This is a genomic window from Micromonospora lupini str. Lupac 08 (assembly GCF_000297395.2).
Taxonomy (GTDB): domain Bacteria; phylum Actinomycetota; class Actinomycetes; order Mycobacteriales; family Micromonosporaceae; genus Micromonospora; species Micromonospora lupini.
In genome coordinates, this window is record NZ_HF570108.1 from 6567259 (window position 1) to 6679432 (window position 112174).

Consider the following 112174-nt stretch of genomic DNA (forward strand, 5'->3'; position numbering starts at 1 on the left):
GCCAGGGCTTCGCCACCCGCGAGGCGAGCACGAACTCCTTGCGCAGCGGGTGGCCCTCGAACTCCGGGGGCAGCAGCAGCGGTCGCAGCTCCCCGTGGCCGTCGAAGTCGATGCCGAACATCTCGTGGGTCTCCCGCTCGTGCCAGGCGGCACCCGGGTAGACGTCCACCACCGAGGCCACCGTGGGCGCGTCGCGGGGCACCCGGGTACGCAGCAGCACGCCGTGCCGCAGCCGCGTCGACCAGAGGTGCGCCACCACGTCGAAGCCCTCGGTCAACTCGTCGACAGCCGACAGCCAGTCGAAGAAGTCGCAGGCCAGCTCGCTGTCGTCCCGAGCGGCGCGGACGGCGGCCGACCAGCTCGCCAGGGGTACGTCGACGGTGGCCCGGGCGAACCGCTGCCCGCCGGAGACCGACGGGGTCGCCTCGACCGGCGCGAGCAGCGCGACCAGCCGAGCGCCGACCTCTTCCTCAGTCATGCCGCTGATCCTAGGGCGTCCGTCCGGCGCGGACCCGGCCCGCGGTCCAGGGCCGACCATCGGTGATCTGCCTGCTTTACCGGGCGGCGGGCCCGTCGGGGGGGAAAGATGAGGGCGTGCGCGCTGTCACTGTGAAACCCGGGGTCGCCAACTCGCTGAGCCTCGCCGAGGATCAGCCGGAGCCGGCGCCCGAGGAGGGCGCGGTCCTGGTCGAGGCACTGGCCGTGGGGATCTGCGGCACCGACCACGAGATCATCGCGGGTGACTACGGCGAGGCGCCGCCGGGCGCGGACCGCCTGGTCATCGGGCACGAGTCGCTGGGGCGGGTGCTGGAGGACCCGAGCGGCACCCTGCAACCCGGCGACCTGGTGGCCGGCATCGTCAGGCATCCCGACCCGGTGCCCTGCACCAACTGCGCCGTCGGCGAGTGGGACATGTGCCGCAACGGTCAGTACACCGAGCACGGCATCAAGGCGCTGCCCGGGTTCGCCCGGGACCGTTGGCGGATCGAGCCGGAGTTCGCGGTCCAGCTCGACCCGGTGCTGGCCCAGGTCGGCGTGCTGTTGGAGCCGACGAGCGTGGTGGCGAAGGCGTGGGACCACATCGAACGGATCGGCCACCGGGCCGAGTGGCGGCCCCAGACCGTCCTGGTGACCGGCGCGGGGCCGATCGGCCTGCTGGCCGCGCTGCTCGGCACCCAGCGCGGGCTCACCGTCCACGTGCTTGACCGGGCCACCGACGGGCCCAAGCCGGAGCTGGTCGCCGGGCTCGGCGCCACCTACCACGCGGTGCCGGTCAACGACCTACCCTTCGAGCCCGACGTGGTGATCGAGTGCACCGGCGCGCCCACCGTCGTCCTCGACGTCATGTGCAAGGCGGCGCCGACCGGCATCGTCTGCCTGGCCGGAGTGTCCAGCGGTGGCCGGAGCATCGACTTCGACGCCGGGGCGCTCAACCGGGCGCTGGTGCTCGAGAACAACGTGGTGTTCGGCTCGGTGAACGCCAACCGGCGGCACTGGACCATGGCCGCGCAGGCGCTCGCCCGCGCCGACCAGGTCTGGCTCTCCTCGCTGATCACCCGACGGGTCCCGGTGAACAGGTACGCCGACGCGTACACCGCCGGGCCGGACGACATCAAGGTGGTGCTGGAGTTCGCCTCCTGACCGGCGACCCGGCGACGTCAGATGCCGGGTAGCCGGCCGTTGCGGAACAGGTCCACGAAGAGCTGGTGGTCCTGGCGGGCGCGCACCCCGTACGCGTGCGCGAAGTCCACCAGGTGGGTGACGAAGCCCGACGCGTCGGTGTCCACGGCGGCGACGATCGCCTCCTCGGTGGAGTAGTCCACCAGGTCGTGGCTGGACTCGTCGTCGGCGACCGAGTGCATCCGGGCCACCGCTCGGCCGAGGTCGGCCAGCACCCCGGTCAGATCCTCCGGCTCGTTGACGTCGGACCAGTCCAGGTCGGCCGCGTACGGGGAGACCTCGGCGACGAGCTGACCGGCCCCGTCCAGCTCGGTGAAGCCCAGCCAGGGGTCGGCGTGCGCCTGCAACGCCCGCTGCGACTCGGCGGTCCGGTGACCCTGGTGCTGGAAGTAGCCGCGTACCGAGTCGTCTGTCGAGTAGCGGGCCACCGCCGGGACCTGCGCCTGCTTCATGTAGATCACGACGTCGTTCTCCAGCGCCTGCGTGTGACCCTCCAACAGCAGGTTGTACGACGGCAGGCCGGCCGACCCGATGCCCACCCCCTTGCGCAGCACCACGTCCTTGATCCGCGTCGCCACCGGGCGCAGCCGGGCCGAGGCGGCGGGCAGGGTGCCCAGGTACTCCTCGAAGGCGGCGACAACGCGGTCCCGGGTCTTTCCGTCGACCTCGAAGACCCCGTCCCCGACGGAGAACCGCCGTTCGTAGTTGTCGACGGTGGTCTGCTCGGCGAGCAGGTCGACCCGCGTGTTGAGGCGGGCCTGCTGGAGCACTCGACGCAGCACCCCGTCGGCGTTCTCCAGGGTGATCGAGCCGATCGCGTCGTCCCCGCCGGCGGCGATGGCCCGCAGCTCGGTCAGGTAGGAACGGGCGAAGCCGGCCACCAGCTCACCGATCACCGTGTCGGAGAGCGCCTTGCCGTAGCCGAGCAGCGCCACGCTTGCCGCGAACCGGCGCAGGTCCCAGGTGAACGGCCCGACGTACGCCTCGTCGAAGTCGTTGACGTTGAACACCAACTGTCCGGAGGCGTTCATGTAGGTGCCGAAGTTCTCCGCGTGCAGGTCGCCGTGGATCCACACCCGGCCGGTCTGCTCGTCGAGGAAGCTGTCGTCGGCGAAGTCGCCACGCTGGTCGGCGTAGAACAGCGCGGCGCTGCCCCGGTAGAAGGCGAACGGCGACGCGGCCATCTTGCGGAACTTGCGGCGGAAGGCCGCCGGGTCGATCGCCATCGACGCGCCGAACTCCTCGGTGAGCACGTCGATGATGTGGGCGGACCGCTTGTCCACGGAGTTGCTCATGAGCGCAGGTTAGCCCGGTCCGGCCAGTGCCCCCGTCAGGTCGTGGCGGGCGGGCGTACCGGCGGGGCGGTGAGCGAGTCGACCGAGCGCGGGGCGGCGGCCTCGCGGGGCGGGGCGTCCAGCGGCGCGGCCAGCAGATCCCGCTGGGGCACGCCGCCGATGCCGGACTGCTCGGCGGCGATCTTTTCCTGTAGGCGCAGGATGCCGTGCAGCAGCGCCTCCGGGCGCGGCGGGCAGCCGGGCACGTACACGTCGACGGGAATGAGCTGGTCGACGCCCTTGGTCACCGAGTACGAGTCCCAGTAGGGGCCGCCGCAGTTGGAGCACGCGCCGAACGAGATGACGTACTTGGGCTCGGGCATCTGGTCGTAGAGCCGCTTGATGGCCGGGGCCATCTTGTCGGTCACCGTGCCGGAGACCACCATGAGGTCGGCCTGCCGGGGGCCGTGGGCGAACGGGATCACACCCAGCCGGATGAAGTCGTGCCGGCCCATGCTGGTGGCGATGAACTCGATCGCGCAGCAGGCCAGCCCGAAGTTGAACACCCAGAGCGAGTAGCGGCGTCCCCAGTTCAGCACGAACCGGATCGGCTCACCGAGCACTGCCGGTAGCTGCACGACGCCCCCTCCTGTCACTCACTGGACAGTCAACCACAGCCGCGGGGCGCAACCCTGAGGGCCGGTCACGACCTTGGCGAGAGACGGGGCATCGAGGGCCGAACGGCCGGCGCGAGCGGTGCGACCGGAGTGCGGGCGGGCGGCCCGCAACGCCACGGGGAGGACGAGTGAGTGTGACGAGAGACGTACGGGCCGGTGGTGCGCCGCCGGACCCTCGACCGGCAGCGGTGACCGACCACTCGGAGCTGACCTTCGACGACTTCTACCATGCCCACTTCCGCGGGCTGGTCGTGCAGTTGCGGGCGTACACGGGCGACCTCGGTCAGGCGCAGGACCTGGTGCAGGAGGCGTTCTGCCGGGCCTTCGCCGGGTGGGACCGGGTGTCCCGGTACGACGACCCGCTGGCCTGGACCCGGCGGGTCGCCTGGAACCTGGCGCACAACCGGTGGCGGCGGCTGCGCACGGCGCGGGCGTGGCTGCTGCGGCAGCGCGAGACCCACGTCGCGGGGCCGAGCCCCGACCGGGTGGCGTTGGAGGCCGCCCTGGCCGCGCTGCCCGCCAAGCAGCGCCGGGCCGTGATCCTGCACTACCTCGCGGATCTGCCGATCAACGAGATCGCCGCTCAGGAGCAGGTGGCCGAGGGCACGGTCAAGTCCTGGCTGCACCGGGGCCGGGCCGCGCTGGCCGCGTCCCTGCGGGAGACGCCCGAGGAGGCGCACGATGTCTGAGCACGAGTCCATCGCACTCGCCGAGCGTTTCGCCCGGTACCGCGCGGAGTCGCTGACCGAGGTCGAGTCGCCGGGGCCGGCGGCGGTCCGTGTCGCTGTCCGCAAGCGCCGCCGACGGACGGTCGGCGCCGCCGTCGCCGCCGTGCTCGCCGTGGCGGCCGGCCCCGTGCTCGGGTACGCGACGCTTGACCACCCGCAGCCCCAGCCAGGCCCGGTGGAGCCCACCGGATCGCCGTCGGCCAGCCCGTCGGCGACCGCGCCGGCCAGTGCGTCGGCGAGCCCGTCGACCACGGCGTCGAGCAGCGCCAGCCCGACCCGCGCCGCCCCCGACGGGCGGATCAGCAGGTCCCAGTTGCTCGCCGCGACGGTGTCGCTGCCCGCCTGGACCACGCCGGCCGACTGCCCGACCGGTCGGGTGCGGCTGGGCGCCGAACCGGCCCGGGACGACGTCAACGAGCTGGTGGCGCTGGACCACGGCGACCTGGACGGTGACGGCGCCACGGAGACGGTCGCCCTGGTCCGCTGCGTGTTCGGCACCCGCGGGCCGTTCCAGGTGGTCGCGTTCGACAGGGACACGGCCGGCCGGGTCGTCACCCTCGGCCGCGTGACCGGCACCGCCCGTCCCACTCCCGGTTGGGTGACCGCCCTGGACGTACGCGACGACGGCGAGGTCCGGGTCGAGGTGGCCGACATCGCGCCCGGCGGCGGCTGGCCGTTGAAGAACTCCCAGCGGCAGTGGCGCGGCTACCGGTGGTCCGGAGACGGGTTCGAGCAGGTGTCCGGGCCGAGCACGTTCGGCCCCAACCCGCGCTCGACGGACCTGTCCGCCACCGCCACCGACCTGGTGTTGACCCCGGCGGCGGACGGCTCCCGATCGGGTGCGGTCACCGTGCGGATCCGCAACGACGCGGACCGGACGGCGCCAGAGGCCCTCCTCACCATGGAGCTGCCGAAGGCTCTGCGACCCGTCGGCGACGGCTGGTCGGGCTGTGACATCCAGACGCGGAGCACCGTGCAGGTGTCCTGCCGCCTGAGCGCCGTGCGGGGGCACAGCGAGGTGCGTCGCACCCTGGAGCTGCAAGTCGCCGCCGGGACCAGCCTGGCGTCCGGACAGGTGGCGCTGCGGGTCTGGCCTGCGGACCCGGACGGAGATCCCTGGCTGGACAACGACAGCGGTGACAACGAGTCGACGTTCGACTATCGCTGAGCGTGCGGGGGCGGCCGGTCACCGACCGGCCGCCCCCGCCAACCGTCTCGCGCGTCGGTGGCTCAGGCCAGCACGACACCGGGGCCGGGACCGATCTCACCCGGCGCGCCCGGGCCCGGACCGATGGCCAGCACGACACCGGGACCGGGGCCGATCTCACCCGGCGCACCTGGGCCCGGACCGATCGCCAGGGACACGCCCGGGCCGGGACCGATCTCGCCCGGGGCGCCCGGGCCGGGGCCGATCGCCAGCGCCGCCGTCGCCACTCCGCTCACGCCGAGGGCCAGTCCGGCCGCCGCAGTCAGCCCGGTCATCAGGATCTTCCGCATCGTCATTGCCTTCTCCCGTGTCGTTTGGTTGATGGATATGACCGTACGGAAGCGGCGAATACGATAAAACCACTGTTTAGCGACACTTATCTATACATATGCCCGTTGATTCGTTGTGGATAGTGTGCGGCGTTTCACATTGCTTCCGCGCCTCGCGACGGTCGCCTGGAACCTGGCCCGCAGCCGCTGGCGGTCGGCTGCCGCCCGGCCCGGCAGTGGGAGCAGTCCGGCAGGTCACCAGATGTTCACCGAACTTGTCGGAAGACGCTGAAACCCGAGCGCGCTTCCCCGCGTGTGAGCGACGTCGCCCCGGAACCCGGGGTGACAGGAGACGGGGAGGACCCAGGTGACGGTGAGCGCCGAATCGAGGCTCGGCAAGCCTCCACCAGAGGACATGACCCGGCAGGCCGGGCGGACTTCGGTCGACGTCGTCGACTTCGACCAGCTCTACCATGCCCACTTCCGCTCGCTGACCATTCAGCTCGCTGCCTACTGTGGCGACTTCAGCCAGGCGCAGGACCTGGTTCAGGAGGCGTTCTGCCGGGCCTTCACGCGGTGGGGGAAGGTTTCCCGCTACGACGACCCGGTCGCCTGGGTGCGGCGGGTCGCCTGGAACCTGGCCACCAGCCGCTGGCGTCGGCTGCGGACCGCCCAGTCCTACCTGCGCCGGCAGCGTGAGGAACACGTGCCCGGCCCCGACCCGGATCGGGTGGCGTTGACGCGGGCGCTCGCGGCGTTGCCGGCGAACCACCGCCGTGTCGTCGTGCTGCATCACCTCGCGGACCTCTCCGTCACCGAGATCGCCCAGCAGGAGGACGTGCCCGAAGGCACGGTCAAGTCCTGGTTGCACAGGGGTCGAGCTGCGCTGGCGGCTCAGCTGGCTCCCCAGAACGAGGTGACCGACCATGCCTGAGTTCGACAGCACCCGACTCGACGCGGAGTTCTCCACGTACCGGGCGGCAATGCTTCCGGCGATCACTCCCGACGGCCCGGCCGCGGTCCGGCGTACCGTCCGTCGCCGTCGGAGGCGCGCGGCGGTGGCGGTGGCCGCGGCGCTGGTGGTGGCCGTGGCCGTCCCGGTGGCCGGGCAGGCGGGGCTCCGCCGGGATCCGGGACCGCCGGCGACGGCGCCACCGTCCGATTCGCCGTCGCCGTCACCGACGCCGTCACCGACGCCGAGCGTCTCCTCCGCACCACCGGCGCCGGACGGCAGAATCGAGCGGACCGAGTTGCTCGCCGCCACCGTCGACCTGCCCACCTGGAGCGACCTGCCGGAGCGCCCGGACGGTAAGGCGTGCGCATCCCGTGGGATCCGGCTCAGCGGCGACCCGGTGAGCGATGACCCCAATCTGCTGGTGGAGATGGACTACGGGGACGTCGATCGCGACGGGGCGACGGAGACGGTGGTGCTGGTGCGCTGTCAGCCCGGCACCCGAGGGCCGGCGCAGGTGGTCGCCTTCGACCGGGACACGGCCGGGCGGATCGTCACACTGGGTCGGGTGGCCGCCACCGCCGACCCGACTCCGGAGTGGCTGATCGGGCTCGAGGTGCGGGCCGACGGCGTGACCCGGGTGGCGATGGCCGACCGGGCGCCGGGGCCCGGTTGGCCTCTCGAGCAGTCGCAACGGCAGTGGCGCGGATACCGGTGGGACGGAAGCCGGTTCCGGCAGACCGAGGGGCCCACCGGCTTCGGTCCCAACCCGTACGCCGCCGACCTGTCGGTCAGCTCGTCGAACCTGGCCCTCGCCCGGGAGCCGGGCGACAGCTTCGCGGGCACGATCGAGGTCCGGGTACGCAACACCAGCGCGGGCGCGGTGGCCGAGGCGGTGCTGTCGTTCGACCTGCCGTGGCAGTTGCGGCCGGTCGGGGACGGCTGGAAACGGTGTCGCGAGAACATGGCCGTCGCCCTGGCGCCGTACCGGTGCACCCTGGGCAAGCTGGCGCCGCACGCCGACATCCGGCTCACCCTCGGCTTCAAGCGGGCACAGGGCACACCGTTGGCCTCGGGCAAGGCGACCATCGAACTCTCCGGCAGCGGCGCCGACGGGACCACGCTGCTGGAACGAGAGCGGGACGACAACCTCGCCACCTTCACCCACTACTACCGCTGATCGACTGCGGCGTGCGGTCCCGGCCGGTCGGCCGGTCGGGACCGGGTCGCTTCACCGCTTCGCGCCGCGCTGTCGGGATCGCGGCAGAAATGTGCGCAACCACACCCGTGGCCGTGGAGTGTTACCGGCGCCCAGGGCACCGGCCCGACGGCAAACGGGGAGGGGCAGTGACAGCAACGATGGGAGCCCGCGCCAACGAACCGCCGGCGACGTTGACGGCCAAAGGGCTGGCCGCGGCGGCGATCACCTTCGACGACTTCTATCACGCGCACTTCCGGAGCGTCACGGCTCAGCTGTGCGCGTACACGGGGGATCTGAGCCACGCGCAGGATCTGGCCCAGGAGGCGTTCTGCCGGGCGCTGGCGCGCTGGGACCGCCTGGTTCGGTACGACGATCCGGTGGCCTGGGTCCGCCGGGTCGCCTGGAACCTGGCCCGCAGTCGCTGGCGTCGGCTGCGCACGGCCCGCGACCACCTGCTGCGGCAGCGACGCACCGAGGCCGAGGTGGACGGCCCGACACCCGACCGGGTGGCGATCGACGCGGCGCTCGCGCAACTGCCCGCCAACCATCGGCGTGCCGTCATCCTGCACTACCTGGCCGACCTGTCGGTCAGTCAGATCGCACTGCAGGAAGGGGTGGCCGAGGGCACCGTCAAGTCCTGGCTGCACCGGGGCCGGACCGCCCTGGCCGGACTGCTGGACGAGAACACCGAGGGGGTGTCCCATGTCTGATCTCGAACCGCGGCTGCGCGAGCGGTTCACCGCGTACCGCACCGATGTCACCACCCGGGCCGTCGGTCCCGGTCCCGACCAGGCCCGACGCACCCTGCGTCGGCGCCGGCAGACGAGGGCGGTGGCCGTCGCCGCGGCGGCGGTCGTCCTGGTGCTGGCGCCTGTCGTCGCCAACGCCGCGCTGAAGAACGACCGGACGCCGCCGGTTCCGGCCGTGTCCGTCGAGCCGACGGCGCCGGCGACACCGGACCCGACGCCCACACCGCCGCCGACGCCGAGCGGGTCGGCCAGCCCCACGGGTTCCGCCACCGAGCCCCCGGACGGCAACATCAGCCGAGCCCAGTTGCTCGCCGCCCGTGTCGACCTGCCGACGTGGCCGCAGACCGCGCCGTCCACCTGCACCACGTCGAACGTGCGGCTGATGACGGAATCGATCGATCACTATATTCCGTTACTCAGCGACCTGCCCGTGGGTCACGCCGACCTGGACGGTGACGGCGCCCAGGAGACGGTCGCCGTCGTCACCTGCCGGTACGGCGAGTCGTCGGCGAAGCAGGTCGTCGCCTTCGACCGGGACGACGACGGGCGCATCGTGACGCTCGGCCGGGTCGTCCGGACCAGCGACGGTGTCGAGGACATCCTCGGGATGACCCTCACCGCGGCCGGCTCGATCGACGTGCGGGTGGCCGACCTTCAGCCGTGCTGCGACACCCCGGCCTACTGGCCACAGGAACAGACGCGTACCTACCGATGGAAGGGAGGCCGGTTCACACAGACCGACGGCCCCACGAAGTTCGGCAAGGATCCCCGGCTCACCGACCTGCGCCTGTCCATGACGCACACGCTTGTCGCCGCCACGGGTGGTCGCAAGCTGACCACCGTCTTCACCGTCACCAACGCGGGGCCTGTCGACGCTCCACAGGTCCAGTTCAACGGCCTCGACGCGGGTGCGCCGGCGGGCGGTGACTGGTCCAAATGCGACCAGAAGGCGGCTGCGGCGGACAACGACTGGTCGTGCCGGCTGCCGGGAGTGCCGGCCGGTGAGTCGCGGCGCTACACCTTCGTACAGCTGGTGCCCGACCGCTCAGGCGCCGACGCGAGAGCTCGGGGCTGCACCGTCGTCCACTACGACGCGCAGGACCGGCGGTGGCGCGACCTCAGCGCGAAGAACAACAGCGTGGACCTCCCCGGCGTGCTCTGAGCCGGACGTCCGGTGCCCCACCCCCATCGGGTGGGGCATCGGCGTTCAGTCGCCCGAACCCCAGGTGGGGCGTTGCAGCAGGCCGACGAACTCGACGAGCAGCCGTTCGCGCAGCGCCGGCGGGGCGGCGTCGAGCAGCGTGTTGACGAGCGCCATCCGCTCCGGCAGCGGTCCCGCGCCGGCTCCGTCGCCGTCACCGCTCCCCGGGCCGCCGTCACCGAGACCCAGTCCGGCGGCCAGGCCGACGACCAGGTCCGGGGTCAGCGCCTCGGGCGTCAGGGCGCCGACCAGGGCCGCCAACTCGGCCGGCAGCCGCACCGGGCCGGCCGCGTGGGCCGCCTCCACCGCGGCGGCCAGGTCCGGGCCGAACTCGGCCACCCGGGGCGCGACCGAGGCGGTCACCGTGAGGTGCACGCTTGCCGGCAGACCGGCGTACGACAGTTGGGGTTGGGTGTGCCAGCCACGCGCGGTCAGCTCGTCGACCAGGACGAACAGGTCGGGGCCGCCCTCGGTGGCGGTGAAGCAGACCACGGTGGACTCCGGCTCGGCCAGCAGCCGCAGCCCGTCGACGGCGCGGACCGCGTCGGCCAGACCGGCGACCGCGTCCCTGGTGACGGCGGCCAACCGCAGGTAGCCGGCATCGCCGAGGTGCCGCAGGGTGGCGTACGCGGCGGCGATCGGCCCGCCCGAACGGGTGGACGCGATCACCGGATTGATCATCGTGTAGCCCGGCCAGTCCGCGTACGCGAAGTACTGCGGGGCGCGGAGCGCGGCGTCGCGGTGCAGCAGCACCGACACGCCCTTCGGCGCGTACGCGTACTTGTGCAGGTCGACCGAGATGGAGGTGACCCCGGGCACCGAGAAGTCGAACGCCGGCACCGGCTCGCCGAGGCGACGCAGGTACGGCAGGGTCCAGCCGCCGAAGCAGGCGTCGACGTGACAGCGCACCCCGGCGTCGGCGGCCACTGCGGCGATCTCGGCCACCGGGTCCACCACCCCGTGCGCGTACGAGGGCGCGGAGCAGGCGACAAGCACCGTCTCCGGGCGGATCGCGGCGGCCAGCGCGGCCGGATCGGGGCGCAGCGTGTCCACCGGGACCGGCACCACGTCCAGCGCCACCCGCAGGTAGTGCGCCGCCTTGGCGAACGCGGCGTGCGCGCTCGACGGCACCACGATCCGGGGTGCGGCGATCTCCGGGTGGGCGTCCCGGGCCGCCTTGACGGCGAGGATCAGCGACTCGGTGCCGCCGCTGGTGACGCTGCCGACCACGTCGGGCGCGGTCGTCCCCGGCCCACCGCCGAGCACCCGACCGGCCGAGCCGACGAGCGCGTTCTCCATGGCCAGCAGGGACGGGAACGCGGTCGGGTCGAGCCCGTTGACGTGGGCGCTCTCCTGGTGCGCGGCGGCCGCCAGCTCGTCGAGACCCGGCACCGCCGGGTCGTACACGTACGCGAACAGCCGCCCCCCGTGGGTGGGCCGGTCGCCCGCGCGCAGCCGTCGCACCTCCGCCAGCGCGACATCCGCGGCCACCCCGTCGCGGGACAGCGCCCCCGCCCCGACCGTGTTCTCGTCGATCATGGAGTTCTGGTGCCCTTCTCGATGCGGCCCACCGCCGTGAGGTGCTGGCCCTGCGCGGAGGCCAGGACGGCGGGGGTCAGGGTGTAGCGGCGCAGGAGCAGGATCGGGGGGCCCAGCAGCAGGGCCGGGATGATCGTGAAGCCGAGGAGTACGCCCATTCGGGCCGTGTCGGACTGCGCGGCGGCCGTTCCGGTGTCGGAGGAGACGTAGCCGGCGAGCTGGAGCACCAGTCCGTACACGCCCGGGCCGAGGGCCAGGCCGAGCGTCTCCCCGGCGGTCCACAGGCCGGTGAAGACGCCCGCCTGCCGGCGGCCGGTACGCGCCGTGTCGTACGCGATGCAGTCCGGGAGCATCGCCAGCGCGAACACCTGTTGTCCGGCGTACCCGACGCCGAGGACGGCGACCACCAGGTAGACGACGACCGGCGGCAGCACCGGGGCGGCGACCAGGGCGAGCGCCCCGGCGGCGAGGATCAGCCCGGCGGCGACCAGGGCGGACCGCTTGCCCACCCGGGCGCCGACGCGGGACCAGAGCGGCATCACCAGCAGCGCCGGCCCGACGAAGCAGGCGAAGAGCAGTGTCGGCCCGCTCTGCTCGTCGCGCAGGATCTGTCCGGCGAAGTAGTTGACCCCGGCGAGGATGGTCGCCACGCCTGCGGACTGCACCACGAAGCAGACCAGCAGCGCCCGGAACGGCCGGTTGGCGGCGGCCACGGCGAGCTGGGCGCGCAGTGTCGGCTCGCTGGCGCCGACCACACCGGCCGGCGCGGACCGGGTGCCGAGGAACGCGCCGACGGCCCCGATCACGATGAGCGCCGCCACGAACAGGCCCATCCAGCGGTGGCCGGGCACGCCGTCGCCGCCGGCCGTCACGACCAGCGGGGCGACCGCGCCGGAGACCAGGATGGTCAGCGCCAGCACGGCGATCCGCCAGGTCATCAGCCGGGTCCGCTCGGCGTAGTCGTCGGTCATCTCGGCGGGCATCGCCACGTACGGCACCTGGAAGAAGGCGAACGCGGTGGCCGTGGCGAGGAAGGCGAGCGCCACGTACACCGCGGCGGCCGGCCCGTTGCCGAACGGCGCGGCGAAGATGGCCGCGAAGAGCACGGCGAGCGCGAGACCGGCGACGAGCAGGTACGGCCGGCGGGCGCCCCAGCGCGACCGGGTGCGGTCGGAGATCCGCCCGGCGACCGGGTTGACCAGCACGTCCCATGCCTTGGGCAGCAGCACCAGCAGGGCGGCCAGCCCGGCGGCCACGCCCAACGTGTCGGTCAGGTACGGCAGCAGCAGCAGGCCGGGCACGGTGCCGAACGCCCCGGTGGCCAGCGAGCCGAGCGCGTAGCCGGCGTGCACCGGACGCGGCAGCCGACCGTCGGCGGGCAGGCTGGCCGCATCCGGGCCGGCGGCGGGCAGGCCGGCGGCACCCGGCGGCTGGTTCATGGGGCCGAATGTTACTCACGTTATGCCGGAGGTCACATCCCCTCCTCCGGTGACCAGCCCGCCCGCGCGATGTCGACGCCCTCGCCGCGCAGCGGCGCCCCCTCGGCCCGGAGCCGTGCCCGCGCCTCCCGCTCGTGCCCCGGTGGCAGCCGCCCGGCGGCGGTCACCACCCGGTGCCACGGCACCGAGCCACCGTGCCGGGCCATGATGTTGCCGACCAGTCGCGCGGAGGAACGCCCCGAGCGCTCGGCCAGGGCGTCGGCGACCCCGCCGTACGACATCACCCGACCCTCCGGGATCCGCTCCACCAGGTCGAGCACCGCCTCGACGTACTCGTCAGGAGTCACAATCGGCCACCATATGGGAACGCCGCCGGGCGAGGCGGGCGTGACCACGCAGAATGGGCGGGTGCGCGACGCAGTCACGGCCGCCCGACGGGTCGTCGTCAAGATCGGATCTTCCTCGTTGACCACCGCCACCGGCGGACTGGCCGACGAGCGCGTCGATGCGCTTGTCGACACCCTCGGGCGGCTCACCGCCGAAGGACGCGAGGTGGTGCTGGTCTCGTCCGGCGCCATCGCCGCCGGCCTGGCCCCGCTCGGATTGACCCGGCGTCCGCGCGACCTGGCCACCCAGCAGGCCGCCGCCAGCGTCGGGCAGGGCCTCCTGATCGGCAGGTACGCGGCAAGCTTCGCCCGGCACGGCCGCACCGTCGGGCAGGTGCTGCTCACCGTCGACGACGTGACCCGACGCGCGCACTACCGCAACGCGTACCGCACGCTGCGCAAACTGCTCGACCTGCACGCGGTGCCGATCGTCAACGAGAACGACACGGTGGCGACCGAGGAGATCAGGTTCGGCGACAACGACCGGCTGGCCGCGCTGGTGGCCGCGCTTGTGCACGCCGACCTGCTGGTGCTCCTCTCCGACGTGGACGCCCTCTGGACCGGCGACCCGGCCCGCCCGCACTCGACCCGGATCGCTGAGGTGCGCAGCGACGAGGACCTCGCCGGGATCACCATCGGCGGCGCCGGCCGGTCCGGGGTCGGCACCGGAGGCATGGTGACCAAGGTCGAGGCGGCCCGCATCGCCACCGGCTTCGGTATCCCCGTGGTGCTCACCGCCGCCGACCTGGCCGGGGCGGCACTGGCCGGCGACCCCGTGGGCACGCTGTTCCATCCGCAGCGGCAGCGCCCGACGGCCCGGCTGTTCTGGCTGGCCCACGCCACCTCGCCCCGGGGGCGTCTGCACCTCGATCCGGGCGCGGTGGCAGCCGTCGTCGGCCGACGCAAGTCGCTGCTGCCCGCCGGCATCACCTCCGTGGACGGCACGTTCACCGCCGGGGACCCGGTGGACCTGGTCGACACCGCCGGCGCCCCGGTCGCCCGTGGCCTGGTCAACTACGACGCGGTGGAGCTGCCCGGGCTGCTCGGCCGCTCCACGTCCGAACTCGCCGCGGCGCTCGGCCCGGCGTACGAACGAGAGGTCGTCCACCGCGACGACCTCGTCCTGCTGTGAGGAGTGCTGGCATGAGCGTGACCGAGCAGGCGCGACGGGCGCGGGACGCCGCCGCCGACCTGGCCACGGCCACCCGTACCGTCAAGGACGCCGCGCTTGTCGCGATGGCCGACGCGCTTGTGGCGCGTACCCCGGAGATCCTGGCCGCGAACGAGACGGACCTGGCGGCCGGCCGGGAGGCCGGGCTGAGCGCGGCCGTCCTGGACCGGCTCGCGCTCGACGCGGGCCGGGTGGCCGGCATCGCCGACGCGCTGCGCCAGATGGCCGCGCTGCCCGACCCGGTCGGCGAGGTGGTCCGCGGGTCGACCCTGCCCAACGGGCTGGAACTGCGCCAGATCAGGGTGCCGTTCGGGGTCGTCGGCATCATCTACGAGGCACGGCCCAACGTGACAGTCGATGCCGCCGGGATCTGCCTGAAGTCCGGCAACGCCGCGCTGCTGCGTGGGTCGTCCTCGGCCGCGCACTCCAACGCGGCGCTTGTCGCGGTGCTGCGCGACGCGATCGCCGAGGCCGGGCTGCCGGCCGACGCGGTGCAGTTGCTCGACGCCAGCTCCCGCGACTCGGTCAAGGAGCTGATGCGCGCCCGAGGGCTCGTCGACGTGCTCATCCCGCGTGGCGGCGCGTCGCTGATCCGCACCGTGGTCGAGGAGTCGACAGTGCCGGTGATCGAGACCGGGGTGGGCAACTGCCACGTGTACGTGGACGCCGCCGCCGACCTGGCGAAGTCCGTCGCGGTGACGCTGAACGCCAAGACCCAACGCCTGTCCACCTGCAACACCGCCGAGTCGCTGCTCGTGCACGCCGACGTCGCCGACGCGTTCCTGCCGCCGGTGCTTGCCGCGTTCGCCGAGGCGGGCGTGACAGTGCACGGCTCCCCCGAGGTGGCCGCGTACTCGGCGGCGGTGGTCCCGGCCACCGACGAGGACCACGCCACCGAATACCTGTCCGCCGACATCTCGGTGGCGGTGGTCGAGTCGCTGGACGCGGCGGTCGCGCACATCCGCCGCTTCGGCACCGGGCACACCGAGGCGATCCTCACCGACTCGGCGAGCGCGGCCCGCGAGTTCGTGGCCCGGGTGGACGCGGCGGCGGTGATGGTGAACGCCTCGACCCGGTTCACCGACGGGGGCGAGTTCGGCTTCGGCGCGGAGATCGGCATCTCGACGCAGAAGCTGCACGCCCGTGGCCCGATGGGCCTGCCCGAGCTGACCAGCACCAAGTACGTCGTCACCGGGGACGGGCACCTGCGCTAGCCGGGCTGCGGGGCGGCTCCGGCCGCCGCGGGCCGGCAGGCCCGGATCGCGGACAGCGTGGCGTGCACGTCGAACTGGTGACCGTCGTCGCTCTCCCAACCACCGTCACTGCGCTGGGTCTCGGCGAGCCGTCGCAGGGCCCGCACCATGATCCAGTCGTGCAGGTCGATGCCGACCCGGCGCAGCGTGGCCGCCAGCCAGGCCACGTCGCCCGGCGACATCGCGGACATCCGTTCGGCGAGCACCACCTGGATCCGCGCCGACTCCTGGAACATGTCCTGCCGGTGCAGCACTGCCGCGCTCAGCCAGCCGGCGGCGAGGAACGACGGCCAACCGCCGTCCGGGCGCAGCCGCGCGACGATCGACTGGGCCGCCGCCTGGACCACACCGGCGTACGCCCCGCCGACCCGGTGGTCGAGCGGGCCCGAGGCGCGGGCGTCCAGGCCGGCGACGGTCAGCCAGAAGCCGGCGTTGGCGGTGAGGAAGAGTTTGGCCTCCGGATCGCCGGGGCGGGCCCACTCCGGGGCCGAGCCGGTCAGCGAGAGGTCCTCGTCCCAGCCGCCGTCGGCCTGCTGCCGGGACGCCAACCAGTCCAGCGCCCGGCGGGCGGCGGGACGGCCCAGCGCGCCCAGGTCGTCCAGCTCGGAGAGCCGGAAGCAGGTGGCGTCGACCGAGGCGACCTCGCCACCCCAGGTCGCCGGCCAGCCGCCGTCGGGCGACTGGCCGACCTCGGCCGTCTCCAACAGCTCCGGCGGCACCGGCGTGCCGTTGCGCAGCCAGGAGAGGCGGGCGCGCTCCACCGCGTCCCCATGCGCCACGACGAATCCGATCGCGGCTTCCAAGTCGACCACGGCGGAGACGCTACCTGCGCAGACACGATCCCGCCTCGGGGAATCGGCCAGCCGGAACTGGCTGCGTCGCTCCCGCCGGAGCGCCACACGGAGCCAACTGCGTCGATTTAGCGTCGACGACGGCGCGCGGAACGGGACCGGGCCGGCGCCGGGGCGGCGCGGTGTGGCATCGCCCCGGCGGACCGGTCAGTACGCGGGCAGTGACGGGTCGATCTGCTTGATCCAGGAGAGCACGCCGCCCTGCACGTGCACGGCGTCGCGGAACCCGGCCGCCTTCAGCGCGGCGAGCGCCTCCGCCGAGCGGACGCCGGACTTGCAGTGCAGCACGATCTGCTTGTCCTGCGGGAGCTTCGCAAGCGCCTCGCCGGAGATGATGTCGCCCTTGGGGATGAGGGTGGCGCCGGGGATCCGCACGATCTCGTACTCGGCCGGCTCCCGCACGTCGACGAGGAAGATGTCCTTGCCGGCGTCCTGCCACTCCTTCAGCTCCAGGGCGGTGATGGTGGAGTCGAGCGTCGCCTCCTGGGCCTCCTCGGAGACCGCGCCGCAGAAGTCCTCGTAGTCTTCCAGCAGGTCGGTGACGGTCGGGTTCTCGCCGCAGAGCACGCAGTTCGGGTCCTTCCGGACCTTGATCTTGCGGTACTCCATCTCCAGGGCGTCGTAGACCATCAGGCGGCCGACAAGCGGCTCACCGATGCCGGTGAGCAGCTTGATGGCCTCGTTCACCTGGATCGAGCCGATCGACGCGCAGAGCACACCGAGCACGCCGCCCTCGGCGCAGGACGGGACCATGCCGGGCGGCGGCGGCTCCGGGTAGAGGCACCGGTAGCAGGGGCCGTGCTCGGCCCAGAACACCGACGCCTGGCCGTCGAAGCGGTAGATCGAGCCCCAGACGTACGGCTTGCCGAGCAGCACCGCCGCGTCGTTGACCATGTACCGGGTGGCGAAGTTGTCGGTGCCGTCGACGATCAGGTCGTACTGGGCGAAGATCTCACGGACGTTCTCGCGGTCCAACGCGGTGTTGTGGATCTCCACGTTGACCAGGGGGTTGATCTCGCGGATCGACGCGGCGGCGGACTCGGCCTTGGAACGGCCGATGTCGGACACGCCGTGGATGATCTGACGCTGGAGGTTCGACTCGTCGACGGTGTCGAAGTCGATGATGCCGAGGGTGCCGACACCCGCCGCGGCGAGGTACAGCAGGGCAGGCGAGCCGAGGCCACCAGCGCCGACACAGAGCACCCGGGCGTTCTTCAGCCGCTTCTGGCCGGTCACCCCGACGTCCGGGATGATCAGGTGGCGCGAGTAGCGGCGGATCTCGTCAACTGTCAGCTCGGCGGCGGGCTCGACGAGCGGGGGCAACGACACGGTGGACTCCCCGGGATCGGCGGTGTGAACCGCGCCATTGTTGCTCGCCCGGGCCGCACTCGGCCATGAGGGAGGACACGTGGCCCGCGATGCGGGAGGGGAATAACTGACGCCCGGTCGGTCAGGGGACGACGTCGCCGGCGTAGCGACGGCCGTCGAGGTAGGGCCAGGCGTTCGCCACGCAGCCCCGCAGCCCGTACGTCTGCTGCTGCATCACCGGTGCGGGCTCCCCCGGGCCGGGGCACGCCTCGTGCCCCTCACCGAACTCGTGGCCGACCTCGTGGTTGATGACGTAGGTGCGGTACGTCTCCAGCGGTGCCCCGTAGTCGGGCACGGCCTCCTGCCAGCGGGCCAGGTTGATGATGACCTCGCCGGGCAGCCGGCAGGAGGTGTAGCGCTCGGTGGTCAACCCACCCTCGGCGCACATCCGCTCCGACGTCACCGGGGTGGCGAGGTAGACGGTGAAGTCGGCGACGTCGGCGTCGGCCACCCGCTGCACCCGCAACTCACCGGAGGCGATCCAGCTGCGCCTGTCGGCCAGCACCTCGTCCACCCGCGCGGCGAACGCGTCGGCGTCCTGACCGCTGCCCCGTTCGACCACGACCCGGTAGCGGCGCAGCGGTCCGTCCGTACCGTGCACGGAGGTTCCCCCGGCGGCGGCCGTGAAGCGTCCCGCGCCGACCGACGGGTAGCCGCTGGGCACCGGGTGGGCCTCACCGCCGCCCACACCCATCCCGCCCTGCGCCGGGGTGGGCGCCACGTCGGCCGGCGGTTCGTCGCCGCGCGTCGCGGTCACGCCGACGGCGGTTGCGGTGGCGGCCACGAGCAGCCCGAGCAGCAGGCTGCGGCGTCGGCGGCGGCGCATCCGCACGAGCGTGGGACGCGCACCCTCGTACGCCGACCCCTCGGGCGGGTCGGGCGGCACGGGTGGGCCGTAAGGGGACGACGGCGTCATGACGTCAAGCCTGCCAGATTATTCCGGCAATTCTCCGCTTTTGCCGCTATCGACGCAATACACCTAATGTTGGCGCTTCGGAGCGGACCCGTCAGAGGGCCGGGCCGGCGTAGCGCCGACCGTCGACGTACGGCCACGGGTTGACCCGGCACCCGTTGAGGAAGAGGGTCTGCTGCATCATCACCGGCGCCGGACGCCCCACGCCCGGGCAGCGCTCGTGCCGGTGCCCGAGCTGGTGGCCCACCTCGTGGTTGACCACGTACGTCCGGTAGACCGCCAGCGGCACGCCCGCCGACACGTAGTGCGGCACCGACAACCGCCACCGATCCAGATTGATGATCACCTGGCCGGGCGCGCGGCAGGAGGTGTACGGCCGCCCGCCGATCCGGATGTCCACGCCACCCTCGGCACACATCCGGCCCGCCGTACGGGCGGTCGCCAGATAGACCGTGAAGTCCCGGGGAGCGTCCCCCGGTACCTGCTGCAACCGCAGGCGGCCGCTGTCGACCCAACTGCCCGGCCCGGCGAGCGCCACCCGGACGGCCTGCGCGAACGCGGCGACGTCCTCGTTGCTGCCCGACTCGACCGCCACCCGGTAGCGGCGCAGCTCACCCGCCCGACCCAGCACCGGGCCGGCGTGGTCGTCGTGACCGAACCGGCCGGTCCCCGCGGTCGGCACCGAGCCGGGCATCCGCAGCACCGGCGACGGGCTCGGCGAGGCGGCGGTGGCGGTCGGCGACGGGTCCACCGACGGCGGCAACTGCCCGCCCACCAGCGGTGGCGGCGGAGCGACCTCCTCGGCGGTCAGCCGATCGGGTGGCACGCCCGGACCCTCGGCGATCACCGTCACCGCCGCGCCAACCGCCAGCACCACCGCCACCAGCTGGGCGATCAGTGCGAAGCGTCGGCGGCGAGCGGAACTGAACATCCTGGTCAGCCTGCCAGATCGGACGGCCGAGCGGCGTCCTCCGTTTCGGCGAGCAGGCCGACAACCGCCCGGGCGACCAGCCGGGGAACCTCCAACTGCGCCACGTGACCGACACCGTCGAGCATCAGCAGGCGGCTGTCCGGAATGAGCCGGGCGGTCTGGGGCGCGACGCGAACGTCGACCAGCCGATCCTGCCGGCCCCCCACCACGAGCGTCGGCGCGCGCACCGCCCGGGCGAGCCGCCACAGCGACCCCGCCCCCGGCAGGTACGCCCGCAGGAAGCTGGAGACCAGCCCGCGGAACGTCCGGACGTACGCGGCCGCGTAGTGCTTCGCCTCGTACCGGACCCGGATCTCCTCCAACGCCTCGGCCCGGCGCTGCGCGCAGATGCGGCTGAGGTCGGCGACGCACGCCTCCAACACCTGCTCGGCCATCACCTCGGGCGCGAGTTGGGTGAGGTGCCGGGCGACCAGCCGCTCACCTCGGGGGATGACAAGCACCGGCAGCATCCGTCCCTGCAACGACCGCCGGAAGTCCAGGAACGGCAGCGCCGGAGAGATCAGGGTGAGGGTACGGACCAGGTCGGGCCGCAGCCCCGCCACCTGGACCGAGACCGCGCCGCCCAGCGAGTTGCCGAACAGGTGGACCGGCCCCCGACCGGAGTGCTCGATCCACCGGATGACCAGGTTCGCGAAGGCCGGGATCGTGTAGCGCGGGCCCGGCTCGCTGCGGCCGAACCCGGGCAGGTCGATGGCCTGGCCGTCCAGCCGGTCGGCGAGCAGCCCGGCCAGGTCGGTCCAGTTCTGCGACGAGCCGCCCAGCCCGTGCACGTACAGCGCCGGCTCCGCGCCGGCGGTCGTCGCCGGAGTGTCCCGCACATAGGTGGCGACGCCGTCGAGGCGGACCTCCCGGCCCGGCCACGGCGGCGGAACACCGACCTCGGGGAGGAGGTGGTCCGGCCAGAGGGAGGCGCGTTTCATCCTCCCAGTCTGCCTCGGACCACTCAGGACAGCAGCGCCTCCAGCCGACGGTTGACCGCCGCCAGCGTCGCCCGGACCACCGCCTGCCGCGGGTCGCCGGCCACCAGGGCCGAGCCGGCGAGCTGCTCGACCCAGCCCTCGCAGACCAGCAGCACCACCACCGTGGCCACCTCGCAGTTGCCGAACGGCACCACCGCCGCGTGCTCGACGAAGCAGCGGCCACGCTCGGCGTTCTCGGCGCCGCGCAGCAACTCGTCCACGGCGGCGGCCGCGGCCACCGCGCAGAGACGCAGCACGTAACCGTCCACCGCCGGCCCGGTCGCGTACCCGGCGGCGTTGTCGTCGCCGGCCAGCAGCCGCACCTCCACGTTGGCGTCCAGACCGAAGGTGCTGACCTGCACGTGGTCGATGACCACTCGCGGCCCCGGCACGCCGCCGGTTTCCAGCGGCCGGGAGGGCGCCGACTCCGTCGTGGTCACCTGACCGCCGGAGTACGACGTACCGACCGTCGCCGGGCTGCCGGTGGCGCCGCCGGTGGGCGCGGCCGAGACCGAGCCGGGCTCCTCGACGGTGGCGCGGCCCCGGTGCGGGGCACCAGCCCGCCGCCGACGTGCCGCGTCCGGCCCGACCCACTGCTCCGGGCCGGTCGGCGTGGCCTCGGCGATACGCGTTTCCGCGCCGGTGTCACCCGGCTCGGCGGGCCGCCGCGACTCGGCGACGCGCGGCTCGGCGGGCCGCCGCTCGGCGACGCGCGGCTCGGCGGATCGTGGCTCGACGACGCGCGGCTCGACGGGTCGCGGCGCGGCAGGGCGCGGCTCGGCGGCGCGGCGACGGACCGGCGGGGCCGGCGTGGTGGGCAGGCCGGGCACGTTCTGCGGGGCGGCGGCCAGCCCCATCCGTTCCTGGAGCAGCCGGGCCACCTGTCGACTCACCTCGGCCGGATCGGCACCGTCGGCCAGGTCCAACCGGAGGCTGTGCGCGCCGGCCGGGGTACGGCGCAGGGCGGCGTCCCGGACGCCGGCCACCTCCCGTACGGCGTCCAGGATGGCGTTGACGTCGAATCCCTCGGGACGCTCCCGCAACGGAGCGGGCTCGTCGTCGCGGCGCAGGTGGGTGGCGATGCGGGCGAGTTCGGGGGTTTCGGCGGGTGGCTCCACGGCTGGCGGCTCCGGCACAACGGGCACGTCCGGTTCCGCGGGGACGCGCTGCGGCAGCACCGCCGACGTGTCGGGACGTCGACCGCCGTCGGCGGGCTCGGCCGGCGACGCCGGGTCGGGGGCGGATCGGCGAGCGGCGTAGGGAGGGGCGGACGCGGGTGACGGCCGGTCGTGACGCCCGGGCCCGCTCGTGGCGGAGGCCGGACCGGCACCGGCCGAGGGAGGTGGCGGACCGGCGAGGGAAGGACCGGTCGCCGTCGGGGCGGCAGGAGCCGGCTCGGCGGGCGCGGGCGGCTCCGGGGTCGCCGGTCGGAGCCGGAACGGTGCGGTCGGCCGGACCGGGCCGGTCGACTCGCCCGCGTCGCTCGCCCGTGGAGAGGTCGCCGGCCGGGTGGCCGGCCAGGACGGACGTTCGGCCGGGGCGGCCGGAATGCGCCCCTCGGACCAGTCGGGTCGCTCGGCCGCCACGGGTGTCGGCGATCCACCGACCCACGCGGGCCGCTCGGCCACCGGACGGACCGGTGCGGCCGGTGGCGGCGCATCGGTCAACGTCGGCGGTGGGCCGGCGGGCGCGGGCGGCGGCGAATCGACAGGGGCGGGCGGATCGACGGCTGCCGGGCCCGCCCAGGACGGACGCGTACCCGCAGGCGCGCCGGCGGGTGTCGGATCCCCGGCCCAGGACGGACGCGACGGAGGGGCGCTGGTCGGCACCGGATCGGAGCCTCCGGCCCAGGAGGGACGGGGCGGCGGTGGGAGAGCCGATGCCGGACCGGCCCAGGACGGGCGCGACGGCGGGGCGCTGGCCGGGGTCGGGTCCGACCCACCGGCCCAGGAGGGGCGCTCAACGGCCGGCGGGCCGCTGGTCGGCTCGGCACGGGCGCTGCTCGACGCCGACCCACCAGCCCACGACGGGCGGTCAACGGCCGGCGGGCCGCTGGTCGGCTCGGCACGGACGGCGCTGCTCGACGCAGCCCGGCCACGACGGACGCTCAACGGCCGGCGGGCCACTGGTGGGGGCGGGGCCGCCGGCCCAGGAGGGGCGCTCGGCGGCGGGCGACGCGCTGCGTGGGGAACGGGCGGGCCGCTGGTCGGGGTCGGGGTGGGGTCCGTGCCGCCGGTGCGGGGTGACGGGTCGGCCGGCGCGCTGATCGGGGCCGGCGCGGCCCAGGACGGGCGGTCGGCGGGGAGCCCGCTGGTCGGCTCGGGCGTCGGCCCACCGGCCCAGGAGGGGCGCTCGGCCGGCTCCGGTCGGGAGACCTCCGGAGGCCCGCTGGTCGGGGTCGTGGCCGGGCGTTCCCCGGCCCAGGACGGGCGCGGGGGCGTGCCGCGACCGGCATCCGCCTCGGCCTGCGGCGCGTCCCTGGTGATGTCGTACGCGCGGGGCGGCTCGGCGGGCACCGGCTCGTACGGACGGGTCGGCTCGGCTCGCACCGGCTCGTACGGCAGGTTGGGCTCGGCGACCCAGCCCGGCGTGGACTCGTCCCGCGCCGGTCGACCGGCCGGCTCGCCGTCCTGGCGGGACCAGGGTGGTGCCCACCCACTGCCCCAGCTCGGGCGGTTCCAGCTGGGCCCGGACCAGTCCGGCTCGATGGAAGGAGGCTCACCGGCTCGGTGCGTGTCCCCGGTGGGGTGCTCCGGCTCGGAGTCGTCGCGGCGCCCGGACTCGGCCGACGCCTCCGCTGCGAGCGGGGCCCCCCAGCCGTGCGACACGGCCGGTTGATCGTCGACGGCCGACCGTTCGCCGGTGGGCGCGCGGAGACCGGGCGGCACCTCGAAACCCGAGGCCGCCGTGCCGACGGGCGGCACCTGGATGGAGGCTGGCGCCGTGCCGGGCAGAGCGGGGTCGGCCCAGCGGACGCTGCGCGGCGCGGCAGGGTCGGTGGTGGAGTGCCGGGACGGGCCGGGGTCGGCCTCATCCGGCCCCTGCTCCACGGCCGGAGCGGGACGTTGGGCGGGCACCACGAGACGACCCGCGCCCGCGTCGGGCCGGTCCTCGACGGTCCGCCCGGGAGGCGCGCTCACCGGCGTCTGTCGGCCCGGTGAGGCCCCGCCGCCGAGGTACGCGACGCCGTTGATCTCCGCGTCGCCGTGACGGACGCCGTTGATCTCGCTGTCGCCGTTGCTGTCGCTGTCGCTGTCGCTGTCGATCTCTGCCTCGTCGTGGTGGACACCGTTGGTGTGGTGGCCGTTGACCCGGGCCTGCCGCTCGGAGTCACCGGTCAGCCCGGGCAGAGGCGCGGGCAGATCGCCGTGCCTCGTGGAGGAGGTGCGCCAACCGGACGCGAGAGGTTGCTGCCACGGTGGCGCCTGCTCCCCGGCCGGCTCGCGCTCGGCAGACGGGGACCACCCGCCCGTCGAGGGCGCCCACCCGCTGCCGGGGCGGCCCGGGTCGTCGTGCTGACCCGTTCCGTCACCGTGCTCTCCCGGGGTGGCGGCTCCGGGTTGCCCTGTTTCACTCACCGCGCGCTCCTTGGTCGCCCTCGCTGAGGCTACCGTGTGGGGAGAGTGGCGATAAGTTACAGCGGCGGGCCATTTCCACGACGCGGTCGAGGGCCGTCCCGATCTGGGGGGAAAATGCCGGCCCGTACCGAGAACTCGGAGGATCCCATGACCGCTGTGGGGAACGGTGCACAGACCGCTGGCAGGCCCACCCGCCTGCCCCGCTCCGCGCGCCGTAAGCAGCTGCTCGCGGCGGCGCAGGAGGTATTCGTCGCGCAGGGCTACCACGCCGCGGCGATGGACGACATCGCCGAGCGGGCCGGGGTTTCCAAGCCGGTGCTCTACCAACACTTCCCGGGAAAGATGGACCTCTACCTGGCCCTGCTGGACACGCACTGTGACGCCATCGTCGCTCAGGTGCACGAGGCGATGCGCGGCACCAGCGACAACAAGGAGCGGGTCAGCGCGTCGGTGCGCGCGTACTTCGACTTCGTCGATCACGAGAGCGAGGCGTTCCGCCTCGTCTTCGAGTCGGACCTGCGCAACGACCCCGCGGTGCGGCAGCGGGTGGAGCGGGTCGAACAGGGCTGCATCGCGGCGATCACCGACACCATCATCTCCGACACCGGCGTCAGCCGGTCGCACGCCGAGCTGCTCGCCTCCGGGCTGGTCGGCGCGGCCGAGACCGCCGCGCAGTTCTGGCTGGCCGGCGGCCGGCAGGTGCCGAAGGCGGAGGCCGAGGCCCTGGTCGCTGCGCTGTCCTGGCGGGGCATCGCGAGCTTCCCGCTGCAAGGTGAGTCAGCCTGACCGCCGACCCCGTGATCGGATAGCCTTCGCAGGGCGGTTATCGCCCCAGTTGAGGAGGCACAGTGGAGGTCAAGATCGGCGTGCAGTACGCGCCGCGCGAGCTGGTAGTGGACAGCGCGCAGACGCCGGCCGAGATCGAGCAGATCGTCACCGACGCCTTCGCCGGCAACGGCGGCACGCTCTCCCTGACCGACGAGAAGGGCCGACGGGTCATCGTTCCGGTCGAGAAGGTCGCCTACGTCGAGATCGCCGAGGCGTCCCCGCGATCGGTCGGTTTCACCGTTCGCTGACCGGTCCGGCCGTCGCGGCAGGTAGGCGTTTCCAGGCCACCTGCCGCGGGCCGGTTCCGCACCCGACGGGTGGCGGTCAGTTGTTCAGTCCGGCGACCGCCATCCGCGCGGTGTGCGCGGCGGTGAGCCTCCCGAACAGCCCCGGCACGTCGACCCGGTCGCCCCGCGCGATCAGCGCGGTGAGCGCAGCCCGTTCGGCGGCGACGCGCCCGGCCTGGGACAACGCCTCGCCGACCAGCCGTCGGGCCCACATGGAGAGCCGACCGGCAACCCGGGGATCATCGGCGACGGCCACCCGGATCTCGGCGACGGCGAACTCCGCGTACCGGGAGTCGTGCAGCACGTCCAGCACCAGCGCCCGGTCGGGCTCGTCCAGCGCGTCGGCGATCTCCCGGAGGAAGTCGTCGGTGATCGCGTCGCCCACGTACGCCTTGGTGACCACCTCCGCCCAGTCCCGCGGTTCGGTGGAGTCGTGGTACGCCTGCAACGGCTGCACGTAGGGCGTCATCGCCTCCTCCGGCGGCACGCCCAGCGCGGTGAGCCGGTCGGCGAGCCTTCGGTAGTTGCCGATCTCGGCCGCGGCCATCTGGCTCAGCGCGGCGCGTCGGTGCAGGTCGGGGGCGAGTCGCGCGTCAGCGGCCATGCGTTCGAAGGCGAGCAGCTCACCGAAGGCGACCAGGCCCAGCAGGTCGGCGACGGCGGGACCGGGGGTGGTCGGCGCGGACACGAGCGCAGGCTACCGTGCGGAGCCGGCGCCGGGTGGCCCGTGCGGGGCACGGCTGAACACCCGATGAAGTGTGGCGCAGGTCACATCTGATGGCCCCGCGTGGCGGCTGGCCGACCGGGAATCGGGACGTGAGCTTGCCTGTTCAGGTAGCATAGAGCAGTTGCCGTGGGCGCCGATCTGATCGAAGCTCAGCCCGCGGCGCGCGTGCGGCCCGGTCCGGCTCGGCAATCTGCCGCCGACCGTGTGGCCCGCGTCATACCGAACGCGCCCTGAGGACATGACGGGCGCACCCACGAGAGGGCACCCCCACATCCACATGAGCGAGCTGACTCAAGATCTGCTGGACGGCCAGGAACTGGCCCCCACCGCCCCGGTTCGACCCGAGGCTCCCACCTTCGCCGCCCTCGGCGCCCGCGAGGAGACCGTCGAGGCGCTGGCCGCGGCCGGCATCACCCGCGCGTTCGCCATCCAGGAGTACGCGATCCCGATCGCCCTGCGCGGCGTCGACCTGATCGGCCAGGCGCCCACCGGCACCGGCAAGACCCTCGGCTTCGGCGTACCGCTGCTCGACCGGGTCTTCGCGCCCGGCGAGGGCAGCGACGGCGTGCCGCAGGCACTTGTCGTCGTCCCCACCCGCGAGCTGGGCATCCAGGTCGCCAAGGACCTGGCCGCCGCCGGCCGGACGCGCGGCGTCCGCGTGCTGCCGATCTACGGCGGTGTGGCGTACGAGCCGCAGATCGACGCGCTGCGCAAGGGCGTCGAGATTCTGGTCGGCACCCCGGGCCGACTGATGGACCTGCAGAAGCAGAAGCACCTCCGACTGGACCGGGTGCACGCGCTCGTCCTCGACGAGGCCGACCGGATGCTCGACCTGGGCTTCCTCGACGACGTCGAGAAGATCCTGGCGATGCTTCCGGAGGACCGGCAGACGATGCTCTTCTCGGCGACCATGCCGGACCCGATCGTCACCCTGTCCCGGCGCTTCCTGCGCCAGCCGATGACGATCCACGCCGGGCACACCGCCGAGACCGGGCCGTCGCCGCAGACCGAGCAGTTGGTCTACCGCACCCACTCGATGAACAAGGTCGAGGTGGTGGCACGCATCCTCCAGGCGGAGGGGCGTGGCCTGACCATGATCTTCACCCGCACCAAGCGGGCCGCCGACCGGGTCGCCGAGGATCTCGACTTCCGCGGGTTCGCGGTCGCCGCGGTGCACGGTGACCTCGGCCAGGGTGCCCGCGAGCGGGCGCTGCGGGCGTTCCGCGCCGGCAAGATCGACATCCTGGTCGCCACCGACGTGGCGGCACGCGGTCTGGACGTCACGGGCGTGACCCACGTGATCAACTACGACTGCCCGGAAGACCAGGACACCTACACCCACCGGATCGGTCGTACCGGCCGGGCCGGGGCCACTGGTGTCGCGGTGACCTTCGTCGACTGGGACGACATGCCCCGCTGGCGGATCATCGACAAGACCCTCGGTCTGGAGATGCCGGAGCCGCCGGAGACGTACCACACGTCCCCGCACCTCTACACCGATCTGCACATCTCCACCGAGGTCAGCGGCACTCTGCCCACTGCCGAGCGCACCCGGGCCGGGCTGTCCGCCGAGATCGAGGAGGACCTGGGCGGGACGACCCGTTCCCGCCGGGGCGACAGCGGTGGCCGGGCCCCCCGACGCGGTGAGAGCCGTGGCGATGGCCGGGGCGAGCGCCGTGGCCGGGGCGACGGCCGCCGGGACCGCACCGACGCCGGCACGCCGGCCGCCGAGGCGGCACCCACGGACACCGCCGACGACGACGCCAGCCGCACCCCCCGCCGCCGGCGTCGCCGCCGTGCCGGCGAGACGGTGGCGGGCGAGCCGACCGCGGTGATCGCGGCCGACACGGCGGCGCTGGCCGAGACGGCCTCCGCCCCCGCCGCGACCGCCGAGGGCGAGGCAACGAAGCCGCGCCGCCGCCGGCGTCGTCGTGGTGGCGGTTCCGGCGCGGGTACGCCGGCCGAGGCGACCGCGGACTGACGCAGCGAGATTTCCCCGACATCCCCCGCACCGCCTCAGCGCGGTACGGGGGATGTCGCCTTCCCACCCCACCTGCCGAAGATGGAACGATGCCGGAACCACTGGATGCTGCCCTGACCGAGGTTCGTGCCCTGCTGCTCGACCCCGCGCTGACCCGGGCGGTCGCCGCCGGGCGTCGCCGGGGGCAACGTCCCACCGTCGTGCGGGCCGAGCTGCGTCCGGTGACGCTCAAGGCCGGCCCGCGGTTGCAGATCGCCACCTCCGACGGCGCGCGGCCGTACACCCGCAACGTCGCCCCCGGTCCGGAGGCTGCCGTGGCGGTCGACGAACTGCTGGCCGAGCCGTTCGGCAACTGGCACGTGGAGACTGCCGAGGCGACCCTCCAACTGCGGGTGACCAAGTCCGGTGAGGCGCAGGTGCACCGGGCCGCGACGACCCGCCCGGCGGCCACGCCGGGTGGGAACGACCGGGCCAAGGAATACCTGCTCGACCCGGGCGATCCGATCTTCGCGGAGATCGGCGGCTCGGCTGCCAAGCGCCGCCAGGTCGACGCGTTCCTCCGAGCCCTGGCCGCCACCCTGCCCGACGACCTGACCGGCCCACTGCGGGTGGTCGACCTGGGCTGCGGCAACGCCTACCTGACCTTCGCCGCCTACCGTTACCTCGCCGGTCGGGGGCTCGACGTCGAGCTGGTCGGCGTGGACGTCCGGGAGGACCAGCGGCGGCGCAACACCGAGCTGGCGCAGCGACTGGGCTGGGCCGACAAGGTCAGCTTCGTCGCCGGCACGATCGCCGAGGCCGTCGTCGACCCCGCCCCGGATCTGGTGCTGGCGCTGCACGCCTGCGACACCGCCACCGACGAGGCGCTGGCCCGCGCGATCCGCTGGGAGGCCCGCTGGGTGCTCGCCGCGCCGTGCTGCCACCACGACCTGGCCAAGCAGCTACGCGCCCAGCCCACCCCGGCGCCGTACGACCTGTTGACCCGGCAGGGCATCCTGCGCGAACGCTTCGCCGACGTGCTCACCGACGCGCTGCGCGCGGGGCTGCTGCGGGTGCACGGGTACCGGGCCGAGGTGGTGGAGTTCGTCGACTCCCAGCACACGCCCCGCAACCTGCTGATCCGAGCCCGCCGGAGCGGCGCCGGCGATCCACGAGAGGCGGAGTACCGCGAGCTCGTCGACCAGTGGCGGGTCACACCCCGACTGGAGACCCTGCTCGCCACCGACGCGGCGCCCACCGCTTAGCGCCCAACCGCTGGCCGGTGGCACGCGGAGACGGTCACTGCCGACCCGGCCAGCCTCGGCCGTCGACGTGGCGTCAGCGTCGGCGGTCGCCGTTGTTGCCCCGGTCCCGTACGCCGGAGCGCTCGAAGACCGACACCCGGTCCCCGCCGCGGCGCGGGGTCGAGTGCTCGTCCTCGCTCGCACTGCTCGGGAAGGGCACCACCTTGCCCGAGCTCTCGGCGTTGCCGGCGGCCGTGAACGCGTTCCAGGAGATGTCGACGAGCAACTTCTTCGTCTCGGCGTGCCGGATGGCGGCGTTGCGTTGCAGCGCCATCCGGGCGCCCAGGACCACCGCCACCAGCGTGGTGGTGATCGCGCCGGTCGCGGCCAGCACGTGGAAGCCTGTCGCCGTGTCGGTGCGGAGCACCAGGACCAGCAACCAGACCCAGAACCCGGCGGCGAAGACGCCGGCCTTGGCGACGAAGAAGAGGCTCACCGTACCGGGCTGGTACGGCTGCGGACGGCTCGATTCGGCCATGGTGCTCCTCGACGGTGGTCCGGGCGAACGCGGCACGCGCGCGTGCGCCGTGCCGGGACGGGCACCGAGCTTAGTGGAAGAACGATGATGATCGCTCGGTGCCGGTACGAATACTGCCCGAGTTGGAGTCTCGTCCATGGGACAGTTTGTGCGGTCAGTCAGTGGTTTCCGGTCCCCGGCGTACTACGCTCGGGAGGCGCATCTTCCCAGTGCTCGGCCGGGAGGGAAAGACATACCGGAATGGGTTCCGCAGACGTGTCACCGCAGATGGCGTTCGCCCGCTTCGTCCGGCGCGCCATCGACGACGCTCGCGACGAGCGCGGATGGACCGTGACTGATCTTGCCTCGCACACGGGCGTGGGCCGCTCCACCGTGTTCCGTTGGCTCGCCGGTGACTGGCAGGACTACCCCGAGTTGGCCAAGGTGCGCGGCTTCTGCGCCGCACTTGATCTGCCGGTGGCCGCCGCGTTCCGCGCGCTCGGACTGCCCGACGCGGGTCCGACGCCCCGCCGCCGCGGCGATGACGGCCCGGTCGAGGCCGACGTGCGGGCGATCCTCGACCGGCTGGCCGATCCCACCGTTCCGGCCGAGGAGAAGCACCACATCCGCGACCTGCTCCGCTACCTGGCCCGCCGCCCCACCCGCCGCGCCGGCTGACCCCCCCCACCCCCAAGACCCACCCCACCCCCGCGTTAATCATGAAGTTATTGCCCCGACACGCCGCGGGCAGTGGCAATAACTTCATGATCAACGCCGCAAGGGCGGGGGTTGACCGGCCGGTCAGGTGACGGTCAGGGTGAATTCGGCGGTGTGCACCTCGTTGGCCACCTGGAAGTCGAGGTAGAGGCGGTAACGGCCCGGGCCCGGGGTGGTCAGCCAGAACTTCACCTGACCGTCGGCCAGCTCCGGTTCGGGGTGCACGTGCAGGTAGCCGAGGTCGCCCTCGCGCAGCGCCACCAGGTGGCCGTACGCCCCGAGGTAGCGCTGCAACGCCGCGCTGCCGTCCGCGCCGTCGATCCGGAAGGTGAGCGGCACCGTGACGCCGGACTGCGGGGTGCCCTGGTAGCCGACGGTGAACCCGTCCACGGTCGTCGAGGTGGCCGCCGCCGGCAGCGGACGAGGCTGGTAGCTGCCCGGCACGACCAGGTCCACGCCGAGGGTCAGCGCGCTCTGGGCGCCGTTGTCGGCGACCACAGTGAAGTCGGCGTACGCCCGCCAGACTCCGGGCTGCGTGAGGGTCACCGGGACCGCCCAGGTGCCGTCGGCCGTCATGGTCGGGTGCAGGTGCTGGTAGCCCGTCAGGTCCCGACGGACCACGATGAGGTGCATCGGCTTGTCGTGCACGATGGCGAACCGGGTGACCGGGCGACGTTGCACGTCGCGTACCTGAAAGCGGAGCTGCCCGGGGCGGCCGAGGAGAAACTCGGTGGCCAGGGGGACGAGCGTGTAGCCGCCCGAGCTGACCGACAGGCCGCCGGGCTCGGCGGCCGCGCCCTGGTCGGCGCCCGCCACGGACCCGTGGTCGTGGGCCCCGGTGCCCGGCGGGTGGGTGTGGTCGGCGGTAAGCGCCGCGGCGCCGCTGACGCCGCCGGTGGCGGGGGTGCCGTTCATGCGGCCGAGGCCGAAGCCGAGCAGCACGGCGAGCACCAGGCCGCCGACGATCAGCGCCAGCCGGACGGTGCTCCGGTCCGGCGTGACGGCGGTCTGCTCAGGCACCGCCAGCGTCCAGTACGTAACCGGCCTCGTCGACGGCCGCCCGCACCGACTCGTCGGGCAGCGGGCTGTCGCTGGTCACCGTCGCGGCGCCGGAGGCCAGGTCGACCTGGACCTGCCGCACACCGGGCAGCGCCGACAGCTCGTCGGTGACCGCGGACACGCAGTGCGCACAGGTCATGCCGGTGATGGCGTACGCGCGGGTCACGGGCTGCTGATCGGTCATGCCGCCACCGTACCGCCGCGCCCGGCCGACCCCGCCCGCCGCCGGGGTGGCGTGGCGACCGTCGCAATCCGCGCGGCCCGGGAACTTTCCGCCCCGGCGGACCGCCGGCTCCCGCCGCCCCCGCCGGCCCAGGGGATCCGGCCCGGCAGCGCTGCCGGACCCGGGGCACCGCGAGCACGAACCGCGGCTCAGCCGGCCACGGCGAGTGCGAGCGGGAGCACGTCCGGAGCGCCGGCCCGCCGCAGCGCGCGGGTCACGATCGTCATCGTCCAACCCGAGTCGACCAGGTCGTCGACGAGCAGCACCGGCCCCTCCAGCCCGGCCAGCGCGTCGGCCAGGTCGGCCGGAACGGTGAAGGCGTCGTGCAGCGCGCGTACACGCTGGGCGCTGTTGCCGCGCGGCCCGCCAGGGCCGCCCGGACCGGTCGGTGTGACCGCGCCGAGCAGCGGCAGCCGGCCCACGGCGGCGATCCGCTCGGCCAGCGAGCCGACCAGCAGGGGGCGACGGCGGGAGCCCACCGCGACCACCCCGACCGGGCGGCGAGGCCACGGATCGTCGCCGTGCGCCCACGCCTTCAGCACCTCGACCACCGCGCCGGCGACGTCGTCGGGCACCGGCACGTCGGGCGCCTCCGGGCCCACCAGATCCCGCAGCCGGCCGCCCCAGCCCAAGTCGGACAGGCGCCCGACCGCCCGGCCGGGCAGCGCCTGCTCGGCGGGGGCGATCCGGCCCTTGAGCGCGACGCCCACCGCGTCCAGCCCGGTCGGCCAGAGCTTCTTCGGGGCGATCTCCACACCGGGACGGCCCAGGAAGGTCTGCGCGGCGGCGAGCGCTGCCGTCGACACGTCGGCGGCGAAGAGCGGCTCGGCGCACCTGTCGCACCGGCCGCAGTCGGTCGCCTCGGTGTCGTCCAGGCGTTCCCGTAGATACCGCATCCGGCAGTCGGTAGTGGTCGCGTACTCCCGCATGGCCTGTTGCTCGACGGTGCGCGCCTCGGCGACGCGGCGCAACCGGGCCTCGTCGTAGACCCAGTGCTCGCCGGTGGCGAGCCAGCCGCCGCGCACCCGGCGGACCGCGCCGTCCACGTCGAGCACCTTGAGCATCAGCTCCAGGCGGGCGCGGCGCAGGTCGACGAGGGGTTCGAGGGCCTGGGTGGAGAGCGGGCGGTCGGTGTGCAGGGCCGCCAGCACGGCCCGGACCTGCTGCTCCGGTGGGAACGCCAGCGAGGCGAAGTAGCGCCAGATGGCGGCGTCCTCCGCGCCGGGCAGGAGCAGCACCTCGGCGTGCTCGACGGCCCGGCCGGCACGGCCGACCTGCTGGTAGTACGCGATCGGCGAGGGTGGCGCGCCGAGGTGGACGACGAAGCCCAGGTCGGGCTTGTCGAAGCCCATGCCGAGCGCGCTCGTCGCGACCAGCGCCTTGATCTTGTTGTCGAGCAGGTCCTGCTCGGCGGCCCGCCGGTCGGCGTCCTCGACCTGCCCCGTGTACGAGGAGACCGGGTAGCCGCGGGAGCGCAGGAACTCGGCCGTCTCCCCCGCTGCCGCGACGGTGAGCGTGTAGACGATGCCGGAGCCGGGCAGCTGGTCCAGGTGGTCGGCGAGCCAGGCCAGCCGGTGCGCCGGGCTGGGCAGGTCGAGGACGCCGAGCCGCAGCGACTCGCGGTCCAGCGTGCCGCGCAGGACGAGCGCGTCACCAAGCTGCTCGGCCACGTCCTGGGTGACCCGGGCGTTGGCGGTGGCGGTGGTCGCCAGCACGGGCGTGCGCTCGGGCAGGTTGGCGAGGAAGGTGCGCAGCCGCCGGTAGTCCGGCCGGAAGTCGTGCCCCCAGTCGGAGACGCAGTGCGCCTCGTCGACCACCAGCAGCCCGGTGGTCGCGGCCAGCTTCGGCAGCACACCGTCGCGGAAGTCCGGGTTGTTGAGCCGTTCCGGGCTGATCAGCAGCACGTCCACCGCGCCGGCCTGGATCTCGGCGGTGATCTCGTCCCACTCGTCGAGGTTCGCCGAGTTGATCGTGCGAGCCCGGATGCCGGCCCGCGCGGCGGCCTCCACCTGGTTGCGCATCAGCGCCAGCAACGGCGACACGATGACCGTGGGCCCGGCCTGGTCGGCCTGCCCGCTGTCGCGCAGCAGGGCGGTGGCCACGAAGTAGACAGCCGACTTGCCCCACCCGGTGCGCTGCACGCAGAGCACCCGTCGCCGGTCGACGACCAACGCCTCGATGGCCCGCCACTGATCCTCGCGCAGCCGGGCGTGCTCACCGGCCAGCCGGCGCAGCACCGCCTCGGCCCGCTCCCGTACCGCCGCCCGCTCGTCGCCCATCAGGCATTTCTACCAGGTAGGGCGGACGTCCCCTCCGGTCTGCTGCCGGGCAGCGGCCTGCTGCGGTATCGCGGTGGACGGACCCGGCATCGGGGGAAGGAAGACGAGGTGGTCGCGGAGGGAGTCGGTGAGCAGCAGCGGGAGGAGACAGCGGGCGGCCAGGTCCTCCATCGAACCGAACGGGCCACGCAGCCAGCGGTCCACCACCACCTGCCGGGCCTGCTCGGCGGTGATCCCGGGCAGCTCGGCGATCGTCGCCTCGGGGACCGCGTTGACGTCCACCAGGCCCCCGTCGTCGAAGGTACGGGGCAGGTCGGGCCGGCCGATGTGCAACTCCTGGCGCGCCGCCGGGTAGTGGTACAGCAGGTAGCGGGCCTGCTCACGGCGGACCCGGCGCTCGTGGGCGACCGGCCCGGTCGCCGCCGTGCCCCGTCCTGTGATCGCCGACCAGATCGCGCCGTTCAGCAGGAGTGTGTGCAGGACACCGAGCAGCCAGCTGAACAGCCAGGCGATGATCGCGACGAAGTCGACGGTGGTCACCTCGTCCGGGTCACCGGAGCCGACCACGCCGATGAACACAGCCATCGCCGACAGATAGCCGAGGGCGGCGAGCCCGTGTCGCCAGCTCCGTCGCCACACCGCGTAGACCAGCACCACCAGCCACGTGAGCAGGCCGAAGGAGAGCAGCCCGATCAGCGCGGCGACGATCGCCGTGCTGATACTGACCCACCGCCGCGCCCGCCGGGGTGGGGTGCCATGCACCGGGTACTGGCCCCGCGGCATCGGTGGGAACGCGGTGGACGGCGGAGCAGGCGGCGGAGCAGGCGGCGGAACGGCGGAGACCGGATCGGCTGGATCGACCGGGTCGGCTGCCCGCTCCTGGGCCGGCACCACCGCGACGGATCCCACGGTCGCTGGCGGGGGTGCCGCCGGCTCGGTCGCCGGCTTTGCCACCACCAGTGTCGGGTCGGCGCGCAGGATCCGCCCGTGCAGCACGCGCAGCGCCTCGCCCGGCTCGATGCCGTACTCCTCGCGGAGCAGGTCGCCGAACTCCCGGTAGGCGGCGAGCGCCTCGGCCTGCCGCCCGCTGCGGTAGAGCGCCAACATGAGCTGCTGCCGCAGCCGTTCCCGCACGGGGAACTCGGCCACCAACTCCACCAGCTCACCGACCGTCTCGCGGTGCCGCCCGAGGTCCAACGCCAGCTCGGCCCGGGTCTCCAAAGCCACGGCCCGCAACTCCACAAGCCGCTGCCGGGCCGCCTCGAAGATCGGCCCGGTGAAGCCGGTGAACGGCTCCCCCTGCCAGAGGTCCAGGGCGGTGGCCAGCTCGGCCAGCGCCTCGTCCGTACGCCCGGCGGCGTGCTGCTGGCGGGCGGCCTGCACGCCCCGTTCGAAGCGGACCGCGTCCACGGCCTCGGGGTCCACCCGCAGCAGGTAGCCGGCGTCGGTCAGGCTGAGCACCTGCCCCGGCGTACGCGGCGACCGGTCCGGTTCCAGAACCCGCCGCAGTCCGGCCACGTACTTCTGCACGACGTTGGGGCCGTTCGCGGGTGGCTCCTCCGGCCAGACCGCGTCGACGATCTGCCCGGTGGACACCGGACGGCCGGCCGAGAGCAGCAGTACGGCGAGCACCGCGCGCTGCTTACCCGGACCGAGGTCGATCTCCCGGTCGGCGTACCAGGCCCGCTGAGGCCCGAGGATCTCGAAACGCAGCTGTCCTGACATGCGAGTTTTCGCTCCTGACACCTCCGGGAGCGCCGGACGGCAGTGCCCGGCAGCCGGACGGCAGCATATCGGCAGCCGGACCGCCGTGCCGGCCGGCAGCATCGTCGTCGGCAGAAGCCAGGCAGCGAGAAAGAGAAGTGCGATGACACACGCAACGGGCACCGCCGGCACCATCCTGCGGACGGTCGGTACGGCCGCCGCCGTGCTGGCCGCGACCACCCTGCTCGCGGGTTGCGGGCCGAAGAACGAACCGGCCGCGGCACCGCAGAGCAGCCCGTCCGCCAGCCCGAGCGCCAGCCCGAAGGAGGCTCTCCTGGACGCCGTTCCGGATGGCACCGAGGGGGCGTTCCGGTTGAGCGGCAAGGACGCGTCGAGCACTGTCGACGGCCGGATCGACCCGGCGGCGAAGGGCCTCGAACTCAACATGGCCATGCCGCGGGACTCCGACGGCATCGCGTTGAAGATGTCGTTCCTGGTGATCGAGGATCAGTCCTGGGTGAAGGTGAAGCTGAGCGGCCGCCCCGGCCTGCCGAAGTTCCCTGACAAGTGGATGAAGCTGGACCGCGCGAAGCTGACCGACGCCGCGAGCATCCCGACGTACGACGGTGTGGACCAGGGCAACGCAGGGCCGCTGATCCAGGCGGCCACCTCGGTCGAGGAGAAGAGCCCCGGGCAGTACGTCGGGTTCATCGACGTGAGCGAGACGGAGGCGGCGAAGGCGCTGGAGGACGGCGAGGCGGCGGCCCTCGGGGAGGCCGCGAAGAAGGTGCCGTTCACCGCGGTGGTCGGTGCGGACAAGCACCTGGCCTCGCTGACGCTGAAGATCCCGGCCGCCGGCAAGGCGAAGGCGTACGACTACGTCGTCAGGTACGCCGACTACGGCAGCGCGCCGAAGATCAGCGTGCCGACCGGCGCCGCCGCCACGAAGGCGCCGGCGATGGCGTACGAGTTGCTGAACGGCTGATCCACGACGCAGGAGGGCGGTGGCCACACGGGGGGCCGCCGCCCTCCAGCCTTGTCGGTCGGGGACGCGATCCTGGCTCAGCGGCCGAGGACCGAGCCGCCGTTGACGCCGAGGACCTGGCCCGTCACGTACCCGGCGGCGGGGCTGGCGAGGTAGCGGACCGCCTCGGCGATGTCGTCGGGAACTCCGGCCCGCCCGACCAGTGTCGCCGCGACCCTCTTCGCGTGCCCCTCGGCGGTCATGCGGTCACCGAAGAACTCGGTCTCGGCGACGTAGCCGGGGCTCACCACGTTTACCGTGATCTGCTCCGGGCCGAGCTGCGCGGCCAGGTCGTACGCCCAGCCGTGCAGGGCGGCCTTCGCCGCCGAGTACGGTCCACCGCCGCCGCGCTGGGCGGCGATCGAGCTGACCAGGATCACCCGCCCGCCGGGTCGACGCAGGGCCGGCCGCAGCGCCTCGGTCAGCAGTACGGCGGTGAGCACGTTGGCCTCGAGGTTGGCCCGCCAGTGCGCGGCGGTGCCGGCGAGCGTGTCGGTGTCCCCGCCCAGGTACCCGCCGGCGTTGTTGACGACCACGTCGACAGGCCGGTCACCGACCGCCGCGAGGACCGTGTCGAGCTGCTCCGGGTCGGTCAGGTCCGCCGTGACGGCGGTGACGGCGTCAGCCCGCCCGCAGTCCACGGAGATCCGCCCCGCAGCGGCAGTCAACACGTCCGTCCGCCGCCCGACGATCAGCACGTCGTACCCGTCCCGGGCGAGCGAACCCGCGACGGCCGCCCCGATCCCGGTCCCACCCCCACTGACAACCGCAACCCGCGAGTCCATCTCCCTACCTCCCCGTCGCAGAAACCCGTCGATCATGGAGTTATCGCCATCCGACACGGCGTGTCCTGACGATAACTCCATGATCGACGAGATCGGTGGGGTCAGCGTGGGGGGCGGAGGGAGCGGGTCAGGTGGGACAGGCGGGGGGCTAGGCTGGTTAGGCCTCCGGGGAAGAAGTAGACGGCCAGGATGAAGACCGTGCCCAGGACGAACAGGGGCTGGCTCAGCGGGTGGCTGAGGAAGGCCGGCAGGTTGTCGACCGCGTCACTCGTGCCGAAGGCGGTGAGCCGGTGGTCCAGGTACATGTAGAGGACACCGCCGAGCACCGGCCCCCACCGCGTGCCCGGCCCGCCGAGCACCACCATGACCAGCAGCGACAGGGTCAGCTCGGAGGACGTGATGTGCGGTGACGCGCCGCCGACGATGAGGACGTAGACCACCCCGCCCGCCGAGGCCAGGCCACCGGCCAGGGTGAACGCGACAAGCTTGTAGCGGTACGGGTCCAGCCCGAGCACACCGATCCGCCGCTCGTCGTCACGCAGCCCGGCGAGCACGCGACCGGTAGGTGACCCGCTCACCCGGTGCACCACGAAGACCACGAGCGTCAGGTACGCGAGCGCCAGCCAGTACAGGTTGACCGTGTTGGTCACCCCCACCAGCCCGGCGGGCAGCCCGGACACGTCCAGCGGAAGGCCCTCCTCGCCGCCGGTGAGCCCGCCGAAGTCCCGCGCCACCAGGATCGCGCCGACCTGCGCGAACGCGAGGGTGACCATGGCGAACGCGATGCCCACGGTCCGCAGCGCCACCGCGCCGAGCAGCGCCGCGAGGATGGTCCCGCCGGTGATGGTCAGCAGCGCCGCCTGCCACAGCGGCAGACCAGCCCGGGTGACGAGGATGTCGGTGCCGTAGACCCCGGCGGCGAAGTACAGCGCGTGCCCGAAGGACAGCATGCCGGTCCGGCCGAAGAGCAGGTCGTACCCGGCCGCCAGGCCACCGAAGATCAGACAGATGGCGAGCAGTTGCAGGGTGCCGGGCGAGTTGACCGGCCCCTCGAAGATCCCCGGAAGGGACATCGTCGAGTACGGCAGGATCGCCAGCACCGCCAGCGCGACAAGCGGCAGGAACGGGCGGACCCGGTGCCACCGCCCCCGCTGCGGGCTCAGTTCGTCAGGCACCTGCGCGGGAGGAGCGTCGATCACCGTCATGCCGTTGCCACCTTTCCGGCGATGCCCTGCGGGCGCAGCAGCAGCACCACGGCCAGCAGTCCGACCACGCAGATGTCGCCCAGCCCGGACGTGCCGTAGTAGTTGACGAACTGCTGCACCAGGCCGACGACGACCGCCGCGTAGGCGGAGCCGATCACCGAGCCCATTCCGCCGATCACCACCACGATGAACGCGAAGATCAGCAGCGAGCCGCCCTGGCCGGGCGAGACCGTGCCGAAGTAGACCCCGCCGAGCGCGCCGGCGAGCGCGGCTGCCGCCCCGCCGATCGCGAAGACAAGCGTGAACGCCTTGCGCACGTCGATGCCCAGCGCGGTCACCATCTCCCGGTTCTCCACCCCGGCCCGGATCACCAGGCCGTACCGGGTCCAGCGCAGGAACGCCAGGATCGCGCCGAGCACCAGCACCGCCGCGACGATCAGCAGCAGGCCGCCGTTGGGCACCTGCGCGCCGAGGATCCCGGTCACCTGCCGGGTCCAGTCGGGGCGCGGAAAGGTGCGGGCGTCCGCCCCCCAGGTCGCCTGGAGCAGCGCCACCCCGGCCAGCGACAGGCCGACGGTGACCAGCACCTGCTCGATGGTGCGGGAGTAGAGCGGGCGGATCAGCACCAGCTCGACCAGGATCGCGACAAGCGTGCCGGCGGCCACCCCGAAGGCGACAGCGAGCACGAAGCCGAACCCGTCCGGGCCGGCCCCCGGCAGGTTGCCGGCCGCCCACCAGGTGCCGTACGCGCCGACGCCGAGGAACAGCCCGTGCGCGAAGTTGAGCACGTCGGCCAGACCGAAGACCAGGGACAGGCCGGACGCGACCAGGAAGTACAGCGCCGCCAGGCCCAGCCCGGTCAGCGCCAACAGGATCACGGTGCCCATCAGTGCCGGTCCTTCCTCGCGACTGCGGGGCTCGCAAGCTCACTCCTCGCGCTCGGCGAGCTCACCTCCGCAGAGCCCACACCCAGCAGCGACTTCGTCAACGCGGTCTCCAACAGCAGCTCACGGGCATCGCCGGTCCAGGCCACCCGGCCGGCGGCCAGCACCACCGCGTCGCGGGCCAGTCGGCGTACGACTGCCAGGTTCTGCTCGACGAGCAGCACCGGCACCGACTCCGCGACCCGTTCCAACACCTCGGCCACCTCGGTCACCACCTTCGGCGCCAACCCCTTGGTCGGCTCGTCGACCAGCAGCAGCCGGTTGTCGTTGAGCAGCACCCGCCCGATCGCGAGCATCTGCTGCTGCCCACCGGACAGCGAGCCCGCCCGTTGGCGTCCGCGCCGGTCCAGCTCCGGGAAGAGCGCGAAGACCTTGTCGTACGCCGGGATGGTGCCGCGCCGCTCGGCGAGCCGCAGGTTCTCGGCGACGGTGAGGCCGGCGAACACGCAGCGGTCCTCGGGCACGTAGCCGAGCCCACCGCGGACCAGCCGGTGGGTGGGTCGGGCCAGCAGGCTCTGCGCGCCCATCCGGATGGTGCCGCGGACCTCCCCGGCGGGCGGGGTGAGGCCGACGATCGCGCGCAGCGTGGTGGTCTTGCCGACGCCGTTGCGGCCGAGCAGGACTGTCACGCCGGTCGGGGCGACAGTGAAGGACACCCCCTGGAGGATGTGCAGCCCGGAGATCCGGACCGACAGGTCCTCCACGGTGAGAACGGGTTCCATCAGAGCGACTCCCCCAGGTAGGCCTCTTGCACCGTGGGGTTCGCCATCACCGTCTCCGGGGTGTCGCAGGCGAGCAGCGCGCCGTGGTGCATGACGGCGATCCGGTCGGCCAGTTCGAGGATCACGTCCATGTGGTGCTCGACCATCAGCACCGCCCGACCGCTGTCGCCGGTCAACGACTTGATGACGGCGACCAGCTCGGGCACGTCCTCGGCGCTGACCCCGGCCATCGGCTCGTCGAGCAGCATCACGCGCGGCTCACCGGCGAGCAGCAGGGCGATCTCCAGCTTGCGTTTCTCGCCGTGGGCCAGGGTGCCGGCCAGCGCCGTACCCCGGTGGGCGAGGCCGACCCGGTCGAGCGCCGCGTCGGCGGCGGCGGCGACCTCCCGGTCGGCCGCCGCCCGCCGCCACAGCGCCATCGAGCCCCCGCGGTGTGCCTGCACGGCGAGCCGGACGTTCTCCCGCACGCTGAGCGAGCCGAAGACCGACGACTCCTGGAAGGTACGGCCCAGACCGAGGCGGGCCCGCCGGTGCGGCGGGAGCCCACCGATGTCCTGCCCGTCCAGGGTGATCCGGCCCTCCGTGGCCCGGCGCAGGCCGGTGATCAGGTTGAACAGTGAGGTCTTGCCGGCGCCGTTCGGCCCGATCACGCCCAGGAACTCCCCGGGCGCCAGGTCGAGGTAGACGCTGTCGACGATGGCGACCTCACCGATCCGCCAGGTCAGACCGCGGGTGGCGAGCATGGTCAGCCCTTCATGGCCACGGCCGGCGGCGCGGTCTCGTCACCGGTGAGGCTCTTTTGCGCGGTCGCCGTGAACGCGGTGCCGCTGCCGGTCAGCTTGGCCTGGAACATCGGCTGGAGCAGCGCGTGGTCGGCGGCCCGGATGGTCATCTTGCCCTTGACCCCGTCGAAGCTCCAGCCCTCCAGCGCGGTGACCATCTTGTCGACGTCGTCGCCGCCCTCCTGCACCGCGCGGACCACCATCTGGGCGGCGGCGAAGCCGTCCGGGTGGAACAGGTCGATGGTGTTCACCTTGGCCTTCAACGCCTTGCTGGCCTCGGTGTCGGACGCGCCGTCGAAGTAGTGCGACAGGAAGGAGATCTTCGCGCCGGCCGCCCCGAACGTCGGCCAGGAGGCCCGGATGTCCAGACCGGTGACGACAGTGGTGGAGGAGAGCACGCCCTGCTGGTCGAGCGTCTGCCACATCGCCGGGGCGGTCGTACCGGCCCAGGCGACGAAGAGCAGGTCCGGCTTGGCGGCCTTGATCTGGCTGGCGAACGGCGTGAACTCGGTGGCGCTGGCCGGTGCCCGGACGCTGCTCACGGTGGCGCCCGCGCTGCCGATGACGGCCTTGACGGCCGCCTCGTTGGCGTCGCCGAACGCGCCGTCCTGGGCGAAGACCACCACCTTCTTGCCGGCCGGGTCGCCGATGAACGACTTGGCGGTCACCACGTCCTGGTAGGACTGCCGCCCGGATCGGAACGTGTACTTGTTCGCCCCGGTCACCGCGTCGGTCGCGGCCGGGCCGGAGATGAAGAGAACCTTGTTCTGCGCCGCGATCGGCGCGACCTGGAGCGCCACGCCGGACGCGGTCGAGCCGGCAATGATCTTCGTACCCTTGCCGATCAGGTCCTTCGCGGCGGAGACGGCCTTCGCCGGGTCGCCCGCGTCGTCGACCTCGGTCAGCTCGATCTTCCGGTCACCCACCTTGCCGGTGCCCTTGGTGGCGAAGTCCAGCCCCGCCTTGAACCCCTCGATGTACTGCTTTCCGTAGCTGGCCAGGGCTCCCGACTGGGAGTACACCAGGCCGACCTTGACCGGTGCGGCGCTGTCGCCGCCGCCGGTGGCGGTGTCCTGCGGGCTACCACAGGCCGTGGCGGCCAACGCCGCGGCCATCATCGTGGCGGCGGAGAGGAACGCCCGCCGCGTGTGCCGGACCGTCATCGCGACTCCAGGTGAGGACAGGATGCTGTGTTGTCGGCTCACGCTAGAAGTGACGTCACCCACGGGCTATGTGGCGGAAACACACAAGTAACGGGAAGGGGGTGGCCGGGGGTTACAACGGGCCGCACTACCACCCGGTGACCCGCGCCCCCGATGGCCGGAATCCCCACGGACCGCCCGAACCGTGTGTCGCCTCGCGCCATCCGGCCCGCCCGCTCAATCGCAGGGCCCGTCGTGGTCGGCCGGGCGCGGACACCGCCGGCGCCCGCCGAGCAGACGGTCACAGAAAACCCGATGTCGTACGCCCTGAGCATCCTCTTCCGACACCGTCGTCTCGGCCCGGTCCACGTCGGCGAGGAAACCCAGCGCCCGCGTGATAGCCCGAGCGAACCGCAGCGCTCCCGACAGGTCCTCCGCGACCACCGGCAGATGCACCACGAAACGCTCCCCGCTCACCGCCGCGCCCCCGGGGTGAACCGGAACTGCCGGCGGCGCAGCGCCCGCTTGATCCGGACGTTCTCCTCAGTGGTCAGCACCAGGTCGCGCCGCGCTTGGGCCAGGTCACCGGTGAGCCGGTGCAGGAAGTCGTGCACCTCGACCGGGTCGAGCCCTCGGCGCACCTGCCGGAATTGGCGTTCCCGGATCTGGGAGATGGTCAGGGGGCGGCAGGACTCCGTCCGACACCAGCCAGAGTGCGGCGGGTGGGACGGACGACGGCGTAGGGCGCGGTAGAGCCGGGTGAGGACGGAGCGCATGGCCACCTCTCGGTCGCGTTGGACTGGAAGGCGGCCCGGCCCGCAGACAGGGGACGCGGGCCGGGCCGCCGGCCCCGCAGCCGCAGCCCTCATCGGCGGTACGGCCCCGCGGCCCACTGTGGTGTCCGACCACCGGGGTTTGCCGAACCAACCGGAGCCGAACATCCAGCAACCTACCCCAAATACTTGTGTAGGTCGACCCCTGGTCATCGCGACACGACAGCTTGTTGCAGTTACTGGTGTAGGCCCGGCATGATCAGAGATGCCGAACCAACCGGAGTCTCCCCATGCCTACAGCCGAACCCCCGTACCGACGGATCGCAAACGACCTCGCCGCCAAGATCAAGACTGGCGAACTACAGCCAGGCGACAAGCTTCCGTCGACCCGGGAACTCGCCGAGGCATACGGGGTCCACATGAACACCGCCTCGCGCGCGCTGTCGTTGCTGCACGATCGCGAGCTGATCACCGGCCAACCGGGCCGAGGCACCTACGTGGCCGAGCGACCCGGCCAGTAGAGCCCCGCCACCACGACGACTCGACCGCGTCGAGATCTCGCCCCGGCGCTACGCCGGTGTCAGATCATGGACTGAGGGCTGCGCAGCAATCAATCACAGGAAAGCCATCAGCCCTGCTCACTGGGCGCTTCGATGATCGCATCAGCCCCGCGTAGCCTCCTTGCGGCCAGCAGGCTCCGCAACGCAGCGCTACCTTCTCATGACCAGAAGTGAGCGATGCGGGGAGGACCGTTGTCCAACAACGACGAATTTTTCCGGTCGAAGAAGGCAGCGGCAGTGCTGAAGCACGGCATCCTCAAGCGCTATCCCGTGGTATTCGCCTCGAAGACAGGGCAGGGGAACCCCATCGTCTTCCTCGACGGCTACGCCGGCAGAGGCGAGTACGACGGCGGAGAGCCCGGATCTCCACTGCTGTTGTCCCGGTCCGCCGAGTTCGTCCAAGACTTCCGCGACGTGCTCGCATTCTTCGTCGAGCAGGATCCGGACAGCTACGCGAACCTGGAGCAGGTGCTCCGCGACAAGGGCGGGTCGGTTCGACGTGAACTTCGCCAGGGCACCCTTGACCAGCACCTACCCGAGGTGCTGGCCTTAGCCAAGGGTGCCTCGCTCTTCGCCTTCCTCGATCCCTTCGGTCCGGCTCTTGACTTCGATCTGATCCGGACGCGGCTGCTCGGGCGCCCGGGCTGGCCGCCGACCGAAGTGCTGCTGCACTTCAGCGTTTCCACCGTGGCTCGGATGGGACGGGCCGTCCACGTTGCCGAGAGTCGATCGGGTGGGCTGTCGGAGAGCGACCGGAGGACGGCCGCACGATTGGATCGGTTCCTGGGTGGCGGCTGGTGGCGCAGCTATTTCGCCGAGGTATCGGATGCGGGCGATGACCAGCGCGCCACGGACGTCGCACTCCGGGTTGCGGACAGGTACGCCCAAGATCTCACCCAGGGGTCCAACTACCAGGCGGTGCAAATGCCGGTGCGCCCACGCCCCGGCCTCGCCCCGAAGTACGTCCTTGCCCTGTTCACCACCCATGGCGAAGGTGCCTGGCATTTCGCCGACACCCTCGGCAAGGCTGGCGTCGAATGGGAGGAGGCGTGGGTCCGCGAACAGATCCGCCGGGGCGACCACGTGGCGGAGACGCTGTTCGGCGACGGTCCCGTCTTCGACGCTGAGCAGTACAAGGCCGAGAACGCCCCTCGCTGGTCAGCCACGATCGAGCGGAACCTCATCAAGGCGCTCGAACAAAACTCCACGATCAAGATCGCCGATCGCGTGCCGGAGATCTACGGTGATGTGCTTGGGCATGCCTGGGCACCACACGTACGGCAGGCCGTCAAGTCGCTGCATCGGCAGGGCCAAATCAGCAGCCCCGGCACGGGTGACTTCTGGAAGGAAGTCCTCCGGCGGCCTTGAGCCGGAGCCCCACCCTCGGCAGCCCCTATGCCTGCACGAGTAGGCGTGGCGCCGGCATCTCGTCCCAGGTCCGACCGTCGAGGTGCCGGCCGCCAACCTTCGGCGTACGCCCGCCCCACTGTTTGAAGAAGAAGGCGGTGCCAGCAGCCGCGCACTGATCCCTGAGGTCACGCACCCACGCCGGATCCATCGGGCGGCAGCCCTGCCCCGACTCGCCCCCCGCGATCAGCCAGTCGATGCCGTCGAGATCCAGGTCAACCAGTGGTCCTAGCAGCGGCTCAGCCGAGATGAAACGTACCGCAGCCGGCACCTCGCGGAGCTGGGCGACCCGTTCCCGCTGAGCGTGGTCCTCGACGCTCACGCCCATCCAGACGTTCGCCGGCCAGTCGATCTGATGGGCGACCTTCGCCAGCCTGGAGGCGCGCTTGGTGAGCACCTGGAAGGTGTGCCTGGGGGTCTCGCGCATGACAGCGAACACCTGTTGCACGTAGGTGAGAGGAACCCGAGCGTGGAACAGATCCGACATGGAGTTGACGAAGACGGTCCGGGGGTCACGCCAGCGTCGCGGTATATCGAGGGCATCCGGGTGTAGGGCGACGCCAAAACCGGGGCCGGAGGTGCGCGGGTCTCCGTCGGTCTGATACTTGGCCGAGCCCATGGCCTTCAAGCGCTTCGCGAGAGTCATCGCATAGCAGTTGTCGCAGCCCGACGAGATGCGGTCACAACCGGTGGTGGGGTTCCAGGTTGCTTCCGTCCACTCGATGGCGCTTTTGTCCGCCATGCGCCCCTCCTTCCGCTCGACGGGCCAATACTGTCGAACAACCGTACGCATGGGAAGGGTTGCACGGCGTGTCGGCCCGCCATCTTCGCTGGCTGTGAGAGCGCTGGCCATGCACCTGCAAAGCACGCGGGACGGACTGCGCGCGAGTGCGATTCGTTTACGGCATCAGCTCCATAGCGTCCGCGAAGTGCTACCCAGGCCCGCGAGGCCACCTGACCGGGCACCTCGGCGGGCGCCTGGGCGGGCCCGACGTGTCGCTGGCCCGCCGTCCGGGTGGCGGACGACGGGCCAGCGGGCGGGGCCGGGCGTGATAGGCCCGGCGGTCGGCTCGGGGCGGGTCAGCTCCGGGCCGAGGTCAGCTCGGAGGCAACGCCCGCCGAGGCTCGGAGTGGGTCAGAGGCCGGCGCGGGCGGCGACGGCGGTGTCCGGGTGGTCGCTGAAGACGCCGTCCAGACCCAGGCCGAGGAAGAGTTCGTACTCGGCCGTGATGTCGCCGCGCGCGTTCGGGTCGGTGCCGATCCGGAAGTCCACGGGGAGGAACTGGTTCTCCGCGCGGAACGTCCAGGAGTGCACGAGCAGCCCGTCGCGGTGCGCGTCGCGTACCACGTTTGTCGGGGCGAGCAGCGCGCCGGCGGCGTTCCGGGGCACGATCAGGCTCTTGTTCGCGCCGATACCGTCGGCGTACCCGGCGATCCACTTCAGGCCGAGGGCCGTGGCGAGGTCCTGGTAGCTGCGGGTGTCGCCGGCGACGGTGAAGTCGTACGGACGGCCGGTGGCGTCGAGGAGCTGGATGAGCTTCACGTCGGTCAGCCGGCTCAGGCGACGCAGGTTGGCCGTCTCGAACGACTGGATGAAGACCGGCGAGTTCTTGTGGTCCAGCTTGTTCTGCCGCAGCACCTTCAGCAGCGGCTCCTCCAACGGCAGGCCGATCGACGTGAAGTAGGTCGGGTGCTTGGTCTCCGGGTAGATGCCGATGGTGCGGCCCCGTGCCCGCCCCTCGGTGCGGGCGAGGTCGATGACCTCCTGGAGGGTGGGCACCTCGAAGCGTCCGTCGAAGGCGGTGTTCGCGACGCGTACCTGCGGCAGCCGCTCCTTGGCCCGCAGCGTCTTCAGCTCGGCCAGGGTGAAGTCCTCGGTGAACCAGCCGGTCACGGCGACGCCGTCGATGGTCTTCGTCGTCTTCCGGGCGGCGAACTCCGGGTGCGTCGACACGTCGGTCGTGCCGGAGATCTCGTTCTCGTGCCGGGCGACCAGGACGCCGTCGGAGGTGGACACCAGGTCCGGCTCGATGTAGTCGGCGCCCATCCGGATCGCCAGCCGGTACGCCTCCAGGGTGTGCTCCGGCCGGTAGCCGCTGGCGCCCCGGTGACCGATCACGATCGGCCGGTCGTTGCCTCGGGCGCGGTCCGCGCCGGTCGAGGGGTCGGCGGCCGCCATCGTGGGCACGGCCACGGCGGCGGCGAGCAGCGCGCCGGCCACGCCGAGGGTCGAGAGGGTACGTCGCAACGCCGTCTCCTGTCATCGAGGGATGTCGCAGACAGCAGACCGCCCGCGATTGACCGGGAGTTGGTCGACGGCTGGCCGGCAGGTGAATCTCCGGAATGGGCGTTCCCACTCGGGCGGGCACCCGGAAAAGGAAGATTGTCTGGTGCGCTGGTTTTTCCGCAACCCCGTGCGGCTGGTGCCGCTGGGGTTCCTGGTGCCGATCCTGCTCGGCACCGGGCTGCTGCTGGCGCGCTGGTCGACCATCCAGCACCAACGTCCGCCCCTGATCACCGCCCTGTTCACCGCCACCTCGGCGCTGTCCGTCACCGGCATGGCGGTCACCGACACCCCCAACTACTGGTCCGGCTGGGGCCTGGTGGTGATCACCCTGCTCACCCAGCTCGGTGGTCTCGGCATCCTCACCGTCGCGGCGCTTGTCATCCTCGTGGTCTCGCGCCAGCTCGGTCTGCGTAACCGGCTGCTGGTGCAGGCCGAGACGGCGGAGTTCGGCGTCGGCGACGTGGCCCGGTTGCTGCGCCGGATCGCGATCACCGTCTTCGCCTGCGAGGCGGTGATGACCGCTGTGGTCGCCGGCCGGCTCTGGTGGGCGTACGACTACACGCCCGCTCGGGCCCTCTGGTCGGGCGTGTTCCACGCCGTCCAGGCGTTCAACAACGGCGGCTTCTCGCTCTACAGCGACGGCCTGCTGGCCTTCGACCGCGATCCGTGGGTGTCGCTGCCGCTGGCGTTCGGTGCCATCGTCGGCGGGCTCGGGTTTCCCGCCCTGTTCGAGGCCGTACGCGAGTGGCGTAGGCCGGCGCGCTGGGCGGTGGCCACCAAGCTGACCATCTGGGGCAGCGCGGCGCTGGTGCTGCTCGGCACCGCCGGCCTGCTCGCCGCCGAGTGGACGAACGTCAGCACCATCGGGTTGTACGACGACGAGGGCAAGGTGCTCGCGTCGTTCACCCAGATCGCGTTGAGCCGCACCGGCGGCTTCAACGTGCTGAACATCGCCGACCTGCAGGAGGAGAGCTACCCGCTGCTGATCGTGCTGATGTTCATCGGCGGCGGCAGCGCCAGCACGGCCGGTGGCATCAAGGTGTCCACGTTCTTCCTGCTGGCGTTCACCATCTGGGCCGAGCTGCGCGGCGAGCCCGACGTGACGGTCGGGCACCGCCGGGTGGCCAACGCCAGCCAGCGTCAGGCCGTCACCGTGGCCCTGATCAGCGTCGCGCTGGTCGTGGCCGGAACGATGCTCGTGCTGCTGCTCACCGAGGGCGTGCGGTTCGTCGCGGCCCTGTTCGAGGTCACCTCCGCGTTCAGCACCACCGGGTTGACCATCGGTCTGGCCAGCGAGTTGCCGGCCAGCGGTCAACTGGTGTTGACCGTGCTGATGTTCATCGGTCGGATCGGGCCGCTCACCCTCGGGTCGGCGATCGCCCTGAACACCCGGCACAGGCTCTACCGCTATCCCCAGGAACAACCAATTGTCGGCTGACGAAGAGGAGGGTCGAGGTGTCGGCGAGACGATCGGACGGCAGCGGCATCGTGGTGATCGGGCTGGGTCGGTTCGGGTGCCACCTGGCCGGCGCTCTCACCCGGATGGACCGTGAGGTGCTGGCCATCGACCGCGACGCGGATCAGGTGCAGCGGTTCTCGACCCAGCTCGGCCGGGTGGTCCAGGCCGACGCGACCGAGGAGGGCGCCCTACGGCAACTCGGCGTCACCGGCTTCGGTCGGGCGGTGGTGGCCATCGGGGCGTCGGTGGAGGCGAGCGTGCTCACCGTGCTGGCGCTTGTCGAGCTGGGTCTGCCGCAGATCTGGGCGCGCGCCACGTCACAGAAGCACGCCAAGATCCTGTCGTCGGTGGGCGCGCACCACGTGATCTTCCCGGAGGCGGAGACCGGGGACCGGGTGGCGCACCTGATCGTCAGCCGGCTGCTCGACTTCATCGAGTTCGACGACGAATTCGCTATCGCCACCGTCCGGGTGCCGCAGTCACTTGTCGGTCGTACGCTGCTCGACCTGCGTCCGGACGAGCGCTACGGGGTCCGGGTGATCGGCGCGAAGGTGCCGGGCGAACGCTTCCGGTACGCCTCGGACGACACCGAGCTGCCGCAGGGTGGGGTGCTGGTCGTGGAGGGCGGGATCGAGCAGGTGCAGCGGTTCGCGGGGCGGAACTGACCCTCACTTGCGGTGCGCGCCGTGCCCCGCGGTGGCCTTCACCCTTTTCCCTTGCCACCACCCGACCCCTTCCCCTTGCCGGGCTTCTCCGGCTTGGGTTCGGCCTTCGCCGGGGCCTTCGGTGCGGTCGGCGCCTTGGGCGCCGCCTTGGTCGTCTTCTTCGGCGGGGCCTTCGTCGGGGCCGCCTTGCTCGGCGGAGCCGTGGCCGGGGTCGTCCCCGCCACCCCGGAGACGCGTACCCCGCAGGTGGCGTCGCCGAGCCGGAACTCCACAGGCAACGGGTTCGCCCCGCTGTACGTCCCGGCGAGGGTGAGCTTCTCGGCCGCGCCCGGCGCCAGGGTCGTCCGCTGCGCGGCGGGCCGGATCTGCACCGTGCCGCCCTGCTGCTGCACCGGGGCGGGCGTCGCCTTCGTCACCGTCTGCTGGCCGGGGAACGTGAAGTTCATCGTCCAGTCGCGCAGCTCGCGGTCGCCGGTGTTGGTCAGGGTCAGCTCGGCGGTGAAGTCCTTGCCGGAGTCGGTGCGCAGCGCGTACGCCACCTCGCAGGGCGCCGTCTCGGGCAGGCCCATCCGCGCCTCGGTCGTGGGCCGGTCCTCCCCGCTGGCGGGGCTGCGGGAGGTGAACCCCCACATCGCCCCGGTGACCGCGATCAGCCCGACGGCGGCCACCCCGGCCTCCACCCGCCGCCGCCGGCTCACCCGTCGGGCGCGGCTGCGCCGGGTACGCGAGAGCGGAAGCGCGTCCGTCTCCGCCGACCAGGGCAGGATCGTCGTGCCGGCGTTTGCCAACGCGACGGGGTCGAGTGGACCGCCCGCCGGCGAGACCGGCACGGCCGCCAGCATTCCGGCCGCCTCGGCGAGGGTCCGGGCCAGCTCGGCGGTGGTCGGCCGGTCGGCGGGACGCTTGGCCAAACAGCGCCGCACCAGGTCGGTCACCTCGTCGGGCAGCCCGGGTACCGTCGGCATCGGGTCCGGGTCGCTGTACATGTGCGCACGCAGCATCTGCGTGGTCGTGTTCGCCTCCCACGGCAGCCGGCCGGTGAGCATCCGGTAGAGCAGCAGCCCGACGGCGTACACGTCGGTGGCCGGGGAGACCTGCCCGTTGTCCAGCCGTTCCGGCGCGAGGTACGCGGGTGTGCCCAGCAGCGCGCCGTCGGGCCCCTTCTCGCTCTCCCCGACCAGCGCGGAGATGCCGAAGTCGACCACCTTCACCCCGGTCGAGGTGAGCATGACGTTGCCCGGGGTCACGTCGCGGTGCACGACCCCACGACCGTGCGCGGTGGCCAGCGCCGAGCTGACCTCCGCGCCGATCGTCACCGCCTCGCGCCACGGCAGCCGTACCTCCCGGCCGAGTCGGCCGGCCAGCGAACCACCGTCGACCAGCTCCATCACCACGTACGGCACGGTCAGGCCGACCTGGTGGGACTCGCCGTAGTCGTACACGTTGGTGATGTTCGGGTGGCAGAGCCGCGCGGCGGCCTGCGCCTCGACGCGGATCCGGTGCCGGAAGGCCCGGTCGCTGGCCAGCCGTGAGGCCAGCACCTTCACCGCGACCTGGCGGCCCAGCACCTCGTCGTAACCGCGCCAGACCACCGACATGCCGCCCGCGCCGAGCTGCTCGATGAGCCTGTACCGCTCATCGAGCAGTTGCGCGCCGTTCTGGTCCCCACCGCCCATGGTGGCCGTTCTTGCCCGCAGGCGACCGGGCTACACCTGAAGGATCGGAATCGGTCAGGAATGTCACCCGTTCAGGCGGTCGCCAGCAGTTGGTCCACCGGGGCGTAGTCGTCGGTCAGCACCAGCGCCTCCCCGACGAATTCCGTGAGGTCCGGGCCGGAGAGCAGGCTGACGCTGCGGTCGACCTCGTCGAGGCGGGCGCGGACGGCGGTCAGCGGCAGCGGCGCGTCGGAGCCGACGATGACGAAGTTGCTGCCCCGTTCCTCGGCGAGCGCCTCCGGCGGGGCGATCAACGCGACGTGGGTGAACTCGGCGGCCACCGTGGCCAGCTCGGCGCGGATGAACCGCAGCGGCGGGTAGTCGATGACGTTCTGCACGTACACGCCGCCGGGGCGGGTCACCCGTCGAATGTCGGCGGCCATCTCCCGGGTGGCCAGGTGCCAGGGCACCACCAGGTGACCGAACGCGTCACCGACGACCAGGTCGCGGCTGTCCGCCGGCTCACCGGCGACAAGCATCCGGGCGTCGCCCACCACCGCCCGCAGCCCCGGCCCCGGGCGTACGCCCAGCTCCCGCTCGCCCAGTTCGACGAGCCCGCCGTCGATCTCGAACACCACGTTGTCGGTGCCCGGCCGGGTGGCGGTCAGGTACGTGGGCACGGTGAACCCGCCGCCGCCCAGGTGCAGCGCGTCCAACCGCTGCCCGGCCGGCGCGACGACGTCGGCGACCGCGCCGATCCACTTGGTGTACGCGTACTCCAGGTGTTTCGGGTCGGCCAGGTCGACGTACGAGTGCTGGGCCGAGTTGAGCAGCAGCGTCCGGCCGCTGGGCCGAGCCGGGTCGGTGGTCACCCGGGCGCAGTGGTACGCGGTCTCGATGTCGCACGGGTTCGGCGCGACGGTGGTCAGCCCCGCCCCGACCAGGCCGAGCACTGCCAGCGCGGCCCGGGTCCGGGCCGGACCGGGCAGTGCGGTGGGCGCCTGCCGGCGCAGATACCAGCCGAGGCCGATGCCGACCACTCCGAGAGAGATCGCGAGGGCCAGCAGGATGACGGTGCTGGGCAGGGCGGCCACCAGCACGAAGCCGGTGAGCAGGGTGGCAGTGATGCCGCCCAGGGTGCCGATGCCGGACAGCCGGCCGACGACCTGGCCGGTGCGGCGCAGGTCGGCGAGTTGGAGCTTCACCACCAGCGGGGTGACCGCGGCCAGCAGTGCCGCCGGCACGAACACGGCGAGCGCCACCAGCAGCAGGATGGCGCTGGCCGCGCCGCCCCGCAGGACCTCCCCGGCGTAGCGCACGACGGGCAGGGTCACCGCGGTGGCGATCCCGGCAAGCACCAGCGCGGGCGCGAGCAGACCACGCGGGTCACGCCGGTCGGCGAGCCAGCCGCCCGACCACGCCCCGTACGCGATCGCGGCCAGCGCGATGCCGATGACCGAGCTGGTCACCTGGAGGGTCACCCCGACGTACGGGCCGACCAGGCGCAACGCGACAGTCTCCAGCACCAGCACGGCACCGCTTGCGAAGAAGACCAGGAACGCGGCCAGGCCGTTGGGCAGTGCCCGGCCGGTGACCGGCGCGGACTGGCCCGAGGTGACCGGCGTGGTCGCGACGTCGGACGGTGGGGAGCTCATCGTCGCGATGGTACGCAGCGAAGCTGGTGTCCCGGGTCAGTACATCGAGAGATGAACATGGTTCGTGTGGCTGGCGGCCGGGCTGCCACTGCCGCTGTACGACCGCCATCCCGTGCCCGGATGCCAGATCTGCCGGTACCAGATCACGTAGAGCACACCCAGCCGGTCGGCGTTGCGCACGTGCCAGGCGGCCAGGCTGTCCCCGTACGCCTTGTCGCCGCCTGTCGCGTTCCTGTCCTCGAAGCCGTTCGTGGCGGCCGAGAAGTCGCAGGCCCGCCCCTTGGGGTGCTCGCCCCCGCCGCCCTCACGCTTGCAGGAGACGTGCCGCTTGTAGCCGGCGGCCTGGGTCTGCTTGAGCGCGTTGAGGGTGCGCGGGGTGATGCAGCCGGAGGTCGTCGGATCCTTCACGGAGCAGGACTCCGAGGGCCAGGACCCGTCGGAGTTGCGCGGCGCGGGCTTCGCCGACGCGGAGCTGCCGCCGCTGAAACCGTTGCTGCTGCCCGAGCTGACCTCGGCGAGAGCAGCCTCGGCCTCCTTCTTCTTCTTCGCCATCACGGCGAGCTGCTTCTGCTGCTCCCGGACCTCGGAGTCGATGGCGATCTTGGCCTGCTGGGCCTGCTGCCGGGCCGCGGTGAGATCACGCAGCCGCTTGCTGTCGCGCTGGGCCATCAGGTCGAGGTCGGCGGCACGCTGCAGGAACGCCTGCGGCGTGGCCGTGTTGAGCAGCATCGCCGTCGGGGTGAGCCGACCGGCCCGGTACGACTGCGCGGCCACCTCGCCGACCTGGGCGGTGAGCCCGACCAGCCGGACCTCGACGGTCTTCAGCTCGCCTGTCAACGCCGTCTGCCGACGCTTGGAATTGTCCAGCTTGGCCTTGGCCTCGATGTGGCCCTTGGCGGTCAACTCCAGCGCGTCCCGCAACTTCTTGGTGCCGCCCTCGCCGGGCTCCGCGTACGCGGGCACCCCGCCGGCGAGCACCAGCGCGACGGCGGTGAGCAGAGGGAGCAGTACGCGGCGAACGCGCCGCTGACTGAGCCTGGTCCTGGGCACGACAGCGTCCTTCCGTCGACCGCCGGCCCCCGGTGAACTCTGCGCGGCGGCGTCCCCGCCGGCGCCGGTCGGCGGCCTGCTGGCGGAGACCGCCGGTCACGATACCGGAACGCGCGCCGGTGACCAGCCCCGTGACCGCCCTCCGGCCCCGGTGTCGACGCAGCGTGCCGCCGCCGTCGCAGGCTGCGTGGAGATGGCCGTGCCGCGACTGTCGCCGGGCCGCGTGGAGACGCCGCGCCGTCGTCGTCGCGGTACGCGGATCAGGAGCTGAGCAGAGCCTCGTGCACCTCGGTCCAGACCTGCTCGTTGACCGCGACGAGCAACCCGCGACCCTCGTCGGCCGGGTGGTAGTCGACGCCGTCGAACCGGCGGGCGACACCGCCAGCGGCGCGGACCAGCAGGGTGCCCGGCGCATGGTCCCAGGGCAGGGTGCGCCAGAAGAGCGCGAACTGCTGCTCGCCGGTCAGGATGTCCAGGTACTCCCGGCCGGCGCAGTGCTGGCCGGGCAGCAACTCGCCGAGCCGCCGACCGCCGGCACGGACCCGGTCGCGGGCCTCCGGCGGCAGGAACCGGGTCATCGCCACGCCGCGCAGGTCACCCAGCGACGGCACCGCGTCGGCGGCGCCGGCCGGCTGGCCGTTGAGCAGGGCGCCCTCGTCGGCCCAACCGGCGGCCAGCGTCCCGGCCAGCGGGTCGAGGATCCAGCCGGCCGTCGGACGCCCGTCGGTAAGCAGGGCCACCATCAGGGCGAACGGTCGGCGACCGGCCGCGAAGTTGGCGGTGCCGTCGACCGGGTCGACAAGCCACACGTCACCGCTGTCGCGCAGGTGCCGCAGCAGCCCCGGGTCGTCGGCGACGCCCTCCTCGCCCACCACCACCGAACCCGGCCGCAGCCTGCGCAGCCCGGCGGAGATCAGCTCCTCGGCCCGACGGTCGGCGACGGTGACCACCTCACCGGGCGCCTTCTCCGACACGTCGGCGTCGTCGAGCTTGCGGAACAGCGGCAGCACGACCTGGTCGGCGGCCTCCACGAGCAGGCCACCGACGTCGTCGAGCAGGGTGTCAGCCACGAGGCGGCAGCTTGACCACGCTGACGAAGAACTCGTCGATCTGCCGGACCACTGAGATGAAGCGCTCGAAGTCCACCGGCTTGGTCACGTAGGCGTTGGCGTGCAGCTGGTAGCTGCGCAGGATGTCCTCGTCGGCCTGGGAGGTGGTGAGCACGACCACCGGGATCCGGCGCAGCTCAGGGTCGTTCTTGATCTCTTCCAGCACCTCCCGGCCGTCCCGGCGGGGCAGGTTGAGGTCGAGCAGGATCAGGTCGGGCGCCACCGCGTCGGCGTACTGGCCCTCCCGCCGCAGGTAGGCGAGCGCCTCGGCGCCGTCGGAGACGACGGTCAGCCGGTTGCGGAGCTTGTGCTCCTCGAACGCCTCCTGGGTCATCAACACGTCACCCGGATCGTCCTCCACCAGCAGGACCTCGATCGGGCTCTTGCCGTCCGCCGGCGCGGTCATCCCACCGTCTCCCTCATGTCACCCGTTCTACCGCTTTCCGACGCCCCGTCGGCCCGGTCCGGCTGGTCCGCCCCGGCGGAGTGCTCCGGCAGCGCGGACGACACCTCGTCCGCGGACGTCTGCTCCCCCGCGTCGGCCGGCTGCGGCTGCTCGTCGGGGTCGGCGGCAGTGGCCGCGGCCGCCGCCGCCTCCACGTCCTCCGGGCGTGCCGGAAGGGTGAACCGGATCGCCGTGCCCTCCGGCACGTCGGTGTCCACCCAGACCCGGCCGCCGTGATATTCCACGATCTTCTTGACGATCGCCAACCCGATGCCGGTGCCCGGGTACGCGTCCTTCGAGTGCAGCCGCTGGAAGATCACGAAGATCTTGTCGGCGAACTCCGGCTCGATCCCGATGCCGTTGTCCTGGCAGGTGATCTCCCACTCGGCGCCGACCAGCCGGGCCGAGATGTGCACCTTCGGCGGCGCGTCGGGACGACGGAACTTGATCGAGTTGCTGACCAGGTTGGCCAGCAGATTCGTGAGCAGCGGCTCCTCGCCACGGATCACCGGCAGGTCGGTCCAGGTCAGCTCCGCGTCGGCGTACTGCCGGGCGGCCTCGGTCTGACCCGCCACGTCGCCCATCACCTTGTTCAGGTCGACGTCGACGAAGCCGGTGGTGAGGCGGCCGATCCGGGAGAACGCCAGCAGGTCGTTGATCAGGCGCTGCATCCGCTGCGCGCCGTCCACCGCGAAGGCGATGTACTGGTCGGCCCGCTCGTCGAGCTGCCCCGCGTAGCGGCGCTGGAGCAGCTGGCAGAAGCTGGCCACCTTGCGCAGCGGCTCCTGCAGGTCGTGGGAGGCCACGTACGCGAACTGCTCCAGGTCACGGTTGGACCGGGTCAGCTCCTCGGCCTGCTTCTGCAGCTGGCTGTTGACCCACTCGATGCGCTCGCGGGCCTCCCGCACCTCGGCCAGGTCGGAGGCGATCTTCTGGCGCATCGCGTCCACGTCGTCGCCGAGCCGGATGAACTCCGGTGGGCCGACGGTGGCGATGCGGTGCTGGTAGTCGCCCTCGGCGACCTCGCGGACCTGGGTGGCCAGCCCGGTCAGCGGCCGGATCACCATCCGGTCCAGCGAGAGCAGCAGCACCGCGCCGGCCACGACCACCACCAGGGCCGCGATGATCAGCAGGAGGACCAGCAGGTTGCTGCTGTTGCGGACGTTCGCGGCGGACTGTTCCCGGGCCGCCAGGATCTCCTGCTGGAGGTCGTTGACTGCCGAGCGCACCTCGTCGAACCGCTGCCGGGCCTGCTCGGTCACCAACGCCTGGCCGGCGCGGGTGCCGTCCTGCTCGGTCGTGGTGATCACCGGCTCGGCGACCGACACCCGCCACTGCTCGGCGCGTTCCTCGACGATCCGCAGCTCCTGGCCGATCTGCGGGTAGTCGTCGAGCAGCGCCCGCATCGCGGAGACGGTGGCCTTCTCCTGGTCCAGCCCCGCCTCGTACGGGCCCAGGTCGGCAGGGTCACCGCTTACCGCGTACCCGCGAACCGCCGTCTCCTGGTCGAGCACCGCGTTGAGCAGCTCCTGCGACTGCACCCGCAACGGGCCGGTCTCGTTCAGGATCGCGTCGATCTGGGTGCGGTTGCGCGCGGCCATCGCCGCCTCCGCGGCGGCCAGGCCGATCAGCAGCACGCCCACGACGGTGAGCAGCGTGATGACCCGGCGGCGCAGACTCCAGCCGCCGACCACCGGCTTCACCGGCCACCACCCCGGCTGACCAGCAACATGGCCACGTCGTCCGCGAGCGGGCCGCCGTTGATCTGCTCGGCCCGACCGACCAGCCAGGCCGGCAGATCGGGCAGCGACACCTCCCGGTTGGCCGGCTCGTCGAGCAACCCGCTCAGGCCCGGCACGTCGAGCCGTTCGTTGCCGGCGCCCACCCGCCCCTCGATCAGGCCGTCGGTGTACATCAGCAGGGACCAGTCATCGGTGTCGAACTCCAGGTCGTAGGCGATCGGCCGGCGAGGTCGTACGCCCAGCAGCAGGCCGCCGGGCGCAGGCACCGGGACGACCCGGCCGCCGGAGAGCAGCAGCGGCGGCGGATGCCCGGCGAGTCGGACGGTGGCCCGGTTGGCGTCCAGGTCGAGTCGGGCGGTGGCCACCGTCGCGAAGATCTCCTGGAGGCGGCGCTCACTCATCAGCACCTGCTCCAGCGCGGGCAGCACCTCGTCGTCGGGCACGCCGGCGAGAACCAGGGCCCGCCAGGCCACCCGCAGTTCCACACCGAGGGCGGCCTCGTCCACCCCGTGCCCGCAGACGTCCCCCACGATCAGGTAGAGACGGTCCGGGCGGGTCTGCACCACGTCGAAGAAGTCCCCGCCGATCAGGGCGGCGTGCCGGCCCGGTCGGTAGAAGGTGTGCACCGCCACCTGGTCGGTCGTCATCAGCGGTTGCGGCAGCAGGCCGCGTTCGAGGCGGGCCGACTCGGCCTGGCGCAACTCGACCTCACGCAACCGGCGGGCGTTCTCGTCGGCGCGCTTGCGCTCGACCGCGTAGCGCAGCGCCCGCGTCAGCAGCACGCCGTCGACCTGACCCTTGACCAGGTAGTCCTGTGCGCCCTCGGCGACCGCCACGACACCCAGGTGCTCGTCCGAGCGCCCGGTCAGCACGCACACCGCGGCCCCGCTCGACATCTCCAGCACCAGGCGCAGCCCGTCCAGCCCCTGCGCGTCGGGCAGGCCCAGGTCGAGCAGGACGCAGTCGACGCCGGTGATCCGCTGTCGCGCCTCCCGGAGGCTGGTGGCGACCACCAGGTCGATCATCGAGTTCGTCTCGGCGAGCAGCTCACCGACCAGGAAGGCGTCGCCCTCGTCGTCCTCCACCAGCAGCACCCGCAACCGCTCGCCGGGCGGCAGGTTGCCGTGCCGCGCCAGGCCACCGTGCGGGTACGGCACGACAGGGGAACCGGCCAGGCCGCTTCCCCGGTACGGCCGGGTCACCGCCGCGAGACGCGGGAGTTCGCTGGTGATGTCGGGCTCCTTCCGAGTGCCCTGCTGATCCTGTATTAGACAACGGTCGCACACAACACGATGGCCGCGGCACGGGCGGGGGTTGGCCGCATCACTGCCCGTCGGGGGACAAACCGGGCGGCCGGTAGGTGCCCGGGCGGCCGAGCGTCCCGACCGACGGGCGGACGATCGGTGGACGCCCGGCCATCCCGTCCCGGATCGCCGGAGGGCAGGATGGTGCCACCCCAGGCCCCACCACCCTCGAGGAGTTCGGATGGGCGCACCCCCCACCCCCGTCACGGCGGGCGTACCGCTCCGGCCGGGTCCGGGCGTACCCCCGGCCAACCGTGCGCTGACCCGACCGCGCCGGCGGCTCCTGGCCGCCGCGGCGGCGCTCGTCGCGCTGGCGGCCGTCGGCGCCGGCAGCCTGCTCGACCTGCGCACCCCGACGCCGCGACCGGCGGACGCTGCGGCGGGCGATTTCAGCGCCACCCGGGCGTACGAGGACGTGCAGGTGATCGCGGCCCGGTCGCACGTCGCCGGGAGCCCGGCCAACGACCAGGTTCGCGCGCACATCGAGCAGAAGTTGCGCGGCCTGGGCCTGGAGACGGAGGTGCAGGACACCGTCGCGCCGGAGGCCGGCCAACTCAGTGGGGCGGCCGGCGGGGCGACAGTGGCCCGGGTACGCAACGTGGTGGCCCGACTGCCCGGCACCGACTCCACGGGGCGCGTGTTCCTGGTCGCGCACTACGACTCGGTGCAGACCGGGCCGGGCGGCAACGACGACGCGGCCGGCACGTCGGCCATCCTGGAGGTGGCCCGCGCGCTGACCACCGGCCCGCGGCCCCGCAACGACATCGTCTTCGTGCTCACCGACGCCGAGGAGGCGTGCCTCTGCGGCGCCGCCGCGTTCGCCGCGAGCCATCCGCTCGCCGCCGACGGCGGTGTGGTGCTCAACCTGGAGGCGCGCGGCTCCACCGGTCCAGTGATCATGTTCGAGACGTCGAAGAACAACGCGAAGCTGGTGGACGTCTTCGGCCGGGCCGCCCCGCACCCCGTGGGCACCTCGTTCGCGGTGGAGATCTACCGGGCGCTGCCCAACGACACCGACTTCACCGCCTTCCTGGACCAGAAGTTCGTGGGGCTGAACTCGGCGTACATCGACGGTGGCGCGATCTACCACACGCCGCTGGACACCCCGGCGGCCATGGATCGCAGCAGCCTCCAGCAGCACGGGGACAACGCGCTGGGCCTGGCCCGGGAGTTCGGCCGCACCGACCTGGCCGACCTGCGCTCCGGATACGACGCCACCTACTTCCCCGTCCCGGGTGGGCTGGTCCGCTACCCGGGCTGGCTCGTCCTGCCGCTGGCCCTGCTCGCGGTGCTCGCCGTCGCGGCGCTGGCCTGGCTGACCCGCCGTAGCGGCCGGGCCGGCACGGGACGGCTGGCCGCCGGTTTCGGCCTCGCTCTCGTGCCGATCGTGGTCGCGCCGGTCGCCGCCCAACTGCTCTGGCTGGCGATCACCGCGATTCGTCCGGGGTACGCGGAACTGCTCGACCCGTACCGGCCGGTCTGGTACCGGCTGGCCGTGCTGGCGCTCGCCACCGCCATCCTGTTCACCTGGTACGCGCTTGTCCGCCGCCGGATCGGCCCGGCCGCGCTCGCCGTGGGCGGGCTGGCCTGGCTGGCCCTGCTCGGGGTGCTGCTCGCGGTGGCGGTGCCCGGCGGGGCGTACCTCACCACCCTGCCGGCCCTGGCCGGCGCCCTCGGCGGGCTGGTCGCGCTGCGGACCCGGCAGACCGGGCCGTGGCCGGTGGTGGCGGTGACGGCCGCCGCCGCGGTCGGCGTGGTGATCCTGCTGCCGACGGTGGTGCTGCTCTTCCCCGCGCTGGGCATGGCGATGGGTGGGGTGGCCGCGCTGGTCGCGGTGCTGCTCGGCCTGACCGCGCTGCCGGTGGTCGACCTGCTGCACCCGCAGGCCGGCGGGCAGCGCGGACTGGTGGCGCTGCGGGCCCGACGACTCGCGGTGCTGCCGGCCGGAGCCGCCGCCCTGGCGGCGGTGGTGCTCGCCGGGGTCGGGCTGCGCGTCGACCGCTTCGACGCCGCCCACCCCGCGCCCACCCATCTGATGTACGCCCTGGACGCCGGCACCGGGCAGGCCCGCTGGCTGAGCCACGAGACCGACCCGCAGCCGTGGACGGACGGCTACGTGGACGGGGTGGCCAGCGTGGCGGACGACTTCCCCGGCCTGGGCGACGCGGAACTGCGGGCCGGGCCGGCGCAGGCGGCGAACCTGCCGGCGCCGAAGCTCGACGTGCTGGCCGACACCAGTGCCGGCGGTGAGCGGACGCTGCGGCTGCGGCTCACCCCGCAGCGGGCGGTCCGACTCGCCACCCTGCACGTCGACACGGCGACCGCCACCGTGCTGCGCGCCGAGGTGGGCGGTCGTCAGGTCGCGGTGGAGCCCCGCGCGGGCAGGTGGGGCTTCGGACTGGTCTTCCACGCCCCGCCGTCGGAGGGTGTCGAGGTCACGTTGACGCTGCGGCCGATCGCCGCCCGGGTGGCGCTGCGGGCGATGGACGCCAGTGACGGGCTCGATGCGCTGCCCGGTTTCCGGCCCCGTCCGCCGGCCGTCGGCGTCGTCGGATCGCACAGCTCCGAGATGCTTGCGGTCGCCCGCACATATCCCCTCTGAGAAGACGAAGAGGTGGTCCGGCGGCTGCTGTGTGCCGCCGGACCACCTCTGTCGGAATTGCGTCTCGGTCAGCTCACCGGCTCGGGTTGACCGGAGCCGATACGCCGCCAGCGGTTTCCGTCGTGATCGGTGAAGGTGAGTTCCACCAGAACGGTGTCGGTCGTCGCTTGCAGCCGATGCTCCGCCGTGACGGTGACGAACAATTCAGAACTCTCCCGGCCGTTGATCCGACGGACCTGTTTCGCGGCGGCCAGGTCGGCGGGCGGACCCTCGGGATCATCGGACGGGACCAGTCGCGGCAGCACGCTCACGTCCAGGACCGGCGCGTCGCTCTGGTTGGCCACGGTCACCCGTAGCACCGAGTTCCCCCGGATCTGGGCGACCGCCGAGACCAGCCGCGCCTGGGTGGCGCGGACCCGCAGCTCGTCGGTACGCCGAGCGCGGATCTCCCGGCGCAGCCCGAGATAGACGAAGAGCACACTCGCGATGGAGCCGAGCGCGCCGAACCAGTCCGGCACCGAACCCCAGTCGGCCACATCGTCGTACGGCAACCAGTTCATGCGTCCATCGTGGAGGTGCCGTGCGAGGAACGCGCACGGCGGATCGGCCCGAATGAACGGCGAAATGGAATTGGCGGTGGCGATTCCGGTCGGTCGGGCGGCCTAAACGGAGAGTGTGCAAGTCAGCACGGTGGTGGATACCCTTGCGTTGGCGCGGGCGGTGACGATCCCTCCGAATGTCCACTCAGTGGACATGATCTTTTCGACCACCGCCGCGCCGCAATTTCGCCACCGAAGGGGGACCGCATTGACTGCGGCAGTTCCACCCGAGGATGCGGGCGTGCGCCGACCCGCCTACGACCGGCCGAGCCGCGTCTCGGTCGACCCGCCACTCGGGCGTCTGGACAGCCCGCTGCACGGCCGGGACGACCTGATCGACGAGATCATGCGTCTGGCGGGCGTCGGCGGGGAGCAACCCTCGGTGCACATCCTGTGCGGCATGGGCGGTTCCGGTAAGAGCCACGTCGCCCTGGAGATCGCCCGGCAGGCCCGAGCGGACGGCCGGACCGTCTGGTGGGTGCAGGCCGGCCGGCTCAACTCCGGGATGCGCGAGGTGGTCAGTCAGCTCGGCGCCTCGGAGAGCCAGGTCGACCAGGCGTGGGCCGGCATGATCAGCGCGACCGACCTGGTCTGGCGCTACCTCAACCAGGCCCAGCAACCCTGGCTGCTGATCTTCGACAGCGCAGACGAGCCCGGCACGCTCGGCCCCACCGACGGGGTGCTCGCCGACGGCACCGGCTGGCTGCGCAGGCCGGAGGCCGAGGACGGGATGGTCCTGGTGACCACCCGGGACGGCAACCGGGCCACGTGGGGCACCTGGTCGATCCTGCACCAGGTACGCCCGCTCGACGCCGACGCCGGCGCGCAGGTGCTCATCGACCGGGCCGGGGCGCAGGCCGGCGGCCTCGACGACGCCCGCGAGCTGGCCCGGGAGCTGGGCGGGCTGCCCCTGGCACTGCGGGCGGCCGGCAACTACCTGCGGTCGGTGAACGCCAGCCCGGTCTGGCGCGGCACGTCCACCATCACCACCTTCGCCGACTACCGCACGGCCGTGGAGCGGCGGTTCCGCTCGCCGCGTGACGCCGCCGACGTCGACCTCGACGAGTCGCTCGGCCTGGAGATCGTCCGCGAGGTCGACGACATCTCACTGGACCTGCTGGCCCGCCGCCAGCTTCAGCAGAGCCGACCGCTGCTCAACGTGCTGGCCTGCCTGAGCGTGTCCCCGGTGCCCTACGAGGTGGTGCTCAAGCCGGCCATCCTGGCCGGGTCGCCGCTGTTCGAGGGGATGACCTCCCGGCAGCGGGTGAAGGTGCTGGAGGGCATCGGCGACCTGGCCCTCGTCGACTTCGACGTCCGGGAGGACGTCAGCGACCCGGCGTTCGCGCACGTGCTGTCGCTGCACCCGTTGGTGCACGCGATGTTCCGCGACCGCGACGAGGTCCGTGAGCAGATCGCCGATTACCACGGCGTGGTCATGAAGCTGCTTCTCGCCGCCACCGAGGGGCAGAGCCCGGACGACTCCGCGGTCTGGGCGAACTGGGACGTGCTGGTGCCGCACCTCGTCGAGGCGGTGCGCGAATACCTGGTGCCGCAGAGGCAGAAGCACGACCCCGAGACCGTACGCCGGGCGTTGGAGCTGACCCGGCTCACCGCCCGCTACCTCATCGCGGTCGGCCTGCCGGGCTCGGCGTTCGACATCCTGGACCCGATCGTGCGGGGCTGCGCCGCGTACGACCATGACCTGGACCGGCCCCAGGTGTTGGCGCTGCGCCACGAGCTGGGCCGCACCTTCCTGGAGCGCAACCAGCCGGAGATGGCCGACCGGGTGCTCCGCGACGTCATCGCCGACCGCACCCGCGTGCTGGGCAGCGACGACCCCGACACCCTCGCGAGCCGCCACAAGCTCACCAAGGCGATCATGGCGCAACGCCAGTGGCCGGAGGCCGAGCTGGAGCTGCGGCAGATCGTCGCCGCGGAGGACCAGGTCCGCGGGCCCGAGCACTGGGACACGATGATCGTGCGGCACAGCCTCGCGCTGGCCGTCCTCGCCCAGCACCGGGCCCCCGAGGCCGAGGAGATGCTGCACGCCATCCTGGAGGTCCGCTACCGGCTGTGGCCGCTCAACCAGCCCGAGACCTGGCAGGCCCGGCATACGCTGGCCCGGTGCATGCAGGAGCAGAACCGCCTCGCCGAGGCGGAGGAGGAGCTGCGGGCCATCCTCGCCACCGTGGAGCCCCGGCACGCCGACCGCAGCGAGGTGCTCACCATCCGGGCCACCCTCGCCGTGGTGCTGCTGCTCGACGGGCAGGTCGACGCGGCGATCGAGGTGTACGAGCGGCTGCTGGCCGACCGTCGGCGGCTGCTCGGGGACACCCACCTGGACACCCTCCAGGTGGAGCACGCGCTGCGTCGCCTGCGCGACGGCGACTGACCCGTCAGTGCGGGGCCGCCGGGCCCAGGTCGCTCGGGTCGGTGTTGCCACCGCAGACGATCAACGCCACCCGCTCCCCCGCCTGTGGCACGTACGCGCCGCCGACCAGGGCGGCCAACGCGGCAGCGCCACCCAGCTCGGCGGCGACCCGCAGCTCCGACCAGAGCAGCCGACGCGCCCGCACCAGGTCCTCGTCGCGCACCAGCACCGAGACCACGCCGGTACGACGGGCGGTCTCGAAGGCGATGTCACCGATCCGGCGGGCGCCCAGCGAGTCCGTGGCGATGCCGCCCACCTCGATGTCGACAGGCCGGCCGGCCTTCAGAGAGGCGTGCAGGGTGGGGATCTGTTCCGGCTCGACACCGACGACGCGCACCGACCCGTCGAACCAGCTCGCGATGCCCGACACCAACCCACCGCCGCCGACCGCCACCAGCACGGTGTCGATCCCGTCGAGCTGGCCCTCCAACTCCCGACCCACGGTGCCCTGACCGGCCACCACCTCCGGCTGGTCGTACGCGTGCACCACAAGTGCCCCGGTCTCGCCGGCCCGCTGGGTGCTGGCCGCCAACGCCTCGGCGTAGTGCTGGCCCACCTGCCGCACCTGTGCGCCCAGCCCGGCCAGGCGCTGCACCTTCACCGGCGAGGCGGTGACCGGCACGAAGACCTCCGCCGGCACGCCCAGCGACCGGGCCGCGTACGCGACCGCGAGGCCGTGGTTGCCCCCCGACGCGGCGATCACCCCCGCCGACGGCAGCGCACCCTGGAGCATCCGGTTGAACGCGCCGCGCGGCTTGAACGAACCGGTGTGCTGGTGCAGCTCCAGCTTGAGACTGAGCAGGCCGGGCACCCCGAGGTCGGCGCCGTCGACGGTGATGACAGGCGTCTGACGGACCCGCCCCTCGACCAGCGCCGCAGCCGCCTCGACGTCGTTTCTGTCCACCATGGGGAAACGCCCTTCACTACGACCAGAGAGCCAGTCGACCGTCGTCGGTGAGCCCGACGAAACATCCTATGGAGATTCGCCGACCATCCGTCGCCGGACGCACCGTGTGATAGTGCCGCGGGTCAAACAGAAATCCCTCTCCCAGTGCGGGCCGCAACGTCAACGACTGCGCGCCGTCGGCCACCGATTCGTGATAGCCGTACCCGCCGGGAATCCGCAGGTCCTCGTCGTCCGGCTGCCACCGGCGACGCCACAGCACGGTCTCACCGCCGACGGGCGGCACCCGGACGTAGATGTTGAACGCCAACTGGGCCACCACCTCGGCGTCGAGCAGCCGGCCGGCGTACTCCCGGACCGCGTCGTCGAAGTGCACCTGGAGGCCGGCGTTGATCTCGCGGACGATGCCGACGTGCATCTCCCGCCGGTGCCGCCGCCCGGGTGCCACGTCCGGCCAGGCCGCCCGGAACGCGGCCAGACACAGCTCGCGCGGCGCGTCCGGCAGACCCAGCGTGGACCAGCCCTTCTCGGCGGCGCGGGCGGCCTCCCAGTAGTCGTCGCGCAGGTCACCGCCGTCCCGGTGGTCGTTGATGGCCGGGCCGAACTTGGCGACCACGGGAAAGACCCGGCTCTCGTCGTACCGGTCCATCTCCGCGTCGGCGAGCGCGGCGGTGATCGCATGGCAGCGGGCGGCGGGCAGCAGCCCCGGCACCCGGACGGCGGCGATCCGCCCCGCCACGAGCCCGGCGACGTGCGCTCGGGTGATCGCCGCGGACTCGACGGCCACGAACAAAGGATCGGTTCTGCTCGGTTGTCGCACGGCGGTCCTCCCGTATCGAAGATCCCTCACCGAACACGTCGCGCCCCCCGATCCACGCACCGTGCAATGTAGCGACCGCCGGCAAACCCGCACGTCGCCATTGACCGCAGCGCATGTTGTGAACACTTTCCGCAGTTCAACGGCGGGGTGGCGGACGCGCCGTTACCATCGGCCCCACCAGGGCCACGTCACGCAGAGCCGTACGGCGGATGGATTCCACCGATCGGGGAATGGTGACGACTCCCGGAGCGGTAGATGATGCGAGTAGTTCGAATGCGGACGAGGAGTTCGATTATGGCTGGCGCCGGCCCGACCGATCTTGACGCGTACGTCGACCGCCTGGAGATGGCACGTCGAATAGCCCGGGAAATGATCGAGTCCGACCACCTCTCGCTGGAGCTGGCCGTACGCCAGCGTCCGCAGTGCTGGTCCCGTCGACCGGCCGGCCACGGCGCCCGCTCAGACGCGTAGACCTGACGACCCGACCGGCCACCGATGCTTCGCAACCCTGATGGTGCGGGTCGGGGCGGACGTCAGTCGTAGAGGGCCGACACCCACAGGTGGGTCAACGTGTCGACCAACCGATTCCGATCGTCGAACGGCGGCACCCCGCACGCGGCCAGGTAATAGAGCCGTTCGCCGGCCCACGTCAGCGATGCCGCGAGCGCATACACGTCGACCCCGTCGAGCCGGGCCTTGACGGCGGGCTCGGCCCGCCGCTCGGCCTCGATCCGGGTGACCGCGGCGTCGGTGAACGTCGCCATCTGGGTCAGCCACAGCTCGCGTAGCTGCGGGTCGGACGCCCAGCTCTCCACGATGGCGCGCAGCACCGCCGCGTTGGCCAGCCACAGGTCGGCGCCCGCGTCGACACCCGCCCGCAGAGCCTCGTGAGGGCCCGACGTGCCCTGCACCCACGGCTGCGCGGCCTCGTGGCCGGCGCCAACCGCGCGACGCACCAGCTCGGCCAGCGCCGCCTGCTTGCCCGCGAAATAGAAGTAGAAGCTCGCCCGAGAGACCCCGGCGGCGGCGATGATCTCGGCAACGCTGAGCGTGTCGAAGGTGCGCTCACGCAGCAGTTCGCGCAGTGCGTCGAGGATGCGTTCGCGCAGCTCGACATCGTTTCGCGAAGGGTCGTCGCGTCGGGCCATCACGACTCACAGCATACCGTACGTACCATCTGGACGGCATGACCAGACAGCATGTATGGTCGGCCCATGACACAGATCGCTGTCCATCTCGTGGTGAACGATCCCGCCACTGCGGCCGACTGGTATGCCGAGGTGCTCGGCGCTCAGGAGGTCAGTCGCGTTCCGCTGCCTGACGGCCGTCCGCTCACCGTGGAGCTGCGGGTGGGCGACACCGTGCTCGCCGTGGCGGGCGAGTGGCCGGACCGCGGCCTCCGTACGCCGGCGGCTCTGGGCGGCAGCCCGGCCGCCTTCCATCTGCCGGTCTCCGACGTCGACGCCGCCTACGACCGCGCGATCGCCGCCGGGGCCACCGCGTTCGAGCCGCCGCACGACGCGTTCTGGGGCGACCGCACCGCACAGTTCCTCGACCCGTCCGGGCACCGCTGGGCCGTCAACCGCCACCTGCGCGACGTCCCCGCCGACGAGATGGCCGAGCACGTGGCGGCGATGTTCGCATGAGGTACACGACCTTCGGGCGCACCGGCCTGCGGATGTCCGAGCTGGTGCTCGGTGCCATGACGTTCGGCGAACAGGGGGGCGTCGGCGCGCCGATCGAGGAGTGCCGGCGCATCCTCGACGCCTACGCCGAGGCCGGCGGGAATGCCGTCGACACCGCCATCAACTACCGCGGCGGCGCCAGCGAGGAGATCCTCGGCGAGCTGCTGGTCGGCAGGCGCGACCGGTTCGTCGTGGCCACGAAGTACACGGTGACCCGGGACCCGGCCGACCCCAACGGCGGCGGCAACCATCGCAAGAACCTCAGGTTGTCGCTGGAAACCAGCCTGCGCCGGCTGCGCACCGACCACATCGACATCTACTGGGTGCACATCTGGGACCGGCACACACCTATCGACGAAACAATGCGGGCGCTCGACGACGCGGTCACCGCCGGAAAGGTTCTCTACATCGGCGTGTCGGACACACCGGCCTGGGTCGTCTCCCGCGCGAACACGCTGGCCGAGTGGCGCGGCTGGACTCCGTTCGCCGGCCTCCAGGTGCCCTACAGCCTGATCAACCGTGACGCCGAACGGGAGCTGATGCCGATGGCCGAGGCGTACGGCCTGACGGTGACCGCCTGGAGCCCGCTCGGCGGCGGTGTGCTGTCCGGCAAGTACGGCAGCGCCGCGCCAGGCGAGAGGACGCGCCTGAACCGGGACGCGATCAGCGACCGGGACCTCGGTGTGGCCCGGGTCGTACAGGACGTCGCTGGCGAGCTGGGCGTCACCCCTGCTCAGGTCGCTCTCGCCTGGACCCGCCGACGCAACGGCGTGCTGCCGATCATCGGCGCGCGGACCCTCGACCAACTACGGGACAACCTGGGCTGCACGGCGGTCACGCTGCCGCCAGAACTGGTGACGCGCCTGGAAGCGGCAACCGGCTTCGACCTCGGCTTCCCGGCTGACTTCATCGCCCAGACCACGCCCTGGGTTCTCGGCGCCGCCGCACTCTGACCCTCAGCGACAGCGGTGTTCCTCTTCGCGGGTGGATGGCGCCCGTCAGCGCGTCCACGCCACGAACCGCTCGTACAACTCGGTCGGCGTCACCTCGGGCAGCTCGGCGACGACCACGAAGAGCAGCCCACCGACGTACATGGAAAGGCCGATGCGGTCCCGCCCGTACGCCTCGGCCAGCCGCACCCGCGCGGGATGGCACGGCCAGGGCGTATCCGGCTCACACATCTGACAGTGCCACTGCGGCCGGCGTGGCAGGTGCTCCCCGTTCATCCGCCGATCCCTCTGAACCGCTCCCGAACTGCCACCACGCCTCCCACCGGTCACTGCGCGTGCTCGTCCGATACACCGTGCGGCGGTACGCTCACATCGGTCGACGGGTTGCGCGTTGCCAACCCGCACCGGCAACCCGGCAACTCCGGCGGGAGGCGCGAGAGATGCCAACGTTCGGCGTCCGAATGCGGACAGCGCGGGAAGCGCGCGGGCTCAGCCTGGCCGCTCTCGCCGAGCTGCTGCCCGCCGACAAGGGGCACCTCTCCCGGCTTGAGAACGGCCGTCGCCGACCCGGCGAGGATCTGGCCCGCCGAATCGACGACGTCCTCGCCGCCCGCGGGGAGCTGATCGCCTGCGCCGCCCTGGATGTAGCCGCCGCCACCGACACCCGACCGTCGGAGACGGTCGAGCTGCTGCATCGCATGTACGCCAGCGACACCGCCCCCGCGACCATCGAGACGTTGCAGGCGACCGTGACCGAGCTGTGCTGCCAGTACGGGTGGCGCGACGCCGGGGAACTCCGCGCCGAAGGTCAGGATTGGCTGCGTGAGGTCGCCCGACTGCTCCAGCGACCCACCGGGCTACGGCAGCACCGCGAACTGCTGGTGTGCGCGGGCTGGCTGGCACTGCTGATCGGCTGCGTCGAGTACGACCTCGGCATGCGCGCCAGCGCCGAGGCCACCCGCACTGCCGCCCGCCAGCTCGGTGACGAAGCCGGTCACGCTGGCATCACCGGCTGGGCGTGGGAGATGACGGCCTGGTTCGCACTCACCCAGTCCCGGCACGAGGCGACGCTGACCGCCGCCCGAGCTGGGCAGGAGGTCGCCGGTCGGCAGCGGGTGGGGGTGCAACTGATCGCGCAGGAAGCCAAGGCGCTGGCACGCCTCGGCGACCTCCAAGGGGCGCGGACGGCGCTCGATCGAGGTCGGCGGCTACTCGACGACCTTGGTACACCGGACCGCCCCGACAACCACTTCGAGGTCGATCCCAGCAAATGGCTGTTCTACGCGATGGACGCCTACCGCCTCGCCGAACATGACACTCTCGCCGAGCACTACGCCAACGAGGTTCTGCGTCTCGGCACCGGATCGGACGGCATCGAGCGGTCACCCATGCGGATGGCCGAAGCCAGACTCACGCTCGCAGCCACAGCCCTGCGCGCCGGCGAGCTGGATCGGGCCGTCGAGCAGGGAGTGGCGGCGTTCTCCGCTACTCGCCGATCCCTGCCCTCGCTACTGCTCGTCGCCGGCGAAGTTGACATCGAACTTCACCGGCGCTACCCCCACGAGCAGGCCACCGCCGACTTCCGGGACGCGCTCAACGCGATTCGGTAGCCACACGCGGAAGCATCGACAGCGCGGCAGCTAATCCACGCTCTTACCGAGGGAGAGACCCGCGTCGGCGTAGCCGTGCCGGCTGTAGAAGCGCACGGCATCGATGTTGCGGTGGTAGATGCCAGCGGACAGATACCTGATCCCCCTGCCGGCCGCCCAGCGCTCGGCCGATGCCAGCAACGCTGATCCCACGCCAAGTCCTCTGGCGTCGGGCAGCACAACCGTGTGCACCTGGGCCGAAGGCTCAGGACGCAGGATCTGATGCTCGGGCGGATCGGGATGCCGCAGCACCTCGACCATCCCGACGACCCGGCCATCATGAGCCTCAGCGACGAGGACGCCATCCTGTCCGGCGTCGTCGGTAAGCATCGCCACGAAGTGGCGCACTACCGCGTCACGCTGCGGAATGCGGTAGATGGCAGCGTCGAGAGCAAGGTGCGCCTGGGCGTTGGCAAGGCGCAGCTCCACCAACGACGCAACATCCGCCAGGCGCGCTGGCCGAACCTCCAGCGGTGCATCGTGCATCATCCCGATTCTAGGATCGAGGCGAGCCGCCGTCACGAGCGACCAGCAAGCGCTCTTGCTCGTCGGGTGTACCGAGGCGTCCAGCCACACGGGCCGCCGATCCGGTGGAACTACCCTCGACGTCATGCCGCACCTGGACGCCGCCGATCCCCTGCCGCGCCGTCCCCGTCGCGTACTGGTCGCCGGGACCTCTGGCGCCGGAAAGACGACCCTCGCCTCCCGCATCGCCACGTCGTTGCAGGCGCCGCACGTGGAGATCGACGGCCTCTTCCACGGACCGTCGTGGACCAGACGTCCCTCTTTCGAAGACGACGTACGCCTCTTCGCCGCAGGCCCCTCCTGGGTGACCGAGTGGCAGTACAGCGCGGTCCGCGACCACCTCGCCGACCTCGCCGACCTGGTGGTGTGGCTGGATTTGTCGAAGATCACCGTCATGCGCCAGGTCGTCCGGCGGACCGTCGTACGCCGCCTTCGACGCCAGCGGCTCTGGAACGGCAACGTCGAACCGCCGCTCTGGACAGTGCTCACCGATCCCGAGCACATCGTCCGCTGGGCGTGGAACACGCATCCTCGGACGGCCGCGCGTATCGAGGCCCTGGCGGCCCGGCGTCCGGACCTTCCCGTGGTCCGTCTCCGCAGTCACGCCGCCGCCGATCGCTGGCTGCGCGGCCCGCTGAAGCAGGCTCGATGCAATGTGGAGTAAGCGTGCTAAAGGCTGATCGGTGACGCTACGACCAGTTCGGTGTCCGGGTCGTGGTCGATCTGCGACGGGCCGGCGACGATCAGGGTGGCTCGGGACCACGGTCGTTCTCGCAGCATGAAGGGCAGTTCCTCCCGCAGCCAGTTCGTCACGTGCTCCTGCTGTTCGGCGGAGTCGCCGTCGCGAGCAATCAGCAACCGCTCCTGCTCATCAAGATCGCCCTGTAGGTACACCGAGGCGTCCAACCACGGGTCAAGTTCGTCCCGGATGATGCCGGTGCCCTCGACCCAGACGAAGTCGACGCCGGCAGGGATGGTGATCGATCCAAGTCGGTCGTGCCTGACCCAGGCGTCGGGACGGAAGTTCACCGGCTCCCCGCGGTGCAGGGGTCGCAGGATGTTCTCGGCGAGCACTGCGCCCCAGTCGAAACAGGCGTGGTTCCAGGCGACGTCGTCGGTGTGCACGACGACGGAGTTGGGCTCCGCCCTGCGCAGCCTCTCCGCCAGGGTCGTCTTACCTGCGCCACCCCGGCCGTCGATCGCGATCACCCGCGGGCGTCCGGTGACATCCGGTGATGCGTCGCGTAGCTGCCGGACGGCGTCGAACACGGTCACCACTCGCCAGCCAACGGCTTCGGTCTCACCGGGATGTAAGCGCATCGACGGTTCGTACCCCCGACGTCTGCCGATGATGCCGTGCGGCGGCCTGTCCCACCCCGGTGCTCTACTTCCGTCATGCATGTCGTGGTCGCAGGCGCACTCGTCGACAACGACGCGGTCCTGCTGGCACATCGCAGGCCGACCAAACGGGCGTACCCCGATGTCTGGGACCTGCCCGGGGGGCTGGTCGAAACGGGCGAGTCGGAACTGCAGGCCCTCGCGCGTGAGATGCACGAGGAGCTCGGTGTGCACATCGTGGCGGAGTCCGCTTCCCGGCTGGGCGTCCTGCATACCGACAGTGGTGGGGTCGCCCTTCACGTGGGCGTCTGGCAAGTCGGAGCGTGGGTTGGCTCTCCCACCAACCGGGCACCCGACGAGCACGACGACATTGCCTGGGTCGGGATCAGCGACCTGGGCGGCCTTCACCTCCCGCATGGCGTCCTGGCGGCGATGGTTCGTTCTCTGCCCGAGTTTGAGTGGACCCCCGGGCACTCGGACGGCGCCGACTGCAATCAGGGCGACCGAGGCGCCCAGGCCGACTGTCGTGGATGTGCTGAGATGATCTATCGATCCCAACGAGGGGCGTAGTCGATCAAAGGTGCGCGTTACCGTGTCCCGTGATCGTATGGCTCAACGGCACCCACGGCGTGGGCAAGACGACGACAAGCGCGCTCGTGCAGCAGCTGATACCGGATTCACGGGTGTTCGACGCCGAGAAGGTCGGCGAGACACTCATGGACATCACACCCGGGCTACCCGCCACGGACAACTTCCAGCACTGGCCGCCGTGGCGGCAACTCGTCGTCGAGACCGCCCGTCGTGTGCTCGACTACACCGGCGGCACCCTGGTGATGCCCATGACCGTCCTGGTCGAGCAGTACTGGCGCGAGATCAGCACGGGCCTTGCCCACCATGCCATCCCGGTACGGCACTTCGTCCTTCACGCCGACGAAGACACCCTCCGCGGGCGTATCGAGGGGGAACACCCCGTTCCCTCCCCGTTCCGCCTCCAGTACCTCAAGCCCTACGCCGAGGCGGCCCGGACATGGCTGCATGCCGAGGCCGAGGTCGTCGACACCACGCACCTGACTCCCGCCCAGGCCGCGATGCGGATCGTCCGAGCCACCAGGGAAGGCTCAGGCATCCCACCTCAGGAATCCGATTGAGTCAGGCTGCGCCGGCGCTACTTCCAGCGAAAGTGCACGAAGAGGCGGCCGAAGTTCTTCGAGTCCTTCTCCACGCGGTGGTAGAGCTGCTTGACGTCCTTCTGGTCGAGGAACCGCAGCACCCGCTTCTTGAGCTGACCCGACCCCTTGCCCGGGATGATCTCCACGAGGGTGGCCTTCTTCGCCACCGCCTCGTCCATGATCCCGCGCAGCGCGCGGTCGATGTCCTGCCCCTTGTTGAAGATCTCGTGCAGGTCCAGCTTGAGCTTCATGCCGCAGCCCCCGGCCGGTCAGGTCCCATGACCGCCATCCTAGGCATGCCCGGCAGGCCGGCCGCTCCGACGACGAAGGGGCGGCCCCGAAGGGCCGCCCCGTGCTCCGTCACCGGTCCGCGCTCAGCGCGTGCCGCCCACACGGGTCTCGACCCGCTGCAGCGCGATCCGGTAGTCGTCGTTGGCCGCGTACATCGCCGCGGCGATCCGCAGGTGCCGCAGCGCGTCGGTGTGCCGGTTCAGCCGCTCCAGCGTCCGGCCCAGCACGTGGTGCGCGTAGTGGTCGCTCGGGTCCCGTTCGACAAGCTCGCGAAGGTGCTCCTCGGCCCGGTTGAGCTGGGCCGACTGGAAGTACGCCCGGGCCAGCAACTGCCGGGCAGCCGCGTTGCCGGGTTCGGCGTCCACGATCGGCTCCAGCAGTCGGGCCGCTCCGCTCGGGTCACCGGTCTCGAAGAACATGGTCGCCCGCCGGTAGTCCGCCAGAAGATCCATCTGCCCACCTCCTCGGGTCGCGCCGTCACCTGTTCCGACGCTGGCACAACGCTCGGCGTTTGGCGACTGTTCCCCGGGTCGAATTGGGGTCAGGTGCGGGCGTCCCGGCGGCCGGCGGCCAGCTCCCAGGCGCGGACGCCGCCGACGATCCCGGCCGTGTTCGGCACCACCACCACGTCGTCGCCCATCCGGGCCAGCTGCTCCGGCCGGATCAGCCGGGAGTTGCCCCCGCCCAGGTAGAGCCGGTCCCACCGGAACACCGGGCGCAGCCCGTCCACCACCTGCCGGATCCGCCGGGACCAGAAGGCGTCGCCGAGCCGCCGACGTTCCGGCTCACCCACGTACGTGTCGTAGGTCGTGCCCCAGCGGACCGGCGCGTGCGACAGCTCCAGGTGCGGTGCGAGCACCCCGCCGTCGAAGAGGGCGCTGCCCAGCCCCGTCCCCAGGGTCAACACCAGCTCGCAGCCGGTGCCGGCGACCACCCCCGCACCGTGCACCTCGGCGTCGTTGAGCACCAGCGCGGGCACCCCGAACGCGTCGGCCAGCGCGCCCCGCGCGTCCCAGCCGGACCACTCGGCCTGCAGGTCCGGGTCGACGCGGGAGCGGGGCCCGCTGCGGGTGACGTAGTGCGGGGTGGCCACCACCACCCCGTGCCGGATCATGCCGGGCACGCCAACCGTCAACCGGTCCGCCGTCGGCAGCCGCCCACCCAGCTCCCGCAGGGTCCGGACGAACAGGGCGGGAGGCAGCGGGTACGGGGTCGGCACCCGCAGCGGCCGGGCCCGCATCGTGCCGGCCTCGTCGAGGACCGACGCCTTGATGCCGCCGCCACCGCAGTCGATCGCCAGAGTGGTCACCACGCCGTTGAGTCTGCCCGCTGCCGTCGGCTCTTATGCGAGCAGCCGGATAGGCTGCCGTCCTGATGAGCGCCACGATGATCGTCAAGGACCTGGCCGCCGGGCACGGGGACCGCCCACTCTTCTCCGGGCTGAACCTGGTCGTCGCCCCGGGCGACGTGGTCGGCCTGGTCGGGCCGAACGGGGCCGGCAAGTCGACGCTGCTGCGTACCCTCGCCGGGTTGTTGCCGGTCGAGGCCGGCAGCGTGCGACTCAGCCCGCCCACCGCGAGCGTCGGACACCTGCCGCAGGAGCCGGAACGGCGACCGGGCGAGACGGTACGCGACTTCCTGGCCCGCCGGACCGGGGTGACCGCCGCGCAGGCGGCGCTGGACGCGGCCACCGAGGCGCTGACCGCCGGGGCGGCGGGCGCCGACGACGCGTACGCCGACGCGTTGGAGCGCTGGCTCGCCCTCGGCGGCGCGGACCTGGACGAGCGCGCCGAGCAGGTGAGCGCGGACCTGGGGCTCGCGGTCGACCTGGACCACCCGACGACCGGGCTCTCCGGCGGCCAGGCCGCCCGCGCCGGGCTCGCGTCGCTGCTGCTCAGCCGGTACGACGTGTTCCTGCTCGACGAGCCGACGAACGACCTGGACCTGGCCGGCCTGGAGCGGCTGGAGGAGTTCGTCACCGGGTTGCGGGCCGGCACGGTGCTGGTCAGCCACGATCGGGAGTTCCTCACCCGCACGGTGACCCGGGTGCTGGAGCTGGACCTGGCGCAGCAGCAGGTCAATCACTTCGGCGGCGGCTACGCGGCCTACCTGGAGGAGCGCGAGGTCGCGCGGCGGCACGCCCGCGCGGACTTCGAGGAGTACGCCGACACCAAGGCCGGCCTGGAGGCGCGGGCCCGCACTCAGCGCGGCTGGATGGAGAAGGGCGTGAAGAACGCCCGCCGCAAGGCCACCGACAACGACAAGATCGGCCGCAAGTTCCGCAGCGAGTCGAGCGAGAAGCAGGCCGCCAAGGCCAAGCAGACGGAACGGCTGATCGAACGGCTCGACGTGGTCGAGGAGCCCCGCAAGGAGTGGGAGCTGCGGATGGAGATCGCGGCCGCGCCCCGCGCCGGCGCCGTCGTGGCCACGCTGCGCTCCGCGGTGGTACGCCGGGGAGGGTTCACCCTCGGGCCGGTCGACCTCCAGATCGACTGGGCGGACCGGGTCGCGGTGACCGGGGCGAACGGTTCGGGCAAGTCCACCCTGCTGGCCGCGCTGCTCGGGCGGCTGCCGCTGGACTCCGGCACCGCCTCGCTCGGGCCGGGCGTGGTGGTCGGCGAGGTGGACCAGGCCCGGGGGCTGTTCCTCGGCGACGCGCCGCTGATCGACGCGTTCCACGCGGCCGTACCCCACATGTCGCCGGCGGACGCGCGGACCCTGCTGGCCAAGTTCGGGCTGCGTGCGGCGCACGTCCCACGGCCGGCGGCCACCCTGTCCCCCGGCGAGCGGACCCGCGCGGCGCTGGCCCTGCTCCAGGGTCGCGGCGTCAACCTGCTGGTGCTCGACGAGCCCACCAACCACCTGGACCTGCCCGCGATCGAGCAGCTCGAATCGGCACTGGCCAGCTACCCCGGCACGCTGCTGCTGGTCACCCACGACCGGCGGATGCTGGCCGCCATCGAGACGAACCGTCGGCTGCGGGTCGACGCCGGGCGGATCGCCGAGGATTGATCCGTGCCCACAGGGCGGCGCGGGGTGAGAATGACGCCATGCTCAAGTGGGAGTACGCCCTGCTGGTCCGCCGCCGCCAGGCGGCGACCAACGACCTCGGCTGGGAGGTCGTCTTCGTCTGGTACGGCCCGGACGGCTCGATGGTCGACGTGACGCCGTACGGCGACACCGCGCTGGCCCACCTGAACCGGGCCGGTGACCAGGGCTGGGAGTTGGTCGCGATGAGCGAGGACCCGTCCCTGCCCGGCAACAACGAACTGCACCGCTACCACCTCAAGCGGCCGAAGCCCGCCGCTCCCCCGCCCCGGCAGCGGATGCGCGGCGGAGGCCGACCGGGCCGCCGTACCCTCTCGGGTTGATCCCGACTCGCTCCCTGAACGCGGCATACCGGGCGGGATTAGGGGTAACGCGCGGCGGGAGGTGGCCCGAATGGTCGCTTTGGCACAGACTCCGCCCTCGGCCGACCGGCTGCGGTTGATCGACGAATCCCTCGCGCAGGCGTGGGCGGACCAGGTCCGGCACGACGACCGACTGCGCGGCCTGGCGGTCGAGGTGCGCTTCGACCGGGGGGTCGCCCACCTCAGCGGCGAGGTGGCCGAGCCCGGGGAACTCCGGCTGGTACGCGACCTGGTGGGACGGCTGGCCGGCGTCTACGGCGTCTGGTGCCGGGTCGGCGTCGGGGGGCGGGAGCCGGTGGTGGTGGACCTCGGCTGCGGGCCGACCAAGCAGTGGTCCGGAAACCTCGGGCTGGACATCTTCCCCGCGCCGGGAGTGGACGCGGTGGCGGACCTCTCCGGCTCGCTACCGCTTGCCGACAACTCGGTGGACGTCCTGTTCGCGGTGCACATCCTGGAGCACCTGATCGACTTCCTGCCCCTGGTGGACGAGTGTCACCGGGTGCTGCGCCCGGGCGGCGTACTCCATGTCATGAGCCCCTGGTGGGGGCATGTCAACGCGGTGGCCGACCCGACCCACGTCCGGCTGATGGACGTGCAGACGTTCAAGGGGATCTGTCAGCTCCGCCCGCCGGGCACCCCGCGGTGGTACCCGCTGCACGCGGGCTGCGACGGCGCCTCCATCTTCGCCGACCTGACCCCCCTCCCACCCGATGCGGCCCCAGCACCCCCCACCCACCTGGCCCGCTTCTTCGACTAGGGCCTGTTTCATAAGGGCGGTCGAGCCGAGGCGGAGTCCGGGCGGCGATCCGGCAAGGCGCGGTGTCGTCCGGATACCGGTGTTGTATCCGGACGACACCGCAACGCCGCCGGTCGTCGTCCGGACTCCGCCGCAGGCCGGCCAGTCCTTATGAAACAGGCCCTAGGGACGTTTGGGTCGATTCGCGTAGTTCCAGGTGGTGGGGGGCCTTGAGTTCCTTCGCCGGGGCGGCGCGGTCGCCGTCCAGGCGGTTGGCGAGGAGCTCCACCGCCAGTTTTGCGATCCGCTCCTTGTCCGGGGCGACAGTGCTCAGGGTCGGGATCGAGAACCGGCCGTCCTCGATGTCGTCGAAGCCGACCACCGCCACGTCCTCCGGCACCCGCAGGCCGGCCTCGTGCAGGGCGCGCAGGGCACCCAGGGCGAGCGTGTCGTTGAAGCAGAAGACGGCGTCGGGGCGTACCCCCGTGGTGAGCAGGCCGCGCATCGCGGCCGCGCCGTCGGCGCGGTGCCAGGCCGGTGCGGGCGCCACCAGGGCTTCGTCGTAGGTCAGGCCGGCGGCGCGGAGTGCCTCGGCGTAGCCGGCCAGGCGCAGTCGGGCGCTCGCGCCCTCGTCGGTGCGCTGCGAGCCGATGGCCGCGATCCGGCGGTGGCCGAGCTGGATCAGGTGATCGGTGATCTCGCGGGCGGCGGTCACGTTGTCGATCACCACGCGGTCGGCCGGGCCGTGGTCGACCCGCTCGCCGAGCAGCACCATCGGGGTGCCGTCCAGGCCGGCCAGGTCCTCGGCGGTGAGCGCCAGCGGGCTGAAGATCAGCCCGTCGATCAGGTGGTCGGTGATGCCGGAGGCGACCACCCGTTCCTGCTCGCGCCGGCCGCCGGTCTGGTCGATGAGAACCGTCCAGCCGTAGTCGGCGGCGGCGGTGACCACGTAGCGGGCGAGTTCGGCGAAGTACGGGATGTCCAGTTCCGGCACCGCCAGGGCGATCACCCCGGTACGTCCCTTGCGCAGGTGGCGGGCGGAGAGGTTGGGCCGGTAGTTCAGCTCGGCGATGGCCTCCTCGACCCGGGCCCGGGTGTCCGGACGTACGTGCACGTACCCGTTCACCACGTTCGAGACGGTCTTCACCGAGACGCCCGCCCGTTCGGCCACGTCCTTGAGCCTGTGTCGCACGCCGCAACCTCCCCGATGTAACCCAGCGCACCATACCTCGTCACCAGCTCTTTACAACGTTGCCTACAACGTTGTAGAAACGAGGGACGCCGGGTGGGCGGTGACTGCGGTCACCCGGTTTCCAGCACCGAGGAAAGGTGACATCCCTTGCGGACCGCGCAGCTGACGATCGACCCGGCCTTCTCGATCGGGCCGGCCGACCGACGTCTCTTCGGCTCGTTCGTCGAGCACATGGGGCGGTGCGTCTACGGCGGCATCTACGAGCCCGGCCACCCCAACGCCGACTCCCGCGGCCTGCGCCGCGACGTGCTGGAGCTGACCCGCGAGCTGGGCGTCTCGGTGGTCCGCTACCCGGGCGGCAACTTCGTCTCCGGCTACCGCTGGGAGGACGGCGTGGGCCCGGTCGGCGACCGGCCGCGCCGGCTCGACCTGGCGTGGAAGACGATCGAGACCAACGCCTTCGGCCTGGACGAGTTCATGACCTGGGCCGCCGAGGCCGGTGTCGAGCCGATGATGGCCGTCAACCTGGGCACCCGGGGTGTCCAGGAGGCGCTCGACCTGCTGGAGTACGCGAACCACCCGGGCGGGACGGCGCTGTCCGACCTGCGGCGCAAGCACGGCGCCGAGGACCCGTACGGCGTACAGCTGTGGTGCCTGGGCAACGAGATGGACGGCCCGTGGCAGGTCGGCCACAAGACCGCCGACGAGTACGGGCGGCTGGCCGCCGAGGCGGCGCGCGCGATGAAGATGATCGACCCGTCGATCAGCCTGGTCGCCTGCGGCAGCTCCAACCGGCGGATGCCCACGTTCGCCGCGTGGGAGGCGACGGTGCTGGAGCACACCTACGAACACGTCGACTACATCTCGGCGCACACCTACTACGACCCGTCCGACGGTGACCAGGCCAGCATCCTGGCCTCGGCCGTGGACATGGACAACTTCATCACCGAGGTCGTGGCGACCGCCGACCACGTGGCCGCCAAGCAGCGGCAGAAGCGCAAGCTGAAGATCTCGTTCGACGAGTGGAACGTCTGGTACGAGTCCCGCCTCCAGGCCGACCTGGACCGGCGCGGCTGGGTCGAGGCGCCCGCGCTGATCGAGGACGACTTCACGGCTGTGGACGCGGTGGTGGTCGGCGACCTGCTGATCACCCTGCTCCGGCACGCCGACCGGGTCGGGGTGGCCGCCCAGGCCCAGTTGGCAAACGTGATCGCGCCCATCCGCACCCGCAACGGCGGCCCCGCCTGGCGGCAGAGCATCTTCCACCCGTTCGCGCTGACCGCCCGCTACGCCCGGGGCACCGTGCTGCGCACCGAGCCGGTGTCGCCGCGCTACGACACGAAGAGGTACGGGGACGTGCCGGTGCTCGACACGGTCGCCGTGCACGACGAGGAGACCGGCGAGCTGACCGTCTTCGCGGTCAACCGCGGCTCCGAGGACCTCCCCCTCGACCTGGACCTGCGCGGCTTGCCGGGTATGTCCGGTCTGTCATTCCAGAGCATCGCTGCCGGGTCTGACCCGTCGGCGACGAACACCGAGGCCGAGCCCGACCGGGTGACGCCGCGGGAACTGCCCACCCCCACCCCCGACGGCGGCCGGTGCACCGTGCGCCTGCCCGCCGTGTCGTGGAGCGTGCTGCGCTTCGGCCCGACCGGCGTCTGATGTCGTACCGGTTCTGCAGGCACAATTCATCCCGTCCCCCTCCAAGGAGAGATAAAGCATGATCCAGAACGACATGAGCCGGCGGCGCCTGCTCGGCCTCGGTCTCGGAATCGGTGCCGCGGCCTCGCTGACCCTCGCCGGCTGCGGCGGTGGCGACAGCACCTCCGGGCCGGCCGCCGGTAACGGCGGCAAGGAGTACACCGGCCCGAAGGTCGACCTGAAGCTGTGGAACGGGTTCACCGGCGGCGACGGCGACATCTTCAAGGCGCTCGTCAACCAGTTCAACACCGAGCACAAGAACATCGCGGTGTCGGTGGCCACGTACCAGTGGGAGGACTACTACAACAAGCTCCCCGGTGCGGCCTCCAGCGGCAACGGCCCGGACATCGCGGTCATGCACATGGACCAGCTCGCCACCTTCGCCGCCCGCGGCGTGATCACCGAGCTGGACGACGTGGCCAAGAACCTGGAGCTCTCCGAGGGCGACTTCGCCCCGACCGTCTGGAAGGGCGGGATCTACAACAACAAGCGGTACGGCATCCCGCTGGACATGCACCCGCTGGGCTTCTACTACAACAAGGCCGTCATGCAGAAGGCCGGCCTCGACCCGAACAAGCCGCCGACGACGAAGGACGAGTACACGTCGGCCCTGGTCGAGCTGAAGAAGGCCGGTGTGCAGGGCTTCTGGGTCAGCCCGTTCCAGTTCACCGGCGGTATGACCTTCTACTCCCTGCTCAACCAGTGGGGCGCCACCCTCTTCGACGCCGAGGTGGCCAAGGCGACGTTCAACTCCGACCCGGCGATCGAGGCGTGCACCTGGCTGGTCGACATGATCAAGCAGGGCTACTCGCCGGCCAACGTCGGCCAGGACGCCGACTACCTGTCGTTCAAGAGCGGCAAGAACGCCTTCACCTGGAACGGCATCTGGCAGATCAACGACCTCAAGAAGAGCCCCGAGGTCCAGTGGGGCGTCGCCCCGCTCCCGCAGATCGGCAGCAAGCCGGCGGCCTGGGCCAACTCGCACAACTTCACGATCGTGAAGCAGCGGGCCAACGACGCCAACAAGGTCTCCGGGGCGAAGGTCTTCATCAACTGGCTGAGCCAGCACTCGCTGGACTGGGCCAAGGGCGGGCAGATCCCGGCCCGCAAGGAGGTCCGTGAGGGCGCCGAGTTCAAGGCGCTGCCGGAGATCTCGTCGCTCGCCCCCGAGCTGGAGTACGCGGCCTTCCCGCCGGCGGCGCCGGGTCTGGGCGAGGTCATGACGACCTTCTACAACTCGTTCAACGAGGCCGCGCTGGGCAAGAAGACGCCCAAGCAGGCGCTCGACGACGGCGTGTCCAAGGCCAACCGGCAGCTTGAGGACAACCGCAAGAAGTACGGGAGCTGATAACCCGTGGCGGACGTGATCGAGGTCGGGGCGGCGCGCGGTGACGCGCCGCCCCCGGCGGCCAACGCAGCCCGCCGCCGGGGCGCCTCGGCGCGCCGGACCGGCCGGGCGACGCCATACCTGTTCCTCGCCCCGTACCTGGTGCTGTTCGGGGTCTTCGGCCTGCTGCCGATCATCCTCGGCCTCTGGCTGAGCGTGCATCAGTGGGACTTCCAGCTGCCCAACCGACCCTTCGTCGGGCTGGACAACTACAAGCAACTGTTCTCCAGCGACTCGGCGGTCTACGGCGACTGGTGGCAGAGCGTCCGGGCCACCGCGATCTTCACGGCGCTGTCGGTGCCGCTGCTGGTGGTCGTACCGCTCGGGCTGGCGCTGTTGTTGAACCGCTCGTTCCCGGGCCGCACCTTCTTCCGGGCGATCTACTTCGCCCCGTACGTGCTGGGCGTGGCGGTGATCGGCCTGCTCTGGCGGTTCCTGCTCGACGCCAACCTGGGCCTGGTCAACCGGCTCCTCGGAGTCGTCGGGCTGCCGTCGGACACCCCGTGGGTGACAAACATGCCGTGGGCGTGGATCTCCCTGGTCGGGGTGACCGTCTGGTGGACCTCGGGCTTCAACGCGGTGATCTACCTGGCCGGCCTCCAGGACATCTCACCGGAGCTGTACGAGGCGGCCCGGATGGACGGGGCCAGCGCGTGGCAGCGGTTCCGCAACGTCACACTGCCCGGACTGCGGCCGGTGCTGCTCTTCGTGATCACGACGACCGTGCTCGCCTCGGCGAACATGTTCGGCCAGTCGTTCCTGATCACCCAGGGGACACCCGGCACGGAGACCCGCACGGTGGTGTGGTTCATCGTCGAGGAGGGCCTGCGCAACAACAACGCCGGTCGCGCCGCCGCGATGAGCATCGTGTTCGCCCTGCTGCTGGCGGTCGTGAGCATCGCCAACTTCCGCCTCTTCCGCTACAAGGAAGACTGAGGGGATCGCCATGACGACGCCCACGCCGACCGCCAACGGCTCCGGATCGGGGCCGCGCCGGGTCGGGCTCTACGCCATCCTGGTCGCGCTGACCCTGGTCTTCCTGGTTCCGCTGGTGTGGATGGTCATCACCTCGTTGAAGACCTACACGGCCGCCCAGGAGATCCCGCCGAGCTGGCTGCCGAACCCGCTCTCGGGGTACGGCTACGAGCAGATCCTCAACAACTCGGCGAACCCGGTGCTGCGCTGGTTCCTCAACAGCATGGTCGCCGCCACGCTGCACTCGCTGCTGGTGCTGGTGACGGCCTCGATGGCCGCGTACTCCCTGGCCCGGTTGCGGTTCCGCGGACGCGGGGTGACCTTCGCCTTGATCGTCGGGACGCTGTTCATCCCGCCGACCTCGCTGATCATCCCGAACTTCCTGATCGTCGACCAGCTCAACTGGATCGACACCCTGGCCGTGGTGGTGGTGCCCGGCGCGGCAAGCGCGTTCGGGGTGTTCTTCCTGCGGCAGTTCTTCCTCTCGCTGCCCAACGAGCTGGAGGAGGCCGCCACCCTCGACGGCGCCAACCAGTGGCAGATCTTCTACAAGGTGGTGCTGCCGCTGTCCAAGCCGGCGCTGGCCACCCTGGCCGTGCTGTCGTTCCTGACCAACTGGAACGACTTCCTGTGGCCGATCTTCGTGCTGTTCAGCCCGGAGAAGTTGACGCTGCCGCCGGGCCTGGGCCTGCTCCAGGGCTCGTACGTCACCGACTACCCGGTGATCATGGCGGGCGCGGTGCTGGCGAGCCTGCCGGTGCTGATCCTGTTCGTGCTGGCGCAGCGGCACATCATCCAGGGCGTCTCCCGCAGCGGTCTGAAGGGATGACGCGGGCGTTCCCCCGGCGGGTCGGCGCGGCGGCGGTCACTCTCGCCGCCGCGCTGCTCGTTCCGGGCTGCACCGGCGACAGCGAACCCACCCCCACGAGCAGCGGGAGCGACTCCAGCATGTTCACCAACCCGGTCGTACGCACCGACGCCCCGGACCCGCAGGCGATCCAAGTGGGCGACACCTGGTACCTGTTCCACACCAACTCCGGCGGCCGCAACGTCCCGGTGCTGACCTCGACGGACCTGGTCGACTGGACCGAGGCCGGGGACGCCCTGCCGGCGCTGCCGGACTGGGCGGACCCCGGTAAGACCTGGGCGCCGGAGGCCATCCAGCTCGCACCGGACCGCTTCCTGCTCTACTACACGGTCGCGGGCCGGGAGTCCGGTCGGCAGTGCGTCGGGCGGGCGGTGGCCGGCGCGCCGCAGGGGCCGTACCGAGACGACGCGGCCGGTCCGCTGATCTGCCAGGCCGACCTGGGCGGGGCGATCGACGCCAGCCCGTTCCGGGACACCGACGGCAGCCTCTGGCTGCTGTGGAAGAACGACGGCAACGCGATCGGGGTGGACACCTGGCTCTGGTCGCAGCGCCTCGCCGACGACGGCCTGACCCTCGTCGGTGAGCCGACGAAGCTGCTCAGGCAGACCGAGCCGTGGGAGGGCACCCTGATCGAGGGGCCGTTCTTCCACCGCCAGGACGGTCGGCTGCTCCTGTTCTTCGCCGCCAACGCCTACGACCGGGCCGAGTACGCGGAGGGCTACGCGGTCTGCGAGAGCCCGTCCGGGCCGTGCGTGAAGGCGGCCGAGAACCCGATCCTGAAGAGCAACGCGGCCGCCTCCGGGCCGGGCCACGCCTCGATGGTGGTCAAGGACGGGCGCACCTGGCTGCTGTACCACGCCTGGCCTCCGGGCCAGGAGGGCAGCACGGACCCGGGCCGTCAGGTGTGGCTCGACGAGGTGACCTGGGTCGACGGCAAGCCGGTCGTGAAGGGCCCGACCGGCGAGCCGCAGTCCCGCCCCTGAGCTGAGCGTGCGGAGGGGCGTTCGGCCCCTCCGCACGTCGGTCAGGCGCTCGACTCGCGGGGCGCCGGGGCGACCGCCGGTTCGTGCCGAGCCAGCCGGTTGCGGCGGTAGCCGTAGCCGAAGTAGATGATCCCGCCGAGCAGCATCCAGGCCAGGAACCGCAGCCAGGTCTCCACCGACAGGTTGAGCATCAGGTAGAAGCAGGCGAGCGCCGAGACGATCGGCAGCACCGGGGAGAACGGCACCCGGAACGGCCGCTCCAGGTCCGGACGCTTGCGGCGCAGGATCGGCACCGCGATCGACACCAGCACGAACGCGCAGAGCGCGCCGATGCTGACCAGGTCGGCGAGCGCGGAGAGCGGCAGGAAGCCGGCCAGCAGCGCGACCGCCACCGTCATGATCGCCGAGATCCGGTACGGGGTGCCCCAACGCGGGTGCACGGCCGCGATCGCGGGTGGGATCAGCCCGTCCCGGGCGATGGCGAAGCCGATCCGGCCCATCGCCACCAGGTCGACCAGGATGACGCTTGTCAGGCCCGCGACGGCGGCGATGGAGACGAGCGTCGCCGCCCAGCCGGCGCCCACCGACTCGAACGCCGACGCGATGGGGGCGCCACGGTCGATCTCGGTGTACGGCACCATGCCGACGACCACCAGGGAGACGCCGATGTAGAGCACTGTGGAGATCAGCAACGTGCCGAGCAGACCCAGCGTGAGGTCCCGCTTGGGCTTGCGCGTCTCCTCGCCCAGGTTGGCCACGGCCTCGAAGCCGGTGTACGCGAAGAAGACCACGGCGGCGGCACTGAGCACCCCGACGAAGCCGAAGACCGACGGCTCCAACCCGAAGAGCGCCTGCGTGACAGGCTGCTTGATGCCGTCGTCACCGCTGCCGGCGGGCTCGGCCGCCGGGATGAACGGGCTGAGGTTCGCCGCCTTGACGAAGAACAGGCCGGCGACCACCACGAACACGCAGATCGCCACCTTGACCAGCACCAGCAGGTTGGTGACCCGGGCGGACTCCCGGATGCCGATGATCCCCACGATGCCCAGGATCAGCACGATGGCGATCGCGCCGATGTTGACGGTGCTGCCCTCCTCACCGAACCACCGGGTCGGCAGGTCGAGCAGCTCGGCGAGGTAGCCGGACCAGCCGCGGGCCACCACCGCCGCGCCGAGCGCGAACTCCAGCAGCAGGTCCCATCCGATGATCCAGGCGACGATCTCGCCCATCGTGGCGTACGCGTAGGTGTAGGCGCTGCCGGCGGTCGGCACGCTGGAGGCCAGCTCGGCGTAGCAGAGTGCGGCGAGCAGGGCGACCACGCCGGCGATGGCGAAGGAGATCACCACGCCCGGACCGGCGCTGTCGCGGGCCTCGATGCCGGTGAGCGTGAAGATGCCGGTGCCGATCACGATGCCGATGCCGAAGCCGGTGAGGTCGATGGCGCCGAGCCGCCGCTTGAGCCCGAGCCGGCCGTCGGTGCCGTCGGCGTCGCCCTGGGCTATGACGTCCTTGATCGGTTTGGTTCGCAGCACGGACATGCGCTCACCCCTCCCCACCGTGCGGCCACCACCGCAGCGGCCGGCGATCGGGGTTGCTACCCAGCGGCGGGTTCCCCCAATCGTGCTGGCCCGATGACGAGCTGTGCGAGGCCGGTCACGGGTAGCAATCAGACGATCGACCCGGTAACCGACTGTCGCACCGATCTGGCGCGAGACCCTTGCGGCGAGGACCCGGAGTATGAAAATTTCCTTCTAGGCGCAGATAGGCAGCGGCGAATCTTGCCGATCCCTGTCGCCCCTGCGCACCGGGAGCCCCAACGAAGGGACACACCGCATGAAGGCACCTCGACTCGGAGCGGCCGGGCTGGTCGCAGCCCTGCTCGGCACGCTTGTCGCCGCCGCCCCCGCCAACCCCGCGAGCGCCGCGACCGATGCCGCCACCACCACCTGCGTCACCGACCCGGCCGTGCCGAAACGACAGTTCCGGGCGATGTGGATCTCGTCGGTGGTCAACATCGACTGGCCCAGCAAGGCGTCCCAGACCAGCCCGGACCGGGTCGCCGCCCAGCAGGCCGAGTACCGGCAACTGCTCGACCTCGCCGAACGGCTGCACCACAACGCCGTCGTGGTGCAGGTCCGGCCCACCGCCGACGCGCTCTGGCCCTCGCCGTACGAGCCGTGGTCGGAGTACCTGACCGGCGTGCGCGGCCAGGACCCGGGCTGGGACCCACTGGCCTTCCTCGTCGACGAGTCGCACAAGCGCAACCTGGAGTTCCACGCCTGGTTCAACCCGTACCGCGTCTCCATGCCGGCCCCCGGCGGCGCCGGCGCCGACCTCGGCCAGCTCGCCCCCGGCCACCCGGCCCGGCAGCACCCGGACTGGACCTTCGCCTATCCGCCGGCCGGCGTGGCCGGCAGCCGGCTCTACTACAACCCCGGCATCCCCGAGGTCCGCGAGTTCGTCCAGACCGCGATGATGGACGCGGTCCAGCGGTACGACATCGACGGCGTGCACTTCGACGACTACTTCTACCCCTACCCCAGCGGCACCTGGCAGGTGCCCGACGACGCCACCTTCGCCGCGTACAACAGGGGCTTCACGGACCGGGCGGACTGGCGGCGGGACAACATCAACCTGCTGATCCAGGAGATGAACGGCAAGATCAAGGCGGCGAAGCCGTGGGTGAAGTTCGGGGTCAGCCCGTTCGGCATCTGGCGCAACAAGACCGCCGACCCGCTCGGCTCGGACACCACCGGCAGCCAGTCGTACGACATCATCTCCGCCGACACCCGCAAGTGGATCAAGCAGGAGTGGATCGACTACGTGGTGCCGCAGCTCTACTGGTACATCGGCCAGTACCCGGCGGCCGACTACGCGCGGCTGGTCCCGTGGTGGGCCGAGACCGTGCGCGGCACCCGTGTCCAGCTCTACATCGGCCAGGCCGACTACAAGAGCGGCGACCCGGCGTACGGGCCGTACTGGCAGAACCCGCGTGAGCTGTCCGACCACCTGACGCTCAACCGGTCGTACCCCGAGGTGCAGGGCAACGTGCACTTCTCGGCCGTCCAGGTGCGGGCCAACCGGCTCGGCGCCACCGACATCTACGCGGCCGAGCACTACTCCCGCCCGGCCCTCGTGCCGGCCATGCCGCACCTGCCGGCCAAGCCACTGCTCCTCCCGGTGGTCACCAGGGCAGCCCGACAGGCCGACGGAGTACGGCTGACCTGGCGCCAGCCCGCCGACGGCGTGGGCCCGCTGGGCACTGCCACGTCGTACGCGATCTACCGGTTCGACGGCACCACGCTGCCCGCGCGGTGCGCGACGGCGGACGCCACGCACCTGGTCGACACCGTCCGGGCCACCCCCGGCGGCGTCCAGTCCTGGGTGGACACGTCGGCCGAGCCCGGGCGGCGCTACACCTACCAGGTGACCGCGCTGGACCGTACCGCCAACGAGAGCCCGGCCAGCCCGCCGGCGTTCGTCAGGCGCTGACCCGTTCATCCGCGTGCCCCGGGCGTTTCGTACGCCCGGGGCATTCGCCTGTTTCGACACATGTCACCAATAGTTGGCGAGACGCATTCCGGCTGGTCGATCCCTTGATCGAAACTTGTCGACATCCGGTGACCCGCCGGTAACTTCCGTCCCACCGCTCACCCCGCGGAGGTCACCCGTGCCCCGACGTCTCGCCACCCTGTTCGCCTCGGGCGCGCTCGCGCTGCTCGCCACCCTCACCGTCGCCTCCCCCGCCGCCGCCGTCACCCCCGCACAGAAACTGTCCGTGCTGTCGAGCTGGACCCAGACCAGCGCGTCCAGCTACAGCTCGTGGAACAGCGCCCGCGTCAACCGGTCCCCCTGGGCCGAGTACGCCTTCGACTGGTCCACCGACTACTGCTCGTCCAGCCCGGACAATCCGCTCGGGTTCACCTTCAACCTGGGCTGCTACCGGCACGACTTCGGCTACCGCAACTACAAGGCGGCCGGTCAGTTCTCGGCCAACAAGGCCCGCCTGGACAACGCCTTCTACGCCGACCTGAAGCGGGTCTGCGTCACGTACAACACGGTGGTCCGCCCGGCCTGCTACAGCCTGGCCTGGACGTACTACCAGGCGGTCCACATCTTCGGCTCGGTGGCGGCGGTGCAACAGGCCGACATCGACCGCGCCGCCCGAATGAAGGCCGAAGCCGAAGCAAACGCCCGCTAACCCCACCCCACCCCACCCCACCCCCCACGCGGTGATCATGAAGTTATTGCCCGTCCGCCCGGCGTGTCGCGGCAATAACTTCATGATCAACGGCGAGAGGTCAGGCGCGTTCCGTTCGGCTCGCGGGGTGGGCGGGGTGGGCGGGGGGTCGGGTGTGTTGTTGGGACAGGTCGGTGCTGAAGCGGGTCGAATCCGCTGCCAGGTCCGGGTGTTCCACGTCGAGCGCCAGCGCCACGGCCTCGTCCAGGCCCATCTCGGCGCCCTCCCCGTACGCGTCGTCGAACGCCGCGTCACCCGCCATCGACCGCAGCTCCGCCTGCTGGTCGGCCCAGTAGCCGCCGTAGATGCCCGGTGTCGCTCGCATGCTCGCCCGGGTGGACTGCGCCGCCCCGAATAGCCGCGCGGCGGTCAACCGGTCCCCACCGAGAGCGCAGCGCACCGCTATCGCGTTGAGCGTGTCGCAGGCCCGGCCGTGGTAGCCGTGACCCATTCGCGAGCGCAGCGCCACCAGCAGGTGCTCGTGCGCGGCGATCACGTCGCCCCGGGCCAGCGCGACCATCCCGAGCAGCATGTCCACCGAACGTCGGCCCCGCTCGACCGGCCGGGCGGCCTCCACCGGACGCGCCGCCCCCAGCAGTTCCGCCGCCTCGTCGAGCGCGCCGCGCCGCCACAGCAGCTCGGCCAGGCTGAACACCGCGAACAGCGCCTCGCCCACCACGTCCTGCCCGTGCGCCCAGTCGATGACCTCCCGACAGACCCGCTCGGCCTCGAAGAACTGGCCCATGTCCACCAACGGCGCAGCCCGGCCGGCGAGCACCCGGGCCAGCAGCCCGGCGTCACCCGCCTGTCGGGCGGCCGCCTCCGCCCGCTGCGAGTAGCGCAACTCCTCCGCGAACTCGCCGTCGGCGCCGGCGTGCAGCGAGTGCATGTGGTACGCCGCCGCCAGCTCCGCGTCCGGGATCCGCTCGCCGGTCTCGGCGATCCGCCCGTACAACCGGAACAACCAGAGCCGACCCTCCCGGGCCAGCCCGCGCTCACGCCACCACTGGTCCAGTCCACCGGTCAGACGGAGACCGGCACGGGCGCTGCCGCCCGTGGCGCACCACCGCAGCGCGGCCCGCAGCTCGTCGGCCAGCGGGTCGAGGGTGTAGAGCGACAACGTCACCGGTCGGCCGTCCGGGCCCAGGTGCGCCCGCTCCAACGCGTGCGCCGACCAGGCCACGTGCCGGTCCCGGGCTGCCTGCTCCTCACCCGCCTCGGCCAGCCGCCGCGCCGCGTACGCCCGGATCGGATCGAGCATCCGGTACGAACTGCCGGCGGCCCGCGGCTCGGCCAGCACCATCGACTTGTCCACGAGCACCGACAGTGGATCCAGCGGATCGTCACCCAGCAGCCACTCCACCGTCGGCAGATCCACCGGCCCCGCGAAGACCGCCAACCAGCGCAACAGCCGCGCCGCCCGCGGCCCCAACGTGCGGTACGACCAGGTGACCGTCGCCTGCATGGTCAGGTGCCGTTCGGTGGCCGAGCGCTGCACGGCCCTGCTCGCCGGGGTGGGTGGCGGCGTCCCGATCGCCGCGGCCACCAGGTCCACGGTGTCCTGCTGGTTGCCGGACCAGCCCCGCTCCACGGGCGGCGGATCCGGATCCTCCCGGCCGGCGTCAAGCGTGCCGAGGACGTCGTCCAACCGTTCGGCGAGCTGACCCACGGAGAGCACCCGCAGCCGGGCGGCCGCCAATTCGATGGCGAGAGGCAGCCCGTCCAGCCGCTGCACCACCCGGCGCAGGTCGGCCGACTCGGACGGGTCGGGCCGCCGACCGCCCCGGGCCGCGGCCGTGCGGTCCAGCAACAGCGCGACCGCGTCGCTCTCCACGCCGTCCGGGCGGGGATCGACCGAGAGCGGCGGGATCCGCCACACCACCTCGCCGGGCAGGCTGAACGACTCGCGGCTGGTCGCCAGCACCCGCACGCCGCCCCCGCCGGAGAGCAGCCGCGAGATGACCTCGCCGCATGCTGCCGGTTGCGTGTCGCAGGTGTCCAGCACGACAAGCATCCGGCGGGCGGCCGCGTACTCGACGAGGGTGTCCAGCATCGGGCGGCCCGGCTCGGGCCGCAGCCCGAGCACCGCGGCGATGGCGAACGCCACCAACCCCGGGTCGGTCACCGCGGCGATGTCGACGAACCACACCCCGTCCGGGTACGCCTCGACCACACCACCGGCCAACTCCACGGCGAGCCGGGTCTTCCCCGCGCCGCCCGCGCCCAGCACGGTGACCAGGCGGTGCTGCTCCACCAACCGGCCCAGCTCGGCGCGCTCGACCTGCCGCCCGACGAACGAGGTCACCTGGGTCGGCAGGTTGTGCGCCACCGCGTCGGCGGTACGGGGGCGGGGGAACTGTCGCTCCAGGCCGGGCGCGACCAGTTGGAACAACCGCTCCCGGTCGTCGAAGCCACGCAGCCGGTGCAGGCCCAGGTCGAGCAGGGTGGCGCCCGGGGGCAGCGGATCGGCCCGGCGAACAGTGGACGCCGAACAGAGCACCTGCCCGCCGTGCGCGGCCGCCGCCACCCGGGCGGCCCGGTGCACCTCGGGGCTCGCGTACTCCCCGTCGCGAGGCTCGGCGTAACCCGTGTGCAGGCCCATCCGCACCCGGGGCGCGGCCTCCGCGGTGGGCCAGTCGTGGCTCGCCAACGCCCGCTGGGCGGTCAGGCAGGCGGTCAGGGCCGCCGCCGCGTCGTCGAAGGCCAGAAAGAACGAGTCGCCCTCGGTCAGCAGCTCCGCGCCACCGGTGGCGGCCAGGGTGCGGCGCAGCAACCGGCGGTGCTCGGCGAGCACCGGGCGATAGTCCGCGCCGAGCAGTTGGGCCAACCGGGTCGAGCCCTCGATGTCGGTGAACACGAAGGTCACCCAACCGCTCGGGAGCTGGATCCGTGGCGACATGCGTGAAACCTCCGCCCGTGACGTCGGGTTCATGCTGCCTGACTCCGAGCGGTCACGCATCGTGAGAACGGCCGGGCACGTGCCGCCTCAAGGTGCCACTCGAACCCGTTCCCGGCAAGGCCGGCCCACCGGCCGGCCGCCGATACGCCCGGCTCAGCAGCCGCAGGCGCCGCCGCAGCAGCCACCGCCGCCAGCGGGAGCTTGCGCGCCACCAGCGCCCCGACCGGTGACCGACACCGCCGAGAGCAGCTTGACCGTGTCGATATGGCCCTGCGGGCAGGTGGCCGGCGCGCCGGCCTCCGCCATCGGGCGGTTGACCTCGAAAGTGTCGCCGCAGGCGCGGCAGCGGAACTCGTACCGGGGCATGACGACCAGGGTACGTGGGCCTGCCGCCTGCCGGGGAGATGAGTGATACTCGACGGGTGGTGGACGGCGAGGACAAGACGCGTGTGCAACCGCTCCGGCCGGCCGCGCCGCTGGACGGGCCGCTGGCCGAGTCGGGTGCCGCGCCGGATCCGGTGCCCGCGGCGGTGCCCCGCCCCCGCCGGCCCTGGCTCAGCGGCGGCACGACCGACGCGAAGACCAGGACCCCCGCGGCGCCCGTGACCACCACGGCGGCCGTCCCGCCGAGCGTCGGCGCCAAGACCGGTGACCAGCCGGGAGACACCGCCAGCGGCGACCTCACCGCGGCGAAGACCTCTTCGGACACCACGGCCGCCGCGCCGACCGTCCCAACCGATGCGGCCGCCCCAACCGCCGACGCCGACGCGGCCGACCCAACGGTCGATGCCGCCGGGGACGCCCCAACCGTCGACGCCGCCGATGCGAAAGCCGAAAGCGACGACGCCGAAGCCGACGACGCGAAGCCCGGGAGCCCGAAGCGCGACGACGCCGAGGGCGACACCGCGACGACCGACGACGCGAAGGTCGCCGGTCCGAAGGGCGACGACGCGACGGCCACGATCGCGGCGGGTGCCACCGCGAAGACCGACACCGCGAAGACCGACACCGCGAAGACCGAGAGCCCGAAGGCCGACGGCCCGAAGGGCGACGGCCCGAAGGCCGACGGCCCGAAGGGCGACGCCGCGACGGCCACGATCGCGGCCGGCGCCGCCGGCGGCGACCTGACGGCGACCAGGGTGGACGGTGTCGCAGTAGTGCCGGCACCCGAACGTGGTCGTCGGCGGCGGGTGCCGTTCGCACACGCCGTACGTCTGCCACCGCCACGTCAGGCCGCGGTGACCGCCGCCCGGGCGACCCGTGCCTGGGCCCGCCGACCCAGCGGTCGACTCACGGTCCCGGGGGTCTTCCTGCTGACCCTGGTGGCCGCGACCGCCGCGGCCGGGGCGTTGCTCGTCCCGGCGACCATCCGCGGGTCCCGACCGGTGGCGGCCGACGTCACGGCGGCGCCGACAGTGGCTCTGCCGCCGGCGGTGCCGCTCGACCCGCAGCCCACCGGCCCTCTGCCCACCGGGCCGATGCCTACCGCGCCGCTCCCCACCGGAGCGTTCCCGAGCGGTGGCATACCGACCGGGCCGGCCGTCGGGCCGACGGCCGGCGGCCGTCCATCGGACTCCCTGGCCGCTTGGGCGCAGCAGGTCGCGGCCAAGGTCAACATCCCTGCGACGGCCGTGCAGGCGTACGGATACGCCGAGCTGATGCTCGCCCAGACCAACCGCAGTTGCGCGTTGAGCTGGACGACGTTGGCCGCGATCGGCCAGGTCGAGTCCGGGCACGGCTCGGTCAACGGCGCGCGGTTGGGGTCGGACGGCAAGGCGCTGCCCCGGATCATCGGGCTGCCGCTGGACGGGAACGGCGGCCGGATGCGGATCATCGACACCGACCGCGGTGCCCTCGACAAGGACAGCACCTTCGACCGCGCGATCGGGCCGATGCAGTTCATCCCCACGACCTGGCAGGAGATCGGCGCGGACGCCGACGGGGACGGCGTCAAGGACCCGCACGACCTGGACGACGCCGCTCTGGCGGCCGGCAACTACCTGTGCAAGGGCGGCCGCAACCTCAGCATCCCGGGCGACTGGTGGAACGCGATCCTGTCCTACAACGATGTACGCCGGTACGCCCAGGCCGTCTACAACACCGCTGACCGGTACGGACGGGCCAGCCGCACGTGATGTGATCGTCCGCGTACATTGGAGAACTGGACACTTCCCCCGAGCAGCCGTTAGCGGCAAGCTAGACGGGTGATGGTGCGCGAGTGGGACCCCAGGACCGCCTCGTCCGCCGAGATCGCGTCGCTGCTGACCGCGCTTAACGCGGTGCTGGCTGCCGACCTGCCGCAGGACCCGCCATGGCGGGAGACCTCCCTGCGGGAATATCTCGGCGAGGTCATGCCCGGTGAGCGGCGGATCTCCTGGCTCGCCCAGGCCGAGCCGGGCGATCCGGGCGAGACCGGCACCGTTCTCGGGCAGGTCCACGTGCTGCTCCTCGGCGACATCGGGGTGCTCGAGGTGCTGGTGCACCCCTCCGTACGACGCAACGGTCTCGGCCGTGATCTGGTGCTGCGCGCGGCCCGCCGCGTCTACCAGGAGGGTTTCCAGTCGATCGGGGTCGAGGTGGTCGGCGACACGCCGGCGGTGGGCTTCTACGAGTCGCTCGGCTTCACCCGGGAGTACGTGGAGACGCGCAGCGTACTCGACCTGACCTCGGTGGACTGGGTCGAGCTGACCGAGATGGCCAGTGGGATCGGCGCGGGCTACCACCTGGAGTTCTACCCCGGTGGGCCACCGGACGACCTGATCGAGTCGTACGCGCGGGCCAAGGCCGAGGTGCGCGACGTCGACGACGGCGAGTTGCGTCCCAGCTCGTACGACCCGGAGCGGCTGCGGGACAGCCTGGACACCCTGCACCGGCGGGGCATGAAGCCGTACATCGTGCTGGCCCGGCACGAGCAGAGTGGCGAGGTGGCCGGCCTGACGGAGGTCGTGGTGCCGGCGCAGCACCCGACCCGCGCCGACCAGTACGACACGATCGTCGCGCAGGACCACCGGGGTTACGGCATCGATCGGGCGATCAAGGCGCGGATGCTGCTGGAGCTGCGCTCCGCCGAGCCGGAGCTGGCCGAGGTGCAGACCTGGAACGCCCAGGCCAACGAGGCGATGCTCAAGGTCAACGCGGAGCTGGGCTACCGGCCCGACCGGGACTGGTGCGAATACAGCGTCGACGTCGCCGAGCTGGTGCACCGCATCGACCAGCCCCGCTGAGGAAGTTCACGAAACTGTCCGGTGGGGGATGGACGATGGACGGTTGCGCACCTTAACGTGCGTTGACTCCCATCCACCCATCGTGGAGGCCCTATGCGCCCGCGCCGCACGACAGCAGCGCTCGCGATCGCCACCGCCGCAGTGACCGTCACGGCCCTCGGCGTCACACCCACCGCGGCCAGCGCCGCGCCCACCGACCTGTTCATCTCGGAGTACGTCGAAGGCTCGTCGAACAACAAGGCGATCGAGCTGTTCAACGGCACCGGCGCCGCCGTCGACCTCACCGCCGGCGGCTACCAGCTCCAGCTCTACTTCAACGGCGCCACCACGGCGACCACCATCGCGCTGGCCGGGAACGTGGCCGCCGGGGACGTGTTCGTGTTCGCCAGCGCGTCGGCCGGGGCGGCCGTCCTCGCCCAGGCCGACCAGACCACCGGGGCGAGCCTGTTCAACGGCGACGACGCGATCGTGCTGCGCCGGGGCGCCACCGTGCTCGACTCGATCGGCCAGGTGGGCGTCGACCCGGGCACCGAGTGGGGCGCCGGCGCGACCAGCACGGCCGACAACACGCTGCGCCGGCTGCCCTCGGTGACGGCTGGCGACACCGACCCGTCGGACGCGTTCGACCCCGCCGCACAGTGGGCCGGTCTACCGGTCGACACCTTCGACGGGCTCGGCTCACACACCGTGGACGGCGGTGGCCCGACCGACGCGCCGGCCACGCTTACCTGCGGCGGGCCGCTGGTCACCGCCTCGGGAACGGCCGCGAGCCGCGAGGTGTCCGCCACCGACCCCGACGACACGATCGTCGACCTGGCGGTGACCGCGGTCAGCCCGAGCCCCACCTCCGGCTCGATCACCCGTACCGCGCTCACCCCGGCCGAGCAGGTGGGCGGCACCGCCCGCGCCACGGTCGGCGCGAGCGCCGACCTCGCCGCCGGGGCGTACACCGTCACCGTGACCGCGACCGACGCGGACGGTGGCACCGCCAGCTGCGCGCTGGCCGTGCAGGTGACCCGGGAGCTGACCGTCGGCGAGGTGCAGGGTCCGACCACCGACACCGAGTCCGGCCCCGCCGACCGGTCGCCGCTCGCACCGGCGAGCGGCAACGGCACCAGCAGCACGATGTACGACGTCCGTGGCGTGATCACCCAGTTGACGCTGGCCCGTACGTCGGCCGGTGCGGAGCAGAACGGGTTCTTCCTGCAGAGCCGCAGCGGTGACACCGACGGTGACCCGACCAGCTCCGACGGCATCTTCGTGTTCATGGGCGCGTTCACGTCGCTGATCGGCGGCTACGTGCCGACGGTCGGCGACGAGGTGGTGCTCCGGGCCCGGGTGTCGGAGTACTACAACTTCACGCAGCTCTCCGGCGCGTCGCTGGTCCGCCGGATCGCCACCGGCCTGGACGTGGACACGACGGTCACGGTGACCGACGCGGTGCCGCCGGTCGAGCTTGCCGACGCGCAGCGCTTCTGGGAGCGCCACGAGGGCGCCCGGCTGCGCGTACGCGCGGGCAGCGGCGCGGTGAGCGGACGCGACGTCTTCTCGTCCACGGCCGACGCCGAGCTGTGGGTCGTCGACCGGGACGACCCGCTGCTGGACCGCGCCGACCCGTACGCCCGGCGGGTCTTCCGGGACTCGCACCCGCTGGACAACGACCCGACCCGGCGCTTCGACGACGGCAACGGCCAGCGCATCCTGCTCGGCAGCATGGGCGTGAAGGGCACCGCCGGTGACAGCACGGCGCTGCTCCCGCCGGCGCACACCTTCGACACGCTGCGCGCGGACGCGGTGGGCGGCGTCTACTACTCGTTCGAGAAGTACGGCGTGCAGGTCGAGCGGGCCGAGTTCGACGCCGGGGCCGACCCGTCGAAGAACAACCCGCCGAAGCCGGCCGACCGTTCCCAGGAGGTCGCGGTCGCCACGTACAACGTGGAGAACCTGTACGACTACCGCGACGACCCGTTCGACGGCTGCGACTTCACCGGTAACGCCGGCTGCCCGGGCGTCGACCCGCCGTTCGACTACGTGCCGAGCAGCGAGGCGGACTACCGCGAGCACCTGACGTCGCTCGCCGACCAGATCGTCTCCGATCTGCACGCGCCCGATCTGATCCTGGTGCAGGAGGCCGAGGACCAGGACATCTGCACGGTCGCCGGGGCGGCGCTGGCCTGCGGCGACACCAACAACGCCGACGGCGCTCCGGACAGCATCCAGGAGTTGGCGCTCGCGGTGGCGGCGGCCGGCGGGCCGGCGTACGCCGCTGCCTATGACCGGACCGGCGCGGACGCCCGCGGTATCACCGCCGCGTTCCTGTACCGCACGGACCGGCTGTCGTTGGCGGCCGCGACGGCGAACGACCCGCTGCTGGGCTCGGCGCCGACCGTCAAGTACCGGGCACCCGGACTGCCGGGCAACGCCGACGTGCAGAACCCGAAGGCCCTCAACGCGGTGCTGCCGGCCGACGTGGACACGTCGACAGGCAAGGACGGGAACAACGTCTTCACCCGCGCCCCCCAGTTGGGCAAATTCACTGTGGCCGCGGCGCCCGGCTCGACCGAGCGGTTCACGCTGTACGCGCTGAGCAACCACTACTCCTCCGGTCCGGACGGCCGGATCGGGCAGCGGCGGGAGCAGGCGGCGTACGGAGCGGCGATCGTCACCGCGATCGAGGCCGCCGACCAGAGCGCCCGGGTGGTGTACGGCGGGGACCTGAACGTCTTCCCCCGCCCGGACGACCCCATCGCCACCGGCGCCCAGCCGACGCCGTCGGACCAGCTCGCCCCGCTCTACGAGGCCGGTCTGCACAACCTGTGGGACACCCTCGTCGCCGAGGTGCCGGCGTCGGCCTACTCGTACAGCTTCGAGGGGCAGGCGCAGACGCTCGACCACCTGTTCGTCAACGACGCGCTCCACGGTGACCTGGTGCAGGTGCGGGCGGCGCACGTCAACGCCGACTGGCCGGCCGAGTTCACTGGTGACGGGTCGCGGGGCTCCAGCGACCACGACCCGCAGGTGGCGAGGTTCCGGTCCCGGGCGTCGTTGACCGTCGCCGACACCACAGTGGCCGAGGGCGACCAGGGCACCCGGCAGCTCACCTTCACGGCAACCGTGTCGCGGCCGTTGTCCCAGCCGGTGCTGCTCTGCGCCGCAACCGTGGGGCTCACGGCTCAGGCAGGCTCGGACTTCGACGCGTACGCCGGTTGCCGGGTGTTGGCCGCCGGCCAGACGTCGGTGGCGTTCCCGGTGACCGTGCGCGGCGACCGGAAGCGGGAAGCCGACGAGAGGTTGACGCTGCTGGTGGCCGGCGTGCCCGGCCTGCGGCTGGCGGACCCGCTGGCGGTCGGCACGATCACCAACGACGACTGATCCGCCAGGCGCCGTCAGCGGCCCGCCGTCCGGGTTTCTCCCCGGGCGGCGGGCCGCTCGTCGTTCGCCCCGGCCGATCGAGGCGGGGCTCAGTAGTACTCGCGGACTGGTGGCGGGGGCGGGACGTGTCGGTGCTGCGCCACTCGCACCTCCCACTGGCTGCGCCGCCGTCGCGCCTCCCGATCGACAGAACTGCGATGGTAGGTCTCCGGAGGCCGGGCCAGCCCGTAGAGATCTCCCCACCACTCCCCCGGCTCGGGGTCGAGGATGGTGTCGAGGTGCGAGGGGTAACGCCGACCCGCACCGTCGTGGACGTCTTCCCGGTCGCCCATCGGCTGGACGATCCGGCCTTCCTGATCCACCACGACCAGGTAGAGGCCGCCCGCGCCGAGCAGGCGTTCCAGTACCGCAAGGCTCGGTGTCAGACTGCCCGCCTCGACCCGCCCGACCGTCGATGGTGACACCCTGGCGAAGCGGGCCAGCCGATGTTGGCTCAGCCCCACGATCCGACGTGCACGGCGAACCAGGCCGGCGATGGGGAACCGACCGACGGTGGGGCCAGGGGGAGGAGGAGCTTCGAGCGCCGACGCCATCTCACCACCATCCCCGGCGTCAGGACCCGGACTCAACCCCTGTGGACAAACCTGTGGATGACCCGAGGACCGGGCCGCGCCGGGCAGGCCCGGGGCGGGCAGGCCCTCGGCGGCGGCGGGGCGAGGCGGGGGCGGGGGCAGGGCATCGTTGGCATCCTTTGCTCTGCTTCAACGGACGCAACACTTTTGGACTCCAACAGTTGCGTCCGTTGAAGCAGAGCAAAGGGCGCGCAGAGGGGTACCGGACCTCCTCGGCCAGCGGATGTAACGCCGCGTCGCCGCCGGGCCAATGAAGGGGTGTAAGGACGGCCAACGAGAGGACGGCCTGTGAACAGCCCGAGCCCCGGCGGGGACGACCTGACCGCCATCGGTACGGACCCAGCGGCGTTCGAGCGGTTCTACCGTCGGCACGTCGAGACGATCGGCCGGTTCGTCGCCCGCCGCGTCGACGACCCACACACCGCCGCGGACCTCACGGCCGAGGTGTTCCTGGCGGTGATCGACTCCGCAGCCGGTTACCGGCCCGAGCGCGGTAACGAGCGGGCCTGGCTCTTCGGCGTGGCCCGCAACGTCATCGCGGCCGAACACCGCCGGGCGACCCGACTCCTACGGGCCAGCGGTCGCGTGGCGGGACGACGGCTGCTGGACGCCGACGACATCGCCCGGATCGAGGAGCGCATCGACGCGGAATCGCTGGCCCGCCGCACCTACCGGGCCCTCGACGGCCTGCCGGAACACACGCGCGCCCTGCTGGAACTCGTCGCCGTCGACGGACTGTCCCTGACCGACGCGGCCGGCGCGCTCGGGATCTCCCCGGTGGCCGCACGGGTCCGGGTGCACCGGGCCCGCCGGGCGGTACGCCTCGCGCTCGCCACGTCCGAATCCGCGCTGGTCTGACCGGAGGAATGAGCACCATGACCCACACCGAGAAGCCACTGGGCGCCTTCGAGGAACGACTCCTCACCGAGCTACGGGAACACATCACGACTCGGACCGCCGACGCGGCGTCGATCGCGCCTCCGGCCCGTACCACCCGCCGGAGCGCACGGTGGCGCGCACCGGGCTGGCGGCTGGCCGGCGTCGGTGCGCTGGTCGCCCTGCTGACCATCGGCGGGCTGCTGGCCCAGACGCTCGGCGACGCCCCACCGACGGCGAGCGCGGCCGAGATCCTGACCGAGGCCGCGGAGTCGGCCCGCCAGCAGCCCGACCTGGTGGCCCGCCCCGGCCAGTTCCTGTTCGTCGAAATGCGACTGACCTACCGGGAGCGACCGGTGTCCGGCTCGTACGTCGAGGAGCGGCTCCAGCGTTGGGTGCCGGTCGGCGACGGCACGTCCTGGCAGCAGCGGCGACGGCTGGAGAGCCGCCCCGACGAGTGGCGGACCGACGACATCTCGGACCTGTCCCCGCCGCCCGGCTACTACCAGGGCCTACCCACCGAGCCGGAGCAGATGGCCCAGTACCTGCGGGATCACCCAGTCATCCTGGACCTGCCGGCCGGCGCGGACCTGGAGGCCATCAGGAACGACCCCACGACGATCTTCGGGGACGGGAAGTGGATGCTCGGAGGTTACGTGCCGCCGCAGTCACGCGGCGCGCTGTTCCAGGCGATGGCCCGGGTGCCCGGTGCCACCGTGCTGCGCGGTGAGATTCGGGACGCCGCCGGCCGGCGGGGCGTGGCGCTGCGGACGCCGGGCGTGATCGGTGCCCACATCGACCTGATCTTCGACCGGGAGACCCACGCCTACCTCGGCGACCGCGATGTCCTGGTACGCGACGGCAAGGAGTCGCTCTACACGAGCACCGCCGTCACGCGGATGGCGATAGTCGACCAGCCGGGGCAGCTGCCCTGACCGTCCGGACGCGGGCGGGGACGGGCGGCGGGCGGCGGGCGGCGGCGGCAACGGGGGGCGACGGCGGCCGGCAACGGCGGCCGGCAACGGGGGCGGGCGACGGCGGCTTGCGGACCGGGCCGGATCAGAGGTCACAGAGGCGGCGGCCGGAGCGGATGTCGTCGAGGGCCGCGTGCAGGTCACGGATGCGCCGCTCGGCCTCGGCGGTCAGCCGAGTGTGCAGACCCTCCCAGTCGGCCAGCTCGGGGTCGGGTGGCAGAGCCGCGAGCAGGTCGCGGATGTCGTTGACGGTCAGGCCGATGCGCTGGGCCACACGCGCCACCCTGATCCGGCAGGCCGCGTCGGAGTCGAAGCGCCGCTGGTTGCCGCCGGTGCGGGCAGCCGTGATCAGGCCCTGCCGCTCGTAGAACCGCACGGCAGAACCGCTGACTCCGCTCTCCCGGGCCACCTCGCCGACCGTCAACGTGCCCATCGCCACTCCCCCGCCGCCATTGACTTCACCATTACTTCAAGTCTTAGCGTCCAAGACATGACTACGCAAGAGGACACCGCACCGCCGACCGTCGCCGTGCTCGTCGGGAGCGTCCGTCAACCCCGGGTGGGCCGCTCGATCGCCAACTGGTTCGTCGCCCACGCCGGTCGCCGCACGGACCTCGACCTGGACCTCGTCGACCTCGCCGAGGTGCCACTGCCCTTCGCCGACACCCCTCCGGGTGGCAATGCGGCCAGCCCGATCAGTGCCCGGTTGGCTGCCGCCGACGCGTTCGTGGTGGTGACCCCCGAGTACAACCACAGCTTCCCGGCCGCCCTGAAGAACGCCATCGACTGGCACTACCGGGAGTGGGCCCGCAAGCCGGTGGCCTTCGTGTCGTACGGCGCCGGCTCCGGCGGCATCCGCGCGGTCGAGCAGCTCCGGCTGGTCTTCGCCGAGGTGCAGGCCGCCACGACGCGCTCCGGGGTGGTGCTCCGGGCACCCTGGGAGCGGCTCGACGACACCGGTCGGCTTGTCGACGACGAGCCGCTGCGGCAGGCCGCCGACGCCACCCTGAGCGAGCTGGCCTGGTGGGCCGAGGCGCTGCGCGCCGCCCGCCGGGTCCGGCCCTGAGCCGCGACATGGACGCGTCCGCGCGACGACTCGGCTGGTACCTGACCCTGGGCGGCCTGCTCGCGGTGATCGACACCACGGTCACCGTGGTGGCCCTGCCGAAGCTGGTCGACGACCTCGACACCAACCTCACCACGATCGGCTGGGTAACCAGCGGGTACGCGCTCGCCCTGGTCGCGGTGATGCCCACCGCCGCCTGGGCGATCGGCCGCTTCGGTGCCCGCCGCACCTACCTGACCGCGCTGCTGCTGTTCACGGCCGGGTCGGTGCTGGCCGGGGCGGCCTGGAGCGTCGGATCGCTCATCGCGTTCCGGGTGCTCCAGGGGCTGGGTGGCGGGCTGCTCAACCCGGTCGGGATGGCCGTCGCGCTCGCCGCGGTGCCGCCCGGACGGCGCGGACGGATGATGAGCCTGCTCGGCCTTCCGGTGCTGGTCGGGCCCCTGATCGGGCCGGTGCTGGGCGGGCTGCTGCTCGATCACGCGTCCTGGCGGTGGATCTTCTGGATCAACCTGCCGGTGGGGCTGTTGGCGGTGCTGCTCGGCCGGTCGGTGCTGCCGGTCGCCGACCCGCGACGGCCACCGGTCCGGCTGGACGTCGTCGGGCTGCTGCTGCTCTGCCCCGGCCTGGCGCTGGCGGTGTACGGGCTCAGCGTCACCGGCGAGCGGGGCGGGGTCGTCACCGCGTCCGTGCTGCTGCCGCTCGCGCTCGGCGCCCTGCTGGTGGTCACGTTCGCCTGGCGGGCCGGCCGGATACGGCAGCCACTGCTGAACCTGGCTGTGCTGCGCGCCCCGGGGATGGCCGGAGGTGCCGCCACTGTGGCGTTCTTCGCCGCCGGCTACTTCGGCTCGTTCCTGATCATCCCGGCCTACGTGCAGGTGGTACGCGGTGACTCGGCCACCCTGGCCGGGGTGATCGGCATCCCGCAGGCGCTTACCACCGGGCTGATGCTCCAGGTCGCGACCCGGCTCGTCGACCATGTCTCGGCGCGGCGGGTCGTCGGGCTCGGCATCGCCACCGCGGTCGCCGGCACGGTGGCCCGGGTGCTGGTGCTCGACGCCGACACCTCGTACCCGCTGCTGGCCACGCTGGGTGCGGTCATCGGCCTGGGCATGGGCGCGACGCTGATGCCGACGATGACCGCGGCCAGCCGATCGCTCCCGCCCGACGACCTGCCGTCCGGCTCCACGCTGCTCACCACTGTGTCGCACACCTCGGTCGCGGCCGGCACCGCGCTGATCGCGGCCGCCCTGTCCTGGCTGGCGGACCGGCTCGCCCCGAGCCTGGAAGGCGGGGGCATCACGGCGGCCAACCGGCTCGACCCGGCGAGCCGGCTCGGCCTCGCGCCGGACCTGGCGCAGGCCACCCGGCTCGCGCTGGCGGTGTCGGCAGTGCTGTTGGCGCTCGCCTGGCTGACCAGCCGGCGACTTCCGGCCGCCGTCGCGGGCGCCGACGAGGCGACCACCCCGGCGGGACCCGCCGCGTCGGTCAGTAGCGCTGGCGGAGCAGACCGGCGGCCTCGACCGCCCAGTAGGTGAGGATGATCTGCGCCCCGGCCCGCTTGATCGAGGTGAGCGTCTCCAGCATGACCCGCTCCCGGTCGATCCAACCGTTCGCGGCGGCCGCCTCGACCATGGCGTACTCCCCGGAGACCTGGTAGGCGGCGACCGGGACGTCCACCGCGGCCCGCACCGCCGACACCACGTCGAGGTAGGGCAGCGCCGGCTTGACCATCACCAGGTCGGCGCCCTCGGCGACGTCGAGCTCGACCTCGCGCAGCGACTCCCGCAGGTTGGCCGGGTCCTGCTGATAGGCGCGTCGGTCACCCTCCAGCGCCGACTCCACCGCCTCCCGGAACGGGCCGAAGAACGCCGAGGCGTACTTCACCGCGTACGCCAGCACCGCCACATCCTGGTGGCCGGCGGCGTCGAGCGCCCGGCGGACCACGCCGACCTGGCCGTCCATCATCCCGGACGGCCCGACCATGTGGACCCCGGCGGCGGCCTGGGCCACCGCCATCTCGGCGTACGCGGCCAGGGTGGCGTCGTTGTCCACCTCACCGCCGGGGGTGAGCACGCCGCAGTGCCCGTGCGAGGTGAACTCGTCCAGGCACAGGTCGCTCATCACGACAGTGCTGTCGCCCACCTCGGACACGACGTCGCGGATGGCGACGTTCAGGATGCCGTTCGGGTCGATGCCGCCGGACCCGGTCGGGTCACGCCGCTCGGGCACCCCGAAGAGCATGATCCCGCCGACGCCGGCCTGGACCGCCTCGGCGGCCGCCTTGCGCAGGGAGTCCCGGGAGTGCTGGAGCACCCCCGGGAGCGACCCGATGGCCCGGGGCTCGGTCAGCCCCTCCTTGACGAACATCGGCACGACCAGCTCGGCCGGGTCGACCCGGGTCTCGGACACCAGCCGGCGGATCGCCGGGGTGCGGCGCAGGCGGCGGGGCCGGATCTCGGGGTACGACATGGAAGGGCCCTCCTGAAGACGACTACCGGAAGCGGAGGGCGGTCGGCCCCTGCACCTTCGAGCCACGGCGCTGCTTGGCCGGCATGGCGGCCAGCTTCTCGCGCAGCTCGACGGCGTAGGCGGCGAGCGCCTCCACCAGGTCGGGCACCGAGGCGTGCGGTGGCTGGACGTCGACCCGAAGGCCGAACTCCGTCGCGGTCTCCGCCGTCTTGGGCCCAATCACGGCAACAACGGTCCGCGCGTGCGGCTTCCCGGCGATGCCGACCAGGTTCCGCACGGTGGAGGAGGACGTGAAGAGGACCGCGTCGAACCCGCCGGACTTGATCGCGTCGCGGATCTCGGCGGGCGGCGGCGCGGCCCGCACCGTCCGGTACGCGGTCACGTCGTCGACCTCCCAGCCGCGCTCGGTGAGCCCGGCGGCGAGCGTCTCGGTGGCGATGTCGGCGCGCGGCAGCAGCACCCGGCCGACCGGGTCGAGGATCTCGTCGTGCGGCGAGAACTCGGCCAGCAGCCCCTCGGAGGACTGCTCCCCGGCGGGGATCAGCTCCGGCTGGATGCCGAACGCGCGGACCGCGTCGGCGGTCGCCTCACCGATGCAGGCGATCTTGACGCCGCCGAAGTGCCGGGCGTCCAGGCCGTGCTCGGCGAACTTCTCCCAGACCGCGCGGACCGCGTTCACCGAGGTGAAGATCACCCAGGCGTACCGGCCGTCGACCAGGCCCTTGACGGCCCGCTCCATCTGGGCCGGGGTGCGCGGCGGCTCGACCGCGATGGTCGGCACCTCGCACGGGATCGCCCCGTACGCCCGCAGCCGGGCGCTCATCGCGCCGGCCTGCTCCTTGGTGCGGGGCACCAGCACCTTCCAGCCGTACAGCGGGCGGTTCTCCCACCAGCTCATCTTGTCGCGCTGGCCCACACCCGCGCCGACGGTGAGCACCACCCGGCCGGTGAAGCCGAGCGCGGCGGCCACGAAGCTGTCCACGGTCGACGTGGTCGTGTACTGGGTCTCGCCGGTGCCGTCGCCGGTCACGCCGACACCTGTGGTGCCGTCGACCCCGGCGGCCAGCAGGCCGTCCCGGACGGCGGCGAGGTCACCGGCGTCCACCGCGAGCGCGAGCGAACCCCGACCGACGGCCGCGGCAAGCGCCTCGAAGTCCAGCGTGCTGACGTCCTCGACGTCGGCGGCGGTACGCACACCCGGCAGCGGAACCCCGGCGTAGGTGGCGACGCCCTCGGCCTGGCCGACGCCGGGCACCACCTCGAAGTGGGCGGCGGTGCGGGCCACGGCCTGCACCTCCTTGACCACCGAGTCGTGGCCGAACGGGTCGCCGGCAACCAGGTGCACCGCGTTCAGCCCGGACCGGGCAGCGGAGATCAGCACCTTCGCCACGTCCCCCGGCGCGCCTTCGGCCGGGGTGAACTCGGCGTCGTCTCTGGCCTCGGCGCGAACGACGGAGAGCAACGACTCCGGGACTCCCCGGTCGTAGATCACCTGGTCGGCGTCGACCAGGGCGTCGTGCGCCCGGCGGGTCAGCAGGCCCGGGTCGCCGGGTCCCGCCCCGACGAACGCGATACGGCCGACGGGCTTACGGGTGCGGGTCATTCTGTGCTCCCAAATTGCTGGGTCCCCGGGCCGGTGTGTCCTTGGTGGCCGAGGATCGAGTCGGCGCCGAGTTCGAGGAGTTCGGCGGCGAGTGCCTTACCGATCTCCGCCGCGTCGGCGGGCGTTCCGGTGCGGGACAGCCGAAGGTCACGAGTGCCGTCCGGGCTGATCACCGCCCCGCGCAGGTAGATCTCATCGCCGGCGTCACCTTCGGCGAGTTCCGCATAGGCGGCGACGGGTGCGGTGCACCCGGCCTCCAGGGTTGCCAGCAACGCGCGCTCCGCGGTGACCGTGTAGCGCGACGGTGCGTGGTCGAGCGTCCCGAGCAGCTCGACCAGGTCCTGATCGTCGGCCCGGCACTCCACGGCCAGCGCGCCCTGGGCGGGCGCGGGCAGCATGAGCATCGGGTCGAGCGTCTCGGTGATCACGTCGGTCCGACCGATCCGGGCCAGCCCGGCCCGGGCCAGCACGACCGCGTCGAGATCCGCGTCGGGGCCGAGCACCCGCGCCAGGCGGGTGTCGATGTTGCCGCGGACCGGGGTGACCTCCAGTTGCAGGCCGAGGGCGTGCAGCTGGGCGATGCGGCGCAGCGCGCCGGTGCCCACGGTGGCACCGGGCGGCAGCTCGGCGAGCGTCCGGCCGCCCTGGGCGATCAACGCGTCGCGCGGGTCCTGTCGGGCCGGCACGGCCGCGATGTGCAGCCCGGGGGCGCCGGCCGTGGGCAGATCCTTGTAGGAGTGCACGGCGAAGTCGATCGTCCGCGCGGTCAGCGCGTCACGCAGCGCGGAGACGAATACCCCGACGCCGAGCCGGTGCACGGGCGCGTTGGAGCGGTCGCCGGCGGTGACCACCTCGACCAGCTCGACCGGGCGGCCGGTGGCGGCTGTCAACGCCTCGGCGACCTGGCCGGACTGGGCCATCGCCAGGGTGCTGCCGCGGGTGCCGAGGCGCAGGGGAGCGGTCATCGCGCACCTCCGGCGGGCGGGGTCGGCTCGACGGTGTCGGCGCCGGTCACCGGCTCGGCGCCGGGCAGTGCCGCGCCGAGGTCGGGGCTCAACACGTCGGGGACGGTGTCCACCGGCGAGGTCTGCGGCACCTGAAGGTCGAACAGCTCGCGCAGCAGGGCCGCGTACTGGTCGCCACCGGGCTCGGCGGCGAGCTGGCGGACCTTGACGGTGGGCTGGTGCAGCAGTCGCTGCACCACGCGGTGCACCGTGCGCGCCACCTCGGCCCGCAGGTCGTCACCGAGGTCGGGGCGACGCTGGGCCAGGCGGCGCAGCTCGGCGGTGACGACGTCGTCGGCGCGACCGCGCAGCGCCGCCACGGTGGGCGCCACGTCGGCGCCGCGCAGCCAGGTGAGGAAGCCCTCCACCTCGCCGAGCACGATCCGCTCGACGGCGGCGGCGTCGGCGGCGGCCGGACCGTCGGCGAGCAGCGCGGCCATCCGGTCGATGTCGATCACCTCGACGCCGGGCAGGTCGGCGACGCCCTCCTCGACGTCGCGGGGGACGGCCAGGTCGAGCAGGACCAGCGGGCCCCGCGAGGCGTCCCGCTCGGCGAGCGCGGCGCTGACCACCGCCCGGGTGAGGACCGGTTCGGTGGACGCGGTGGCGGCCACTACGATGTCCACTGTGGAGAGCGTGGCGGCCAGCTCGGTCATCGGCGCGGCGTCCGCCCCGTACGACTCGGCGAGCCGGACGGCACGGTCGGCGCCGCGGTTGGTCACCGTGAGCGGCCCGGCGCCCTGCCGGGACAGCGTGGCCACCCCGAGCGACCCCATCGCGCCGGCCCCGATCACCAGGGCCGGGTGGCCGGCGAGGTCGCCGTCGAGGTGCCCGGCGGCCAACTCCAGCGCGGCGGTGACGACGCTCTGGCCGGCCCGGTCGATGCCGGTCTCGGCGTGCGCCCGCTTGCCGACGCGCAGCGCCTGCTGCATCAGCTCGTGCAGCAGCCGGCCGGCCGAGTCGGCGCCGGTGGCCCAGTGGTACGCGTCACGCAGCTGGCCGAGGATCTGCGCCTCGCCCACGACCATCGAGTCCAGGCCGCTGGCGACCCGGAAGACGTGGTCCACGGCGGCGGTGTCGTAGTGCACGTAGAGGTGACTGGCGAGCGCCGCCGGCGGGCTGCCGGCCTGCTCGGCCAGGACGGCGCAGATGTCGCCGAGCCCGCCGTGGAAACCGGACACGGCGGCGTAGACCTCCACCCGGTTGCAGGTGGAGACGAGCACCGCCTCGCTCACGTACGGCTGGGCGACCAGGCGGTCCAGGGTGCGGGTGAGGTCGGCGGGGGGCACGGCCAGCTGCTCCAGCGTGGCGACCGGGGCGGTCCGGTAGGACGCGCCGACGACGAGCAGTTTCACGTGCCGATCGCCTCCTGGGTGTCGGTGGCCGCGAGCCCGCCGGGCAGGGCGGTGAGAGCGGACCCGCCGGTGGCGGGCAGCGCGGTCAGCGACGCCTTGCGGTGCTCGTGGAAGGACAGAATCTGCAGCTCGATGGCGAGGTCGACCTTGCGCACGTCGACCCCCTCCGGAACAGAGAGTACGCACGGCGCGAAGTTGAGGATGCTCGTCACGCCGACCGAGACCAGCTGATCGGCGACCCGCTGGGCCGCCGCGGCCGGGGTGGCGATCACGCCGATCGCGATGGATTCCTCCGTTGCGACCGCCGGCAGCTCGTCGACATGCCGGACAACCAGGCCGTTGATCTCCTCGCCGACCCGGGAGGGATCGGCGTCGAGCAGTGCGGCGATCCGGAAGCCCCGGCTGGCGAAGCCGTCGTAGCCGGCCAGGGCGTGACCGAGATTACCCACGCCGACCAGGGCGACCGCGCGACGCTGAGTGAGCCCGAGCACGTACTCGATCTGCTCGATCAGCAACGCCACGTCGTAGCCGACGCCCCGGGTGCCGTACGAGCCGAGGTGGGAGAGGTCCTTGCGGAGCTTGGCGGAGTTGACCCCGGCGGCGGCCGAGAGGCCCTCGCTGGAGACCGTCTCGTGCCCGGCGTCGGCGAGGTTGTGCAGCGCGCGCAGGTATTCCGGGAGCCGAGCGACGGTCGCCTCGGGAAGATCCGGGAGCGCCGGTACGGCACCGGCGCGGCCGGGCGCACCTGGCTGACGGTGCTGACTCATGAGACTCCGTGCGGTGCGATCCTCGGCCAACTCCGCTGGTGGGCCGCTTATGGACTCCCGCTGGCGACCGAGGTTGCCGGCTGTGCTAGCAGGGCGCGTCGGAACTACAGAGTAGGCGCTTGTGAAGACGTGCACAAATCGCGATCTTGTCGCTCCGGGACGCGACCCCACCAGCCCCTCCATTCCACAAGATCGATTGAGCGGCCTCGCACGCCCGCCGCCCGCGGCGATTATTGCTCAATCCCGACTTCTCTGACCAATCCCGTGTCGGCCCGGTCCCGCCGGCTGTCGGGCCTGGTCACGGCGGCGGTAGGGACAGCACTACGGGGGAGAGGCGGGGCTTCGGGATGGGGACACGGAGCCCGGATGCCTAGCCTGTGGGCTATGACCGCCGTTACCGCCAGCGACCATCCGACGCTGGCACCGAGCATCCCCCGCCAGCTCTTCGTCGACTCCGGGTACGTGCTGCTCGGCCTCCCCCTGGCGGTGGCCAGCTTCGTCGTCCTCGTCGTGGGCCTCGTGGCCGGTGTCGGCCTGGTGGTCACCGTGATCGGCCTGCCGATTCTCAGCGGCACCCTGTACGCGGCCCGCGGATTGGCCGACATCGAGCGACTGCGGTTGCCCGCCGTGCTGCGGCAACCCCGGATCCGACCGCACTACCGACTGCCCGAGGCGGGCGCGAACGCCTGGCGGCGGATCTTCCTGCCGATGCGCGACGCCCAGTCCTGGCTCGATCTGGCGCACGGCATCCTGCGGGTGATCGTGGCGGTGGTCACCTTCGCGCTGACGCTGGCCTGGTGGATCGCCGCGGCCGCCGGCTCCCTCTACTGGGTGTACGACTGGGCACTGCCGCACGGCAGGGACGACAGCGACCTGGCCCAGCTGCTCGGCCTGGGTGACTCGACCACGGCCCGGATCGGGGTGACCACCGCGATCGGGGTGTTCTTCCTGATCACGCTGCCGATCGTGGCCCGGGGCTGCGCGCTTCTCCAGGCCAGCTTCGGCAAGGCCCTGCTGACCGGGGTCGCCGAGATGCGGGACCGGATCACCGTGCTGGAGGAGCAGAAGCGGGCCGCCGTGTCCGCCGAGGCGTCCGCGCTGCGCCGGCTGGAACGCGACATCCACGACGGCCCCCAACAGCGCCTGGTCCGGCTCGCGATGGACCTCAGCCGGGCCCGGATGCAGCTCGCCTCCGACCCGGAGGCCGCCGGCCGGACCATCGACGAGGCGGTGACCCAGACCCGGGAGACGCTTGCCGAGCTGCGGGCGCTGTCTCGGGGCATCGCCCCACCGATCCTGGTCGACAGGGGTCTGCCCAGCGCCCTGGCCGCGCTCGCCGGCCGTGGGCTGATCCCCATCGAGCTCCAGGTGGACCGGCAGCTCGGTACGCCGGGCGGACGGCTCGACCCGGCGGTGGAGAACACCGCGTACTTCGTGGTGGCCGAGGCGCTCACCAACATCGCCAAGCACAGTCGGGCCACCGAGGCCGTGGTCGCCGTGGCCCGCCAGGAGACCCAGCTCCAGGTGCGGGTGGGCGACGACGGGCAGGGTGGCGCTCACCTCGCCAAGGGCCACGGGCTGGCCGGCATCGCCGACCGGGTCCGGGCGGCCGGCGGGGAGCTGGCCGTGGTGAGCCCGAGCGGCGGGCCCACCGAGATCCGTGCGGAGCTTCCGCTGTGACCCCCCGGGCACCGCGCCGAGCCCGGACGGCGGGCCGGACGTGGTAGACACCACAACCATGCGCATCGTGATCGCGGACGACGCCGTCCTGCTCCGGGAGGGGCTGGTGCGGCTGCTGACCGAGAGCGGGCACCAGGTGGTGGCCGCCGTCGGGGACGGTGACGCGCTTGTCGAGGCGGTGGTGCAGCACCGGCCGGACGTGTCGATCGTCGACGTCCGGATGCCGCCGTCGCACACCGACGAGGGGCTGCGGGCGGCGGTGGAGGCACGCCGGCTGGTGCCGCGGACGCCGATCCTGGTGCTCTCCCAGTACGTCGAGGTGTCGTACGCCGATGACCTGCTGGCGACCACCGGCGGCGCCGGCGGTGGCATCGGCTACCTGCTCAAGGACCGGGTGGCCGCGATCGACGAGTTCCTGGACGCGCTGCGCCGGGTGGCCGGCGGCGGCACGGTGCTCGACCCGGAGGTGGTCGGCCAGCTCTTCGCCCGCCGACGCCGCGACGACCCGCTGAGCGAGCTGACCCCGCGCGAGCGGGAGGTGCTCGCCCTGATGGCCGAGGGCCGGTCGAACACGGCCATCGCCCGCGCCCTGGTGGTGAGCGACGGCGCGGTGGAGAAGCACGTGCGCAACATCTTCACCAAGCTCACCCTCCCGCCGGACACCGAGCAGCACCGGCGGGTGCTGGCCGTCCTCACCTACCTGCGGAACTGACCTCCCGGGCGGCCAGAGCCACCGCGTCGGTGAGGGTGTCGGCGACCGGGTGGCCGGAGGCGCGCAGCCGGGCGGGGTCGGTGAAGCCGCCGGTGTAGAGGACCGCCCGGCCGCCCACGGCGAGGGCCGCGTCCGCGTCGTCGATGGAGTCGCCGATCAGCACCACAGTGCTGCCGTCCACGCCCAGCTCGGCCAGGTGCCGCCGGAGCGACTCGGCCTTGCGGTCACCGCCGACGGCGGCCCGCAGCCCGTCCACGCGGGCGAAGTGGCCGGTCAGCCCGAAGGTGTGCACGGTGGGCACCAGCTCCTCGTGGAACCACATGGAGAGCAGACTCTGGCTGCCCTCCCAGGCGGCCATCGCGGTCTGCGCGTCGGCGGCCAGCTCGCAGGTGGTCAACCCGTCGCGGTACGCGTCGTGGAAGATCCGGTCCAGTCGGCCG

104 protein-coding genes and 1 pseudogene (1 of these 105 cut by a window edge) are annotated in these 112174 nt (G+C 72.3%); 47 read left to right on the forward strand and 58 right to left on the reverse strand.

Going from position 1 to position 112174, the window contains the following annotated elements; all coding sequences use genetic code 11:
• Positions 1 to 478: NADH-quinone oxidoreductase subunit C (locus MILUP08_RS31160; protein ID WP_039906966.1), on the reverse strand; the 478-nt coding region annotated here is incomplete at its 3' end.
• A gap of 116 nt (positions 479 to 594) precedes the next feature.
• Between MILUP08_RS31160 and MILUP08_RS31165 the strand changes: the two genes are divergently transcribed.
• Positions 595 to 1641 carry a glucose 1-dehydrogenase gene (locus tag MILUP08_RS31165; RefSeq protein WP_039906968.1) on the forward strand — a complete coding sequence of 349 codons (1047 nt, stop codon included), beginning with the start codon at positions 595 to 597 and terminating at the stop codon, positions 1639 to 1641.
• Positions 1642 to 1658: 17 nt separating this feature from the next.
• Here MILUP08_RS31165 and MILUP08_RS31170 read toward each other — a convergent pair whose 3' ends face one another.
• Complete coding sequence (locus MILUP08_RS31170) at positions 1659 to 2975, reverse strand: DUF2252 domain-containing protein (protein ID WP_007465385.1); 1317 nt, start codon at positions 2973 to 2975, stop codon at positions 1659 to 1661.
• 35 nt (positions 2976 to 3010) lie between these two features.
• The gene (locus MILUP08_RS31175; RefSeq protein ID WP_007465387.1) at positions 3011 to 3592 is read right to left on the reverse strand and encodes an NADH-quinone oxidoreductase subunit B; all 582 of its coding nucleotides are present in this window, start codon (positions 3590 to 3592) and stop codon (positions 3011 to 3013) included.
• A 167-nt stretch (positions 3593 to 3759) separates the two neighbouring features.
• On the opposite strand from MILUP08_RS31175, the gene MILUP08_RS31180 reads away from it, so the two are divergent.
• Together MILUP08_RS31180 and MILUP08_RS31185 are read left to right on the forward strand one after the other, a co-directional pair.
• The gene (locus tag MILUP08_RS31180) at positions 3760 to 4320 is read left to right on the forward strand and encodes an RNA polymerase sigma factor (RefSeq protein WP_007465391.1); all 561 of its coding nucleotides are present in this window, start codon (positions 3760 to 3762) and stop codon (positions 4318 to 4320) included.
• Positions 4313 to 5527, forward strand: a complete 1215-nt coding sequence (locus tag MILUP08_RS31185) for a hypothetical protein (RefSeq protein WP_007465392.1) — start codon at positions 4313 to 4315, stop codon at positions 5525 to 5527. Before MILUP08_RS31180 ends, MILUP08_RS31185 begins: the two co-directional genes overlap by 8 nt.
• A 62-nt stretch (positions 5528 to 5589) precedes the next feature.
• On the opposite strand, the gene MILUP08_RS37235 is transcribed toward MILUP08_RS31185, so the two are convergent.
• Positions 5590 to 5862 carry a hypothetical protein gene (locus MILUP08_RS37235; RefSeq protein WP_007465394.1) on the reverse strand — a complete coding sequence of 91 codons (273 nt, stop codon included), beginning with the start codon at positions 5860 to 5862 and terminating at the stop codon, positions 5590 to 5592.
• Between the two features lie 340 nt (positions 5863 to 6202).
• Here MILUP08_RS37235 and MILUP08_RS31195 point away from each other — a divergent pair, with 340 nt between their 5' ends.
• The 4 genes from MILUP08_RS31195 (at position 6203) to MILUP08_RS36190 (ending at position 9899) form a co-directional block, all read left to right on the forward strand.
• The gene (locus tag MILUP08_RS31195) at positions 6203 to 6769 is read left to right on the forward strand and encodes a SigE family RNA polymerase sigma factor (protein WP_007465396.1); all 567 of its coding nucleotides are present in this window, start codon (positions 6203 to 6205) and stop codon (positions 6767 to 6769) included.
• Entirely contained in the window at positions 6762 to 7967 is a 1206-nt protein-coding gene (locus tag MILUP08_RS31200) for a hypothetical protein (RefSeq protein ID WP_007465398.1), read from the forward strand. Before MILUP08_RS31195 ends, MILUP08_RS31200 begins: the two co-directional genes overlap by 8 nt.
• Before the next feature lie 167 nt (positions 7968 to 8134).
• A complete protein-coding gene (locus tag MILUP08_RS31205; protein ID WP_007465399.1) occupies positions 8135 to 8698 on the forward strand; it encodes a SigE family RNA polymerase sigma factor in 564 nt (187 codons plus the stop codon).
• Positions 8691 to 9899: a hypothetical protein gene (locus tag MILUP08_RS36190; protein WP_007465401.1), complete on the forward strand. Its 1209-nt coding sequence runs from the start codon at positions 8691 to 8693 to the stop codon at positions 9897 to 9899. The genes MILUP08_RS31205 and MILUP08_RS36190 overlap by 8 nt, the downstream gene beginning before the upstream one ends.
• Positions 9900 to 9944: 45 nt before the next feature.
• Here MILUP08_RS36190 and MILUP08_RS31215 read toward each other — a convergent pair whose 3' ends face one another.
• The 3 genes from MILUP08_RS31215 to MILUP08_RS31225 are packed head-to-tail and all read right to left on the reverse strand — an operon-like array spanning position 9945 to position 13263.
• Entirely contained in the window at positions 9945 to 11477 is a 1533-nt protein-coding gene (locus MILUP08_RS31215; RefSeq protein ID WP_007465403.1) for a pyridoxal phosphate-dependent decarboxylase family protein, read from the reverse strand.
• On the reverse strand, positions 11474 to 12916 hold the full coding sequence (locus MILUP08_RS31220; RefSeq protein ID WP_007465406.1) for an MFS transporter: 1443 nt from the start codon (positions 12914 to 12916) through the stop codon (positions 11474 to 11476). Before MILUP08_RS31220 ends, MILUP08_RS31215 begins: the two co-directional genes overlap by 4 nt.
• Positions 12917 to 12948: 32 nt before the next feature.
• The gene (locus MILUP08_RS31225) at positions 12949 to 13263 is read right to left on the reverse strand and encodes an MGMT family protein (RefSeq protein ID WP_007465407.1); all 315 of its coding nucleotides are present in this window, start codon (positions 13261 to 13263) and stop codon (positions 12949 to 12951) included.
• Positions 13264 to 13276: 13 nt separating this feature from the next.
• Between MILUP08_RS31225 and proB the strand changes: the two genes are divergently transcribed.
• Positions 13277 to 14434, forward strand: coding sequence for a glutamate 5-kinase (proB, locus tag MILUP08_RS31230; protein WP_051065850.1), 1158 nt, complete (start codon positions 13277 to 13279; stop codon positions 14432 to 14434).
• 11 nt (positions 14435 to 14445) lie between these two features.
• Entirely contained in the window at positions 14446 to 15687 is a 1242-nt protein-coding gene (locus MILUP08_RS31235) for a glutamate-5-semialdehyde dehydrogenase (protein WP_007465411.1), read from the forward strand.
• Here the strand turns inward: MILUP08_RS31235 and MILUP08_RS31240 are convergent.
• The 6 genes from MILUP08_RS31240 to MILUP08_RS37500 all read right to left on the reverse strand — a co-directional run bounded on the left by MILUP08_RS31240 (position 15684) and on the right by MILUP08_RS37500 (position 24386).
• Positions 15684 to 16589, reverse strand: coding sequence for a prenyltransferase/squalene oxidase repeat-containing protein (locus MILUP08_RS31240; protein ID WP_083916090.1), 906 nt, complete (start codon positions 16587 to 16589; stop codon positions 15684 to 15686). The genes MILUP08_RS31235 and MILUP08_RS31240 overlap by 4 nt on opposite strands.
• 135 nt (positions 16590 to 16724) lie before the next feature.
• Positions 16725 to 17906 carry an adenylyltransferase/sulfurtransferase MoeZ gene (moeZ, locus tag MILUP08_RS31245; protein ID WP_007465415.1) on the reverse strand — a complete coding sequence of 394 codons (1182 nt, stop codon included), beginning with the start codon at positions 17904 to 17906 and terminating at the stop codon, positions 16725 to 16727.
• Positions 17907 to 18027: 121 nt separating this feature from the next.
• Positions 18028 to 18861, reverse strand: coding sequence for a DUF3152 domain-containing protein (locus tag MILUP08_RS31250; protein ID WP_007465417.1), 834 nt, complete (start codon positions 18859 to 18861; stop codon positions 18028 to 18030).
• Between the two features lie 91 nt (positions 18862 to 18952).
• On the reverse strand, positions 18953 to 19789 hold the full coding sequence (locus MILUP08_RS31255) for a DUF3152 domain-containing protein (RefSeq protein WP_007465419.1): 837 nt from the start codon (positions 19787 to 19789) through the stop codon (positions 18953 to 18955).
• A 5-nt stretch (positions 19790 to 19794) separates the two neighbouring features.
• Entirely contained in the window at positions 19795 to 20769 is a 975-nt protein-coding gene (locus MILUP08_RS31260; RefSeq protein ID WP_007465422.1) for an alpha/beta fold hydrolase, read from the reverse strand.
• 23 nt (positions 20770 to 20792) lie between these two features.
• Positions 20793 to 24386: a hypothetical protein gene (locus MILUP08_RS37500; protein WP_007465424.1), complete on the reverse strand. Its 3594-nt coding sequence runs from the start codon at positions 24384 to 24386 to the stop codon at positions 20793 to 20795.
• Positions 24387 to 24533: 147 nt separating this feature from the next.
• Between MILUP08_RS37500 and MILUP08_RS31270 the strand changes: the two genes are divergently transcribed.
• Both MILUP08_RS31270 and MILUP08_RS31275 read left to right on the forward strand, forming a co-directional pair.
• Entirely contained in the window at positions 24534 to 25172 is a 639-nt protein-coding gene (locus MILUP08_RS31270) for a TetR/AcrR family transcriptional regulator (RefSeq protein ID WP_039909051.1), read from the forward strand.
• A gap of 62 nt (positions 25173 to 25234) precedes the next feature.
• The gene (locus MILUP08_RS31275; RefSeq protein WP_007465428.1) at positions 25235 to 25462 is read left to right on the forward strand and encodes a DUF3107 domain-containing protein; all 228 of its coding nucleotides are present in this window, start codon (positions 25235 to 25237) and stop codon (positions 25460 to 25462) included.
• Positions 25463 to 25538: 76 nt separating this feature from the next.
• Here MILUP08_RS31275 and MILUP08_RS31280 read toward each other — a convergent pair whose 3' ends face one another.
• Entirely contained in the window at positions 25539 to 26189 is a 651-nt protein-coding gene (locus MILUP08_RS31280; RefSeq protein ID WP_007465430.1) for a ferritin-like fold-containing protein, read from the reverse strand.
• A 316-nt stretch (positions 26190 to 26505) separates the two neighbouring features.
• Between MILUP08_RS31280 and MILUP08_RS31285 the strand changes: the two genes are divergently transcribed.
• Together MILUP08_RS31285 and MILUP08_RS31290 are read left to right on the forward strand one after the other, a co-directional pair.
• Positions 26506 to 28209, forward strand: coding sequence for a DEAD/DEAH box helicase (locus MILUP08_RS31285; RefSeq protein ID WP_039906971.1), 1704 nt, complete (start codon positions 26506 to 26508; stop codon positions 28207 to 28209).
• Between the two features lie 89 nt (positions 28210 to 28298).
• Positions 28299 to 29453 carry a class I SAM-dependent methyltransferase gene (locus MILUP08_RS31290; RefSeq protein WP_007465433.1) on the forward strand — a complete coding sequence of 385 codons (1155 nt, stop codon included), beginning with the start codon at positions 28299 to 28301 and terminating at the stop codon, positions 29451 to 29453.
• A gap of 73 nt (positions 29454 to 29526) precedes the next feature.
• Here the strand turns inward: MILUP08_RS31290 and MILUP08_RS31295 are convergent, their stop codons facing one another.
• Positions 29527 to 29970, reverse strand: coding sequence for a hypothetical protein (locus MILUP08_RS31295; RefSeq protein ID WP_007465435.1), 444 nt, complete (start codon positions 29968 to 29970; stop codon positions 29527 to 29529).
• A 240-nt stretch (positions 29971 to 30210) separates the two neighbouring features.
• On the opposite strand from MILUP08_RS31295, the gene MILUP08_RS31300 reads away from it, so the two are divergent.
• A complete protein-coding gene (locus tag MILUP08_RS31300; RefSeq protein WP_007465436.1) occupies positions 30211 to 30627 on the forward strand; it encodes a helix-turn-helix domain-containing protein in 417 nt (138 codons plus the stop codon).
• 123 nt (positions 30628 to 30750) lie between these two features.
• Here MILUP08_RS31300 and MILUP08_RS31305 read toward each other — a convergent pair whose 3' ends face one another.
• The 4 genes from MILUP08_RS31305 to MILUP08_RS31320 form a co-directional block, all read right to left on the reverse strand.
• A complete protein-coding gene (locus MILUP08_RS31305; protein WP_007465438.1) occupies positions 30751 to 31686 on the reverse strand; it encodes a hypothetical protein in 936 nt (311 codons plus the stop codon).
• Positions 31679 to 31909: a heavy-metal-associated domain-containing protein gene (locus tag MILUP08_RS31310; RefSeq protein ID WP_007465440.1), complete on the reverse strand. Its 231-nt coding sequence runs from the start codon at positions 31907 to 31909 to the stop codon at positions 31679 to 31681. Before MILUP08_RS31310 ends, MILUP08_RS31305 begins: the two co-directional genes overlap by 8 nt.
• 188 nt (positions 31910 to 32097) lie before the next feature.
• On the reverse strand, positions 32098 to 34227 hold the full coding sequence (locus MILUP08_RS31315) for a RecQ family ATP-dependent DNA helicase (protein ID WP_007465442.1): 2130 nt from the start codon (positions 34225 to 34227) through the stop codon (positions 32098 to 32100).
• Between the two features lie 9 nt (positions 34228 to 34236).
• Positions 34237 to 35952: an AfsR/SARP family transcriptional regulator gene (locus tag MILUP08_RS31320; RefSeq protein ID WP_007465444.1), complete on the reverse strand. Its 1716-nt coding sequence runs from the start codon at positions 35950 to 35952 to the stop codon at positions 34237 to 34239.
• A gap of 142 nt (positions 35953 to 36094) precedes the next feature.
• On the opposite strand from MILUP08_RS31320, the gene MILUP08_RS36195 reads away from it, so the two are divergent.
• Positions 36095 to 36916, forward strand: coding sequence for a hypothetical protein (locus MILUP08_RS36195; RefSeq protein ID WP_007465446.1), 822 nt, complete (start codon positions 36095 to 36097; stop codon positions 36914 to 36916).
• 77 nt (positions 36917 to 36993) lie between these two features.
• Here the strand turns inward: MILUP08_RS36195 and MILUP08_RS31330 are convergent, their stop codons facing one another.
• The 8 genes from MILUP08_RS31330 to MILUP08_RS31365 all read right to left on the reverse strand — a co-directional run bounded on the left by MILUP08_RS31330 (position 36994) and on the right by MILUP08_RS31365 (position 43311).
• The gene (locus MILUP08_RS31330) at positions 36994 to 37740 is read right to left on the reverse strand and encodes an SDR family NAD(P)-dependent oxidoreductase (protein WP_007465448.1); all 747 of its coding nucleotides are present in this window, start codon (positions 37738 to 37740) and stop codon (positions 36994 to 36996) included.
• A 101-nt stretch (positions 37741 to 37841) separates the two neighbouring features.
• Positions 37842 to 38945, reverse strand: coding sequence for a branched-chain amino acid ABC transporter permease (locus MILUP08_RS31335; protein WP_007465450.1), 1104 nt, complete (start codon positions 38943 to 38945; stop codon positions 37842 to 37844).
• Positions 38942 to 39832, reverse strand: a complete 891-nt coding sequence (locus MILUP08_RS31340) for a branched-chain amino acid ABC transporter permease (protein ID WP_007465452.1) — start codon at positions 39830 to 39832, stop codon at positions 38942 to 38944. Before MILUP08_RS31340 ends, MILUP08_RS31335 begins: the two co-directional genes overlap by 4 nt.
• Entirely contained in the window at positions 39832 to 40611 is a 780-nt protein-coding gene (locus MILUP08_RS31345; protein ID WP_007465454.1) for an ABC transporter ATP-binding protein, read from the reverse strand. Before MILUP08_RS31345 ends, MILUP08_RS31340 begins: the two co-directional genes overlap by 1 nt.
• Entirely contained in the window at positions 40611 to 41354 is a 744-nt protein-coding gene (locus MILUP08_RS31350; protein ID WP_007465456.1) for an ABC transporter ATP-binding protein, read from the reverse strand. The genes MILUP08_RS31345 and MILUP08_RS31350 overlap by 1 nt, the downstream gene beginning before the upstream one ends.
• A 2-nt stretch (positions 41355 to 41356) precedes the next feature.
• Positions 41357 to 42556, reverse strand: a complete 1200-nt coding sequence (locus MILUP08_RS31355; RefSeq protein ID WP_007465458.1) for a substrate-binding domain-containing protein — start codon at positions 42554 to 42556, stop codon at positions 41357 to 41359.
• Positions 42557 to 42772: 216 nt separating this feature from the next.
• The gene (locus tag MILUP08_RS31360) at positions 42773 to 43012 is read right to left on the reverse strand and encodes a hypothetical protein (protein WP_007465461.1); all 240 of its coding nucleotides are present in this window, start codon (positions 43010 to 43012) and stop codon (positions 42773 to 42775) included.
• On the reverse strand, positions 43009 to 43311 hold the full coding sequence (locus tag MILUP08_RS31365) for a DivIVA domain-containing protein (protein ID WP_007465463.1): 303 nt from the start codon (positions 43309 to 43311) through the stop codon (positions 43009 to 43011). The genes MILUP08_RS31360 and MILUP08_RS31365 overlap by 4 nt, the downstream gene beginning before the upstream one ends.
• 287 nt (positions 43312 to 43598) lie before the next feature.
• On the opposite strand from MILUP08_RS31365, the gene MILUP08_RS31370 reads away from it, so the two are divergent.
• Positions 43599 to 43829, forward strand: coding sequence for a GntR family transcriptional regulator (locus MILUP08_RS31370; protein WP_007465465.1), 231 nt, complete (start codon positions 43599 to 43601; stop codon positions 43827 to 43829).
• A gap of 231 nt (positions 43830 to 44060) precedes the next feature.
• Positions 44061 to 45236 carry a three-Cys-motif partner protein TcmP gene (gene tcmP / locus MILUP08_RS31375; protein ID WP_007465467.1) on the forward strand — a complete coding sequence of 392 codons (1176 nt, stop codon included), beginning with the start codon at positions 44061 to 44063 and terminating at the stop codon, positions 45234 to 45236.
• A gap of 25 nt (positions 45237 to 45261) precedes the next feature.
• On the opposite strand, the gene MILUP08_RS31380 is transcribed toward tcmP, so the two are convergent.
• Positions 45262 to 46017: a DUF5131 family protein gene (locus tag MILUP08_RS31380; RefSeq protein WP_007465469.1), complete on the reverse strand. Its 756-nt coding sequence runs from the start codon at positions 46015 to 46017 to the stop codon at positions 45262 to 45264.
• Between the two features lie 393 nt (positions 46018 to 46410).
• On the reverse strand, positions 46411 to 47523 hold the full coding sequence (locus tag MILUP08_RS31385; protein WP_007465471.1) for a glycerophosphodiester phosphodiesterase: 1113 nt from the start codon (positions 47521 to 47523) through the stop codon (positions 46411 to 46413).
• A 142-nt stretch (positions 47524 to 47665) separates the two neighbouring features.
• Here MILUP08_RS31385 and MILUP08_RS31390 point away from each other — a divergent pair, with 142 nt between their 5' ends.
• Both MILUP08_RS31390 and MILUP08_RS31395 read left to right on the forward strand, forming a co-directional pair.
• Entirely contained in the window at positions 47666 to 49000 is a 1335-nt protein-coding gene (locus tag MILUP08_RS31390) for a TrkH family potassium uptake protein (protein WP_007465473.1), read from the forward strand.
• 17 nt (positions 49001 to 49017) lie between these two features.
• The gene (locus MILUP08_RS31395) at positions 49018 to 49686 is read left to right on the forward strand and encodes a potassium channel family protein (RefSeq protein WP_007465474.1); all 669 of its coding nucleotides are present in this window, start codon (positions 49018 to 49020) and stop codon (positions 49684 to 49686) included.
• A gap of 38 nt (positions 49687 to 49724) precedes the next feature.
• Here MILUP08_RS31395 and MILUP08_RS31400 read toward each other — a convergent pair whose 3' ends face one another.
• The 7 genes from MILUP08_RS31400 to MILUP08_RS31430 form a co-directional block, all read right to left on the reverse strand.
• Positions 49725 to 51362 carry a serine/threonine-protein kinase gene (locus MILUP08_RS31400; protein WP_007465476.1) on the reverse strand — a complete coding sequence of 546 codons (1638 nt, stop codon included), beginning with the start codon at positions 51360 to 51362 and terminating at the stop codon, positions 49725 to 49727.
• 71 nt (positions 51363 to 51433) lie between these two features.
• On the reverse strand, positions 51434 to 52996 hold the full coding sequence (locus MILUP08_RS31405; RefSeq protein WP_007465478.1) for a fused MFS/spermidine synthase: 1563 nt from the start codon (positions 52994 to 52996) through the stop codon (positions 51434 to 51436).
• A 36-nt stretch (positions 52997 to 53032) separates the two neighbouring features.
• Complete coding sequence (locus MILUP08_RS31410; protein WP_007465482.1) at positions 53033 to 54046, reverse strand: coiled-coil domain-containing protein; 1014 nt, start codon at positions 54044 to 54046, stop codon at positions 53033 to 53035.
• A gap of 260 nt (positions 54047 to 54306) precedes the next feature.
• Positions 54307 to 55116: an inositol monophosphatase family protein gene (locus MILUP08_RS31415; RefSeq protein WP_007465483.1), complete on the reverse strand. Its 810-nt coding sequence runs from the start codon at positions 55114 to 55116 to the stop codon at positions 54307 to 54309.
• Complete coding sequence (locus MILUP08_RS31420; protein WP_007465485.1) at positions 55109 to 55561, reverse strand: response regulator; 453 nt, start codon at positions 55559 to 55561, stop codon at positions 55109 to 55111. Before MILUP08_RS31420 ends, MILUP08_RS31415 begins: the two co-directional genes overlap by 8 nt.
• Positions 55558 to 57303, reverse strand: a complete 1746-nt coding sequence (locus tag MILUP08_RS31425) for a sensor histidine kinase (protein WP_007465487.1) — start codon at positions 57301 to 57303, stop codon at positions 55558 to 55560. Before MILUP08_RS31425 ends, MILUP08_RS31420 begins: the two co-directional genes overlap by 4 nt.
• The gene (locus MILUP08_RS31430) at positions 57300 to 58499 is read right to left on the reverse strand and encodes a PP2C family protein-serine/threonine phosphatase (RefSeq protein ID WP_039909052.1); all 1200 of its coding nucleotides are present in this window, start codon (positions 58497 to 58499) and stop codon (positions 57300 to 57302) included. The genes MILUP08_RS31425 and MILUP08_RS31430 overlap by 4 nt, the downstream gene beginning before the upstream one ends.
• Before the next feature lie 328 nt (positions 58500 to 58827).
• Between MILUP08_RS31430 and MILUP08_RS31435 the strand changes: the two genes are divergently transcribed.
• On the forward strand, positions 58828 to 61248 hold the full coding sequence (locus MILUP08_RS31435; protein ID WP_007465493.1) for a M28 family peptidase: 2421 nt from the start codon (positions 58828 to 58830) through the stop codon (positions 61246 to 61248).
• A 68-nt stretch (positions 61249 to 61316) separates the two neighbouring features.
• Here the strand turns inward: MILUP08_RS31435 and MILUP08_RS31440 are convergent, their stop codons facing one another.
• Positions 61317 to 61808, reverse strand: coding sequence for a hypothetical protein (locus MILUP08_RS31440; protein ID WP_007465495.1), 492 nt, complete (start codon positions 61806 to 61808; stop codon positions 61317 to 61319).
• A gap of 280 nt (positions 61809 to 62088) precedes the next feature.
• Between MILUP08_RS31440 and MILUP08_RS31445 the strand changes: the two genes are divergently transcribed.
• A complete protein-coding gene (locus MILUP08_RS31445; RefSeq protein ID WP_007465496.1) occupies positions 62089 to 64239 on the forward strand; it encodes a tetratricopeptide repeat protein in 2151 nt (716 codons plus the stop codon).
• 4 nt (positions 64240 to 64243) lie between these two features.
• Here MILUP08_RS31445 and MILUP08_RS31450 read toward each other — a convergent pair whose 3' ends face one another.
• The gene (locus MILUP08_RS31450) at positions 64244 to 65185 is read right to left on the reverse strand and encodes a threonine/serine dehydratase (RefSeq protein WP_007465498.1); all 942 of its coding nucleotides are present in this window, start codon (positions 65183 to 65185) and stop codon (positions 64244 to 64246) included.
• A gap of 16 nt (positions 65186 to 65201) precedes the next feature.
• A complete protein-coding gene (locus MILUP08_RS31455) occupies positions 65202 to 65969 on the reverse strand; it encodes a 2OG-Fe(II)-dependent halogenase WelO5 family protein (protein ID WP_202805242.1) in 768 nt (255 codons plus the stop codon).
• A gap of 327 nt (positions 65970 to 66296) precedes the next feature.
• Between MILUP08_RS31455 and MILUP08_RS36200 the strand changes: the two genes are divergently transcribed.
• On the forward strand, positions 66297 to 66473 hold the full coding sequence (locus MILUP08_RS36200; RefSeq protein ID WP_007465502.1) for a hypothetical protein: 177 nt from the start codon (positions 66297 to 66299) through the stop codon (positions 66471 to 66473).
• Positions 66474 to 66535: 62 nt separating this feature from the next.
• Here the strand turns inward: MILUP08_RS36200 and MILUP08_RS31465 are convergent, their stop codons facing one another.
• The gene (locus MILUP08_RS31465) at positions 66536 to 67150 is read right to left on the reverse strand and encodes a TetR/AcrR family transcriptional regulator (RefSeq protein ID WP_144057231.1); all 615 of its coding nucleotides are present in this window, start codon (positions 67148 to 67150) and stop codon (positions 66536 to 66538) included.
• A gap of 66 nt (positions 67151 to 67216) precedes the next feature.
• Here MILUP08_RS31465 and MILUP08_RS31470 point away from each other — a divergent pair, with 66 nt between their 5' ends.
• Together MILUP08_RS31470 and MILUP08_RS31475 are read left to right on the forward strand one after the other, a co-directional pair.
• Positions 67217 to 67648: a VOC family protein gene (locus tag MILUP08_RS31470; protein ID WP_007465506.1), complete on the forward strand. Its 432-nt coding sequence runs from the start codon at positions 67217 to 67219 to the stop codon at positions 67646 to 67648.
• Positions 67645 to 68640 carry an aldo/keto reductase gene (locus MILUP08_RS31475; protein WP_007465508.1) on the forward strand — a complete coding sequence of 332 codons (996 nt, stop codon included), beginning with the start codon at positions 67645 to 67647 and terminating at the stop codon, positions 68638 to 68640. Before MILUP08_RS31470 ends, MILUP08_RS31475 begins: the two co-directional genes overlap by 4 nt.
• 45 nt (positions 68641 to 68685) lie before the next feature.
• On the opposite strand, the gene MILUP08_RS31480 is transcribed toward MILUP08_RS31475, so the two are convergent.
• Positions 68686 to 68913, reverse strand: coding sequence for a hypothetical protein (locus MILUP08_RS31480; protein ID WP_007465510.1), 228 nt, complete (start codon positions 68911 to 68913; stop codon positions 68686 to 68688).
• A 185-nt stretch (positions 68914 to 69098) separates the two neighbouring features.
• Between MILUP08_RS31480 and MILUP08_RS31485 the strand changes: the two genes are divergently transcribed.
• Positions 69099 to 70247, forward strand: coding sequence for an NsdA family TPR-like regulatory protein (locus MILUP08_RS31485; RefSeq protein WP_237747212.1), 1149 nt, complete (start codon positions 69099 to 69101; stop codon positions 70245 to 70247).
• Between the two features lie 30 nt (positions 70248 to 70277).
• Here the strand turns inward: MILUP08_RS31485 and MILUP08_RS31490 are convergent, their stop codons facing one another.
• Positions 70278 to 70772 (reverse strand): GNAT family N-acetyltransferase, encoded by a 495-nt coding sequence (locus MILUP08_RS31490; protein ID WP_007465513.1) that lies wholly within the window; start codon positions 70770 to 70772, stop codon positions 70278 to 70280.
• 124 nt (positions 70773 to 70896) lie between these two features.
• Between MILUP08_RS31490 and MILUP08_RS31495 the strand changes: the two genes are divergently transcribed.
• A complete protein-coding gene (locus MILUP08_RS31495) occupies positions 70897 to 71475 on the forward strand; it encodes a P-loop NTPase family protein (RefSeq protein ID WP_007465515.1) in 579 nt (192 codons plus the stop codon).
• A gap of 5 nt (positions 71476 to 71480) precedes the next feature.
• Here MILUP08_RS31495 and MILUP08_RS31500 read toward each other — a convergent pair whose 3' ends face one another.
• Positions 71481 to 72212 (reverse strand): uridine kinase family protein, encoded by a 732-nt coding sequence (locus MILUP08_RS31500; protein WP_237747213.1) that lies wholly within the window; start codon positions 72210 to 72212, stop codon positions 71481 to 71483.
• On the opposite strand from MILUP08_RS31500, the gene MILUP08_RS31505 reads away from it, so the two are divergent.
• Positions 72207 to 72719 (forward strand): NUDIX domain-containing protein, encoded by a 513-nt coding sequence (locus MILUP08_RS31505; protein WP_007465519.1) that lies wholly within the window; start codon positions 72207 to 72209, stop codon positions 72717 to 72719. The two genes, MILUP08_RS31500 and MILUP08_RS31505, sit on opposite strands and share 6 nt — an antisense overlap.
• Positions 72720 to 72748: 29 nt before the next feature.
• Entirely contained in the window at positions 72749 to 73297 is a 549-nt protein-coding gene (locus tag MILUP08_RS31510) for an AAA family ATPase (protein ID WP_007465521.1), read from the forward strand.
• 17 nt (positions 73298 to 73314) lie between these two features.
• Here the strand turns inward: MILUP08_RS31510 and MILUP08_RS31515 are convergent, their stop codons facing one another.
• The 3 genes from MILUP08_RS31515 to MILUP08_RS31525 form a co-directional block, all read right to left on the reverse strand.
• Positions 73315 to 73569, reverse strand: a complete 255-nt coding sequence (locus MILUP08_RS31515) for a Smr/MutS family protein (protein ID WP_007465523.1) — start codon at positions 73567 to 73569, stop codon at positions 73315 to 73317.
• Between the two features lie 123 nt (positions 73570 to 73692).
• Positions 73693 to 74061 carry a tetratricopeptide repeat protein gene (locus MILUP08_RS31520; RefSeq protein WP_007465525.1) on the reverse strand — a complete coding sequence of 123 codons (369 nt, stop codon included), beginning with the start codon at positions 74059 to 74061 and terminating at the stop codon, positions 73693 to 73695.
• 89 nt (positions 74062 to 74150) lie between these two features.
• Positions 74151 to 74921 (reverse strand): ROK family protein, encoded by a 771-nt coding sequence (locus tag MILUP08_RS31525; RefSeq protein WP_007465527.1) that lies wholly within the window; start codon positions 74919 to 74921, stop codon positions 74151 to 74153.
• A gap of 62 nt (positions 74922 to 74983) precedes the next feature.
• On the opposite strand from MILUP08_RS31525, the gene MILUP08_RS31530 reads away from it, so the two are divergent.
• From MILUP08_RS31530 to MILUP08_RS31540, 3 genes and pseudogenes are all read left to right on the forward strand, one after another.
• Positions 74984 to 76621: an ABC-F family ATP-binding cassette domain-containing protein gene (locus MILUP08_RS31530; RefSeq protein ID WP_007465529.1), complete on the forward strand. Its 1638-nt coding sequence runs from the start codon at positions 74984 to 74986 to the stop codon at positions 76619 to 76621.
• 38 nt (positions 76622 to 76659) lie between these two features.
• Positions 76660 to 76905, forward strand: a pseudogene (locus MILUP08_RS31535) (hypothetical protein); the annotation flags it as partial.
• A 145-nt stretch (positions 76906 to 77050) separates the two neighbouring features.
• Positions 77051 to 77776: a methyltransferase domain-containing protein gene (locus MILUP08_RS31540; RefSeq protein ID WP_007465533.1), complete on the forward strand. Its 726-nt coding sequence runs from the start codon at positions 77051 to 77053 to the stop codon at positions 77774 to 77776.
• A 148-nt stretch (positions 77777 to 77924) separates the two neighbouring features.
• Here the strand turns inward: MILUP08_RS31540 and MILUP08_RS31545 are convergent, their stop codons facing one another.
• Positions 77925 to 78947, reverse strand: coding sequence for a LacI family DNA-binding transcriptional regulator (locus tag MILUP08_RS31545; protein WP_007465535.1), 1023 nt, complete (start codon positions 78945 to 78947; stop codon positions 77925 to 77927).
• A gap of 147 nt (positions 78948 to 79094) precedes the next feature.
• Here MILUP08_RS31545 and arfA point away from each other — a divergent pair, with 147 nt between their 5' ends.
• Genes arfA through MILUP08_RS31570 form a run of 5 tightly spaced genes read left to right on the forward strand, consistent with a single transcriptional unit; the run spans position 79095 to position 84861 of the window.
• Complete coding sequence (gene arfA, locus MILUP08_RS31550) at positions 79095 to 80609, forward strand: arabinosylfuranosidase ArfA (protein WP_007465538.1); 1515 nt, start codon at positions 79095 to 79097, stop codon at positions 80607 to 80609.
• A 58-nt stretch (positions 80610 to 80667) separates the two neighbouring features.
• A complete protein-coding gene (locus MILUP08_RS31555) occupies positions 80668 to 81996 on the forward strand; it encodes an ABC transporter substrate-binding protein (RefSeq protein ID WP_007465540.1) in 1329 nt (442 codons plus the stop codon).
• A gap of 6 nt (positions 81997 to 82002) precedes the next feature.
• The gene (locus MILUP08_RS31560) at positions 82003 to 82971 is read left to right on the forward strand and encodes a carbohydrate ABC transporter permease (RefSeq protein ID WP_007465543.1); all 969 of its coding nucleotides are present in this window, start codon (positions 82003 to 82005) and stop codon (positions 82969 to 82971) included.
• Between the two features lie 10 nt (positions 82972 to 82981).
• The gene (locus tag MILUP08_RS31565) at positions 82982 to 83839 is read left to right on the forward strand and encodes a carbohydrate ABC transporter permease (RefSeq protein WP_007465545.1); all 858 of its coding nucleotides are present in this window, start codon (positions 82982 to 82984) and stop codon (positions 83837 to 83839) included.
• Positions 83836 to 84861, forward strand: coding sequence for a glycoside hydrolase family 43 protein (locus MILUP08_RS31570; RefSeq protein ID WP_007465548.1), 1026 nt, complete (start codon positions 83836 to 83838; stop codon positions 84859 to 84861). The genes MILUP08_RS31565 and MILUP08_RS31570 overlap by 4 nt, the downstream gene beginning before the upstream one ends.
• Positions 84862 to 84902: 41 nt before the next feature.
• Here MILUP08_RS31570 and MILUP08_RS31575 read toward each other — a convergent pair whose 3' ends face one another.
• The gene (locus MILUP08_RS31575; RefSeq protein WP_007465551.1) at positions 84903 to 86399 is read right to left on the reverse strand and encodes an amino acid permease; all 1497 of its coding nucleotides are present in this window, start codon (positions 86397 to 86399) and stop codon (positions 84903 to 84905) included.
• Positions 86400 to 86694: 295 nt separating this feature from the next.
• On the opposite strand from MILUP08_RS31575, the gene MILUP08_RS31580 reads away from it, so the two are divergent.
• Together MILUP08_RS31580 and MILUP08_RS31585 are read left to right on the forward strand one after the other, a co-directional pair.
• The gene (locus MILUP08_RS31580; RefSeq protein ID WP_007465553.1) at positions 86695 to 88353 is read left to right on the forward strand and encodes a glycoside hydrolase family 10-like protein; all 1659 of its coding nucleotides are present in this window, start codon (positions 86695 to 86697) and stop codon (positions 88351 to 88353) included.
• Positions 88354 to 88531: 178 nt separating this feature from the next.
• A complete protein-coding gene (locus MILUP08_RS31585; protein ID WP_007465555.1) occupies positions 88532 to 89062 on the forward strand; it encodes a phospholipase in 531 nt (176 codons plus the stop codon).
• Between the two features lie 100 nt (positions 89063 to 89162).
• Here MILUP08_RS31585 and MILUP08_RS31590 read toward each other — a convergent pair whose 3' ends face one another.
• A complete protein-coding gene (locus tag MILUP08_RS31590) occupies positions 89163 to 92000 on the reverse strand; it encodes an ATP-binding protein (protein WP_007465557.1) in 2838 nt (945 codons plus the stop codon).
• 153 nt (positions 92001 to 92153) lie between these two features.
• Positions 92154 to 92366 carry an FmdB family zinc ribbon protein gene (locus tag MILUP08_RS31595; protein WP_007465559.1) on the reverse strand — a complete coding sequence of 71 codons (213 nt, stop codon included), beginning with the start codon at positions 92364 to 92366 and terminating at the stop codon, positions 92154 to 92156.
• Positions 92367 to 92962: 596 nt separating this feature from the next.
• Here MILUP08_RS31595 and MILUP08_RS35035 point away from each other — a divergent pair.
• The 3 genes from MILUP08_RS35035 (at position 92963) to MILUP08_RS31610 (ending at position 98596) form a co-directional block, all read left to right on the forward strand.
• On the forward strand, positions 92963 to 94135 hold the full coding sequence (locus tag MILUP08_RS35035; protein ID WP_237747310.1) for a lytic transglycosylase domain-containing protein: 1173 nt from the start codon (positions 92963 to 92965) through the stop codon (positions 94133 to 94135).
• Between the two features lie 72 nt (positions 94136 to 94207).
• Entirely contained in the window at positions 94208 to 95224 is a 1017-nt protein-coding gene (locus tag MILUP08_RS31605; RefSeq protein WP_039906983.1) for a GNAT family N-acetyltransferase, read from the forward strand.
• Between the two features lie 93 nt (positions 95225 to 95317).
• Positions 95318 to 98596, forward strand: coding sequence for a lamin tail domain-containing protein (locus tag MILUP08_RS31610; protein WP_007465564.1), 3279 nt, complete (start codon positions 95318 to 95320; stop codon positions 98594 to 98596).
• 89 nt (positions 98597 to 98685) lie between these two features.
• On the opposite strand, the gene MILUP08_RS31615 is transcribed toward MILUP08_RS31610, so the two are convergent.
• Positions 98686 to 99189, reverse strand: coding sequence for a helix-turn-helix domain-containing protein (locus tag MILUP08_RS31615; RefSeq protein WP_051065854.1), 504 nt, complete (start codon positions 99187 to 99189; stop codon positions 98686 to 98688).
• 327 nt (positions 99190 to 99516) lie between these two features.
• Here MILUP08_RS31615 and MILUP08_RS31620 point away from each other — a divergent pair, with 327 nt between their 5' ends.
• Together MILUP08_RS31620 and MILUP08_RS34075 are read left to right on the forward strand one after the other, a co-directional pair.
• Positions 99517 to 100086, forward strand: coding sequence for an RNA polymerase sigma factor (locus MILUP08_RS31620; protein ID WP_007465572.1), 570 nt, complete (start codon positions 99517 to 99519; stop codon positions 100084 to 100086).
• Positions 100087 to 100103: 17 nt separating this feature from the next.
• Positions 100104 to 101039 (forward strand): CU044_5270 family protein, encoded by a 936-nt coding sequence (locus MILUP08_RS34075; protein WP_007465575.1) that lies wholly within the window; start codon positions 100104 to 100106, stop codon positions 101037 to 101039.
• Positions 101040 to 101163: 124 nt separating this feature from the next.
• Here MILUP08_RS34075 and MILUP08_RS31630 read toward each other — a convergent pair whose 3' ends face one another.
• Positions 101164 to 101511, reverse strand: a complete 348-nt coding sequence (locus MILUP08_RS31630; protein ID WP_007465577.1) for a MerR family transcriptional regulator — start codon at positions 101509 to 101511, stop codon at positions 101164 to 101166.
• A gap of 57 nt (positions 101512 to 101568) precedes the next feature.
• On the opposite strand from MILUP08_RS31630, the gene MILUP08_RS31635 reads away from it, so the two are divergent.
• Together MILUP08_RS31635 and MILUP08_RS31640 are read left to right on the forward strand one after the other, a co-directional pair.
• Positions 101569 to 102144 (forward strand): NADPH-dependent FMN reductase, encoded by a 576-nt coding sequence (locus MILUP08_RS31635; RefSeq protein ID WP_007465579.1) that lies wholly within the window; start codon positions 101569 to 101571, stop codon positions 102142 to 102144.
• Positions 102145 to 102152: 8 nt separating this feature from the next.
• Positions 102153 to 103679 carry a DHA2 family efflux MFS transporter permease subunit gene (locus MILUP08_RS31640; RefSeq protein WP_007465581.1) on the forward strand — a complete coding sequence of 509 codons (1527 nt, stop codon included), beginning with the start codon at positions 102153 to 102155 and terminating at the stop codon, positions 103677 to 103679.
• On the opposite strand, the gene hemB is transcribed toward MILUP08_RS31640, so the two are convergent.
• From hemB to MILUP08_RS31665, 5 genes are read right to left on the reverse strand one after another with little or no spacing between them, the layout of a single operon-like run.
• Positions 103630 to 104613: a porphobilinogen synthase gene (hemB, locus tag MILUP08_RS31645; protein WP_007465583.1), complete on the reverse strand. Its 984-nt coding sequence runs from the start codon at positions 104611 to 104613 to the stop codon at positions 103630 to 103632. The two genes, MILUP08_RS31640 and hemB, sit on opposite strands and share 50 nt — an antisense overlap.
• Before the next feature lie 22 nt (positions 104614 to 104635).
• Positions 104636 to 106216 carry a bifunctional uroporphyrinogen-III C-methyltransferase/uroporphyrinogen-III synthase gene (locus MILUP08_RS31650; RefSeq protein ID WP_007465585.1) on the reverse strand — a complete coding sequence of 527 codons (1581 nt, stop codon included), beginning with the start codon at positions 106214 to 106216 and terminating at the stop codon, positions 104636 to 104638.
• Entirely contained in the window at positions 106213 to 107181 is a 969-nt protein-coding gene (hemC, locus tag MILUP08_RS31655; protein ID WP_007465587.1) for a hydroxymethylbilane synthase, read from the reverse strand. The genes MILUP08_RS31650 and hemC overlap by 4 nt, the downstream gene beginning before the upstream one ends.
• On the reverse strand, positions 107178 to 108575 hold the full coding sequence (locus MILUP08_RS31660; RefSeq protein WP_007465590.1) for a glutamyl-tRNA reductase: 1398 nt from the start codon (positions 108573 to 108575) through the stop codon (positions 107178 to 107180). The genes hemC and MILUP08_RS31660 overlap by 4 nt, the downstream gene beginning before the upstream one ends.
• Positions 108572 to 109342: a redox-sensing transcriptional repressor Rex gene (locus MILUP08_RS31665; RefSeq protein WP_007465592.1), complete on the reverse strand. Its 771-nt coding sequence runs from the start codon at positions 109340 to 109342 to the stop codon at positions 108572 to 108574. Before MILUP08_RS31665 ends, MILUP08_RS31660 begins: the two co-directional genes overlap by 4 nt.
• Positions 109343 to 109726: 384 nt before the next feature.
• Here MILUP08_RS31665 and MILUP08_RS31670 point away from each other — a divergent pair, with 384 nt between their 5' ends.
• Both MILUP08_RS31670 and MILUP08_RS31675 read left to right on the forward strand, forming a co-directional pair.
• Positions 109727 to 111022: a sensor histidine kinase gene (locus MILUP08_RS31670; protein ID WP_039906986.1), complete on the forward strand. Its 1296-nt coding sequence runs from the start codon at positions 109727 to 109729 to the stop codon at positions 111020 to 111022.
• 58 nt (positions 111023 to 111080) lie between these two features.
• Positions 111081 to 111734 carry a response regulator transcription factor gene (locus MILUP08_RS31675; protein ID WP_039906988.1) on the forward strand — a complete coding sequence of 218 codons (654 nt, stop codon included), beginning with the start codon at positions 111081 to 111083 and terminating at the stop codon, positions 111732 to 111734.
• On the opposite strand, the gene MILUP08_RS31680 is transcribed toward MILUP08_RS31675, so the two are convergent.
• Positions 111715 to 112174: the 3' portion of an HAD family hydrolase gene (locus MILUP08_RS31680; RefSeq protein ID WP_007465598.1), read on the reverse strand. It continues 206 nt past the right edge of the window; only the last 460 of its 666 coding nucleotides appear in the window; its start codon lies off the right edge, out of view; its stop codon occupies positions 111715 to 111717. The genes MILUP08_RS31675 and MILUP08_RS31680 overlap by 20 nt on opposite strands.

What these genes read in the sequence shown, in the direction of transcription:
- MILUP08_RS31465 (WP_144057231.1), bottom strand. Translation starts at nt 67,150, where the DNA reads ATGGCCCGACGCGACGACCCTTCGCGAAACGATGTCGAGCTGCGCGAA.
- MILUP08_RS31220 (WP_007465406.1), bottom strand. Translation starts at nt 12,916, where the DNA reads ATGAACCAGCCGCCGGGTGCCGCCGGCCTGCCCGCCGCCGGCCCGGAT.
- MILUP08_RS31345 (WP_007465454.1), bottom strand. Translation starts at nt 40,611, where the DNA reads ATGGAACCCGTTCTCACCGTGGAGGACCTGTCGGTCCGGATCTCCGGG.
- MILUP08_RS31490 (WP_007465513.1), bottom strand. Translation starts at nt 70,772, where the DNA reads ATGCACGATGCACCGCTGGAGGTTCGGCCAGCGCGCCTGGCGGATGTT.
- MILUP08_RS31330 (WP_007465448.1), bottom strand. Translation starts at nt 37,740, where the DNA reads ATGGACTCGCGGGTTGCGGTTGTCAGTGGGGGTGGGACCGGGATCGGG.
- proB (WP_051065850.1), top strand. Translation starts at nt 13,277, where the DNA reads ATGGGAACGCCGCCGGGCGAGGCGGGCGTGACCACGCAGAATGGGCGG.
- MILUP08_RS31440 (WP_007465495.1), bottom strand. Translation starts at nt 61,808, where the DNA reads ATGAACTGGTTGCCGTACGACGATGTGGCCGACTGGGGTTCGGTGCCG.
- MILUP08_RS31540 (WP_007465533.1), top strand. Translation starts at nt 77,051, where the DNA reads ATGGTCGCTTTGGCACAGACTCCGCCCTCGGCCGACCGGCTGCGGTTG.
- MILUP08_RS31170 (WP_007465385.1), bottom strand. Translation starts at nt 2,975, where the DNA reads ATGAGCAACTCCGTGGACAAGCGGTCCGCCCACATCATCGACGTGCTC.
- MILUP08_RS31420 (WP_007465485.1), bottom strand. Translation starts at nt 55,561, where the DNA reads ATGACCGCGCCGGCGGACGGCAAGAGCCCGATCGAGGTCCTGCTGGTG.
- MILUP08_RS31380 (WP_007465469.1), bottom strand. Translation starts at nt 46,017, where the DNA reads ATGGCGGACAAAAGCGCCATCGAGTGGACGGAAGCAACCTGGAACCCC.
- MILUP08_RS31485 (WP_237747212.1), top strand. Translation starts at nt 69,099, where the DNA reads ATGCGGACAGCGCGGGAAGCGCGCGGGCTCAGCCTGGCCGCTCTCGCC.
- MILUP08_RS31450 (WP_007465498.1), bottom strand. Translation starts at nt 65,185, where the DNA reads ATGGTGGACAGAAACGACGTCGAGGCGGCTGCGGCGCTGGTCGAGGGG.
- MILUP08_RS31350 (WP_007465456.1), bottom strand. Translation starts at nt 41,354, where the DNA reads ATGCTCGCCACCCGCGGTCTGACCTGGCGGATCGGTGAGGTCGCCATC.
- MILUP08_RS31295 (WP_007465435.1), bottom strand. Translation starts at nt 29,970, where the DNA reads ATGGCCGAATCGAGCCGTCCGCAGCCGTACCAGCCCGGTACGGTGAGC.
- MILUP08_RS31530 (WP_007465529.1), top strand. Translation starts at nt 74,984, where the DNA reads ATGAGCGCCACGATGATCGTCAAGGACCTGGCCGCCGGGCACGGGGAC.
- MILUP08_RS31575 (WP_007465551.1), bottom strand. Translation starts at nt 86,399, where the DNA reads ATGTCCGTGCTGCGAACCAAACCGATCAAGGACGTCATAGCCCAGGGC.
- MILUP08_RS31260 (WP_007465422.1), bottom strand. Translation starts at nt 20,769, where the DNA reads ATGAAACGCGCCTCCCTCTGGCCGGACCACCTCCTCCCCGAGGTCGGT.
- MILUP08_RS31355 (WP_007465458.1), bottom strand. Translation starts at nt 42,556, where the DNA reads ATGACGGTCCGGCACACGCGGCGGGCGTTCCTCTCCGCCGCCACGATG.
- MILUP08_RS31590 (WP_007465557.1), bottom strand. Translation starts at nt 92,000, where the DNA reads ATGTCGCCACGGATCCAGCTCCCGAGCGGTTGGGTGACCTTCGTGTTC.
- MILUP08_RS37235 (WP_007465394.1), bottom strand. Translation starts at nt 5,862, where the DNA reads ATGACGATGCGGAAGATCCTGATGACCGGGCTGACTGCGGCGGCCGGA.
- MILUP08_RS31315 (WP_007465442.1), bottom strand. Translation starts at nt 34,227, where the DNA reads ATGGGCGACGAGCGGGCGGCGGTACGGGAGCGGGCCGAGGCGGTGCTG.
- MILUP08_RS31310 (WP_007465440.1), bottom strand. Translation starts at nt 31,909, where the DNA reads ATGACCGATCAGCAGCCCGTGACCCGCGCGTACGCCATCACCGGCATG.
- MILUP08_RS31470 (WP_007465506.1), top strand. Translation starts at nt 67,217, where the DNA reads ATGACACAGATCGCTGTCCATCTCGTGGTGAACGATCCCGCCACTGCG.
- MILUP08_RS31515 (WP_007465523.1), bottom strand. Translation starts at nt 73,569, where the DNA reads ATGAAGCTCAAGCTGGACCTGCACGAGATCTTCAACAAGGGGCAGGAC.
- MILUP08_RS31250 (WP_007465417.1), bottom strand. Translation starts at nt 18,861, where the DNA reads ATGACGCCGTCGTCCCCTTACGGCCCACCCGTGCCGCCCGACCCGCCC.
- MILUP08_RS31615 (WP_051065854.1), bottom strand. Translation starts at nt 99,189, where the DNA reads ATGGCGTCGGCGCTCGAAGCTCCTCCTCCCCCTGGCCCCACCGTCGGT.
- hemC (WP_007465587.1), bottom strand. Translation starts at nt 107,181, where the DNA reads ATGACCGCTCCCCTGCGCCTCGGCACCCGCGGCAGCACCCTGGCGATG.
- MILUP08_RS31435 (WP_007465493.1), top strand. Translation starts at nt 58,828, where the DNA reads ATGGGCGCACCCCCCACCCCCGTCACGGCGGGCGTACCGCTCCGGCCG.
- MILUP08_RS36195 (WP_007465446.1), top strand. Translation starts at nt 36,095, where the DNA reads ATGACACACGCAACGGGCACCGCCGGCACCATCCTGCGGACGGTCGGT.
- MILUP08_RS31675 (WP_039906988.1), top strand. Translation starts at nt 111,081, where the DNA reads ATGCGCATCGTGATCGCGGACGACGCCGTCCTGCTCCGGGAGGGGCTG.
- MILUP08_RS36190 (WP_007465401.1), top strand. Translation starts at nt 8,691, where the DNA reads ATGTCTGATCTCGAACCGCGGCTGCGCGAGCGGTTCACCGCGTACCGC.
- MILUP08_RS31290 (WP_007465433.1), top strand. Translation starts at nt 28,299, where the DNA reads ATGCCGGAACCACTGGATGCTGCCCTGACCGAGGTTCGTGCCCTGCTG.
- MILUP08_RS31520 (WP_007465525.1), bottom strand. Translation starts at nt 74,061, where the DNA reads ATGGATCTTCTGGCGGACTACCGGCGGGCGACCATGTTCTTCGAGACC.
- MILUP08_RS31570 (WP_007465548.1), top strand. Translation starts at nt 83,836, where the DNA reads ATGACGCGGGCGTTCCCCCGGCGGGTCGGCGCGGCGGCGGTCACTCTC.
- MILUP08_RS31480 (WP_007465510.1), bottom strand. Translation starts at nt 68,913, where the DNA reads ATGAACGGGGAGCACCTGCCACGCCGGCCGCAGTGGCACTGTCAGATG.
- MILUP08_RS31605 (WP_039906983.1), top strand. Translation starts at nt 94,208, where the DNA reads ATGGTGCGCGAGTGGGACCCCAGGACCGCCTCGTCCGCCGAGATCGCG.
- MILUP08_RS31505 (WP_007465519.1), top strand. Translation starts at nt 72,207, where the DNA reads ATGCATGTCGTGGTCGCAGGCGCACTCGTCGACAACGACGCGGTCCTG.
- MILUP08_RS31215 (WP_007465403.1), bottom strand. Translation starts at nt 11,477, where the DNA reads ATGATCGACGAGAACACGGTCGGGGCGGGGGCGCTGTCCCGCGACGGG.
- MILUP08_RS31370 (WP_007465465.1), top strand. Translation starts at nt 43,599, where the DNA reads ATGCCTACAGCCGAACCCCCGTACCGACGGATCGCAAACGACCTCGCC.
- MILUP08_RS31300 (WP_007465436.1), top strand. Translation starts at nt 30,211, where the DNA reads ATGGGTTCCGCAGACGTGTCACCGCAGATGGCGTTCGCCCGCTTCGTC.
- MILUP08_RS31495 (WP_007465515.1), top strand. Translation starts at nt 70,897, where the DNA reads ATGCCGCACCTGGACGCCGCCGATCCCCTGCCGCGCCGTCCCCGTCGC.
- MILUP08_RS31475 (WP_007465508.1), top strand. Translation starts at nt 67,645, where the DNA reads ATGAGGTACACGACCTTCGGGCGCACCGGCCTGCGGATGTCCGAGCTG.
- MILUP08_RS31595 (WP_007465559.1), bottom strand. Translation starts at nt 92,366, where the DNA reads ATGCCCCGGTACGAGTTCCGCTGCCGCGCCTGCGGCGACACTTTCGAG.
- MILUP08_RS31270 (WP_039909051.1), top strand. Translation starts at nt 24,534, where the DNA reads ATGACCGCTGTGGGGAACGGTGCACAGACCGCTGGCAGGCCCACCCGC.
- MILUP08_RS31610 (WP_007465564.1), top strand. Translation starts at nt 95,318, where the DNA reads ATGCGCCCGCGCCGCACGACAGCAGCGCTCGCGATCGCCACCGCCGCA.
- MILUP08_RS31405 (WP_007465478.1), bottom strand. Translation starts at nt 52,996, where the DNA reads ATGAGCTCCCCACCGTCCGACGTCGCGACCACGCCGGTCACCTCGGGC.
- MILUP08_RS31335 (WP_007465450.1), bottom strand. Translation starts at nt 38,945, where the DNA reads ATGACGGTGATCGACGCTCCTCCCGCGCAGGTGCCTGACGAACTGAGC.
- MILUP08_RS31650 (WP_007465585.1), bottom strand. Translation starts at nt 106,216, where the DNA reads ATGACCCGCACCCGTAAGCCCGTCGGCCGTATCGCGTTCGTCGGGGCG.
- MILUP08_RS31500 (WP_237747213.1), bottom strand. Translation starts at nt 72,212, where the DNA reads ATGCATGACGGAAGTAGAGCACCGGGGTGGGACAGGCCGCCGCACGGC.
- MILUP08_RS31630 (WP_007465577.1), bottom strand. Translation starts at nt 101,511, where the DNA reads ATGGGCACGTTGACGGTCGGCGAGGTGGCCCGGGAGAGCGGAGTCAGC.
- hemB (WP_007465583.1), bottom strand. Translation starts at nt 104,613, where the DNA reads ATGTCGTACCCCGAGATCCGGCCCCGCCGCCTGCGCCGCACCCCGGCG.
- MILUP08_RS31340 (WP_007465452.1), bottom strand. Translation starts at nt 39,832, where the DNA reads ATGGGCACCGTGATCCTGTTGGCGCTGACCGGGCTGGGCCTGGCGGCG.
- MILUP08_RS34075 (WP_007465575.1), top strand. Translation starts at nt 100,104, where the DNA reads ATGACCCACACCGAGAAGCCACTGGGCGCCTTCGAGGAACGACTCCTC.
- MILUP08_RS31665 (WP_007465592.1), bottom strand. Translation starts at nt 109,342, where the DNA reads ATGAGTCAGCACCGTCAGCCAGGTGCGCCCGGCCGCGCCGGTGCCGTA.
- MILUP08_RS31185 (WP_007465392.1), top strand. Translation starts at nt 4,313, where the DNA reads ATGTCTGAGCACGAGTCCATCGCACTCGCCGAGCGTTTCGCCCGGTAC.
- MILUP08_RS31555 (WP_007465540.1), top strand. Translation starts at nt 80,668, where the DNA reads ATGATCCAGAACGACATGAGCCGGCGGCGCCTGCTCGGCCTCGGTCTC.
- MILUP08_RS31400 (WP_007465476.1), bottom strand. Translation starts at nt 51,362, where the DNA reads ATGGGCGGTGGGGACCAGAACGGCGCGCAACTGCTCGATGAGCGGTAC.
- MILUP08_RS31565 (WP_007465545.1), top strand. Translation starts at nt 82,982, where the DNA reads ATGACGACGCCCACGCCGACCGCCAACGGCTCCGGATCGGGGCCGCGC.
- MILUP08_RS31200 (WP_007465398.1), top strand. Translation starts at nt 6,762, where the DNA reads ATGCCTGAGTTCGACAGCACCCGACTCGACGCGGAGTTCTCCACGTAC.
- MILUP08_RS36200 (WP_007465502.1), top strand. Translation starts at nt 66,297, where the DNA reads ATGGCTGGCGCCGGCCCGACCGATCTTGACGCGTACGTCGACCGCCTG.
- MILUP08_RS31670 (WP_039906986.1), top strand. Translation starts at nt 109,727, where the DNA reads ATGACCGCCGTTACCGCCAGCGACCATCCGACGCTGGCACCGAGCATC.
- MILUP08_RS31235 (WP_007465411.1), top strand. Translation starts at nt 14,446, where the DNA reads ATGAGCGTGACCGAGCAGGCGCGACGGGCGCGGGACGCCGCCGCCGAC.
- MILUP08_RS31285 (WP_039906971.1), top strand. Translation starts at nt 26,506, where the DNA reads ATGAGCGAGCTGACTCAAGATCTGCTGGACGGCCAGGAACTGGCCCCC.
- MILUP08_RS31320 (WP_007465444.1), bottom strand. Translation starts at nt 35,952, where the DNA reads ATGTCAGGACAGCTGCGTTTCGAGATCCTCGGGCCTCAGCGGGCCTGG.
- MILUP08_RS31580 (WP_007465553.1), top strand. Translation starts at nt 86,695, where the DNA reads ATGAAGGCACCTCGACTCGGAGCGGCCGGGCTGGTCGCAGCCCTGCTC.
- MILUP08_RS31365 (WP_007465463.1), bottom strand. Translation starts at nt 43,311, where the DNA reads ATGCGCTCCGTCCTCACCCGGCTCTACCGCGCCCTACGCCGTCGTCCG.
- MILUP08_RS31635 (WP_007465579.1), top strand. Translation starts at nt 101,569, where the DNA reads ATGACTACGCAAGAGGACACCGCACCGCCGACCGTCGCCGTGCTCGTC.
- MILUP08_RS31255 (WP_007465419.1), bottom strand. Translation starts at nt 19,789, where the DNA reads ATGTTCAGTTCCGCTCGCCGCCGACGCTTCGCACTGATCGCCCAGCTG.
- MILUP08_RS31640 (WP_007465581.1), top strand. Translation starts at nt 102,153, where the DNA reads ATGGACGCGTCCGCGCGACGACTCGGCTGGTACCTGACCCTGGGCGGC.